Below are 115,343 nucleotides of genomic sequence, written 5' to 3'. Positions count from 1 at the left end.
ATTCCTGTGCTGCGCTGGCCGGGGGGCTGTTTTGCCGATGAATATCATTGGAAAGACGGTATCGGACCGAAAGAAAACCGCAAGAGAATGGTAAATACACACTGGGGTGGTGTGGTTGAAAATAATCATTTTGGCACACATGAGTTTTTTCAATTGTGTGAGCTGTTAGATGCAGAGCCTTATATTTGTGGAAATGTAGGCAGTGGTACAGTTCAGGAAATGTCGGAGTGGGTAGAGTACATGACCTTTGATGGGGAGTCCCCTATGGCTGCATGGCGTCAGGAAAACGGTCGTGAGAAGCCATGGAAGCTCAAATATTTTGGAGTGGGTAACGAAAACTGGGGTTGTGGCGGTAACATGCGCCCAGAATATTATGCCGACCTGTATCGCCGCTATCAGACATATGTCCGTAACTATGGCGATAATCGCATTTATCGGATTGCAGGTGGAGCAAATGTGGATGATTATCGTTGGACCGAAGTGCTGATGCGCGAAGCCGGGCACCTTATGGACGGTTTGAGCCTGCATAACTACACGATCCCAGGTAGCTGGGAAGGGAAACGGCAAGCAATCGGTTTTGATGAGGCGGAATGGTTTGAGACGATGAAAAAATCATTGCGTATGGATGAATTGATTACTCGCCATTCTGCCATTATGGACCAATATGATCCTGACAAACGGGTCGGACTGATCGTCGATGAATGGGGAACCTGGTTCCTGAGCGAGCCGGGTACCAATCCGGGCTTCCTGTATCAACAAAATACGATGCGCGATGCGCTGGTAGCCGGGCTACACCTGCATATTTTCCATGATCACCATGATCGTGTGCAGATGACGAATATTGCTCAAATGGTCAATGTTTTGCAAGCGATGATTCTGACCGAAGGCCCTGCTATGTTGTTGACGCCGACATACCATGTATTTGAAATGTTCAAGGTGCATCAGGATGCACAAGCACTGGCTACTCATGTAAAGATAGGCGATTATGAATATGACGGGGATTCCATCCCACAAGTAAGCGTGTCTGCCTCCAAGGCGCAGGACGGCTATATTCATATAAGCTTATGCAACGTCCATCCGGGCGAGTTGGCAAATTTGAGCCTGAAGCTAAGAGGGCTGGAAGAGGTTAAGAAGATCAGCGGTGTTGTCCTTGCCAGCGACGATATGCAGGCACATAATACGTTTGATCAGCCAGAACGTGTGAAAAAGGAAGCTTTCACATCCTATCAGCTGCAAGGTCAGCATTTGGATGTTATACTGCCACCAATGTCGGTAGTGATGCTGACGATTGCTCCGTAAAAAAGCTAGGTTGTAGTATGTAAGCAGTACCCTCTATATCATTGGTTATGACAAAGAGAGCGTTCAGGCGAACGCTCTCTTTTACCTACAATTGCTCGCGGTGAATCACCCTGAATTCCTTGGGCGACATACCGAAGCGAGAACGAAATACACGGTGAAAATACGTGTAGTTTGCAAATCCTGAAGATTCGGCAGCTTGTTCCAGTGACATAGGACTGAAAATGATTCGCTCTCTCGCCATGTTGAGCCTGATGTCTAGCGTGTACTGCATAATGCTCGTATCGAATGTTTCCTTAAACAGATGTACCGCTCGGGATACGCTGATACCGACGTGTGAAGACACGTCATCCAGCTTGAAGTTAGATGATGCATTTTCTTCAATATAATTTTTAATCTGATAAGCAAGATAGTTATGATGGGTAGCGATAGGATGCTCGGATAGCATACGGTCAAACTCCAAACATAAAATACGAATGTAATAGCTTGATATTTCCGGGTAAGGATTAGAAATACGCCGCTGCTCCATCACAAGCTGACGAAATAGGCCAAGCAGGGCTTCTGTGAGCTGAACCTTAATTCGGTTGGGTCTTTTATGATGATTCCACCACTCATCTACCCAGGGGCCACCGAAAAAAATGTGATAATCTCCGCTTTCCACGACCTGCTCCCCCATGGGGTTCAACTCACTGTGAATATCTAGTTCATAAGGCTCGGTAGGGTTGAATAGCAGCAGGTCACCCGCCTCAATCCGTGTCATTTCCCCGTTAATGCGGGCCTGGCAGCGTCCATCTGTTTGCAGACGGAATAAATAATTTTTGATCCCATCAGGCTGGTTCGAATAAAATGGCTTACGATGGAAGGAATAGCCTGCGGTAAGAACCTGACAAGGCTCGACGATAGACATGATGATGACTCCTTTGGGCATATGGCTGTTTCAAATATTGACCAGATTGTTCATGTTTTAATCATATTATTCATTTTAAACGAAACAGAAATAGAATACTATGTGAACTGTAAAGCTTACATGTTACATGAGAAAGTTCATGTTGGAGGCCAAGGAGTGTGACGACGTGGAACGAATGAAGGCCGGGATTATCGGCTGCGGTAACATTAGCTCGGTATATCTTGAAAATCTCCAAAACAGCCCGCTTATTGAAGTGGTGGCCGTCGCTGATTTACTGGAAGAGAGGGCCAAGGAGAGGGCCGATGAATTCAACATTGAAAACGTATACAAAGTGGATGAGTTGCTACGTCAGCCTGAGATTGAGCTTGTTTTTAATCTGACCGTGCCTGGCAGCCATGCACTGACAGATGTGGCGATACTAGAGGCAGGCAAGCATGTGTACAGTGAAAAACCTTTGGCGGTTTCTTTGGAGGACGGTAAACGCGTTCTGGATTTAGCCAAAGCAAAAAATCTGCGTGTCGGCTGCGCCCCCGATACATTTCTCGGCGCGGGGATTCAGACTGCACGCCATGCCATACAGACTGGAATGATGGGTCAGCCAGTAGCCGCTACTGCCTTTTTAATGGGTAGAGGCCCTGAGTGGTGGCATGAGAATCCGGAATTTTTCTATGCCGCTGGAGGAGGACCGATGTTTGACATGGGGCCTTACTATTTGGCCTCGCTGATCCAAGTGCTGGGGCCGATTCGGCGAATCAGCGGCTCTGTAGGGATTCAGATTCCGGAACGTCATATACATTTCGGTCCCAAAAGCGGCACGCCACTACGGGTGCAAACACCAACGCACTTGGCTGGGACCATGGATTTTCATAACGGAGCCATCGTAACCTTGATCACCAGCTTTGATATCCAGGGAGCATCAGACCTGCCGCGTATTGAAATTTATGGAACGAAAGGGACTTTGAACTTACCGGACCCGAACTTCTTTGACGGGGATGTCAAACTTCGCCGACCTGGCGAGGAAAACGCAGAGCTATTAAAGCCTCTTTTTGAATGCGGGAAAAACGAGCGCGGAATAGGCGCGGGCGAGATGGTGAGAGCCATTCGCAGTGAAAAGAACCATCGTGCCAATGCTGAGCTGGCCTACCATGTGTTAGAAGCCATGCATGCTTTTCAGCGCTCATCATTGGAAGGCAAGCACATTACGTTGGAAAGCACGTTCGAGCCAGACGAGGATTTGTATTATGGAACAGATATAATGGTAAATCCATCCTAATTGAAGAGGTGAAGGGTAATGGCTAAAGTCGGATTGCAATTGTACACAGTTAGGGAAGATCTTGAACAGGATTTTGAAGGTACATTGCGTAAGGTAGCTGAGCTTGGCTATAAAGGGGTAGAATTTCATACCTTTTTCGGACGCAGTGCCAAGGATGTCAGAGCGCTTTTGGATGAACTGAATCTGGAAGTTGTCGGAACTCATGTACAATATACTCGCTTGCTGGATCATTTGGATGAGGAGATTGCATACCACAAAGAATTGGGCAATAAGTACCTGATCGTTCCTTATTTAACCGAGGAACAGCGCCAGTGGGATGAACTTTTTGCTAATCTGAATCGTATTGGTGAAAAAGTGAAGGAACAGGGCTTGATACTGGCTTATCATAATCATGATTTTGAATTGACGGAAAAAATCAATGATCGTCCGGTATTCGATGCTCTATATGACGCGGTTCCCGATGAATTGTTACAGGTCGAAATGGATACTTGTTGGGTATACTATGGGGGCTATAATCCAGTGGAATACATCGGACGTTATCGTGGACGCCTGCCTATCATTCACTTAAAGGATATGGCACGTGACGAGCAGCAAAAAGCAGTTACTGTAGAGCTTGGCAAAGGAGAAGTGCAGCTTCAGGCCATTACAGACGCCGCTATTCAGGCAGGTGTGGATTGGGTCGTCGTGGAACAGGATTTCAGCTCAAATCCTCCAATCGAAAGCATTGAAACCAGCTTTAAGTGGCTCCAACAATACGCAGCTCAAGGAGGAAATATTCATGTCTAAAACACTCAAGGTCGGGATTATTGGTTGTGGCGGAATTGCCAACGGTAAGCACTTGCCGAGTCTTGCCAAACAAAAGCGTGCAGAAATCGTTGCTTTCTGTGACATCATTCAGGAGCGCGCTGAGGAGGCAGCAGAAAAGTTTGGCGTTGAAGGCTCGCAAGTTTATAGCGATTACCGTAAGTTTCTGGAAAATAAAGACATTGAAGTCATACATGTATGTACACCTAACGACTCGCACTCGGAAATTACGGTAGCCGCGCTTGAGGCAGGTAAGCATGTGCTGTGTGAAAAGCCGATGGCCAAAACTGCCGAGCAGGCACGGGAAATGCTCGATGCGGCCAACCGTACAGGTAAAAAGCTGTCCATTGCGTATCAAAACCGTTATCGTGATGACAGTCTGTATCTGAAGCAACTGGTCGAGCAAGGAGAGCTTGGTGAGATTTATCTGGGCAAAGCCATTGCTTTACGCCGCCGCGCGGTTCCGACTTGGGGAGTATTCTTGGATGAGGAGAAGCAGGGCGGTGGCCCGCTTATTGATATTGGCACGCATGCACTCGACCTGACACTCTGGTTAATGGATAATTACAAGCCTAAAAGCGTACTAGGTTCAACCTTCCATAAGCTGGGAGATCGTAAAAATGCGGCAAATGCCTTTGGACCGTGGAATCCTGAGGAATTTAAGGTAGAGGACTCTGCTTTTGGTTTTATTACCATGCAAAATGGAGCTACGATTGTATTGGAATCCAGCTGGGCATTGAACGTTGTAGAGTTTGGCGAAGCCAAGACGCTGTTATGCGGTACCGAAGGCGGAGCCGATATGCAGGATGGATTGCGCATTAACGGGGAAAAGAACAGCCGTTTGTTTGATACGAAAATAGATCTGGATGCAGGCGGTGTGGCCTTTTACTCTGGAGAAACGGAAAATGAAGCAGACCGGGAAGCCCGTCTGTGGATCGAATCTATTCTGGACGACAAAGAACCCCTTGTGAAGCCCGAACAGGCACTGGTTGTTACTGAAATTTTGGAAGCCATCTATGAATCGGCGCGTACGGGGAAAGCTGTTTATTTTGACTAAGCCCGTAATTATCCCGAATAGACCATCATTATAATGAAAGCAGCTTTTTTCACATATGATACAGGGAGGGATTTCTTTTGAAACTTGGAGTATTTATGGTGTTGTTCGGCGGACGTTCACTGGAGGAGGCGCTGGATTATGTGGCTTCTCAAGGATTGAATGCGGTAGAAATCGGTACAGGCGGCAACCCGGGGGATAAGCACTGCAAGCCGGATGAGTTGCTAGAGAATGATACGGCGCTCAAAAATTTCAAAAAAGCAGTAGAGTCCCGGGGACTAACGATTAGTGCGCTTAGCTGTCACGGCAATCCTCTTCATCCGCAAAAGCATTTGGCACAGGCTGATCATGATACGTTTCTTAAAACGGTTCGATTGGCGGAAAAGCTGGAAGTTCCTGTTGTGAACACTTTTTCCGGCTGTCCGGGTGATCACGAAGATGCGAAGTATCCGAACTGGCCCGTGGCTCCGTGGCCCAATGATTTTCAGGAAGTGTTGAAGTGGCAATGGGAGAATAAAATTATTCCTTACTGGACCGAAACGGGGAAATTTGCAGCAGATCATCATGTTAAAATTGGACTGGAGTTACACGGGGGCTTCTCTGTTCATACACCAGCGACCTTGCTTCGTTTGCGTGAAGCGGCGGGAGAGGTCATTGGTGCTAATCTGGATCCGAGCCATATGTGGTGGCAGGGAATTGATCCAGTGCAGGCGGTTCAAATTTTGGGCCGAGAGGGTGCCATTCACCATTTTCATGCCAAGGATACGACGATTGATCCGGTCAATGTAAATAAATACGGACTTACCGATATGCAGGAATATACGAAAATGCTTGATCGCGCATGGCAGTTCCGTACTGTGGGCTATGGGCATGATGTAAAAACCTGGGCAGATATTATTAGTGCTCTGCGTCTGGTGGGGTACGATTATGTAGTGAGTATTGAGCATGAAGATGGTCTCATGTCCGTGGAGGAAGGCTTTACTAAGGCTGTCCACAATCTTCGTCAGGTTCTGATTGAAGAACCGCTGAGCGAGATGTGGTGGGTCTAACCTAATAGGGGGAAATGTTGATGATTAACGTCACCATTTGGAATGAATTTTTGAACGAAAAGTTGAATGATGAAGCTAAACAGATATATCCTGACGGGATACACAAAGCGTTGGCTGACGGCCTGGCAGGCGAGGGATTTGCCATTCGAACAGCTACTCTGCGTGATGATGCCGAGCATGGTTTGGGAGAAGAAATCCTGAATTCCACAGATGTGCTGCTGTGGTGGGGGCATAAAGCCCACGATCAGGTAAGTGATGAAGTTACAGCGCGTGTTGTAAAGCGAGTACAGGAAGGAATGGGCTTGATCGTGCTGCACTCGGGCCATTTTTCCAAGCCATTTAAAGCCCTAATGGGCACCAGTTGTGATCTGAAATGGAGAGTAGCAGGCGAACAGGAGATTATTTGGTCGGTAAATCCGTCGCACCCCATTGCAGAAGGCATAGACGCTAAAATTCTGTTGGAGCAGGAAGAGATGTATGGCGAGTTCTTTGATATCCCTGCGCCGGATGAACTGGTATTTGTTAGCAACTTTGAAGGCGGCGAAGTATTTAGAACTGGATGTACCTTCCGTCGAGGCAGTGGTAAAATATTTTATTTCCGTCCAGGTCATGAAACGTATCCAACCTATTACCAGCCTGATATTTTGAAGGTCATTGCTAACAGCATCCGTTGGACTTCTCCGACAGGCATCAATAAACCAATATATGGTAGAAGTGAACCAGTAAGGCCTCTCGGTGGAGTGCTGGTATAATTACAATCATCACATTTTGATGAGTTCTATAATAAACAGGTTGACAGGCGGAACCTCTAGGGATTCCGCCTGTTTGTATTTAACGATTTAGACATATACCTGCCGCGTTGGTTTGTTGTATAATCAGTTTTGGTCATGGCAACTTTATCGGTGAAGGTATTTAATTTAAGAAGAAAGTGTTTTCTTTCGGGATAAAGTATGCTAAAATGATATATACTAACAAAAGGAAAGCTTTATCAAACCGAAATGCAAAAGAAGGTGAAAAATTTGGAGAGTCAACCGCAATTTACAAAAATGTGTCCGCGTTTTGAAACCGCCTTTTCATGTCTGGGCAAGCGTTGGAACGGATTGATTATTCAATCCATGATGAGCGGTCCCAAGCGGTTTAAGGATATTTCCAATCTGATTCCCACAATGAGTGACAAAATGTTATCAGAGCGGATGAAGGATTTGGAAAATGAGGGAATCCTTACACGTCATGTATATCCGGAAACTCCTGTCCGCATTGAATACGAGCTAACAACCAAAGGCCGTGCACTTGAGCCGGTTATGGAACAGATTCAATTTTGGGCTGAGGAATGGATTAGATGAGCACCAAACTAAATAAGCGTTTCTCATAGCAAAACAGCCTTTTTCTAGGAAAAAGGCTGTTTTTTTATTTTGTGTATAGGCCTATATTACCCATTTCACAGAAATGATGTACATAGGTAGTACGGCTTAATAACCTTTGGCGCGCCCTGCAACTGAGAATAATCCGGCTGTTGTACGGCGGGGCACACGGGTTTGAATATCCAGTGCGGCCGAGCGGAATGTACCCAGGCACGAATGGCAAAGTCTTCCTGCGTAAATGGGTGAATGGCAGGACTCGCAAGGATAATCAAGCTGGCTGTATGTGGAGGGAAACTTGCCTGCTCTTACCCAGTCTGTGAGCAAATCCATAGGTGTGCCAGTTACATCACTGAGCTGGCGGGTGTGAGTAGAGGGATGCTTCCACAAATAGTTAGAACAGCGGTCCAAAAATGTATTTTCTTCCTGAGTACAAGTACTGCACAGGTTTCTGAGATTTTGACGGAAAACGGAACCACATTTTGGGCAATTCGCAGTATGTATCTCCATAGAAACCAGTCCTTTATATCGATATATAGTGAATATTTTAAATTTACTAGTTACATATTACTATGACTTTATACCCACATCAATCTTTATTTAAAGAATTGCTAATCTTTAAGTGTATGTTTAAGTCTGTATTGACATAACCTTGTTACTTATGTAATATAACTTACATAAAGTTACTTGTTGAATAAAATAAATTAGTGAATAATAAGGGGATTTTTATATGATGCCATCTTTATTTTTGGCCCACGGGTCACCGATGCTTGCTATTGAACAGACGGACTATACTGCATTTTTAGAACAATTGGGGAAAAGGATTCGCCCTAAGGCTATTGTTATCTTTACTGCTCACTGGGAAACGCAAGTGTTGACGATCAGTTCGATGGATGACGTGTACGGTACAATTTATGATTTTGGCGGTTTCCCACCAGAACTGTACGCGGTGAAATATCCTGCACATGGTTCTGTGGAACTGGCCAATAAGCTAAAAAAATTATATGAACAAAAGGGCATCGACGTACAAACTGATCGGGTGAGGGGACTGGATCATGGCTCCTGGACATTGTTGTATCGTATGTATCCTGAGGCAGACATTCCGATAGTTCAGATTTCTGTAAATCCATACCTTTCGCCCAAAGCACAATATGCCATTGGTGAAGTGCTGCGCGGACTGGGAGAACAGGATATTCTGGTCATTGGAAGTGGAGTGACTGTCCATAATCTGCGTATCGTCAAATGGGAAGAAACGAAAACAGAGCCTTGGGCTATTGATTTTGATGACTGGATTATTGAAAAAGTGCAAAGTGGAGATATAGAGGATTTGGATCGCTATGAAAGCGAAGCGCCGTATGCTCGCCAGGCGGTACCAAGAGCAGAGCACTTTGTACCATTGTTTATTGCAATGGGGAGCGGAAATCCGGCAAACAAAGCCAAGGTCATCCACAGAAGCTATGAGATGGGGAATTTAAGTTATCTATGCTTGCAGTTTTAAAAAGTGTGTCGCCGGAAGAAGGATTATTGTTTGGCGCTTCACTACTGCCCACCTTTATAAGAGGGGGGAGTGGAATTAAAGTAGGGAGTGTTATAAGCTAATAATGGCTTTAACACTCCCTTTTACACAAAAAACTATTTAGTATATCTGGCAAATATTATATCCGGCAAATCTCACGCGGACACAATTCACAATGACATACGCCTTGCAGCATTTCCAAATCCTTGACAACAATCATGCCATTATCATATTCAACTGCATTTTTCTTACGCAAATCACTAAGCATCCGGTTTACGCTTTCCCGAGTGGCACCGATCATATTTGATAAGTCAGTATGAGTAATTTTTTTATGAATCAGGATATGTTCGCCGTGAGGCTCACCATAGGTGTTGCACAGTCGGATGAGTGTGGAACATAGAGCGCCGGGCTTACCGTACATCATCAGATCGCGGAACTTTGTCTGAGTAATGCGGTGGTGCGACCCCATCCATTTCATAAAGTCAATCGCAAAATCACAATGCTGACAAATAAGCAGCTCAAGGTCTGTATGATCGATGACGCCAATATCGCTGTCCTCCAGAACCTCAGCAGAAAAGGAGTGCTTGGTGCCGAAAAATGGATCGGCTTGACCAACAAGATCGCCGCTTTGATACATATATAGAATAAGTTCCTTACCCTCATCCGTTGTTTTGGTTACTTTCACGCGTCCGCGCTTAATATAAAACAGCTTATCCGCTGTATCTCCTTCCCAGAACAGATGTGAGCTTTCTGGCATGACTCGATCTTTCATCATGACTTGCAGTCGGTTGAAGCTGGCCTCCGAGAAGCAACAGGTGTTACCGCGGGTTTCCATTACATTTGTAGGGTTTCTCATCGTCCATTTCCCCTTTGTATCCTATGTTTTTTATCTGCAACTTGATCAATTCAAATTCATTATATACCTGTGCTATGCGTTTTTGGGGCAAGAAGAGGGGGTAAAAGTGGCAGATTTTCAAACTTTGTGATTTAATTCACTTCATAAAATAAAATTTTAAATAGATTGTGAAAAAAATCACAATATATCTTGAAAACCTGTGTTACGATCAGTGCGTGAACAAGAGATAGTACACGAGATAACAGGAGGATGAGGGAAATGGCTGTTAAAAACGAGGTTATCCAAAAAGAGCAAAGCGCAGAGCAGTATATTCAAACGCTGATTGACCGGGCGAACCGGGCACAGCAAGCTTTCATGAGTATGAATCAGGAGCAGATTGACGAAATCGTACAAGCTATGGCACTCGCAGGGATGGATAAACACATGTACCTGGCGAAGTTGGCTGTTGAAGAAACAGGACGCGGTGTGTACGAGGACAAAATCACCAAAAACATGTTTGCAACAGAATATATCTATCATAGTATCAAAAATGAAAAAACCGTCGGTGTCATTGAGGACAATGATTTTGACAGTTTTCAAAAGATAGCAGAGCCAGTCGGCATTATCATGGGGATCACTCCAGTGACAAACCCGACTTCGACTACGATGTTCAAAGCGTTGATTGCCATTAAAACACGTAACCCAATCATTTTCGGTTTCCATCCATCTGCTCAATCGTGTAGTGCGGAAGCAGCCCGCGTCTTGCTCGAAGCAGCTGTTAAACATGGTGCTCCAGCTGATTGTATTCAATGGATTGAAGCACCTTCGATGGATAAGACCAATGTACTGATGAACCACCCTGATGTGGCGCTGATTCTGGCAACTGGTGGATCAGGCATGGTTAAGGCGGCATATAGCTGCGGTAAACCTGCTCTGGGTGTAGGCCCAGGTAACGTGCCTTGCTTTATTGAAAAAACAGCAGACATCAAGCAGGCCGTGAACGATCTCATCCTCTCTAAATCTTTTGACAACGGTATGATTTGTGCTTCCGAGCAAGCGGTTATTATCGAAGAGCCAATCTTCGAACAAGTGAAAAAATTGATGATCGCTAACGGCTGCTATTTTGTAAATAAAGAAGAAGCAGCTAAGCTCACTCAAGGAGCTATGAATGTCGAGAAATGTGCAGTGAACCCAGCAATCGTCGGGCAGTCTGCTGTGAAAATTGCTGAAATGAGTGGTATTACAGTACCAGCAGGAACTAAAATTTTGGTCGCTGAGATTGAAGGTGTGGGAACAAAATTCCCATTGTCTGCGGAAAAATTGAGTCCTGTATTGGCTTGCTATAAAGTAAAAAATGCGGAACAAGGTATTCAGCGGGCTGCTGAAGTCGTGGAATTCGGGGGCATGGGCCACTCGTCCGCTATTCATTCGAACGATGAGGACGTTATCGCTCGCTTCGCAAACCGTCTGCAAACAGGACGTATCATTGTAAATGCACCTTCCACACATGGTGCGATTGGCGACATGTACAACACCAACCTTCCTTCGTTGACACTCGGTTGCGGTTCGTACGGTCGTAATTCGACTTCGTCGAACGTATCGGCAGTCAATTTGATTAATGTGAAAAGGGTGGCGAAACGGACGGTGAATATGCAATGGTTCAAAGTACCTTCCAAAATCTATTTTGAGAAAAACTCGACACAGTATCTTGCTAAAATGCCTGATATCACACGTGTAGCCATTATCACGGACCCTATGATGGTACAACTGGGATATGTAGATCGTGTTATTCATTATCTGCATCAACGCCAAACACCGGTAGCTATCGAAGTGTTCTCTGAAGTAGAGCCAGATCCATCGACAGTTACGGTAGAACGTGGTACAGAAATGATGAGACGTTTCCAACCGGATTGCATCATCGCACTGGGCGGCGGCTCGCCAATGGATGCAGCTAAAGGCATGTGGATGTTCTATGAATATCCAGATACTGATTTCAATAACTTAAAACAAAAATTTATGGATATCCGTAAACGGATTTACAAATACCCACGTCTGGGTCAAAAAGCACAATTTGTAGCTATCCCTACAACCTCGGGTACAGGTTCGGAAGTTACATCGTTCGCAGTAATTACGGACAAAAACCTGGGCAACACGAAGTACCCGCTGGCTGACTATGAGTTGACTCCTGATGTGGCAATTATTGACCCTGTGTTTGTATATTCGCTGCCTAAAACAGCTGTAGCGGATACAGGTATGGACGTTCTGACACATGCCATCGAGGCTTACGTGTCCGTAATGGCTAACGACTATACAGACGGTCTGGCGATTAAAGCCATTCAATTGGTATTCCAATACCTGGAGCAATCGGCTCTGACCGGTGACAAGCTGGCTCGCGAAAAAATGCATAATGCTTCTACACTCGCAGGTATGGCGTTTGCTAATGCATTCTTGGGCATTAACCACAGTCTTGCACATAAATGGGGCGGACAATACCATACAGCGCATGGCCGCACGAATGCCATTTTGATGCCGCACGTCATTCGCTATAATGCGAAAAAACCGACAAAATTTGCTTCATTCCCTAAATATTCGCACTTTGTTGCGGATGAGCGTTATGCAGAAATCGCGCGCATACTGGGACTGCCTGCACGCACCACTGAAGAAGGGGTTAACAGCTTGATTGACGCGATCCGTAAGATGAACAAAACACTCGGTATCGAGGAATCGTTCCAACAAATCGGTTTCGATGCGAAGGATTTTGAAGCACACGTAGACTATCTGGCTGACCGCGCCTTTGAGGATCAATGTACAACTGCGAATCCAAAGTTGCCGCTGGTTACCGAGTTGGCTGATGTATACCGCAATGCCTTCTACGGACGTTTTGACCAATAATATAATAGATACGAAGAGGCTTGTGACAAAGCATTTTCCCATTCAATACCGATGCAGGCTCTCTATATAGAGGGCCTGTTGGTTTGGGAAGGGAGGTGAACGGCAAGGCTAAAGGTACAGGCGTGAAGCTAGGGAAAATAAAGTGATAAAAATCACTCATATTGTGATTTTTGTCACATACTACACTCTATCATTATTCTACAATAAGGGTGTAAGAAAGGTCCCGACACTGAGCGTAAGGCATCGGTGAAAAGGCCGGGCTCAAGAAATAGTTTTTTCGTGAAAAAAATCACAAGTCCGGAAGACCAAACAATTTGGAGGGATTTACATGTCGGTGATTGAGAGAGAATTACAAGAGCAACAATCTGGCTGGAGAGGTTTTAAAAAAGGCAAATGGACTAAAGAAGTCAACGTCAACGATTTTATTGAAACAAATATCTTACCTTATGTTGGCAATGAAGAATTTTTGGTTGGTCCTACCGCCAACACAACTGCACTGTGGGATATTGTATCCGATCTTACCAAAAAAGAGTTGGCAAACGGCGGCGTGCTTGATGTAGACGTGAATACGCCATCCACTATTATTTCACATAAGCCGGGCTATCTGGACCGGGATAAAGAACAAATTGTCGGTGTACAAACAGATGCTCCATTCAAACGCTCTTTGCAGCCGTTTGGCGGAATCCGGATGATGATCGACGCATGCAAAGCCTATGGTTTTGAAGTACCGCAAAGCATTGTTGATATTTTCACTCATATTCGTAAAACGCATAACCAAGGTGTATTTGATGCTTATACAGATGAAATGAGAGCAGCTCGTAAAGCTGGTATCATTACTGGCCTGCCAGATGCATACGGTCGTGGTCGTATTATCGGTGACTATCGTCGTGTAGCTCTGTATGGTGCAGACTTCTTGATCCAAGATAAAAAGCTTCAACTGAAAAGCCTTGAAGTTGATTCCATGGAAGAAGACGTAATTCGTCTGCGTGAGGAAATTTCCGAACAAATTCGTGCTTTGAATGAACTGAAACAAATGGCTGCTGAGCACGGTTTTGATATCTCAAAACCTGCTAACAATGCGAAAGAAGCTTTCCAATGGGTGTATTTTGGATATCTCGCAGCAATCAAAGAACAAAATGGCGCAGCAATGTCCTTAGGACGTGTATCTTCCTTCCTTGATATTTACTCTCAACGTGATTTGGAAGAGGGTACAATGACAGAAGAACAAGCTCAAGAACTGGTCGATCATTTTGTTATGAAATTGCGTATTGTTAAGTTCTTGCGCACACCTGATTATAATGAGCTGTTCAGTGGAGATCCAACTTGGGTTACTGAGTCCATTGGTGGTATGTCTGTAAGTGGAGAAACTCGGGTAACTAAAAACAGCTTCCGTTTCCTGCACACCCTGTACAACCTGGGACCTGCACCGGAACCGAACCTGACCGTACTGTGGTCGGAAAAACTGCCTGAAGGTTTCAAAAAATATTGTGCAAAAGTATCCATTGAAACTAGCTCCATTCAGTACGAGAATGATGATCTGATGCGTCCGATTTATGGAGACGATTATGGTATTGCTTGTTGTGTATCGGCAATGAAAATCGGTAAACAAATGCAATTCTTTGGTGCTCGTGCCAACTTGGCAAAAGCTCTGTTGTATGCAATCAACGGTGGTAAGGATGAAAAATCTGGCGTCCAAGTAGGTCCTGAATTCCCAGCCATTACAAGTGAAGTGCTGGATTATGAAGAAGTGTTGAGCCGCTTCAAACCTATGATGGAATGGTTGGCAAAACTGTACATGAACACTTTGAATGTTATTCACTACATGCATGATAAATATAGCTACGAACGCATTGAAATGGCGTTGCATGACCGTGATATTCTCCGTACCATGGCTTGTGGTATTGCTGGTCTGTCAGTTGCTACCGACTCCTTGAGCGCCATTAAATATGCAAAAGTTAAACCAATCCGTAACGAAAAAGGGATTGCCGTCGACTTTGAAATCGAAGGCGAATATCCTTGCTACGGTAACAACGATGACCGTGTAGATAACATCGCTGTAGAACTGGTAGAGAGCTTCATGAGCATGATTCGCAAGCATAAAGCTTATCGGAATGCGGTTCCTACTCAATCTGTACTGACCATTACTTCTAACGTGGTGTACGGTAAGAAAACAGGTACAACACCGGATGGACGTAAAGCAGGCGAACCGTTCGCACCAGGTGCAAACCCGATGCATGGCCGTGATAAAAAAGGTGCTTTGGCATCTCTGAGTTCCGTCGCCAAATTGCCTTATGAACACAGTCTGGATGGTATTTCGAATACCTTCTCCATCGTTCCTAAAGCACTGGGTAAAGAAGAAGAAACACGCAAAACAAACCTTGTTTCGATGATGGATGGCTACTTTGGAAGCCACGCACATCATCTGAATGTCAATGTGTTTGCTCGTGAACAACTGCTGGATGCAATGGAACACCCAGAAAACTATCCACAGCTTACGATTCGTGTTTCTGGTTATGCCGTTAACTTTATCAAGCTGACTCGTGAACAACAGTTGGATGTTATTAACCGTACTTTCCACGGTACAATGTAAATAAGCTTTACGTATCATATATTACAATGACGCACGCATAGCGGATGCGGGAAGGATGATGCAACATGTTGAAAGGCCACATACACTCATTGGAAACCTTCGGGACCGTCGATGGTCCCGGCATCCGCTTCGTGCTCTTTATGCAAGGATGCTTGTTGAAATGTCAATATTGCCATAACCCGGACACTTGGGCCTTGAATGAAGGTAATCCGATGACCTTGGAGGAGGTATTGGCTGAAATTGAGCCGTATTTAGCCTATTATCGTTCTTCAGGAGGCGGATTGACCGTATCCGGTGGAGAACCGACACTGCAAGCTCATTTTGTAGCAGAGCTGTTCAAAGAAGTGAAACGTCGCTGGAATTTGCACACGACACTGGACAGTAACGGCTTTAATGATGCGGGTCGTATCCATGATCTTCTGGACGTAACAGACTTGGTGCTACTGGATATTAAGCATATCGACAACGACAAGCATATTAAGCTTACAGGCAAGTCCAACGACCGTATGCTAAGTACGGCCCGCTGGTTGTCTGAGCAAGGGCGCAAAATGTGGATTAGACACGTATTTGTACCGGGTATTCATGATGACGAGCAAGATCTATTGAATTTGGGCCGGTTTATCGGAACGTTGAACGGAGTCGAGAAATTCGAAATTTTACCTTACCATCAAATGGGTGTTTACAAATGGGAAATGCTCGGAAAGGCGTATCCGCTGGAAGGAGTTCCGTCTCCTACAGATGAAGAAGTTCAACGTGCTTACCGACTCATTGAAGAGGGTCGTCTGGAGACTGCAGGAACGAATGCTATCTGTCGTCCATCATAATGTAATGGTCCAGAAGCTATTTTCTGGTTATGAAGCCGCCGCCACATCAGGTCAGATGGGAGGCGGTTTTTTGTTGTTGAATTTTTTGCAGTCACAGGAGAATGTTCCCTTTTTTTCATGATCAGCAAAATTCCCAGCAACTTTTTAACAACTGGCGCGTCTAATAGTATGACTTTTTACGGGAATGATAATAATTTGGTGATAGAAGGAGACAGACAATGAATTTCAAGAAATGGACCATGCTCACCGCGCTTGCGGTAGCTCAGGTGGCCGCAGTAGCCCCTGTAGGAGCAGAAGCAGCATCAACAACTGTTCAATCCACCGATTCGGTTAGCGCACAGCAGGCTCAGGCCAATGTTGCTGATTCCGGCGTTCAGAATAGCATCGGAGATCAAGTTGGAACAGGCACACAAAATGACACGGTGACACCTAATAACACAGGCGTATCCAATGATCCATTGACTGGCCTGCCTACGGATACAACCAACGGATCGAACGTATCCAATGATGTATACGGTGGAGACGGAACGATCACCAATCCTGGTGGAGCTCCAACATCCATGAATGCCAATCAACTGATTTTGTATTTAAACAGCGCGAAAATGGAACAAAACGGACAGGTATATACGGCAACTCAGCCAATGACCGTGAAGAACGGGGTTTCTTATGTAGCTATCCGTTCGCTGGTCAGTCGTGTCGGTCTTCAGTTTAATTACGACACTGCTACCAAGGAAACCGTTATCACTCAAGGTACAAACGTAATGCGCTTCAAGACTGACAGCAAGATTTACACAGTTAACGGTGAAGCGAGAGAAATGAAGGGCCCTGCTTTCCAACAAAAGAATGTATTTATGGTGCCATTGACCTCCATTACACAGGCATTAAACATTCCTTATACTGTGAATAATACGACAAAACAGGTTGTTCTGGATTTGAATCAAAAACCTAAAGCTTCCTTCACGGTTCAACAAAAAGATATCTATGCGGGCGAAACCCAAGTGACGTATTTGACGAAGGAATCTTCTCCTACAGGTCTTCCGATTGTGAACCAACGTTGGGAAGGTAAGCAGGACGTATTTCAGGAGCCGGGTACATATGTAGTTACCTATTCTGTTCTTGACTCTGCAGGGAACTGGAGTGATCCTTACTCAGTTACAATTACAGTAAGACCGCCAAATCAACCGCCAGTAGCTCTGTTTACAACTGATAAAAAAGAGTACAAAATGGGTGAAAAGATCACCATTACGGATCTGAGTACGGATGATGAGAATGCTATTACTAAGCGTGATTGGGAGAACAAGAAACTTGCCTTCTTCCAACCAGGTGATGTAACAATTACGCTAACCGTGACGGATAAGCACGGCGCACCGAATACCAAAAGCGAAACGATTAAAATAACGAATGAACTGCTGTACAACGAAGATGATTTCAACAAAATCTTCACACCTTATGGTGATAAATATACAGTAGACGGCAGTCAGGTGCCTACCATGGCTACCATTCCTTTGACTAGTACATCTTCACCGCGCCTTCTGATCCGTGCTAACAGCCCGGAACGTGTATTCCAGGACGGAATTGTGTATCAGGAAACCGGATCAGGCAGCACGCGCATACTCGTCCACCATGTAAATGAAACGGGTAGAGATGTGAAAATGTATGTGATTGCGACAAACAACAATATTACTGCTGCCAACCTGAATGTCGAAAATTCCGGTTTTGCCGGACCATCTGAATTTGCAACGGCAGCGGGTAAAGTTTCGATTCAAAAATATTTTCAATCTATGATAGATGGAAGCAAACGTTCTAGTACGGTTCTGAATCCAGGTGAAAGCCGTATTATTTTGCAGGATTTGAACGAGAAAAAAATGAAACAAAAGCAGGTCATTTCTCTCTTATCGGATCTGTACACGGATCAACCAATTCAATACACGGTCATTATGGTGGATGCGAATGCAGATCCTATGACCGTGTTGCCTACTCTGGCAAAACTGCCTAAGGACGGTATTCATAACCGTGGAACGTACGCTAATGCGGATATCTCGCTCAACTATACCGAAGAGGTTGGTAAAACAGCTCAACGTATCGTTCTTGGCGATAATAAGGTAGACCCGAACCTGATTGGTACGGACGGTCTGGACGGCTCTTCTGCTTCCAATGCCGGTAACTTTGGGGTCGTATATAAGGTTAAACTGGATCATGTAGCACCGTATTCTCTGATTACGTTTAACCCGCGTGGAGGCGAATATTCCGGCTATGCGATGGTAAACAATCAGGTTGTGGGTATCCCGACGAACGGCGCTGTATGGGCTCCGAATGAGATGAGTGTGCTGTATCGCACAGGTCATATCGAGGAAAGTGTAGAGATGTATTTCACTGCAGCTGCAGGAAGTAACTTGCCGGTTTCTGTAGTAGTTATGCCTTTGCCAGCTATTAAAAATTAATATGAAATAACCGGTGCTGTTTACCGGCTTAGACTACTTGAGTCTCATCATTCACCGTTTAAAAGTCGACGTCACTTGTAGAATATAGGCGTTCTCCTGCTGCGAATTTGGTTGTAGCAGCGGAGAACGTCTTTTTCTTATGTAATGATGCGAATATCTCTTATAATATTGACTTTAATCGTGGTATAATAAATAGATGCAAGCCTAAGCCTGCATCAGAAAACCTGAAACTACAGACAGGGGAGGGTGAAACGCATGCTGACAAAGGATGAGATTATCGCAACAATGTCCGCTCAGGGGTTGCGTATTACAGATCAGCGCAAAACGTTGGCCACGTTATTTTCCGAGAATGAAGGGTATCTGTCCCCCAAAGACGTTTATGAATATATGGGTAAGAAGTACAGTGGACTTAGCTTTGATACGGTTTATCGTAATCTGCGTGTAATGCAGGAATTGGGTGTACTAGAGCAGGTATCTTTTGAGGATGGGATGAAGTTCAAGGTGAGCTGTAATGAGCATCATCACCATCATCATATGATTTGCTTGAGCTGTCAGAAGACATTACCGATTTCTTTTTGCCCAATGCAAATGACGGATACGACGGATCAATTCCAAATCGTCGAGCACAAGTTTGAAATTTTTGGTTATTGCAAAGACTGCCAACAGAAGAATGGGCATACTGAGAGTAATTCGGATGGGGGATTCAGACAGACGAGTAGTCACACTCACAGCCACGGAGGCTACTGAAATGAAAATCACCACACGCAGAGTGGTACAGGCTCCGATTAAGTTTTATCGTTCCTACATTTCACCGTTAAAGCCGGCTACCTGCCGGTTCTATCCAACGTGTTCAGCGTACGCGCTGGAGGCGGTAGAGGTGTATGGTGCGCTCAAAGGTTCATGGCTGGCTGCTAAGCGTATAGCCAAGTGCCATCCCTTTCATCCGGGTGGGGTAGATTTGGTTCCTCCTGCAAAAAAGGGGACAGATAGGTCTGGCGAAGATCGTTTGGCTCCCCATACCGAGAAGGGCCTGACTTGACAGCGCTATGCGGATTTGGTTATATTTTGGTTAATATTGTTTTCCTGCGAAGGGATGAGTAGGGTAAACCGTCCAGTACAGAGAGCCGGGGTTAGCTGCAAACCGGTCTGGAGCGAAGCCTGAATATGGTCCTGGAGGAACCTTTTTCGAGCGTATTTGCCACAGCTTAACAGTGTTGGTGAGGCAATCGTAAGGGAGAGGCGTGATCCAGCGTTAATGGGCGGTCAGATGTGACCGGTGAAGCCTGTAGTCTGCGAGGATACAGGGAAATTGGGTGGTAACGCGTGAGGTGACTCTCGTCCCATAGGGGCGGGGGTCTTTTTTGTGCCCAATTTGTGCCAAATTCATGAATTGGAGTACCTATCATGGTAGCAGGTCTTATGGAGCTGCCGTGAACAAAACAGGAGGCAACACACATGTCCAGTGAGAACACATTTTACATTACGACACCGATCTATTATCCGAGCGACAAGCTACATATAGGTCACGCTTACACGACGGTAGCAGGAGATGCAATGGCCCGTTACAAGCGGCTACGCGGTTATGAAGTGCGTTATTTGACAGGAACGGATGAGCATGGCCAGAAGATTGAGCAAAAGGCAAGTGCAGCTGGTAAAACGCCGCAACGTTTCGTTGATGATATTGTGGCAGGTATTCAAGATTTGTGGCGGAAGCTCGACATTTCCAATGACGATTTTATCCGTACTACGGAAGAACGTCATAAGGCAGTCGTACAGGAAATTTTTGATCGTTTGTTGAAGCAAGGAGATATTTACAAGGGAGAATACGAAGGCTGGTACAGCATTCCTGACGAAACTTACTACACAGAAACTCAGCTGGTTGACGTGGTGAAGGACGCTGAAGGCAATGTGGCTGGAGGTAAAAGCCCGGATAGTGGACACCCTGTAGAACTGGTCAAGGAAGAGTGTTACTTTTTCCGTATGAGCAAGTATGCTGATCGGCTGCTGCAATTTTATGAAGAGAACCCGCAGTTTATCCAGCCGGAATCCCGTAAAAAAGAGATGATTAATAACTTCATCAAGCCAGGTCTGGAGGATTTGGCTGTATCCCGCACAACCTTTGACTGGGGTATTAAGGTGAAGGGGGATCCGAAGCATGTCGTATACGTGTGGATTGACGCACTTTCCAACTATATCACAGCCTTGGGTTATGGCTCTTCCAATACCGAGCTGTACGATAAATTCTGGCCTGCAAATGTGCATATCGTAGGTAAAGAGATTGTACGGTTCCACACGATATATTGGCCGATCATGCTGATGGCGCTGGATCTTCCATTGCCTAAAAAAGTATTTGCACATGGTTGGCTGCTCATGAAAGATGGTAAAATGTCGAAATCTAAAGGCAATGTCGTAGACCCGGTAACGTTGATTGACCGTTATGGCCTGGATCAACTTCGGTACTACTTGCTACGCGAGGTGCCTTTTGGGGCAGATGGAACCTTTACACCAGAAAGCTTTGTGGATCGAGTTAATTCGGATTTGGCAAATGATCTGGGTAACTTGTTGAATCGTACCGTAGCGATGGTAGACAAATATCTTGATGGCAAGGTTCCCGCTTATGAAGCGAATGTAACAGCATTCGACGGAGCTTTGGAAGACATGGCAACATCGACTTATAGCAAAGTAGAAGAAGCAATGGAAAACATGGAGTTTTCCGTGGCTTTAACGGCGATTAGCCAATTTATTAGCCGTAGCAACAAGTATATTGACGAGACGCAACCATGGAATTTGGCTAAGGATGAGGCAAAACGTCGCGAATTGGCATCTGTTATGGTGCATTTGGTAGAAAGCTTGCGCATCGCTTCCATCTTACTTCAGCCATTCTTGACCCGTGCTCCTCATAAAATTTGGGAGCAACTCGGTATTAGCCAAGGTGAACTGACTACATGGGATAGTGGCAAGCAGTTTGGTCGTATTCCAGAAGGAACGCAGCTGGTCAAAGGCAATCCGATCTTCCCGCGTCTGGATTCAGAGCAGGAGGTTGCTTTCATCGTGGAAGCAATGACTGGAGGTAAGAAACCGGAGGAAGCTACAGCACAAATTCAACCGCAGAATGCATCTGAGACGAGCCAGGAAGCACCGGAGGCAAAGGAAGAGATTGGCATTGAGGATTTTGCCAAGGTAGAACTGCGCGTTGCTCAGGTCATCGCCTGTGAGCCTGTAAAGAAGGCCGATAAATTGCTGAAGCTCCAACTTGATCTCGGTTATGAGCAGCGGCAGGTTGTATCCGGGATTGCGAAGTTTTATACACCTGAAGATATTATTGGGCGCAAGGTGATCTGTGTGACCAATCTTAAGCCAGTAAAACTTCGGGGAGAGCTGTCGCAAGGTATGATTTTGGCAGCATCATATGGAGATCAGCTTACGCTGGCCACCGTACCGGAAGGTATGCCGAATGGTGCGATTGTAAAGTAACACGTTATAGTAAAATAAAAGAACGTAATGAGCGTATATTCGGGTGTCATTCTTCCCGGGCATGCGCTTTTTGGCTTGCATCATATTTAGCTCCTTCCCAACGTATGTTTAAGTAGGTAGGGCTTGTTTGCTCGTGATCACTTCAGACAGGTGGGAGGAAATGATGATGACAGATATCAACGCCGGGTTGGCGATCGTAGCCGGGCTGTTTTCTTTTTTTTCACCGTGTTGTTTACCACTGTATCCATCTTATTTATCGTATATGACAGGGATGTCGGCGCGTGAACTGGCTGAAGGACGACACAAGGCTGAGGTGCGTTACCGTACGATGGGACACACGCTTGCTTTTGTATTGGGCTTTTCGGTCGTTTTCTATTCATTGGGTGCAAGTGTCGGGTTGCTTGGAGAATGGTTTGCCAATTATGGGGATACGCTAAGAGTGGTAGCGGGGTTACTTATTTTACTAATGGGACTGGTATCTCTTGGTGTGGTGCGTCCTTTGATTCTAATGAGGGAGCATAAGCTTCGCTGGACATGGAAGCCTGCCGGGTACGCCGGTTCCTTTGTGATTGGAATTGGGTTTGCGGCAGGCTGGTCGCCTTGTATCGGTCCCATGCTAACGGCCATTATCGCTTTGGCTGCAGTAGAGCATCACATTTGGTTCAAGCTGATTACAGGCTATGCGCTTGGCTTTGCGATTCCATTTTTTGTATTAGCTTTGCTGGCAGGCTCTGTTCGACTATCCTCTCGCTATACCTCCATCCTCATCAAAACAGGTGGCATACTACTTGTTATCACTGGCATTTTACTGGTAACAGATCATATGACCGATGTAACGCTATTTTTACAACAGATTACCCCAGATTGGATGTTAGTTATGTGAAATATTCAATACGACTCAAAGGGAAATGTTCAAAAATGCGCTCTGTGATAAACTCTCGTAGTGCATTTTGCTGTTCATCGGGATAAACATATTTGTTTTGTCCCCAGCGGCCCCATTTTTTCTTGCGTTTCTCAATGTCCATTTCCAGCTTGGTTTTCGGATAACGTTTCTCGATGACGGCTTTGGATGTTTTGGTGAAGCGATGTTGAATTAATTCGAACGTCAAATCTTTAGTAGCATGCTGGGGCAAGGTTTCTCCCAATTTGCGCAGCAGCTCGCCGTAACCTTCTTCCCAGCCGTCATACCAGATGATGGGTGCAATGATGAACCCCAGCGGATAACCGGCTCGGGCGATTTTGCCCGCTGCTTCAATGCGTTCCTCGAAGCGCGAAGTTGCAGGTTCAAACTGTTTAATAACATAATCGGAATTAATGCTAAAGCGGATGCGGGTATGACCATTATGTTTAATGTCCAGCAATGGATCGACATGATGATATTTAGTAACAAAACGCAGTCGGCCAAATTCCTCATCTGCCATGAAACGAATCAAGTCTCCTAGCGATCCGGTGATATGCTCCAAACCAACGGGATCGGAGGTACAGGCTGCTTCAAAACGGGTAATTTCAGGCGTGCGCTCCTCAATATAGGCTTTAGCTGCTGATAAGATATCATCGGTGTTAACATATACGCGAATATACGGCTTTGCCCCCAAGGTTGTTTGTAAATAACAGTAGTGACAGTGCCCCATACAACCAGTCGAAATGGGGATGGCGTATTCGGCAGAGGGCTTGGATTGGTCAAAGGTTAACGTTTTACGGATACCGACAACCAGTGTCTTTTTTGCCATTCGGTACTTTTCAACTTCAGTTTCACCTGGTAAATTAGTAATTCGGTTGTGAGAGGTAGTCATCCGATACGGAATATCCTTGGCTTTGACCCAATCCATGATACGCTGGCCCTTGGGATAATTCAGTGCGTCTGGCTCAAAAAACACCAGGTCAGGCAAAAATGGCTTAGTTGCTCTGGTTTGGACAGGAGTACGCTCAAGCGTAGACATGGCTAACGCTCCTTTCGAAATAAATCCTCAGTGCTCTGGTGTCCAACTCTAAGTTATGCCGCAGGAATAAACGATACAGGGACGACGTTATTAGTGTACCCGGCTTAAATTGAACAAATCGTGGCAATAGCTGTGAGTGAAGGGATGAGACTTGCCAATGGGCAATGATAACATGTATCATTACATAGTAGGTTTAACGCAGGAAATGAAGGCGGTAAGCGCCCGTTCAATAACAGAAAAGAGGGAAACAAGTGCCAACGCCAAGCATGGAAGATTATTTGGAGCGCATTTACCAACTGATTGATGAGAAGGGATATGCTCGTGTCTCGGATATCGCAGAGGGTCTGGAGGTGCATCCTTCGTCCGTTACCAAGATGATTCAGAAGTTGGATAAGGACGATTATCTTGTATATGAGAAGTATCGAGGACTAATTTTGACACCGAAAGGGAAAAAGGTCGGCAAACGGTTGGTTGACCGCCACCAGTTACTAGAGCAATTTCTGGATATGATTGGGGTTGATAAGGACCTGATATATAAAGATGTGGAAGGTATTGAACACCATTTGAGCTGGGATTCGATCACCCGTATCGAGACATTGGTCGAATATTTCCGCCGGGATGAAGATCGCTTGCGCCAGCTTCATGACATACACAAGGAATTAAGTGGGGATTCCTAAAAGCATCTGTCCTTACGGACGATGCTTTTTTTATTTGTGCCGACCGCAACAAATATCCGGTTGTTAGCGTCTATCCATTATATAGAAGGACAAGATAGGGGTTAAAATTAACAGGGTTAGCGGAGGATTGTAATGATATGAATTGGAAGAAAATAGGGGTATTGGCTACGGGGCTACTCTTAGCAGTGCAGACTGCCATCGTGCCTGGAGTTCAAGCGGCTCCAACTGGAGATATTGAGATTATTTTGGACGGACAGTCCCTGCAAAGTGACGCGTCACCGTATATTGTACAGGGAGCCAATGTTACGATGGTTCCTCTGCGAGTGATTAGTGAGGGATTGGGTGCTCAGGTCAACTGGTCAGAATCATCCGGCACGGTAACGATTACAGCACAGGACAAAAATATATCTATGGGGAACGGCGGACAAAGCGCTACCGTGAATGGCAAGTCTGTTCGATTGGATGCATCTGCACGTATGACAAGCGGGAGAGTCATGGTGCCACTGCGTTTTGTTGGGGAAGAGTTAGGATTAAAAGTGGACTGGCAAGCCGCAGAGCGAGTCATTACGTTAAGCAGTGGTAAGGAAGGTGTCTCTACTGGTGGGAACACTTCTGCGGGAAGCGGCGGTTCCACATCAGATACGTCTGCATCTGGCAATCAGCAAAGCGTAAGTACGGATCAGGAAGCCATTGATGATGAGCAGGCGGTTGTCACTTCACCGTCCACATCTACTCATGAGGACGGTTCAAGTTCTTCACAGGGAAATGTTGTTCAAGTGAAGGCTTCAACTTCCATGCGTGGAGCATGGATTTCTACCATTAATGGAGATTGGCCTTCTTCCGCTGCCCGAAGCAGCTCCGAGAAGCAAAAGCAGGAGTTTACTAAAATGCTCGATGATTTGCAGGGCATGGGCATTAATGCGGTATTTGTTCAGGTTCGTGCCAGCGGTGATGCGCTCTATCCGTCTAATCTCGTGCCATGGAGCAAGTATTTGACGAATACCCAAGGTAAAAATCCGGGCTATGATCCCTTGAAATTTATGATTAGCGAATCGCATAAACGAGGGATGGAATTTCATGCCTGGTTTAATCCGTTCCGGGCTAATTCTACAGGAACAACCAGCGGTTTGGCTGCAAACCATGTAGCTAATCAACATCCGGATTGGATTGTTAAGAACGGTAGTCAGTTATACATCAATCCAGGAATTCCGGCCGCACGTCAGCATGTCATTGCGGCGATTATGGAGGTCGTAAATGGATACGATATTGATGGTGTCCATTTGGACGACTATTTCTATCCCTACAGCGGAACTTTTGATGATGATGCGACCTTCAAAGCATATAATGCCAACAAAATCTCTAACAAGGGCGACTGGCGGAGAGATAATGTGAACAGTTTTGTCCGAGATTTGGGCAAAAGCATTCATGCCGATAAGTCGAAAGTTCAATTTGGGATTAGTCCTTTTGGGGTGTGGCGCAACAAGTCTCAGGACTTAACGGGTTCAGACACGAAGGCAGGCGTTACAGCGTATGATACAACGTTTGCAGATGTAAGAACCTGGATCAACAAAGAATGGATTGATTATGTAGCTCCACAAATTTACTGGAGTATCGGTTTCCCGGCTGCGGGCTATGACAAGCTCGTCGCATGGTGGTCCAATGAGGTCAAAAATTCAGATGTTAAGCTATATATCGGCCACTCCCCGTATAAAATCGGCACTCCTGAAAAAGGATGGCAAACTTCTCAAGAGCTAATTAAGCAGCTTGAACTGAACGAGAATTATAAGCAAGTTAAAGGGGATATTTATTTTAGTGCACAGCATTTGCGCAAAAATCCATACGGACTCATTCAGCTTCTTCAAAATTATTATCAATTATGATATAAATTGGATCATATAGGTTCTATATAAGCCTCCGTTCTCATACATAAGCAGTAGAACTGCTTACTCCCAAGAGAACGGAGGTTTTTTGATCTATGCTGATCAATGCTGTGTTCCAGGGTGGAGGGGTTAAGGGAATTTCGCTGGCGGGTGCAGTTAAGGCTGCGGAGGAGCATGGGATTGTATTCAATCGTGTGGCAGGTACATCATCAGGTGCTATTGTGGCTGCTTTATTGGCTGCGGGATACTCAGCGGATGAAATGAAAGCCGTAATTGAGAAAACACCCTTGGTCAAGTTGTTACGACGTTCTCCAGTGTTCAACGTTAAGTGGGTTGGGCCAGCTGCTCGTATCTTTCTTAAAAAAGGGCTCTACTCAGGGGAAGCACTCGAGCACTGGGTACGCGAGCTGTTACGAGCTAAGGGAGTGCGTACGTTCGCGGATTTACCTCCTGGCAAACTGCGCATTATTGCATCAGACATCACGAATGGACGCATTCTGGTGCTTCCTGAGGATATCAAACGTTTTGGTATAAATCCCTCTTCACTGGAGGTAGCCAAGGCCATTCGGATGAGCACAAGTATCCCTTATTTTTTTGATCCAGTTATGTTAAGACTTGATTCTGCACTTGCCAAGGGAAAAACCTTTTCCCAGCAATTTGTATTTGTAGTTGATGGGGCCTTGCTAAGCAATTTGCCTTTGTGGCTTTTTGATGAGCCTGTAAATGAACGTGAGGCCAAAACGATTCCAACGGTAGGGTTTCAAATGGTGGGCAAAACGGGAACGGAGACCAAAGTTTCTTATATACGGGGCCCATTGACAATGCTGCAGGCTATTTTTGATACAATGCTATCAGCACACGATGAACGTTATATTGAGCAGGAGAATCGGTATCGGACCATTAAAATTCCAACATTGGGTATCCGCACAGCACAATTCAACATTTCTCCAGAGCAAAGTGATTTGTTGTATGCTTCGGGTATGCAGGCAGGGGATGCTTTTTTCCACAAATGGAGTATCACTTCTTATCAGCAGCAGTATAACAAGTATCAATTGATGAAGGATACAATGTATGCTATAAAATAAACACTTACTCGCAGTTGAAGTTAATGAAAAAGGTTGTAAAAAGGAGCCTCTTCCCGGTCATACTTCACAATGCGGGTGATGGCTCCTTTGTGCTACATTTTAAAGGATCATTATCATTAATGATATTTAGGTTGTTCTTCTTCATTTTTGCCCTTGGAACCTTCAATGACATGAAAAGGATACGCTTTGCGCTTGCCTGTAGTCTGCTGTTTACGTGCGTTGGCTGTTTTGGCCATGGTGCGCACAGAGGGTTTGATTTTGGGAGTACGGTTGCGTTGTCCTGGCAGGTATTTGTATAGCAGAAATATAACTGCAAAAACAAGGACGGGAATTAGTAAACTAATGAGAAAACCCCAGCTTCCTCTCCATAGCATATCTACAATCCCATATGCGCCCAAAGCAAGGGTAAGCCAGAAAATAACGGCATGTCTGTTCATTATTCACTCATCCTTTCACAGGATCAAGGACCGGACTGTTGAAGGTCTCCTTTACGGGTACGTTTTCCAACTCAGCATCCAATTCAAGCATACGCTTAAATGAGGCAATGGATACCTCCACTTGATCATCGGTCGGTTCTTTGGTGGTAAGTAGTTGCAGCCACAGGCCGGGGTAACCTAAATAACGAAGTACCGGAATTTCCCGAAGAGCATTGGTCAGCTTGAGAAATTCAAAAGAAAGCCCCAGTACGATCGGAAGCAGTAAAAGTCGTTGCCCCATACGCTCCCACAGATTATCGTAGGTAAACAGGGAATAGACAAGTACCCCGATGATCACGGTCAGCATAATAAAGCTGCTGCCGCAACGATAATGCAGACGGCTGTATTTTTGCACATTGGCCGGAGTTAGTTCTTCCCCTGCTTCAAATGCAGTAATTACTTTATGCTCTGCGCCGTGATATTGAAACAGTCGCTTGATTAACGGAGTTTGGGAAATACCCCATAAATAAGCCAGTAGCAAAATCAGCTTAATAACTCCTTCAGCTAGGTTATGCAGAATCTGGTTGTGAAACAAGCCGCCGAACAGGAAATTCTCCACAATAACCGGAACGAGGGTCAAAACGATTTTGCCAAACAGGAAGGACAAAATACCGACCGCCGCCACGCCGATCATCATACTCAGGCTCCAGCGGGATTCTTCTTTTTTCTTTTGTTCTGCACGTTCTTCCGGATCTACTTCATCATCAGCATACGCATCGGCTGAATAGTTTAAATGCTTCGTACCCTTAGCGCTGGAGTCGATGATGCTTACAATCCCCCGCAATAAAGGAATTTTGCGGAATTTGGATACCCAGGATTGCTCCTTGCGTGGTACTTCCAAATATGTGATTTCGCCAGTTTTGCGGCGAACTGCCGTGACATTGACACGCTTGCCGCCGAACATGACACCTTCAATGACTGCCTGACCGCCGTAGCTCACAGGCTTGGATGCTTGTGACAACCGTCTCACCTCTCTTAATACATGCTTTTTTGTATATTGTATCGAATTTGGAAGGGAATATCTAGTTAGATGAAATTGAGAGGTGGTAATTAGGCTGCTCCATGCTTGGATCATGCTTCTGAACGCTGTTATCCCTGGATTTTTTGGATTGGGGGGATATATGGTAAAAATCCGACCCGATAAAGGAGAACGCTAACGCTTCTTCAGGACTTGTTTTTGGGTTAAATCCATTGACTTCAGCATTTCTTAAATGAAGAGGGATACCAAAGTGTGAAGGGGGCAAAGCAGGACTCTAATTGGAGCCCTGCTTTTTTTATCATTTGAAGAGGAGATGTAGTAATAACGGAGAAGGTGGAAATTCTTATAGCGGAGAAAAGCTCATACCACGGCTTATAAAAAACACGATGAGAGCGGTAAGACCGCCCCCATAAATACTTATCATACGCCTCAGTGCGTAATTGCCCCGACAACCTGGTCAACCAGCCCTTTTGATGAGAGAGGGCCGCCAAATGTCCATGTCGTACCGCTCAGTGAATAGGTACGTTTTTCTTTAACGAAATTCAGACCGTTCCAGACCGAATTATTTTTCATGGGTGCGCCGAAAACATTATCGTCCGGCTGCACAATATAGATAAAGTTGCTGTCCTGAACGGCAGACAGAGCTTCAATGCCTACAGTTGAAAAGCCATACTGTTCAACTTTGCTCGGTTTCCAATCGTTAATCATACCGATCTTCGCCAGTGTTGCCACGACGACTGAGTTATCCGAAAACATACGGAGGCTGGCCGCATTTTGCGAAGTGAAAGCCTGTGTCAGTATATAATGATAATCCGACTTGCCAGCAGCGGCGAGCTTTTCTTTGGCTTCAGCATAATGCTGATTCAGTTCGGCAAGCACCTGCTTGGCTTTGTCTTCTTTTCCAAGAGCAACTGCGATGCTATTAAAAATTTCTACCATTTTATCATGATCGTAGCCTTTACCATCGTTCAGACTATATTCGATGGTCGGTGCAATGGCATTGAGTTGCTCATAGATAGCTGCATTTCCATCAACATTGGAAATGATCAGATCCGGCTTCAATGCAGCAATCGCTTCCAGATTCGGCTCGTTACGCGTGCCGACATCGACCACGCTACTATCCAGAGCCGCCTCCGGTGTCACGTACACCTTGTAGTTGGCATTGTCTGCATTACCAACCGGCTGAACGCCCAACGCAATCAAATCCTCTGTAAATGTCCATTCCAGTACTACGACACGCTGGGCGGGCTTGTTGAGCGTGATCTCACCACGATTATGCTTTACCGTCACAGGACCGGTCGCTGTGTCAGTCGGTTTGCTATCCGACGTGGCTGCCTGATCTTTATCCGATGCATTGTCGGCTGCTCCGCAACCTGCCAGAGTGAGCGTAAAAACCATTAACAATAAAATCCCGATGAATCCCTTTTTCATAGAAGCGTTCTCCCGTATATATGTTTTTAGAAAATGATAATGATTATCATTTTCATCATTATATTATGATAGAGGATTAAAATTTTGTCAATGTAAAAAACGGGTCTGAACGCTCAACTGGAAAGCTGCCATGTGAGCCACACCACAGCACCCCCCTTATACAAAATCCACTCATCAACTTCATTGTTAAATTACCGGCCCTTGGAGCATACTACCTAGCAAAATGAATATGCATGAATCCGATGGAAGTACATGTTTTCCATGTGACAATAAGTCTTTACCATGGAAAAGTTTTGCATCTTGAAAGGGGATCAAACAACATGAGTGAAACCTACTCTATACCCAAGATAGGTCATGATCAGGAGCAGTCTCATGAATCTCAGGATCAACGTAATCATAACTACAACAGTAGCAGAGGCAGACAGCAGTCAGGCAAAATACATACGCCGCTCATTCCTTTTGCACTTGAGCTGGGTTTTTTTGCGGGTGTGTTATGGGGATTGCTGCGCTGGCTGTTTTATACGCTGCACTTTACGGTAGTAGCACCCGGCTTTCTCGCGGAGCCTTTTTTCAAGCATTCGTTCATGAACACCATGGCGGGGCATCTGGTAGGGCTATTGTTTTTTATTGCATTATCCGTCGTAGCGTCACTGGTGTACACTCTGATGTTTCGCAGATTTAAGGGTCCTGTACCCGGCATCGTTTACGGTCTGATCTGGTGGGTTGTTTTATTTGTGTTAACAGGTCCTAAGCTAGGGATGATGAATCTTCCTTATCGGTTAACATGGAATTCGATATATACGGAAATTTGTGTGTTTATACTGTGGGGACTATTTATCGGATATACCGTTGCTGTCGAGTATACGGATGAAAGAAAGCGCGAGCCTGAGAAAGCTGGGGACTGAACGTAACAAAAACTTCTCAAGCGCCTATCCCCTGTGTTAAAATAGCATTTGGTTATTTGACAGAGGGGAGCGGAATGAAAGATGAAGAATGACCGGGTGTTAAAGCTGCGGCAGGCGCTGGGCGAGCATAATCTGCGGGCTATGCTGATTACTAGCCCTGTCAATCGTCGATATTTGACAGGCTTTACAGGTTCAGCGGGTTATGTGCTGATTACGGAATCCCATAGCTATTTGCTGACCGACTTTCGCTATATGACGCAAGCGACCGAACAAGCCGAAGGCTTCACGGTGGTGCAGCATGCTGCACAGGTCATGGAAACAGTGAAAGAATTGCTGTCCTCCCATCAGATCAGCGAAACAGGCTTCGAGCAAGACGCTGTAACTGTTGCGACGCATAAAGCTTATAGCGAAGATTTGTCACCTATTACACTGGTTCCGGTGTCGGGCATTGTGGAGAAGTTGCGGGTGTACAAGGATGCGGAAGAGTTGGAAGTGATGCAGCGGGCAGCGGATTTGGCAGATGCTACATTTGCACACATTTTACCTTACATCAAACCAGGTGTCAGCGAGCGTGAGTTGGACCTGGAAATGGAATTCTTCATGCGCAAACAGGGAGCTACATCCTCTTCATTTGACACGATAGTAGCATCCGGGGTTCGTTCGGCATTGCCTCATGGCGTAGCCAGTGCTAAGTTAGTACAAGCGGGTGAGCTAATTACGTTTGATTTTGGTGCGTTGCTGGATGGCTACTGCTCCGATTTGACACGTACAGTGGCTACACAAGGGGATTTGGCGCCCCAGTTGCGTGAAATATACGATATTGTACTTAAGGCGCAGCTTCACGCACTCGAACATATTAAACCGGGCATGACAGGCCGTGAAGCGGATGCGCTGACTCGGGATATTATTGCGAGCCATGGCTATGGAGACAATTTCGGGCACAGTACAGGTCATGGTCTGGGTCTGGAAGTACATGAATCTACACGTCTGTCGAAGGCGAGTGATGATATTCTGGAGCCGGGCATGGTTGTAACGGTCGAGCCGGGTATTTATGTGCCTGGATTGGGCGGTGTACGGATCGAGGATGATATCGTTATTACAGATAGCGGCATCAAGGTATTAACACATTCAAGCAAAGAATTTACAGTCGTTTAATAACGATAACAGTCCTGTAGGAGGGGTATTTTAGTGATTAACGTTAATGATTTTAAAACAGGTTTGACCGTCGAGGTAGACGGAGATATCTTTACGGTGCTGGATTTTCAACACGTAAAGCCGGGTAAAGGTGCAGCGTTCGTACGCTCCAAGTTGAAAAACTTGCGTAACGGTAACACCGTTGAACGTACATTCCGCGCGGGTGAAACGATCGGTCGGGCGCAAATCGAAAATCGTGGTGTATCTTATCTGTATGCAAGTGCAGATGATCATACATTCATGGACAATGAAACATATGATCAATTCACATTGACCAGCGATCAGCTGAAATGGGAGCTTAACTTCCTGAAAGAAAATATGAATGTAAATATCGTCAGCTATAACGGAGAAATCCTGGGTATTAACCTGCCTACCAGCGTGGAACTCAAAGTAATCGAAACAGAACCGGGTATTAAAGGTAATACGGCTACAGGTGCAACCAAAAATGCCAAACTGGAAACAGGTCTGAATGTTCAAGTTCCTTTGTTCATTAACCAAGATGACGTATTGTTAATTGATACACGTGACGGCAAATACATGTCTCGCGCATAAATTTTGCAGCTTTTAGATTTCCTCTGTCCTTGTTAAGGGCAGGGGATATTTTTTTAAGAGACGGATTACCAATAACTTATGATTAAAAAACATTGGCTCCGCATAGCACTTTCGTATTATACTGTACTAAAGTTATGCCGCAGGATGTCACGTTCAAGTCGTTGGTGCCATCTCAAGGTTACATACTGTTGAGTCTGAGGGAGTGAATATCGTTGTCTTTGTATGTCATGAAATTCGGAGGCAGTTCCGTCGGTGACACGGAGCGCATGAAACGCGTGGCAAAACGCGTTGTTGAGAAACAGAGTGAAGGGCATCAATGTGTAGTGGTCGTTTCAGCAATGGGAGACACGACAGACGAACTGATTGACCAGGCCAAATTGTTGAATGAACAGTTGCCTGCACGTGAGTTGGATATGTTGATGACGACAGGTGAGCAAATATCGATCGCATTGTTGTCGATGGCTATTCAGCAGTTGGGTCATGAAGCGGTATCGTTTACGGGATGGCAGGCTGGTTTCCGTACTGAATCTGACTTTGGTCGAGCACGGATTACGGACATTCAACCTCAGCGTGTGCTGGATGCACTGAGCAGCAACAAGATTGTTGTTGTAGCTGGTTTCCAAGGGATGTCTGCAGAGGGAGACATTACGACGCTGGGACGTGGTGGATCTGATACGACGGCGGTTGCGCTGGCGGCGGCGATTCAAGCGGATGCCTGCGAAATTTACACGGATGTGGACGGCATATATTCAACAGATCCACGAATCGTGAAGGTTGCTCGTAAGCTAAAAGAAATTTCTTATGATGAAATGCTGGAATTAGCCAATCTGGGTGCAGCTGTATTGCATCCCCGTGCGGTAGAGTATGCCAAACATAATCGGGTACCGCTGATTGTGCGGTCCAGTTTTAACCATAATGAAGGAACGGTCGTAAAGGAGGATGCAGTAATGGAGCAAGGCGTTGTAGTCAGTGGGATTGCATATGATAAAAATGTAGCAAGAATCAGTATTTTGGGCGTCGCCGATATCCCTGGTGTACTGGCGAAAGTATTTGGAACACTGGCGGCAGCCAAAATTGATGTAGACATTATTGTGCAGAGCGGGGTTGAAGCTGGCAAAGCGGATTTCTCTTTTACAGTAGCTCTAACGGATCGTGAAGCAGCACTGAAGACGCTGGAAGGTATTCGCGGAGAGCTTCCATACCGTGAAGTGACGTCTGAGGAAAACTTGGTGAAGGTATCCATTGTAGGTGCAGGAATGGTTAGCCATCCGGGTGTTGCAGCGCAAATGTTTGCTGTGCTGGCGGAGCAAGGCGTTAGCATTAAAATGGTAAGCACATCTGAAATCAAAGTATCATGTGTAATTGAAGCGGGTAAGCTTCATGAGGTTATTCAGGCGTTGCATACAGCTTATAATCTGGATACCGAGGAGCAAGCGTTTGTGGGTGGACCGCAGGACCGTCGTTAATAAAAGCAACGTGATCTAGACACTGAATATGTCTAATGTGAACGATGCTATGACGGGTAAAGGTCGATACATTATACGCCTCCTATTTATAGTTTGATAAATCATAGAATACAGCAGTAGGTTGAGAGGTTGTTCCATCAGTGAAAGTTAGACTGAGGGGCAGCCTCTTTTTGCTGTAAATCTATCTTTTATACCAAGGGTATCCCTTAGCCGATAAGGCTTTGAGTGGCCCTTTTTTATTTGTACGAATTAGAGAATGGTGCTTGAACAAGCGGGAGAAAGGTCTGCTGAGCGTTGATAGGAGTTAACAAATGTTCAACTAGGTTTTCGATATATTTTCGGCATAAAAAGCGAGAGTCAACCATAGACTTGTCTTAAAGAAAAAGGACAACTGTGAGGGGGCGGCATCGGTATGGAATGGCTGGAGTTATTTCCCGAACCGTTGCACGGTATACTCGGAAGGCTTCCAGAAGCGCTATTTAAGCAACTGGAAGAAATTCGGGTCCGGGAAGGAAGGCCGCTGGAAATTAATTCAAATGGTGATCATCATTTTGTAACGTCTGCAGGTCGGCTGACTTTGAACCCTGTGGAAGCCTATAAGCCTGACCGTGAGGATGCCCACCGACTACTGGATTTTATCAGCAATCATTCCCTGTATACCATGGAAGAGGAGCTTCGCAAAGGGTTTATTACGATCCCTGGCGGTCATCGTATTGGCTTGGCAGGGAGAACTGTGCTCAACCGAGGACGAGTGGAGCATTTGAGGGATATAAGCAGCTTTAATGTAAGAATTGCTCGTGCAATTCCCGGCATAGCTGATCGGATATTGCCTTATGTAGCAGATCGAATGTCCGGGAAAATCCGGCACACCCTCATTTTGTCCTCTCCTCAGCATGGCAAAACGACACTGCTTAGGGACTTGGCTCGGCAACTCAGTTACGGAGGGATGGAAAGCAATGGGGGGCGACGGAATGGACTCAAAGTAGGCATTATAGACGAACGCTCTGAGATCGCTGGTAGTCACAAAGGGATCCCCGGTTTTGATGTCGGGCCTCGCACCGATGTATTGGACGGATGTCCGAAAGCAGAAGGCATGATGATGATGATCCGCTCGATGTCACCGGATGTCCTCATTGTTGATGAAATCGGACGACAAGAAGATGCTGAGGCGGTGCGTGAAGCGCTTCATGCAGGCATCGCAGTCATTGCTTCCGCACATGGTCGTGATGTGGCTGAAATGGCGACCCGGTCTGCTTTTGCCGGATTAACTACAGGGCAGGAGCTGTTTCAGCTCTACGTCATGCTGGAGCGGACGAGCCGGGGCGTCTCTTTTCGACTGGCAGATGCCAAGCAGCGCAGGCTGACACTGCCTGGAGAAGGGCAGAATGGGGGCATCTCCTATGCTTAAGCTGCTGGGTGCTGCCTTGGTTATACTGGCCGCTACGCTGGCAGGCTGGCAGCGGGCAAGGCAGTTTGCGATGAGGCCACGGCAAATCAGGGAGTTGATTCTCGCGCTGCAAAGACTGACCACCGAGGTTTCCTACGGGGTGTCTCCGTTACCAGATGCTTTCGCCAAGACAGGAGAGCCCTTGCGAGAGCCGCTGCGCACTCTGTTTCAGCAAGCCTCACGCTGGATGCACCCCTCTTTTGGCCTGACCGCCAGAGAAAGCTTGCATAAAGCGATTGAAGACTCTTGGAGCCGTTCCTCTATGAAGCAGGCTGAGAAGGAAGCGATGAGGCAGCTTGCTTACAGCCTTGGAACCAGCGACCGTGAAGACCAGATCAAGCACATTGCGCTGACCATCCAGCAGTTATCCCATGAGGAAGCGCAGGCGCAGGCAGATCAGGTGAGATACGAGCGTATGAGCAGAAGCCTGGGACTGCTGATCGGGGCATTGATCGTCATTTTGATCTATTAGCGGGGTGCTCGAATGAATTTAGAAGTGAACGCAATTTTCCAGATTGCCGGAATTGGCATTATTATCGCCATGATTCATACCGTACTAAAGCAAATGGGCAAAGAAGACATGGCCCACTGGGTAACGGTCATCGGTTTCGTCGTGGTGCTGTTCATGGTGGTGCGAATGCTGGATAACCTTCTGCAAGAGATCAAATCTATCTTTCTTTTTCAGTAGGTGGACACATGGAAATCATTCAGGTGGTGGGCTTCGCCCTCATTGCCACAGTCCTCATTTTAGTCATAAAGGAACAGAAGCCGATGTTTGCCTTTTTGATTGCAACAGCTGCGGGAATCGTCATTTTTTTGCTGCTGATTGGCAAGATCGGATCTGTGGTTGCTGTGCTGGAGCGAATGGCCAGGTCTTCAGGCATGGACATGATTTATTTTAAAACCGTATTGAAAATAATCGGTATCGCTTATATTGCCGAATTTGGAGCGCAGATCGTTCGGGATGCGGGACAAGACGGGATTGCTTCCAAAATTGAACTTACGGGAAAGGTACTCATAATGGTGCTCGCAATCCCGATTATCAGCATTATTATTGATACCATTCTGAAGCTGATGCCCGCCTGAGGGGGTGATGCCATGAAAAGGCTGGGGGGCATGCCGAATCTCAAAGTAATTGCGATTTTGCTGCTATGTCTCTGGTGCGCCTCGGCTGCGATCCTCTTTGCAGATACACCTACAAACGAATGGATCAGACAACAGGCGGGGCAAATGCCCAAAGATGAAGTTGAACATTATTGGGACGGGCTCATGAAGCAATACGGCGGATTTTTCCCTGATCAGAAAACGCCTTCCTTCATGGACATGCTGCTTCCGGGCGGTGAAGGGTTCAGCATAAAGGGTGTATTGAGCGCCATAGCTGATTTTTTCATCCATGAAATCCGGGTAAATGCCAAGCTGCTCGTCACCATCGTCATGCTCAGCATTATGAGTATGGTACTGGAAACGTTGCAAAGCGCTTTTGAAAGCAAACAGGTCAGCAAAGTTGCCTACGCTATCGTGTACATGGTCATTATCATTCTGGCGATTAATAGCTTTAGTGTAGCGATTGGTTATGCCAAAGAAGCGATTGACAGCATGATTCACTTCATGATGGCGATGTTGCCCTTGCTGTTTACCATGTTGGCCTCGATGGGTAACGTCGTAACAGTTTCGGTGACCCACCCGCTGATTATATTTATGATCAACACGGTCGGAACAGTCATTCATACGCTGGTTTTCCCGCTGCTGTTCTTCTCGGCTGTGCTGTACTTGGTCAACTCGCTGACGGGGAAATACAAGCTGACCCAGTTAGCTGATCTGCTGCGGAACGCTGGAGTCGCGGTGCTGGGAGTGCTTTTGACCATATTTCTGGGAGTCATTTCGGTACAGGGTTTGACATCGTCGGTTACTGACGGATTAACGATCCGCACAGCCAAATATATTACAGGTAGCTTTGTACCGGTGGTAGGCAAGGCGTTGGCAGATGCGACAGATACGGTCATTTCGGCTTCGCTGCTCGTGAAAAATGCCATTGGCCTGGTAGGAGTCATTATTATTTTGTTCCTTTGCGCCTTTCCTGCCCTCAAGATTCTGACGCTGGCTCTCATTTACAAAGTAACTGCAGCGATCATGCAGCCTTTGGGAGATACACCTATTGTGGAATGTCTGGATGCGATCGGCAAGAGCATGATTTATGTTTTCGCGGCGCTGGCGGCAGTGGGATTAATGTCCTTCCTTGCGATTACAGTCATGCTCGCGGCAGGCAATATGACGGTCATGATGAGGTGAACAAATGCACGCAATCCAACGAGAGGGAGGGGAGTGAACGTGACCTGGCTGGGAGGCTGGCTTAAGGAACTGGTGCTCATCGTGCTGCTGGCTTCTTTTGTCGATATGATCTTACCGAGCCGATCCATGGAAAGGTATGTCAAGCTCGTACTCAGTCTGCTTATTCTGCTGACGTTGCTGTCTCCGGTCGTGCGCTTGCTGAGCAGCAGCCCCTCCGAGGTTCTGGGGCGGGCATTGGATCTTCAACGTCAGGCAGAGACAGGCAAGAGGGAACCGACATTGGAGGAGATTTTAGCAAAAGGCAGCAAGTTGAAGCAACAGCAGGAACAAAGTTCCATGCAATGGGCTGGCAAAGAGGTAGCTAAGGAAATGAAAGGACAGTTGGAACAGTACACTGGGTTAGCAATTCAGTCGGTCCAGGTTACCCTTGCGCAGATTCAACAGAAGGAATCGGGGCTGGAGGCAGGAACGGGTGTCCAGTCAGTAGTGGTCAAATTGGCGGAGCAGCAGGCAGAAAAAGAAAAGAAAAACACAGACGTCCCGCCTGGTGTGGATGCCAAGCCGATAATGGTGGAGCCTGTAGCTGAAAAGACGGTAAATATTCGTGTGGAGCCGACACATGCAAAAACTTCGGATCATAATGAAGAAACGCGAGAGGATTACCGTATTCCTGACGAAACCGCTGAGGATGGAAAGCCAACGGATACGAAAGCTTTTGTCTTAATTACAGGACTTCTACGTGAAAAATGGGGGATCGACAGCAAAAATGTTCAGGTGGTTTCTTCGCAGGATGGAACACATGAATGGTAACAGGAGGTGAGCAGAAATGGGCAAATGGATGAAAAAGCTGGAGCAATGGATGGGTGGAGGGGCGGATGGGGCGAAAAGATTCAATTCATTTCGCTGGCTGCTTATTCTTGGCCTTATCGGTGTAGCGATCATGCTTTTTAATTCATTCGTTAATGTGAAAAAGGTTGACCCGGAAAACGTAGGGCGAGAGCCGCCTGGCGTGATGAAAAATGAGCCTGCGTTAGGGACAACGACAGGGGAAGAGAGTTCCTTTGCCGGGATCGAGAAAGTTTTTGAGGACAATATGAAACAGATGCTGGAGCAGATTGTTGGCGTAGGAACCGTCGATGTCATGGTTACGGTAGACTCCACCGAAGAAGTTATCGTTCAACGCAATGTGAAGGACATGCAGGAAGAAAATAACGAGACGGACGCCAATGGTGGACAACGGCACACTACTCAATATACACGTGATGGCGAGATTGTCACCTATGAATCATCAGGTGGTCAGCACACTCCGATCGTTACAAAAAAAGTAAAACCGCAGGTGAGGGGAGTGCTTGTTGTGGCTATGGGGGCAGAAAACCCTACGGTGAAGCAGCTAATTGTCGATGCTGTACAGAAGGGACTTAATGTGCCTTCCTACAAAATTTCAGTCGTTCCGCGCAAGCAGGGATAATATGGAATTCAGGAACAAAGAAGTTTATATTTTAAACCATTAATGAATATGGAGGACGGAACATGAATAATAAAAGACAAACCGTTTGGCTGGTGTCCATGCTGAGTTTAATGGTCGTGCTGTCTGCGTATTATTTGTTTACGGAGGACTCGAGCCCGGCAAATCCGCCAGTGGCAGATAGCGAGCAAGTGAGCAAGGTTAAGCAGGATGCTGCACAGGAAGCAACGACGAAGGCAGAAGAACAATTGAACGAACTGAAGGTAAATGAAGTGGTGACGAATGGAGAAGTAACTGACGGAGCAGCAGCGAATTCCACGAAGTCGGACACGGCTTCTACAATCGACCCAGCAACAGAAACCTCAAAAGGTGATAAAGACGCGGCAGCTGCCCCTGCTAATGAGCCAGCTGCATCCGATCAAAGTACAACTACGGCTAAGACGGATACGACAGCAAAAAGTGATGACAAAGCATCCTCTACCGCCAAAACTGACCAGCAGGTACTTGATCAAGTGGCAACCGAACAAGCTGCCCAACCTACAGCAGCAGCTGTGATTGATAACTATTTGCTGGAGCGGGATGTGGAAAATCAGAAGAAAAATGACGAGCTGACTACCGCAATGAACGACAGCACACCCAAGAAAGCCGCAGAGGCGCAAAAGGAATTACATGTACTTGAAGATAAACAGGCCAAAATTACCGGAATTGAAGAAGAGCTTCAGCAGCAGTTTGCCAATGCGGTCGTCCGTGAGGAAGATGCAGATAAATATAAAGTAGTGGTTCTGAGTGAAAAATTGGATGCTAAGCAAGCGGTAACGATTGTCGATAAGGTCATGAAGGAGCTGAACGTAACGCAGGACAAGATCAGTGTCCAGTATGTTACACAATAAGACAAAAATAGTGAAAAAGCCCGGATTTCTGCACAATTCCGGGCTCTTTCTATTTTTAATGATTGTGATATAATACATAAAGCTGTTTCAACAATGTTATCAGCAACCGGCAAAATGCTGAAGGAGTGATTAATAGAGATGTTTAAATTAAGCGAGATTAAGGAATTGATCAAGCTGGTGGATGAAACGTCTGTGCATGAGCTTGAAATTGAAAATGAAGGAACTCGCCTGTTGATTCGGAAACCGGGCAAAAGCGAGATCGTTACGGTACAGGCTCCTGTGGCAGCGCCTGCTTATACAGTGGCACCACAAGCTGCTATTCCGAATGTACAAACACAACCCGATGTTGGACATGTAACTGCTGGGGAAACGAAGGAATATGCAAGCAATCTACATAAAATCGTATCTCCGATGGTAGGCACTTTCTATAGTTCTTCATCCCCGGATACGGCTCCGTATGTGAGTATCGGCAGCAAAGTGGGCGAAAAAACAACGGTATGTATTATTGAAGCGATGAAGCTGATGAACGAGCTGGAAGCTGAAGTGAAGGGCGAAATTGTGGAAATTTTAGCCGAAAACGGACAGTTGGTCGAGTATGGCCAGCCATTGTTCCTTGTGAAACCGGAGTAAAAAGCTTGTTTGTACCCTCTTTTGAGGGTTCGGCAAGACTGCTCCCAGGGAGGATAAAGTCATGACATTTCAAAAAGTATTGATTGCGAATCGTGGAGAAATTGCGGTTCGTATCATTCGCGCTTGCCGCGAAATGAATATTTCGACAGTTGCCGTATATTCGGAAGCTGACAAGGATTCGTTACATGTGCGTCTCGCAGATGAGGCTTACTGTATCGGACCGACGCTGTCTAAGGACAGCTACCTTAATTTTACGAACCTGATGAGCGTTGCTACATTGACTGAATGTGATGCCATTCATCCAGGTTACGGATTTTTGGCGGAAAACGCGGACTTCGCTGAAATTTGCGAATCGTGCAATATTACGTTTATTGGTCCTTCTCCCGAAGCGATTAACAAAATGGGAGATAAGGCTGTTGCCAAGCAGACGATGAAGGATGCTGGAGTTCCGGTTATTCCGGGTTCGGACGGGCTGGTAGAGGATTTGCAGGATGCCATTACCATCGCACGCGATATCGGATATCCCGTAATTATCAAGGCCACCGCAGGTGGCGGTGGTAAAGGTATTCGTATCGCCGAAGATGAGGATAACCTTATTCAGCAAATTACTACCGCTCAGCAGGAGGCGCAAAAAGCGTTTGGCAATGCGGGTGTGTACCTAGAAAAATATTTGACCGGTATGAAACACGTGGAAATTCAGATCATAGCGGACAAGCATGGTAATGTTGCGCATTTGGGCGAACGGGACTGCTCTGTGCAGCGTCGTCGTCAGAAGTTACTGGAGGAAGCACCATGTCCTGTACTTTCGCAGGATGTCCGTGAAGAAATGGGTCAGGCTGCTGTTCGTGCAGCATTGGCCGTACAGTACTCTGGTGCGGGAACGCTGGAATTTTTGCTTGGGCCAGACAATCAATTTTATTTTATGGAAATGAATACACGTATTCAGGTAGAACATCCCGTAACGGAGATGATTACCGGTGTAGACCTGATTAAGGAAATGATTTCGGTCGCTGAAGGACATCCGCTTTCCTTTACGCAGGAAGATGTCACCATCAATGGCTGGGCGATAGAGTGCCGTATTAACGCCGAGGACCCGGATCGTAATTTTATGCCTGCACCGGGTAAAATCGGATTTTATCTGCCTCCAGGCGGTCCTGGGGTTCGCGTAGACAGCGCAGCTTATCCGGGTTATAGCATTCCTCCTTATTATGATTCTATGATCGCCAAGCTGATTGTGTGGGCGCCTACACGGCAGGATGCGATTGCCAAAATGAAGCGGGCTTTGGCTGAGTTTGCTATTGAGGGCATACCAACAACGATTTCTTTTCATCAGCGTTTGTTAGAGCATCCGACCTTTATTAAAGGCGATTTTGATATTAAATTTTTGGAGGAAAACGAAGTTTAATCGGTATATTTCCTCAGTTTGTCATAATGAACGCCAAATGATATAGTATGGATAATAAGTGAGCATGTCTGCTTTGAAATCCAAAGCTGGAATGAAACTTATTTTGACCGAAAGGTGTTGAAGGTATGAGCACAGTGCCAACTGAATTCGAACGTACAGAAATTGGGGAGATTCAAATTGCCCCGGAAGTTATTGAAGTCATTGCCGGACTGGCTACCGTTGAGGTGCCGGGCGTAGCGGGAATGAGTGGCGGATTTGCTGGCGGGTTTGCCGAACTGCTAGGCCGTAAAAACTTATCCAAAGGTGTAAAAGTGGAAGTCGGACAGCGTGAAGCTGCTGTAGACGTTTCCGTCATTATTGAGTACGGTAACCGTCTGCCTGAGGTGGCTGCTGCTATTCAGCACAATGTTAAGCGTTCCATTGAAAACATGACCGGTCTTAACGTTGTTGAAGTGAACGTGCAAATTCATGATGTTCAATTCAAAAATGCCGAAAAAGTAGAAGAGCCGGAAGTTCTGGGCGCCGGACGGGTTAAATAGAGCGATACTTTGTACAAACCCCCGACCCTTATGGGTCGAGGGTTTACTCTAATTTAAGGAGGCTGTGCGTTTCGTGGCTAAAGTTATGGACAGACTTCTGCTGTTCTTGTACAGCTTAAGTATCGGAATTATTTCCATTCTCGCCATCCTCCTCCTGAGCGGGGCCATTCCGTATGTTTTAAGCATTGAGGATGAGCGAGTGGTGTGGTTTACCAGCTTGATTATTGCAGGAGTTCTGTTGTTATTGAGTCTTCGGGTTTTTTATATCTCTATTCGACGGAACCAAACCGTACAGCATTCTATTGATCAACGAACGGAATACGGTGACATTCAGATTTCGGTGGATACCATCGAAAATCTGTGCCTCAAAGCGGCTTCCCGATTTCGCGGGATGCAGGATTTGAAAGCACGCGTTCGCGTGCTGGAATCGGGACTTGATATTACGATTCGGGCGGTTGTAGACGGGGAAAGCTCCATTCCGGTGTTAACCTCCGAGGTACAAAAGGGGGTACACGATCATGTGGAAGAAATTACAGGAATTCCTGTTTCCAATGTGTCAGTGTACATCGCTAATGTATCTCAGTCACCCAGCTTTAAGAGTCGTGTGGAATAGAGGTGATTTTCCCTGATGCCCTGGAAAGAAATATGGGGAAGTTACAAGGGCCGGATCATGGGGATCACGGCCGGTGTTTTTTTCGGTTTTATTTATTTGTGGGCAGGCTTTTGGAATATGTTGTTCTTTGCATTGATGGTGTTCATCGGATATACGCTAGGAAGACGTAGTGATTCAGCGCTCGGTTCATTCCTCCCTTGGAAGGAATGGGGCGATTGGTTGTCGCAGCGTTGGCGTCCTTTTAAATGAACCCTGTGATACGTGTTCTCCAAAATAGAGCTGTAGCTTCTTTGCGCCCAACGTTTTGGAGGATGCGTTCACAGGTTTTTTTGTGGAAATTGGTTAGAATGAAAAATAGATACAGGCAAGCGTAGGAGGCAGGGCATGAAAAGACGTCTGGCAAGGGAATTAGCGGTACAGAGTATGTACCATATGGAAATGAATGAAGTGGATGCAGCAACAGCGGTAGATATGTTGCTTCAGGAAGCCGCTGAGGAAAACGAAGCGGAAGTTGTCGTTAAAAACGCGGCAGTGTTAAGAGCGTATGTTTTGGAGCATGTGCGAGGTACTTGGGAGCACAAGGAAGCCATTGATGGGCTGTTGGTGGATTATCTTAAAGGCTGGCAGATTAGCAGGCTTTCACGCGTGGATCGTCAAATTTTGAGACTTGCGGCATATGAAATGATTTTCCGTGAGGATGTTCCAGCCAAGGTAGCAGTCAATGAAGCGATTGAATTGTCGAAGCACTTTGGTACCGAAGAATCAGGTAAATTTGTTAATGGTGTACTGGGACGAGTTATACAAGAGCTGGAGCAATTGAAAGCACGTTTTTAAGTGGAGACTACTGAATCAGGTTGGAGAGTGGTTAAACATGTCAGCACCGATCATTGATGGTAAACAAATCTCTCAGGATATTCGCGCAAGCATTCAGCAAGAGGTCATTCGTCTGAAAGAGCACCGCTTTCAACCCGGACTGGCTGTTGTATTGGTAGGCGAAGATCCCGCTTCGCAGGTATATGTTAAAAACAAGGAAAAGGCGTGCCATGATCTTGGCTATTACTCCGAGGTTCATCGGCTGGCGGCAGATACTTCGCAGGAAGAATTACTGAAACTGGTGGATAAGCTGAACCATCAAAGTAATGTTCATGGAATTTTGGTGCAACTGCCGTTGCCAAAGCATATTCATGAAAAAGCTGTCATTGACGCGATTGCAGTGGAGAAGGATGTAGACGGATTTCATCCGGTGAACGTAGGGAATCTGGTCATCGGTGACGATAGCCTGTTGCCTTGTACTCCTGCTGGAGTCATTGAGTTAATCAAGCGTGCTGGAGTAGAGATAGCCGGTAAACATGCGGTAGTTATTGGTCGCAGTAATATCGTAGGCAAGCCAGTGTCTTTATTGTTGCAGCGTGAAAACGCTACGGTTACGATGTGTCACTCCCGTACAGCGAACATCGCCGAGCTAAGTCGGCAAGCGGATATCTTAGTTGTTGCGATCGGTAAAGCCAACTTTATTGATGCTTCGTTCGTGAAGCCCGGAGCGGTAGTGATAGATGTAGGGATGAACCGTCTGGAGAACGGAAAACTGGCGGGTGACGTTGATTTTGAGAGCGTGAAGCAAGTGTCCGGTCCGATTACGCCTGTTCCCGGCGGAGTGGGCCCGATGACGATTACGATGCTGATGCAAAATACGCTTGTAGCGGCCAAACGGTCGCACGGTTTGGCATAAGGGCAGCTGCCTGTGGCTGAACAACGTATATACTCTATAAAGGATCTGAATCGTTATATCCGGATGAAACTGGAATCGGATCAGGTGCTGTCTGATGTATGGATACGCGGGGAAATTTCTAACTTTACGCATCATTCGAGCGGTCACATGTACTTTACGCTCAAGGATGAGGGGAGCCGTATACGTTCGATTATGTTTGCAACCCATAATCAGCGGCTCCCTTTCGTACCGAAAGAAGGTACGCGTGTTATTGCCCGGGGAAACGTATCCGTGTATGAACGAGATGGACAATATCAATTTTATGCGACTCAAATGCAGCCTGACGGTATAGGTAGCCTTTATCTGGCTTACGAACAGCTCAAGCAAAAGCTGGATGCAGAGGGGCTGTTTGATACTGCTCGCAAGCGTAATCTCCCTGCTCACCCGGCAACGATTGGCGTGATTACGTCACCGACCGGAGCGGCTGTGCGTGATATTATCACTACACTTCAACGGCGATACCCGCAGGCTGGAATTGTGTTGTATCCTGTGCTTGTGCAAGGAAAAGGTGCTGCCCGCTCGATCGTCAAGGCAATTGAAGCCATGAATCGTATGCAGGAGGTTCAGGTGGTGATCGTCGGACGGGGCGGTGGCTCCTTGGAAGAACTGTGGGCGTTTAATGAGGAAGCGGTTGCGCGCGCCATTTACGCATCGGTCATTCCTGTTATTTCGGCAGTTGGACACGAAACGGATTTTACCATTGCCGATTTCGTGGCTGACTTGCGTGCGGCAACGCCGACCGCAGCGGCTGAGCTGGCTGTGCCTCATCAGGGAGAGCTACGGGATCAGCTGCTCCAGCGGGAGCAACGGTTGCGCAACGCCCTCCGACAGCGGCTGGAAACCAGCCGTGAACGCTTGACGAGGCTTCGGCGTTCGCCAGTGCTGCTGCACCCGCGCCGTTATATGTTACAGCATGCAGAGCGAATGGATATGCTGCATCAGCGGCTGATCCGCGCAGCGGGGAACCGTTCACGCTTAAACGCAGAAAAAAACGCACGTATGCGTCAGGTACTAGAGCGTTTTAATCCGCGTGAACAAATTCGTTCGGCGCGCAAGCAGACGGATATGGCGCAACGTCAGCTGGAGTCTGCGATGTGTGCTATTACGAAAACGGGACGGCAGCAGCTGCACACGGGAATTCGTCAACTGGATGCGCTGAGCCCGCTCAAAGTCATGGCCCGAGGCTACAGCTTGGTATACGATGAGCAGGAGAAACGGCTGATCAAGTCGCTCAAAGATGTACAGCCGGGAGATTCCATCAAGATTAAAGTGAGTGACGGGCAGTTAGACTGCCAAGTATGGGGAATGAAGGAGGACGCGAAGCACGGTGGCGAATGAATCGGAATTGAATTTTGAAGCGGCCATGGCCGCTCTTGAAGAAATTGTCGGACAACTGGAGCATGGAGACGTTCCTCTGGAGCAAGCCATTGATTTGTTCCAGCGGGGGATGAAGCTGTCTCAGCTTTGCAGTCAGAAGCTGGAGCAGGTCGAACGTAAAATTGAAATGATCGTGGAAGAGGATGGAGATTTACGCAAGAAGCCTTTCGGCGGCGGACTGGATGAAAACGGCGGTGAAGGGCTTGAATAGACCGTCGTTCAAGGAATATTTGACCGGGACGGCGGATGCAGTTTCGCTTGCATTGACCGAGCAGTTCCCGGCCCATTGGAACATTCCCGCTGTTCTTCGAGAATCTATGAATTATTCACTCACCGCAGGCGGAAAACGGCTGCGGCCTCTGCTTGTGATCGCCGCTGCCGAAGCATTCGGCGGAAGCAGAGAAGCTGCGCTGCCAGTGGCATGTGCGGTAGAAATGGTACATACGTACTCCCTCATTCACGACGATTTGCCAGCCATGGATGATGATGATTATCGGCGAGGTAAGCTGACGAATCATAAGGTATACGGCGAGGCGGTTGCTGTCCTTGCGGGCGATGCTTTGCTGACCCATGCCTTTTACAGCATCGTGCAAGCGGGACGGCTTCACGGTGTTTCATCCGATGCACTACTGTCCATTGTTGAGGATTTGTCCGAAATGAGCGGCGCTCGGGGCATGGTAGGCGGACAGGTCGCGGATATGTCAGGCGAGCAGGGAATGACGGGGATCGAGGAACTGGAATATATCCATCTTCATAAAACCGCTGATTTGATCATTTTCTCACTCTTGGCAGGTGGACGGATTGGTGGGGCGGACAAGAGTCAATTAGAGGCGCTTAGCCGCTTTGGACGAGACTTGGGTCTGGCTTTTCAGATTCAGGACGATATACTGGATCTTGTAGGCGATGAGAGCAAAATGGGTAAAAAAACGCAAAGTGATGTTGAACAGGAGAAGGTTACCTATCCGTATTTCATTGGTATGGAAGCATCCCTGCAGCAAGTGGAGGAACTCACCGCATCTGCTAAAAAAGTGATAACAGAAGGCGGTATTCCGGATTCTTCGCGTTTGCTGGAGATTGCGGATTACCTGATGAAGCGTGATCATTAGCAGCGTTAGAGCTCTTTTGACTTGTCTGCGTTTAAGCACAGTCAAAAAGTGTGATATAATACTTGTTAACTTTACTCACAAACTTGAAGGAAAGCGGGGAGATATGCGTGCTGCTTCCACACATAAAGCAACCAGGCGATCTGAAATCACTGTCGGTTGAGGAGTTGGCTTCTCTAGCCGAGGAAATCAGGAGCTTTTTGATTGAGAAGCTGTCCGTGACTGGGGGGCATCTGGCATCGAATCTGGGAGTGGTTGAGCTCACGATCGCCCTGCATTATTGCTATAACAGTCCGAAGGACAAGATGATTTATGACGTAGGGCACCAAGCCTACGTACACAAAATATTGACCGGGCGAATGGATCGTTTTGACACCCTTCGTCAGCGTGATGGACTTTGTGGTTTTGTAAAAAGAGGCGAGAGCGAGCATGATGTCTGGGAAGCTGGTCATAGCAGCACTTCTCTGTCGGCTGCAATTGGAATGGCCCTGGCTCGAGATTTGAAGGGCGAGGACAATAAAGTTATTGCGATGATCGGGGATGGAGCATTGACTGGAGGCATGGCCTTTGAAGCATTAAACCACATCGGTCATGAACGTAAAAATTTGATGGTCATTCTGAATGACAATGAAATGTCAATAGCACCGAATGTAGGGGCCATGCATAATTATTTGAGCAAAATCCGCTCGGACCGTCATTATCTGCGGGCAAAGGATGAGCTGGAAGTTTTACTGAAAAAAATACCCGCTATAGGCGGTAAACTTGCCAAATCGGCTGGCCGTGTCAAGGACAGTCTTAAATATATGATGGTACCGGGTGTGCTGTTTGAGGAGCTGGGACTTACGTATCTTGGTCCGGTGGACGGACATGATTTGCCTAAGCTAATCGAAACCTTCCAGCAGGCTGATAACGTCACTGGCCCTGTATTGGTGCATGTCGTAACCACCAAGGGCAAGGGGTATAAGCCTGCGGAGGCAGATTCCCACAAATGGCACGGAATCAGTCCCTATAAAATTGAATCAGGTCAGGTACTCAAAGCTGTGGGCAATCCGATGTATACGGAAATTTTCGGCCGGACGCTGATTGAGCTGGCTGAGCAGGATGAGCGCATCATTGCGGTTACACCTGCTATGCCTGGTGGATCGGGACTGGTACCGTTTAGTAAGGAGTTTCCTACACGTATGATTGACGTCGGCATTGCTGAGCAGCATGCAGCTACCATGTGTGCTGCATTGGCAATGGAAGGGATGAAGCCGGTGTTTGCGGTGTACTCCACTTTTATGCAGCGTGCATATGACCAAATTGTGCATGATATCTGTCGTCATAATGCGAACGTGATGTTCGCGATTGACCGTGCTGGTTTTGTTGGGGCTGACGGTGAAACTCATCATGGCGTGTTTGATGTGGCATTCTTGCGTCATATCCCGAATCTTGTGCTTATGATGCCAAAGGATGAAAACGAGCTACGCCATATGATGAAAACAGCGCTCGACTACGACGATGGTCCAATTGCTTACCGTTACCCACGTGTTAATGTGGTTGGCGTGCCATTGGATAAAGAATTGCAAGCTATACCCATCGGCAGTTGGGAGCTTCTGCGTAAGGGGGAGGGCTTTGCTGTAATCGCTTCGGGACCGATGCTCCAGGTGGCCACAGAGGCTGCGGAAGCGATGAAGCGGGAGGGTTTGCAAGTGGGCGTCGTGAATGCCCGTTTCCTCAAGCCTTTGGATGAGGAGATGTTGCGTGAGCTGGCTCGTCAGCATACGAAGCTGATCGTACTGGAAGAAGCTTCTGAAGCGGGAAGTTTGGGTAGCGCTGTGCTGGAATTTTACGCTAAAGAAGAAATACAAGATGCACAGGTGCGCCTAATGGGCATTCCCGATTTGTTCGTGGAGCATGGCTCCATCAAAGAGCAACGTGCTGAAGTGGGCCTTACCGTTGAAGCTGTGTGCTTAAAGTTGCGTAAATGGGCTGCTGAGCCAGCATATGGCATGGGACAATCAGTATAGATAACTTAAAGTGAAGACCTTGATTATATAAAAGTATGACAAGAGCAGCCTGGCTGCCTAAAGGGAGATTAACATGTCTGTTCCGAAGGAACGCATTGATGTATTGCTTGTAGAACAAGGCTTTTTTGAAAGCCGTGAAAAAGCTAAAGCCGCGATCATGGCAGGTCTAGTGTTAGCGGACAGCGAACGGATCGAGAAGGCGGGGATGAAGGTACCACGCGCCAGCGAGCTTAAAGTTAAGGGTTCGGTGCATCCGTATGTAAGCCGTGGAGGATTGAAGCTGGAAAAGGCCATCCGTCAATTCGAGATGGATATGAAGGGCAGGACGATGCTGGATATTGGCTCGTCCACTGGAGGTTTTACGGATTGTGCGCTTCAGCATGGAGCGGAATACGTATATGCCATTGATGTGGGTTATAATCAGCTGGATTGGTCGCTTCGTAATGATGAACGGGTATGCGTAATGGAGAAAACGAATTTCAGATATATGACGCCTGCGGATTTGAACGGTCCTGTGCCGAATTTCGCGAGTATTGACGTTTCTTTTATTTCGTTACGTATTATTTTGCCCCCGTTGCTTGCATTGTTGCATCAACCTGCTGATATTGTAGCTCTAATCAAGCCGCAATTCGAAGCTGGACGCGAAAAGGTCGGAAAATCCGGTGTGGTCCGTGACCCTGCTACGCATAAAGAAGTGTTGCAGACCATCCTGATGTTTGCACATGAGCTTGGCCTTACGCTACAAGGCTTGGCCTATTCCCCTATTACAGGTGGAGAAGGCAATATTGAATTTTTAGCGCATTGGCGTTTGGATGGGCTTCCGGCCGCAGAATCGCAGCTGGAGAAGATGGATTTCAGTCCACTGATTGAACGTACAGTTCAGGAAGCAGGTCAGACTTTTAATAATGGACCGTCGCGCAAGTAACATTCAGGGGTTCTCCATGAGTTCTGTGAACTTAAGAGAACCTCTTTTTGGTGTGAGGGATTGATTATAGAACTCACGTTCGCCTATAATGAGATGTACAGAGGAAAAGGAATTTTGCGTCTTGTCCTAGAATATGTCCATGAGGTGATCGGTCCATGGACACGCGATATGATACGGTTATCATCACCGTGATTGGGGTGATATTAGGGATATGGGCTTTATATAGCCTGCGTGCCTGGTTGAAGGAGCCGGGACCGCTTGTGCTAAAGACGATACCGATTAACGAGGATCTGAGCGAAGGACCTGCAGTGGATCTACTGGAAGACGCAGGATATGAAGTGGTGGGCGGGAAAATGAAAATACCGCTTGCTTTTAAAGTGAATGGACATACCGTGTATAGCCGTTTGTTTATAGACTACGTGGCTGTACGAAACGGTTCGACATATATGGTCAAAACGTCACGCCGTAAGAAACCAATGGAGTGGAGCGGTCCTGATTTACGGGACAGGCTCATGCCGTATTTGTTACTCTATCAAGGTTGCGCGGGTGTATTGTACGTTGATACGGACGAGCGAAGTATTCGCCTTATTACATTAGTGGAAGACCTCGAAGAAGAGGAATATGAAGGTTAGTTCATAGGAGGATTATATGAAGGGTCAACGACATATTAAAATCAGGGAAATTATTTCCCAACATGAGATTGAGACGCAGGATGATCTTGTTGAAGCATTGCGTAAGGCTGGTTTTCAGGTCACTCAGGCGACTGTATCGCGGGATATCAAGGAGTTGCTGCTCATCAAAGTTCCAATGGACGATGGCAGATATAAATATTCGATGCCTTCAGATCAGCGCTACAATCCGGCTCAGAAACTGAAACGTACGTTGGTCGATAACTTTTTGCATATTGACTACACAACCAATTTGATTGTGATGAAGTGCCTGCCGGGAACAGCCAACTCCATTGCAGCTTTATTAGACAATATTGAATGGTCTGAGATTATGGGTACGATTAGCGGGGATGACACCATTTTGATTATTTGCCGATCGGAAGAAAACAGCGAAGCTATCGTGAATCGTCTTATGGGCTACATTTCCTAATAATAATGACTACGCATATTAGGCGTTTTAATTTGTACATCATAGAGGTGAAAGAACGATGCTTGTCACTTTGTCTATACGGAATTTGGCAGTTGTAGAGGCTGTCGATGTTCATTTTTATAAAGGATTTCATGTATTGAGCGGGGAAACAGGTGCTGGTAAATCCATTATTATCGATGCGCTTGGGCTGATTGCAGGAGGTAGGGGCTCTGCTGACCTAGTGCGTTACGGTTGTGATAAAGCAGAGATAGAAGCCTTGTTTGAACTGCCGGTAAAACATCCAGTTTGGAATACACTGGAACAACAAGGGATTAAGGCTAATGCGGAAGAGCATTTGCTGATTCGTCGCGAACTTACGGTTCAGGGGAAAAGCTCTTCTCGAATTAACGGTCAGATGGTTAATTTAACGATGCTGCGTGAGGTAGGTGAGCAACTCGTCAATATCCACGGGCAGCATGAGCATCAAAGCCTGCTACGTGCAGATCGCCATCTGACGCTGCTGGATACGTTCGGTGATTCGGTCATCGGTCCAGTCAAAGCGCTTTACCGGGAGCGCTACAATGCTTTTGTCAAAGCGGAAAAAGAAGTAAGAGAATTGCAAAGCTCCAGTCAAAAGGCTTATCAGCTATTGGATATGTACCGGTTTCAATTAGAAGAGATCGCTGCGGCGGAGTTGAAATTGGGAGAAGATGAATTATTGTCAGAGGAACGGGTCAAGCTATCCCATAGTGAGAAAATGATGGATGGGATATCCGGAGCATACGAACTGCTAAGCGGCAGAGGTGGGCTGGATACGATCAATAACGTGTTGTCCAGATTGAACGATGTCCAAAGCTACGACAGCAAAAGCCTTCAGCCCATTGCGGAGCAAATTCAGTCTGCTTTTTACCAGTTGGAGGATGCAGCATTCCAATTACGTTCTTATCGTGAGGATATAGAATTTAATCCGGGCAAGCTGCATGAAGTGGAGCAACGTTTGAATCAAATTACCGGATTACAGCGAAAATATGGTGATAATATAGAGCAGATTTTGGAATACTATAGCCGTATTGAGCAGGAAACCGATCTGTTGGAAAATAAAGATGAGCGGCTGGAGCAGCTCATTGCAAAGCGGGATGAGTTACTTTCGGATTTGCTGGAGATTGCGGAAGAACTTACAGAAGCTCGTGAAATTTGTGCTGAAGAGCTTGCAGAGCAAGTGGAGCAGGAGTTAAAAGACCTTCAGATGGAAAGAACGTCACTCAAGGTGCGCATTGATCCAATTGAAGATCCACGAGGATATGAGTATAAAGGTCTAAAGGTACGACCTACTAAGCAGGGCATTGATAATGCGGAATTTCTCATTTCCCCTAATCCCGGTGAGCCACTCCGTCCACTTGGTAAGATCGCTTCAGGCGGTGAGTTATCACGTATCATGTTGGCAATGAAAAGTATTTTTGCGCGTCATGATCAAATTCCGGTACTCATTTTTGACGAGGTGGATACCGGGGTGAGTGGTCGTGCAGCTCAATCCATTGCTGAGAAGCTGTATCGTTTGTCTTCCGTTTGTCAGGTGTTTTCCATTACTCATTTGCCGCAGGTGGCATGTATGGCAGATCATCAGTACCTTATTGAGAAAAATGTTCATGATGGACGGACCATGACACAAATTGAAGGACTAACGGAGGACGGGCGTGTAAAGGAATTGGCACGGATGCTGGGCGGCGTGGAAATTACCGAAAAAACATTGCATCACGCACAGGAAATGCTGAATTTGGCGGAAGGAAAGAAAGCCTGAAAAGAGCGGCTGGCGTAATGTTTAACAGTTATAAAAGCCTGGGGGCAAGGTTACCTTATAGGTACGCAATTGGCGACCACCTTTACTCGTCAAGCGAAAGAAGCAAAGGGAGCGTGACAGCCATTGAATTTTTACTCCAGGATCAAATTGCTCGGTCTTTTGCTTGTTTTTCTTATGTGTTCTATCGGTAATGCTCAGCATGTGCAAGCAGCGCTGCCTCCACAAGCTTCTTTGGATTTGTTCGGCTCTAAAAGCATGAAGACAACCCAAGAAAGCGTGATTCCCGATTTAAAAGTATACCCGGGGGGTCAGACGATTGGGGTTAAAGTAAAATCTTCAGGAGTGCTTGTCGTTGGTCACCATATCATTCAGGAAAGTAATGATCGTAAGGTGTCACCTGGTGAGACAGCAGGGATTCGCCTAGGGGACCGGATTACACACATGAACGGCAAGCCACTCAATAGCCTGGCAAGGGTTGCGGAGGCAGTAGAAGAAGCAGGTAAGAACAAAAAGCCGCTAGACATCACGCTTTGTCGAGGGGAGCAGACGATTTCCACCAAGTTAACACCCGCATATGATCAAGATGATAAAGCGTGGCGGCTTGGGTTGTATATTAGGGACTCGGCTGCAGGTGTAGGAACATTAACGTTTTACGCACCAGACCAGGGTGTTTACGGGGCCTTGGGTCACGTAATTACCGATATGAATACTCAAACCCCCATTGTCGTGGGTAGCGGAGAGATAGTGCAATCCAATGTGACGTCAATTGCGAAAAGCCAAAGTGGGGAACCAGGAGAAAAACGCGCTCATTTTCTCAAAGATCATCGGGTATTAGGAAATATTGAACGAAATACGAACTTCGGAATTTTCGGGAAAATGTCAGATGAGCCGCAATATGGATTATATTCAACGCCCATTCCGGTGGCTCTTGCGAATGAAGTAAAGGAAGGACCGGCAGAAATTTTGACTGTACTAGAAGGTCAACAAATTCAGCGTTTTCAGGCAGAAATTGTACACATTTCTCAACAGGATAAACCAGCAACCAAAGGACTTGTGATCCGTATCATAGATCCAAAGCTGCTGGATAAGACCGGGGGAATTGTGCAAGGAATGAGCGGTAGTCCGATTATCCAAAATGGCAAGCTTATCGGGGCTGTGACACATGTATTTGTTAATGATCCGAAATCAGGTTACGGTTGTTTTATCGAATGGATGCTGCGCGATGCAGGTATCATGCAAAATAACTTGAGCTTGAAATCATCCTCTAATCTTAAGGCGAGCTAGTGGCCTTAAGATTTTTTTGTCGAAAAGGAGGGGAATAGCTCATAATTGCAAGATAAAAATTTAATTATAATGGAAACTATAAAAAAAATAAATAAAAATAATTTTCGACAGAAGGAATTCATAATTCGATGTCGAAATCATATACTCCGACAAGAAATATTTATTTACTGTAAACAGATATCCCAATGGAATAACACTCAATAAGGAGGAAGTACATTGCAAAAAATTGAGGTATTGTTGGCTGATGACAACCGGGAATTTACGAATTTGCTTGCTGAATATATTTCCGATCAGGAGGATATGGAAGTTACAGGAATCGCCTATAATGGCGAAGAAGTGCTCCAACGCATCGCAGAATCCCGCAACATACCTGATGTACTTATTTTAGATATTATTATGCCTCATCTGGATGGTCTCGGTGTATTGGAACGTTTAAGAGAAATGAACCTGACTCCACAGCCGAAAATCATTATGCTGACTGCATTCGGTCAAGAAAATATTACACAGAGGGCAGTACAGCTCGGGGCATCTTATTATATTTTGAAGCCGTTTGACATGGAAGTGCTTGCTAACCGTGTTCGCCAATTGGTTGGACCGCAGTTAGTCAGCAGCAGTCCGGTGACCATTTCATCCATGCGTTCCAACGTTGTACCTATGGGTAAGACGAAAAACCTGGATGCCAGTATCACAGCCATCATACATGAAATTGGTGTACCCGCTCACATCAAGGGCTATCAATATTTACGCGAAGCCATTACGATGGTGTACAATAATATCGAAATTTTGGGAGCCATCACCAAGACATTATATCCGGCAATCGCCGAAAAGTTCAAAACGACGGCATCCCGCGTAGAACGCGCCATTCGTCATGCCATCGAGGTAGCATGGACCCGTGGAAATATCGACAGCATCTCACACCTGTTCGGTTACACCATTAATATCAGTAAGTCCAAACCAACCAATTCAGAGTTCATAGCGATGGTGGCAGATAAGCTGAGAATTGAGAACAAGGTGTCCTGAAAGGGTCAGAATGATTGACGGAGCAACGGATTTTTGTGTTTTGGCGTTTGTCAATGATAATTGCAGGGATGGCTACTAATCTCTAAAACAGCCGTCCGGATACCGATAAACTTCTGAATAGTAGACCAACTAATACCGCCTATTTATTGGTTCTTCCAAAGACCAGTAAAGGAGCGGTATTTTTTATGAACGATTTTGAATTTCAACGATAATTTAATGTTTTACTGTTCATCTAAGAATCTTGTTCCTAAAACAGCTACGAGCAGATCTTAAAGCAACTACATTACCAATTTAAAGTTTTCTTCAATTATGGTCATTTCCATTGCTATCAGTGGTCGTTCTATCAAGGGAGAAAGTTATAAAGAATTATTATTGAACTATTACTTGATCGACAAGTTCTATTAGAAATATAATTAAAACAATCTTTCAAATGAGGTGAATCGGATGTCTTTCCGTATTGTTCGAGGTATTTAGTTTCCGGGCTGGAAAAAACGCGTACCAGCCGTCAAGGGGGAAGTCTATCCTTTTGACTACAAAAAAAACTAAAATTCTGAATGATATCGGTCTGCTACCCCGTAGTTTTTATCCTTAATTGGAAGGTGGAAGAAAAATGAATTCAATAGAGTATAAAGAGTTTTATGATAAGGTTGGAAAAATCAAAGGATGGGATTTCAGCAATGTGAAATGTATCTCCAAAGGAGTAAAATGGGACTTCTACAATGAAGTAGCGAAGACATGCAAGAAGTCGGATATATTGCTTGACATCGGTACTGGCGGCGGGGAGGCAATTTTATCAATAGCAGATTCTGCATTACTTCTAGTTGGGATTGATCATTCCACTGGAATGATTGAAACAGCAACCAAGAATTCTGCTGAATCAGACATAGCAAATGTTCGTTTTCTCCAGATGGATGCTGAAAATCTTAATTTTCCTGAGCACTTCTTTAATGTAATCTCTTCTAGACATTCGTGTTTCTATGCAAAAGAAATAGCAAAGGTGTTAGTAAAGGGTGGTATGTTCCTGACACAACAAGTAAGCGAAAACGACAAATTAAATATTAAAGAAGCGTTTGGAAGAGGACAGGCATTGGGTGCTAAGAAAGGCTCGTTAAAAGCTCAATATATTACCGAATTAAGTGATGCGGGCTTTAACGATATACAGTCATTTGAATTCAATGCAACCGAATATTATCAGACTCCTGCAGACTTAATATTCCTCTTGAAACACACTCCAATTATTCCTAACTTCGGAGAAAAAGAAATTGATTTTCAAATACTCCAACAATTTATTTTGGACAATCAAACCAAAATAGGAATAAGGACAAATTCAGAACGATTTATGGTGATTGCTAGGAAGTAAAACATAAAGGGATACCCGTTTTTGAGGTATCCTTTTTTTGTTTACAATGCTTAATAGAATGGATTTGATAGGCTTGCATCTATAATTACGTTTGCATTTCTTCGTTATAAAGTTCGAACACATCAGTGGGGTGCGGTCTAGGTAGTATCAGGTATGCCATTACAGCGAGGAAGCAGATTTGTAATGAGCTTAAAAAACTACCAATACAGGATCTTGTAGATACGCAGGAGATTAATCATATAAATCATGAACTTCAAGCCGGTTATTATGCCTACGCTATTCTGAGGATGATCATAGAATGGGTGAACGAAGATCTTCAGCATACTCCTCGATATATGGTGGAACAATTGTTGGAAATTATGAACATACTCAACGCGGTTTATAAAATAAACCAGAATCAGTGGCACTACCATCACGAAGAAATACTTCCCTTTTGGAAACAGTTCTGTAATCTCTTTAATTTGATATAAAGAATATGTCGATTCATGTCGATATAATATCTACTATAAAGGGAACTGAGGAGCGAATGTATGAAATTTAACATCCGAACAAAATTGTTATTGGGTTTTCTTGCGGTAATAATCTTATTAATCGTTATTAGTACAGTATCTATCTCAAGAATGAAAAACTTAGGCGACACTTCGATGGAAATTGATAGCCATTGGATGCCAAGTGTGACTATCCTGGGGACGCTAAACGGCGAAATATCTGATGTAGAACGGCTCTCCCTGAATATTATTGTAGAGCGCGATCCGGCGGAAGTTGAGAAGGTTCAGGCGGAATACAATAAGCTTTTAAAAAAGGTTGAGGATGACCGAAAAACATACGAAAAATTAATTGCTACCCCTAAAGAACGTGAAATGTACGATGATTTTTCCAAAAAATATACAGAATATCTGGATAAATTGCCTAAGGTGATTGCTGCAGGGAAAGCTAACGATTATGTTCAATCAAGCATTCTCCACAAAGAGTCCTATGCGCTATGGTCTAGTGCGAACGATATGATCATTCAGCTCATTAAGCTGAATGCAGATGGATCAAAACAGACTACGAAAGAAGCTGTTGACAACTTTATCTCAGGTAGACAATTGGTTATCGTTTTGAGCATTGCAGCCGTTATATTAGCATTGATCATGGCGATCATCATAGCCCAAATTATTTCTAAACCTATCTTGCGAATCAGTCGTGCTGCTGAAAGTATTGCATCGGGTGATCTTACAGGTGAAGCCATCATTGTGAAAGGCAAGGACGAGATCAGTACGTTGGCAAATTCCTTTAATACCATGGTTGAGAACCTTCGCCAATTGATTCAATCCGTGAGTAAGACGACTGAGCTGGTAACCACTTCCTCAGAAGAATTGACGGCCAGCGCAGAGCAAAATAGCCAAGCTTCTGCACAAATCACTGAAACGGTACAAGAAGTAGCTACAGGAACAGGGGAGCAGGTAGATATGGTGACGAAATCGTCCCAAGCTATTGAGGAAATGTCTATCGGCGTTGAACAAATTGCCATCCGTGCGCAAAATGTATTTGCATCTGCTCAGGATGCGGCCCATAAATCGGCTGAAGGCAACCAGATGATTCAACAGGCTGTTACGCAGATGAATGCAGTGAATCACTCCATGAATGGATTGGCTGATCTCATGGCTGGATTGGGAGAGCGTTCAGACGAAATTGGCAAGATCATTGATGTCATCACGAATATTTCAAGTCAGACCAACCTTCTTGCCTTGAACGCTGCGATTGAAGCGGCACGCGCAGGGGAACATGGTCGCGGATTTGCTGTAGTTGCAGGCGAAGTGCGCAAGTTGGCTGAACAATCGGCTCATTCTGCTCAACAAATTACGGAGCTTGTGGGATTGATTCAAAAGGATACCACGCATGCTATTGAGGCGGTAGCGTCCAATGGAAAGGATGTCATGACAGGTCGAGAAGTCGTACAAAATGCAGGTGCATCCTTTGAACTTATTCAGGAAACTGTTAATAAAGTTGCAAGTGAAATTGAAGAGGTCTCTGCTGGCTCGGAGCAAATGTCTGCAAGTACCGATGAGATTGTTGGCTTTGTCAGACAAATTTCAGCGATTGCTGAGGAAGCTGCAGCCGGGACACAGCATGTGTCTGCTGCGACTCAAGAACAGCTGGCGTCCATGGAGGAAATTGCTTCATCTGCAAGAAACCTGTCTACAATGGCAGAGGACCTGCAAGGGCAAATTGGTAAATTCACAGTATAATTCGTATACCATTTTTTATGTTTCCGGGGATATAGCCGCTCTATTGTTGAGCGGTTTTTTTCTGTTTATTTTTAATTAAATGTTGTGATTACAGGGGGAGCTATGAGAGCCTGTGATTGGAACGATATGTTATAATGGTGGGAAATTCTTTGGGCTGGAGTGAGACATGGACAATAAGACTGAACTTAAAGCAAGTGACCTACGTCAGTTAGCGATAGACAAAATCATAACTACACCATTTTTGAATGATTTTAAATATCTGAAAAGCAGAAAAGGTTTGAAAAAAGAAACCAAGGAATTTATATTAGAAATTTGTTTTGGCGCAACCAAATATGGTGCTTTAAAAGTTTACATAACCGTTGAATCCAAAGAAATAAAAAAGAAGTACGGTTCAGGGGCTTGTTTTCACAGCGAACTGATTGCTCTGACCAAGAAATATACGGGAAACAGGGATTACCGCATCGAAAACGCTTTGATACGTTTAATCCGTTAACAAAAAGATTTATTGATTTTTATTATCAAGGGGAGTAATGTAGCCATTTGTGTCATTTTCGTTCTCACCATTTGGTAATAGATAAGAAGCATTTTTATAAGGAAAATGATTTCCATAGAGGGGATATTATCGTTTTTCAGAAGAATGATGTACAATTTGTAAAAAGGGTCATTGGACTTCGATGTTGTACCGGAGGGTATGATTTTTGTATTGCTGAGACAGTCGGATGAACAGCACGACAGATAGACGTAAGCTCGGATATATTTTAAAGCAAAGGTAGGGATGAGAGCATGTGGAATAGTCTGACTTGGGTGATCGTCGGCGTGTTGTTGGTGGCGTTGGGTTGGATTGTTATGGTATGGCGCGGTCGTAGCAGCAACAAACAAGTGAATGAACAGCGGGGCAGTAATGTCGTTTTATTTCGTCCTCGTAAGCCCGCCCGACAATTTCGCACCGGAAATGTATCTAAGTCTAAAATATCTTCCGGTCCGCGCGCGAATACAAATGCAGCAGGTATTCAGGCCCCAGCTGGATTTGGACTGTCCGACTCAATCCAGGGCACGGGCAAGCAAAAATGCTCCTTTTGTAAAAAAGAAGACAAATTAACCTTCTATGCGGATGATAATGGTTCGCTGTATGGGGTATGTAAAGAGTGTAAGCATAAGGCGGAAAGACAGGATATGCTGCCACTTTAGTCTATACAGACTAATGAGGACCACCATTAAAGAATTCTTATAATTAACAAAACTCCCAACCGTATGTAAGTGAAATGGTTGGGAGTTTTTTGTTTGTGCCTTACATTGTTATCGAATCTGCCTGTCAATCAATTCCTCCAGCGCATCTGCGATGTGATCTGGTCCATAGGATAGCTCTTCCCGGCTTAAGCTCAACCAGGCATGACGCTCATCCATATCAAAGGCAGTCTCCAGCCAACCGGACAACCCTCTGCCCCTGCGGTCTACTTCTACAAGCACATGCACACCCTCGGGTTCCAACTGCATAATCAGCTCCAACTCCTCGATATCTCGTGCATATTCCGATCCGGGCGTAAATTCAAATTCTTGTACATACGGAACACCGCGTCCAAGCTTGGGGTGTCGTTCGCAGGTGGAGGAACGGAATCGGAAGCCTAACAGGTGAACCGCCTCAAACACCGTATTCATATAGGGATGCGGCTCGATTTTGAGTGAGTCACGATCGGTTGGGTCCAAAGCCATGCCAATATCTAATGCTGTTTCCAGCCACACGGGCTGTTTGGCATGAGTAACAGGGGTTTCCAGCGGCAACCTGAAGGAAAAAGGAATTTCAAGCTCCTGTCCTTGCTCTAGATGAAAGCCGTCAGACACCTTGGTCCGTGCAATGCAGCAGGTGGTGGTAGTTTTTTTATCATCGTGCTCTACGATATATTCCGTCTTGAGTTCGATGTCAATTTTGCCGATTTCCTGATCAATTTTACCGCCTTTGATGCGCATGATGCCACTAAGCTCTTCTCCAGGTACATATACGGCTTGATCCACCAGCGTATCGACTTTGGCTGAACCAATTCCTGCGCTTGCTAAGATTTTGTTGAAAAAACTCATTATTCCGTCCCCCCGATAATCTCATGGTTATGATATACAAACGAAAACTAAAAACTTGTACAGCTTAACCGGATATACGGGGCAATGGTTCGATTCGTTCCAAAAAAATGCAAGAAAAAAATCACGGGTACTCACGTAGGCATATTGCAGCTTGTCGATCTATCTGTCTACTAATCGCAGTTCACTTTATGAGGAGGTATAAAGCAATTTCGACAGCGAGGCTCATAAGCCTCAGAGTCCCCGATCATCACAATAGGTCCCACAGTGGAAGGTTTAGCATTTACCATACGTTGCGTAAATACTGCTTCCGAGCTACCGCATACAGCGCAAAAGGAAGTCAGCTTCTCGATGTCATCCGCCATGGCGAGCAGACCACCGACATAGCCGAACTCCTTGCCTCGGTAGTCCAGATTCAGCCCATCGGCAATTACATGCTTGCCGCAATAAGCTAGCTCTTGTACAAGCGACATAATATGACGACTGAAAAACTGGACTTCGTCAAAGGCAACCACGTCGGCATCTTTTGTTTCTTGCAAAATACGCTGAACGAGCTCATCTGTAAGTTTTCTTGGGATAGAGATAGCGGGCAGCCGATATCCGATCCGGCTTACTATTTCGTCCTCGGCATAGCGGTTATCTTCAGCGGGTTTGTAAGCTACCACTTTACGATGCCCGTATTGGATTAGTTTTTGACAGCGGCGAATCAATTCGCCAGATTTTTCACTGAACATGGGGCCTGTAATAATCGTAATTCGTCCTGTAGGCAAAGCGAATTCCCCTCTCTGTAACATGTACATAACACTGTAAATCTTCTTCTCCGAAAGAAAACGCCATTATAGATTACCATAACCAGCCGTATACAGACTAGAGAAAATATATTGATTTTCGACATGTTTTTGTATGTCTATTCCTAAAACGTAAATGTGGTCGTCATTGCTCTGCCGCCGCGGGCATGATATGGTGAAGCGTAGTGGAATGAAGGGAAGAGTGGAAGGCATGGACGAAAAAGATACGGATTATAGTGCCAAAAAAGGAGCATTACTGGAGCAAGGGCTGATAAGCCCGCAAGCACAGGAGTTAATCAATGAGCTGGAGACAGAGTTGAGTCTGCTGCGCAAGCAAAATGAATCGTTTCGCAAAGCGTTGCGAGCCAAATCAGCACAAAGTCCAAGGATGTCTACCAAATTACGAGACGCGTTGTATGAATGATATGGAGAGATATCTGGACTGAAGATGGTTTGTAGCCTATGCATAAACGCTATATTTTGTACAGTGAAATAAAGAGAGTACAATAAGCTATATATAATCAATTGTGAATGGAGGAGAAACATGACTATACATTGTGATGTCGCTATTTTGGGTGGAGGAACCGGGGGGTATGTAGCAGCCATTCGTGCCGCCCAGCTAGGCAAAGAAGTGGTTATCATCGAAAAGGACAAGCTTGGCGGAACCTGTCTGCACCGTGGTTGCATTCCGAGTAAGGCTTTGCTACGCAGTGCGGAAGTATATGCCACGATTAAAGAAAGTGCACAATACGGTATCGAGACATCGGGAGCACAGCTTGTATTTCCCAAGGTTCAGGAGCGTAAGGAAGCCGTTGTGGAACAGCTGCATCAGGGCGTTCAATTTTTGATGCGTAAAAATAAAATTACGGTACTGAGCGGTAAGGGACGCGTGATTGGGCCGTCTATATTTTCTCCAAAAAGCGGGGCAGTTGCTGTGGAACTAGAAGATGGTGAGATGGAAATGATTGTTCCTGCACATCTCATTATTGCAACGGGATCACGCCCGCGTGTGCTGTCCGGCCTAGAGCCAGATGGCGAATTTATTCTGAGCAGTGACGAAGCGTTAACGATGGAGGAGCTACCAGCATCTCTGATTATCGTGGGCGGTGGTGTTATTGGCGTGGAGTGGGCTTCTATGCTAATTGATTTTGGCGTGGAGGTTACGGTGGTTGAAGCCGCGAATCGACTTATTCCCACGGAAGACGAGGACGTTTCGCGTGAAATGCAGCGCCTGTTAACCAAGCGTGGTGTCAAGGTGCTGACAGGGTCGCAAGTGCTGGCTGAAACGTACGGCAAGGATGAGGAAGGCGTACAGATTGACGTGCAAAAAGGGGAAGAAACCGAAACCCTCAGCGCTTCTAAACTGCTCATTTCTGTAGGGCGTCAGGCGAATGTAGAAAATATCGGGCTGGAAAATACGGATATCCGTGTAGAGCGTGGCTTTATTTCGGTTAATGAGCATTTGCAGACGAATGAACCACATATCTACGCGATCGGGGATTGCATCGGCGGCTTACAACTGGCGCATGCGGCGAGCCATGAAGGTTTGCAGGCGGTTCATCATCTGGCGGGCGAAGAGTTTCACAGTGTACCAAACCATCTGATTCCGCGTTGTATTTATACACGTCCTGAAGCTGCGAGCGTCGGCTTGACGGAGCAAGAAGCCCGTGAGCGTGGTCATCAGGTGAAAACAGGGAAGTTCCCTTTTCAAGCCATCGGAAAATCGCTGGTATATGGCAGTCGGGACGGCTTCGTCAAAGTGGTTGCCGACGAGGAAACGAATGATATTCTCGGTGTACATATGATCGGTACGCATGTGACGGATCTGATCAGCGAGGCCGCTCTTGCGCAACTGCTGGATGCTACACCGTGGGAAGTCGGACAGCTTATTCATCCGCATCCGACGTTGTCGGAGATTTTGGGAGAAGCGATGCTGGCAGTTGATGGGCAGGCGATAGGTATATAAACGTTTCAAATAAATCGGTGCTTTTCTTTTTGGGGAGAAAAGGATTATAATGAGGTTAGTCAGAGTTTAGTACCAGGTTTTAAGACAAGATGGTACTAGGTACTGAAAGAAGGATGTTTGACACTTAAGGAGGTGCCTCAATGAGTTCTAAAGGCGCTGTAGACGCTGGCTTCAGACATGAACAGCTGGGACTTACTAACGGACAAGTTATTGATATGTACAGATATATGCTGCTCGCAAGAAGGTTTGATGAGCGCAACATGCTCCTGCAACGGGCAGGGAAAATTAATTTCCACGTTTCCGGCATTGGTCAGGAGGCGGCACAAGTAGGTGCAGCTTTCGGACTGGATCGGGAGAAGGACTATTTTCTTCCCTATTACCGGGATTATGGATTTGTGCTGGCTGTGGGAATGACACCGCGCGAACTGATGCTGTCGGCATTTGCCAAGGCAGATGATCCTAATAGCGGCGGTCGCCAGATGCCAGGACATTTTGGTAGTAAACGGTTACGTATTGTGACAGGCTCCAGCCCAGTGACGACGCAGGTTCCGCATGCAGTGGGTGTAGCGTTGGCTGCCAAGATGCAGAAAAAGGATTTAGTATCGTTTGTTACGTTTGGGGAAGGCTCCAGCAATCAAGGGGATTTCCACGAAGGCTGTAACTTTGCAGGTGTACAGAAGCTGCCAGTCATCATTATGTGCGAGAACAATCAATATGCGATATCGGTTCCGATTCATAAACAGTTGGCGGGCAAGGTGAGCGACCGTGCATTGGGATACGGATTCCCCGGGATTCGAGTCGATGGTAATGATGCGCTTGCCGTATATGCGGCTGTGAAGGAAGCACGTGAACGTGCTGTTCGCGGTGAAGGTCCTACGCTGATCGAAGCAATGATGTATCGTCTGTCTCCTCACTCCACCTCGGATAATGATCTGGCTTACCGGACCAAGGAGGAAGTGGATGAGAACTGGGCCAAAGACGGCGTAGCCCGCATGAAAAATTACTTGATAGAATGCGGCATTTGGGATGAGGCCAAGGATGCGGATCTGTCGGCTGAGCTGCTGCTCGAAATCAAGGAAGCGATTGAATATGCAGATAATGCGCCTTTTCCAAAACCTGAAGATACGCTGCTGCATGTGTATGCTGATAGCGATGGGGAGGGCCGGTAACTATGGCGATTATGGAATATATTGATGCGATTCGTCTTGCCATGAAAGAAGAGATGGAGCAAGATGAAACGGTTTTTGTATTAGGTGAGGATGTCGGCGTGAAGGGCGGCGTCTTTACAACGACCAAGGGGCTCATGGACCAATTCGGTGAGCAACGTGTCATGGATACGCCATTGGCAGAGTCAGCCATTGCCGGGGTTGCGATTGGTGCGGCCATGTACGGAATGAAGCCGATTGCCGAAATGCAATATTCGGACTTTATGCTTCCGGCGACGAATCAGATTATTAGTGAAGCGGCTAAAATCCGCTACCGCTCTAACAACGATTGGAACTGTCCTGTTGTGATCCGTGCACCCATCGGTGGTGGGATCTTTGGTGGTTTGTATCACTCTCAGTGTCCGGAATCTATCTTTTTTGGTACACCGGGTTTGAAAATTGTTGCTCCATTTACCCCTTATGACGCAAAAGGATTGCTGAAAGCAGCCATTCGTGACCCTGATCCGGTGCTGTTTTTTGAAAACAAAAAATCCTACAAGCTGATCAAGGGTGAAGTGCCTGAGGATGATTATATCGTTCCGATTGGCAAGGCTAATCTATTACGTGAGGGTGACGATATTACGGTCATCGGATATAGCCAGCCGTTGCATTTTGTCATGCAGGCTGCTGAGGAACTGGAGAAGGAAGAGGGCATTACCGCACATGTTGTGGATTTGCGCACACTCCAACCGCTGGACCGCCAAGCCATTATTGAGGCTGCACGACATACAGGTAAGGTATTAATCGTGCATGAGGACAACAAAACGGGCGGCATCGGTGCCGAGGTATCGGCTATTATTAATGAGGAGTGTCTGTTCGAGCTGGATGCGCCGATTGAGCGCTTGTGCGCTCCTGATGTGCCAGCCATGCCGATCAGTCCACCGATGGAGAAGTTTTATATGTTGAACAAGGATAAAGTTAAGGAAGCCATGCGCCGTCTTGCAATGTATTAATATAGGGCAGATTGGACGAGAGCATTCCAAAAGTGTAGCGGGGCAGCGACAAAACGCGCCCTTCTATGATGTTAAGGAGTTGAAAAAATGTCAGACCAAACACAATGGAACGACGTGACCATGCCACAATTGGCTGAATCGCTCGTATCGGCGACAATTGCCAAATGGCTGAAACAACCTGGTGACACGGTAGAGCAATTCGAACCGATTTGCGAGGTCATTACAGATAAAGTGAACGCAGAAATCCCATCCACGTTGGACGGTATTATGGGTGATCTGTTGGCGGAGGAAGGTCAGACGGTAGCGGTAGGCGAGTTGATTTGCCGGATCCAGACGAAGTCGGCTGCACCTGCGGCATCAACAGGAGCGACAACTGCTGCACCAGCATCCCAAGGCAACGTACAAGCACAATCTCAGCAGGGAGCCGCATCGGATCAGTCCATGCGAGGACGTTTTTCCCCGGCGGTGCAAACACTGGCTGCTCAGCACGGCATAGACTTGAATCAGGTGACAGGCACGGGCATGGGCGGACGAATTACCCGTAAAGATGTGCTGAATTATGTACAACAGGGCGGTTCCGCTCCAACTGGAGTGTCTGAACAGCCGACTGCGACGACATCTGGACAAGGCTCTCCTTTTGCCGGAAGACAGCAGTCTGCCGCGCAGCATAGTATACCGATTCAAAATATGGACCCTGCTATTCCGGTTCGTAACAGTGGCATTCATTTGACGGAGGCTCCAAAAGCTCCTGTGATCGAAGTTGAGGGTGGCAACAATAACAGATCCGAGTATTTTATTGATGTTACACCCATTCGTAGTGCAATTGCCCGCAATATGCGGCAAAGTGTTTCGGAAATTCCACATGCCTGGACGACGATTGAAGTGGATGTGACCAACCTGGTGATGCTTCGCAACAAGATCAAAAACGAATTCAAGCAAAAAGAAGGCATCAATATTACGTATCTAGCTTTCCTCATGAAAGCAGTCGTGAATGCAATCAAGGAATATCCGATCATGAATTCGGTGTGGGCAGTGGATAAAATTATCGTGAAAAGAGACATCAATATTTCATTGGCCGTGGGTACTGAGGATTCTGTTCTTACTCCTGTTATTAAAAAAGCGGACCAGAAAAATATTGCTGGATTGGCTCGTGAAATTGACGATTTGGCACGTAAAACTCGAGAAGGCACACTCAAACTGGACGACATGCAAGGCGGAACGTTCACCGTTAATAACACAGGCTCCTTTGGTTCAATTCTATCTTATCCGGTGATTAACTATCCGCAGGCTGCAATTCTTACCTTTGAATCCATTGTCAAAAGACCAGTGGTTATTGATGATATGATTGCGGTTCGCTCGATGGCTAATCTGTGCTTGTCGCTGGATCATCGCATTTTGGATGGAGTGATTTGCGGACGATTCCTGCAACGGGTAAAAGAAAATCTAGAAGGCTACACCTTGGATACGAAGCTGTACTAAACATCCGAACAGTTGGGTAAATGGACGGAGAGGAAGTGACAGGCCGTGAACAGACGACCGCTTGATGTAACCTATACGAATAGGATGGAATATGCCCATGCATGGGATGTCCAGAAGGAGATTGTGGGAAAGCTGGATGCGGGAGAGACAAGAGAAACGCTTATGCTTCTCCAGCATCCACCGACCTACACGATTGGTTCCCAGCGGCATCCTGAGCACTTGCTCCTCACACCAGAGCAACTGAAGGAGCAGGGAATCAGCGTCTTTCAGATTGACCGTGGGGGAGACATTACATATCATGGGCCGGGGCAACTTGTCGGATATCCCCTACTTATGCTTGGCAACCGGGAGGCGCTGAATCTGCATGGATACCTTCGAAGTCTGGAAGAAGTGATCATTCGGTTGTTGGCATCTTATGGGATTGAAGGGAGCCGTAAGCCTGAATATACGGGGGTATGGATCGGGAATCTTAAAATTGCGGCCATTGGTGTCAAATTCAACAAGTGTAAGCACCGTCGGGGCTTCATAACCAGCCATGGCTTTGCCTTTAACATCAAGTCAGGGATACAGCATGAGGGCTTTGAAGGCATTGTCCCGTGCGGAATTCAGGAATACGGTGTGACATCATTGGAGGACTGCACACAGCAGCCTTTTTCGGTGGAGCAGATTGCGAAGGAAATTGTACCGTACTTTGAACAGCAATTTTCATTTGCTGCGCAATGGCAAAAGCATTCCTTCCAATAAAGGTCAGGCGGGCTATTGTGTGATTTACACGGAAGCCCGCCTGTTTGCTTACGCAACAGCTCGTCCACTCATAGCTTCAATGGACCTTGGAGCGGCCAATACCTTGAGCGAGTAGTTATTATAGTGGCATAATAAACGGCTCAATCACCATGAACAGCGTAGAACCAATCATAGCTGCGAGCATAATGTAGACGAAAAAACGAACCCATTTTTTGTTCGGCATGTGTAACTCCTTTAGGATAGGTTTAAGTCATAGATAAGAACATCTATCCGTATTGTAGCGTAATCGGGAAAGAGAGGAAAGTTTAATGACAGTAAAAGTAGTAAAAGACCGAATCGTACAGGAATTTATGGAACTCGTACAGGTGGATAGTGAAACGAAGTATGAGCAGGAAATATCACGTGTTCTGAAAGAAAAGTTTAATGCACTCGGGCTGGAAGTAATGGAAGACGATTCTCGCGAAAGAACTGGACATGGCTCAGGCAATCTGATCGTCACCTGGAAAGCGGAAGGTGTGGAGAAAGCGCCTAAATTATTTTTTACCTGCCACATGGATACCGTTACCCCAGGCAAAGGCATTAAGCCGCAGTTGGGTGAGGATGGCTGGATTCGTAGTGACGGTTCAACGATTCTGGGGTCGGACGACAAGGCGGGAATTGCTGCTCTATTCGAGGCGATTCGTGTCGTGCGCGAGCAGAACATTCCCCATGGTCAAATCCAGTTCGTGATTACGGCTGGTGAGGAATCGGGTTTGATGGGTGCACGGGCGATGAAGCCGGAAGTGCTGGATTCTGATTTCGGATATGCTTTGGATTCTAATGGCGAAGTCGGCTCCATTTGTATAGCTGCCCCAACGCAGGCACGTATTGAAATGAAGATTACTGGGAAGTCCGCTCATGCGGGGGTAAATCCTGAAGATGGCATAAGTGCCATTCAAGTCGCTTCTAAAGCAATTTCTAATATGAAACTGGGACGGATTGATAAGGAAACGACCGCTAACATCGGCAGTTTCGAGGGCGGCGGCGCGACGAATGTTGTATGCGATTTTGTGCTGATCCGTGCAGAGGCACGTAGCATTGTGCAGGAAAAGGTTAATCATCAAATCCAGCATATGCGTGAAGCGCTGGAAACCACCACGCGTGAATTTGGTGCACAGGGAGAGTTCCGCAGTGAGGTCATCTATCCGGCATTCAGCTTTACGGAGCATGATGAAGTTGTACAGGTTGCACAGCGTGCAATTCAAGGACTGGGACTGGCAACGCCGACCTTCCATTCCGGTGGTGGCTCAGATGCTAATGTATTCAACGGGCTTGGAATTCCAACGGTGAATTTGGCTGTGGGCTACCAGAACATCCATACAACAGAGGAAAAGATTAAGGCCGATGACCTGGTGAAGGTTGCTGAAGTAGTCGTAGCTCTGATTCAAGAAACCATAAAGTAAAACTTTCATCATACACTTGCAGCATACCGAAAAAAGGTTCAGGTTAAAGACAGGAACGGTGTTCCTCGTCTTTAAACCTGAACCTTTTTTGGAACAGTTAGCGAAGCGATGGTGGCAGTAGGTCCGTGTTCCTTTTGCCATTGACGCAAGAGTGCTTGAATCTGCCAGGCTTTACCGACGATATGGAGGGCGGTTTCGGTACGGTAGCTTTTCATTCTGCATCTCCTTATAACAGGAAGTTTGTTATCCTACCACCAGCATATGTCCGAAGTGGACAAGTTAGACTAACGTTGGCGATAATTAATAAGGAAAGATAGATACGAAGGAGGAAACATACCTGATGAACGACCAAACGAACGAACAAGTGAACCATCAAACAAACGATGCACATCGCAAACCTTATTCCAACCCTGCGCTGGAGGAAAAGACCGTGTCCACACAGCCTATCTTTGAAGGAAAGGTCATTACGTTACAGGTAGACACGGTAGAGCTTCCCGATGGCTCCACTGGAAAGCGTGAAATCGTAAAACATCCAGGTGCGGTGGCTGTTTTGGCTCTGCATAAGGGGAAAATGCTGGTCGTGGACCAGTACAGACAAGCTATGGGGCGCTGTGAGGTTGAAATTCCTGCAGGCAAGCTGGAGCGGGGCGAAGACCCGATGGAAGCAGCGGGACGTGAGCTGAGAGAAGAGACAGGTTATACTGCCAAGTCGCTGAAGCTACTACACTCCTTTTATACATCCCCTGGCTTTGCGGATGAAATCATTCATCTGTATGTGGCCGAAGAACTGGAGTTAGGTGAGATGGAACCGGATGAGGATGAATTTCTGGAGCTGTTTGAGGTGACGCTGGAAGAAGCACAGACGCTCATTCGTGAAGGACGGATTAGTGATGCCAAAACGATTCTGGCCGTCTATGCATGGCAACTCCGCCAACATACAGGGAGCTTCTAAGCGGATGGATGAAAATATAGTAGAACTTAACGACTACTTTGCAGACCTGCATATTCATATTGGCAGAACAGAGAAGGGAGATCCGGTCAAAATTAGCGGCAGCCGCGATCTGACCTTTGCCAACATAGCCAAGGAAGCCTCCGGTCGCAAAGGGATTGGGCTGATCGGGATCATTGACTGCCATGCGCCTAATGTACAGGAAGATATCCGTACCTATTTGCACACAGGTGAAATGAAGGAAATCAGCGGCGGCGGCATCGCATACCGGGATACGGTTATTCTCCTTGGCACGGAGCTGGAAATACGGGCTGAAGGTCGTCCCGAGGCGCACGTACTGGCCTATTTTCCTGATCTGGCGGCGATGGAGGATTTTACACAATGGCTGACCCGGCATATGAAAAATGTTAATCTCAGTTCACAACGAATCTACGCACCGCCACGCGAGTTGCAGCAGCAAATTTACGGACGTGGAGGCATTATGGTGCCTGCGCACGTGTTCACTCCTCATAAGGGCATTTATGGCAGTTCTGCGGCCCGTATGGAGGAACTGCTGGATATGGATCTCATTAGTGGAGTGGAGCTGGGGCTGAGCGCAGATTCATCTATGGCTGGTTTAATTTCGGAGCTGGATCGCTTCAGCTTTCTCACGAATTCAGATGCCCATTCACTTGGGAAAATCGGACGAGAATACAACAAATTATCGCTGACGAAGCCGTGTTTTGATGAATTCAGAATGGCTTTGGAGCGGAGGGAAGGACGACGGGTGTGTGCCAACTACGGATTAAATCCGAAACTGGGCAAATACCATCGTTCTTACTGTCAAAGCTGCGGTACGATTATTGACGAGCAACAGATGGCAGACGAACGTTGTCCTGACTGTGGTCATACCAAGCTGGTGCGAGGTGTGCTGGATCGAATATGGAGCATTGCCGACCGTGAACAGCCGGTGATTCCCTCCTATCGTCCGCCGTATATTTACCAGATTCCACTGGAGTTTATTCCAGGTTTGGGCAAAGCCAAGCTGAACCAGCTATTGGCAGCATTCGGAACAGAAATGAATATTTTACATGAGGTTACACAGGAGGAGTTGGTAGCAGTCGTTGGAAAAGTGCTGGCAGAGCAAATCGTGCTTTCACGCGAGGGGCGTCTGGCGCTTGTATCTGGTGGTGGTGGAACATACGGAAAAATATCCAAATCCTAGTAAAGTCTTGTCCCTATAAAGGCATATCAGCGTCTGCTTGTTCATAACCATAAAATATCTATGCCGTTGGCTTGGCACATCATTCGTGATGTTTGATCTGCAGCGAAAGCTGCCCCATTTCTAGCCATCAGCCGTCGGATTACGGTTGTTTTTTGGACAAACAAGCAGATGAAAGGGGCAGGACGCCGATGCAATGGTTTCGTCATACGTTAAAGGATCAGACGCCGTATTATGTTTTCTTGGCTGTGCTGTTTCTGGTGGGAGTCGTCTTTGGCGCACTCATGGTGAACGCACTCTCGCTGGAGCAGTTACAGGATTTGTCCCGTTACCTGAAGGATTTTTTTGTGACGGTCAATCAAAACGAACAGGGCTTTGCTGATTCACAGGCGGCCTCGACCTTTTGGGATAGCGTATCTCTACATCTGAAATGGGTCGGCCTAATTTGGGTGTGCGGCCTTTCGGTCATCGGTCTCCCGGGCATTCTTGTATTGAATTTCCTCAAGGGTGTGCTGATCGGATTCTCAGTAGGTTACATGGTAGGCCAATATTCGTGGAAAGGACTGCTATTTTCTTTGGTTTCAGTTGCTCCCCATAACCTGCTCGTGATTCCGATACTGCTCGTCTGTAGTGTGGCTGCGATGACTTTTTCCATTCATATGATCAAAACCAAAATACTCGCTACTCGGCCGTCGGACGGGATGTTGCGTCCGTTGCTGTCTTACGCAGGATTGACTGCAGTGATGATGGTGCTTCTCATCGGTAGCGCGTCTTTTGAAACTTGGATCACCCCGGTTATGATGCAATGGGTCACTCCCATGCTGACAGCTTCCGTGTCATCTTGATCCGTTTCAAAATGTTTGACTTTATTTGTATAGACCCCCTATAATAATAGGAGTGAAAAAAAGTGCAGTAGGCAGTAGCTTTGCAGGGGGAGGGAGACACATGGAAGCACGGATCGAAAAAATTAAGCAGCAATTGCAATCCCAGGGCTACAAACTAACGCCTCAGCGGGAAGCCACCGTCAGAGTTTTACTTGAGAACGAAGATGATCATCTGAGTGCGGAAGATGTATTTATGCTCGTCAAAGAGAAAGCTCCCGAGATCGGTCTGGCAACCGTATACCGTACCCTAGAACTGCTAAGTGAACTGCATGTCGTGGAGAAAATTAATTTTGGTGATGGCGTTGCGCGTTATGATTTACGCGGCGATACGACCAAACATCACCACCACCATTTGATATGTGTGCAGTGCGGCAGTGTAGATGAAATACTGGAAGATTGGCTTGGACCGTTGGAAGAGCGTCTGGAACGGGAATATAATTTTACCGTAGTGGATCATCGTTTGGACTTCCACGGTATTTGTTATCGTTGTAAGGCGAAGAACGATACGACCGCTCAGAAATCTTTGGGCAAAACTAGGAAAAACAAATCTCAGGACTAATAAGCTGACTACCCAAGCTCTCACCGACGAAGACGCGTTCGGGAGAGCTTTTTTGGTTCGGAATCTGCTGTATGGGATCAAGCGGTATAAAAAGGAATAGCTTGTCATACCCTTCCATAGAGAGCCCTAATAGGGACTATATTATGGGAAAAGGCGGCTGATCCACATGGTACTATCGTTACGGAGAGGACTAAAATGGCTGCGTTTGGTGATATTGTTCGGGGTGTTGGCATGTATGTTCTTTTATAGCCTCAGGCTGTTTACAGATTGGATAACACCTGTAGATCATTACCGAATACCGGAAGGACATGCAGTTAAGGTATTTGGCGGACAAAAAATGAATGAAGGGTCCGAGCATCGAATGGTGGTGTTGGAACGTTTACGTTTCTTTTACTGGTATGGTGAATAGCCTATGTAATCGCTCTTGAATGCAGAACAAGGAGACTTTTGGAACTCATGAAAATGTATATTCAACCTTTCGTTCAATACATGGAAGAGGAAAAGGGCTTATCGCGCAGCACATTGGAAGCGTATCAACGAGACGTACAGCAGTTTGCCGAGTTCGCAGAAAGCTGTGGCATTGACCAGCCGGACAACGTCCAACGGTCACATCTGGTACTGTATTTGGGACGTTTGAAGGAACAGGGAAAAGCCACGGCGACGATTTCACGTAGCGTTGCCTCCATTCGCTCCTTTTTTCATTTTCTCATCCGGGAGGGAATTACGATTCATGATCCGTCCGTTCTGCTGGAGCTGCCCAAAGCGACTAAAAAGAAGCCCTCGGTGCTAACGCAGGATGAGATAGAGCGTTTGCTGGCAGCGCCGGATGTGACTGCCCCGCAAGGGGTGCGAGACAAGGCGATGCTGGAGTTGCTGTATGCGACAGGCATCCGCGTATCGGAGCTGATTGCCCTGAACGTGCGTGATGTACGCACCGATCTGCGCTTTGTGCACTGTGGCGGCAAGGCGGGCAAGGAACGTGTTGTACCGATCAGTCGAGAGGCATCACAGTGGGCACAAGCCTATATGGACGAGCAGCGTCCATCGTTGCTGCGATCCGGGCAGGGTGAAGAAGCTCAGGCAGAGCAGGAAGCCTTGTTCTTGAATGTATCTGGCCAGCGTCTCAGTAGACAAGGCTTCTGGAAAATGATTAAGAAGTACGGTCAGGAAGCAGGCATAAGCGAGGATATCACGCCCCATACGCTACGGCATTCTTTTGCGGTACATATGCTGGAGGGCGGAGCGGACTTACGCTCTGTACAGGAAATGCTGGGTCATGCTGATCTGTCAACGACGCAGGTATATGCGCAGACGGCCAGACGGAATATGAAGGAAGTATATGAAAAGCATCACCCGCACGGCGGCAACCGCACTTCTCATGAAAGCAAGGATCGAACGTAACGACGCTTTGCTGTCATAGAAAATGTGATAATGACTATAACTTTACGATTGTACAAGTCAGGAGAGATATTAATGTCAACAGCCAACCAAGCTACGATTCAGGAAGCAGCAGATTATATCCGTGCTAAGAGCGGAATTCGTCCAGAGATTGGTCTTATTCTGGGATCGGGTCTCGGTATTCTGGCCGATTTGATTCAGGATGGAATGAGTATTCCTTATCAGGATATTCCCCATTTTCCCGTATCGACGGTAGAAGGCCACGAGGGGGAATTACTGTTAGGCACTATTGAAGGTCGCGCTGTAGTCATGATGAAAGGGCGCTTCCATATGTACGAGGGCTATGGCCCGCAACTGACGGCTTTCCCTGTTCGGGTTATGAAGCAGTTGGGGATTCAAAGTCTGCTGGTAACGAATGCGGCAGGTGGTGTAAATACTTCCTACGAAGCGGGCGATCTGATGGTCATCTCGGATCATCTTAATCTGACGGGACAAAATCCGCTGATCGGTCCGAACGATGCCGGTCTGGGTGTTCGTTTCCCAGACATGTCGGAGGCGTACAGCCGCCGCTTGCGTGAAATTGCCAAACAAACGGCTACCCAACAGGGATTCAGCCTGCAGGAGGGTGTATATGCCGGATTGCTGGGGCCTAACTATGAAACGCCTGCTGAAATCGTCATGCTGCGTACACTGGGTGCAGATGCTGTAGGGATGTCGACCGTGTCTGAGGTTATTGTAGCCCGTCATGCGGGTATTGAGGTACTGGGCTTCTCCTGTATCACGAACATGGCCGCAGGCATTCTGGATCAGCCTTTGTCCCATGGTGAAGTGATGGAAACCGCAGAGAAGGTACGTGAACAATTTTTGAAACTTGTACTGGCGATTATTCCACAAATGTAGATTGGGCATCATATTCAATCGAAGCGGTGGACATATATCCAAAGAACCCCATATCCGAGCGCCTTTTGATGGCGTGGGATACGGGGTTCTTTTTACATACAGCGGTTGAACTAAGTATTATCTCTTAATGAAGAGGGCGTGTGCTCATTGCAATCGAATTCGCTTGTTCAGCTACAGCCAGTCTATGTCGTTCTTGTACTTTAATCACAATAACCATAAAAATAACCCAGTAAATGGATAGTGAGTTCAGAAAACGGCTATCCGTTATATTGTTCAATACGATGAACAGGAAAAAAACCGCTGCCGTCAGCCATGTATACATATCTGTTTTGCCAATTCTGAATTTAAATAAAGTAGTTATGGCGAGTGTAATCGTTGCGAGTAGTCCTATTAGGCCCACATCGATCCACAGATCCCGGAAACCGCTATGGCTGCTTGTCAGATCAAATCGGATACCGTTGGCATAGATGCTGGGCCGGGCTGCCCAGAAGGAGCCGTAACCATGGCCGAACCAGTAATGGCTCTGAATAGCACCATCAATCCCTTGCCAGATTTCGGTTCTTCCAGTTAAGGTTGTTGTTTTTCCGAATTCCGATGCAATCGCATCTCCATAAGTAAAGGTCAATACCAAACTCAAAAGAACGAGCAAGCAGGAACAGCTAATGAAGAAACCGCGCAACGCGATGCTTCGAATTCTTTTGAATAGCAATATAAACAGAATAAATACGAAGAGCGAAGATGTCAGCACCAAAGAGGTGGTAGATTGGCACTCGATGAGCAATAAGGCATTGAGCAAGATAAAACCAATATGCAAAATTTTGCGTGTTCCCCTGAAAAAGTAAATGACATGTGAAACAAAACTTAACAGAGAGAGAGTTCCAAGTGTATTTTTATGACCGGAGATGCCCTTCCACAGCCCAGTATGTTCTACGCCACCATGAATGGCAAAGGAGGGAACGAGCAAAACGGCGAGTAGATTGAGTATGCTCAAAATACTTAACGTAACGACTAAGAGGCGAATGCAGCCCTGTGTTGTATAGTGGGTGACCAGATAGAGCCCAAAGGTAGAGAAGGCAAGGAATTTGAGAACCATTAGCAAGGAAGAGGTCTGCTCTTGTTCAGCCCATAAGAAGGAGGCGGCGATGTACATTATGAGTAAAGTCAGCAACGGATTGTCGGCTAAAGTTGCGATCAATGCCTTAAGTGAAGGCAGCAGCATGGTATAGCTGAACAACAGGATAAGCAGGGAAATCGTTATAACTCTGGGGGAGAACCCCTGACAGGCATAGGGAATCGAAAAAGCCAGTAAACCAGCTACTGTGAGTACGTGTTTCACGGTTTCACCGCCTAGATACGTTATGTATCTATAATATACAAAATGTATCTTCTTGTACAATAATAATAAAATATTTATTTTCATTTTTCTTAAGCCTAGAGCGAGCCCTAATGTGCATATACTCAGTCCATGCTAAGAAAATGAAGAATTTTTCAGCTTTGTCTGAAAGACGCTTTTCACCGTTTTTAAAAATGGGGGTGTTCGGGTGGCGGATCATTTTACAGATCGTTTGAAGTTGAATTTGAGTGGTACGGGCAAAGAGTTAACGCCGCAGCAATTGAATGACAATTTTAAAACCATTGAAAAAGAATTCATTGAACGCAGTGTAAGCGTAAGTTGGTTTGGAGCTGTTGGTGATGGTATTCAGGACGACACGGCGGCTTTGCAAGATTTGATTAATAAAACCCCCGATTATTCTATTCTTCGCATCCCCAGTGGACGATACAAAATAACCTCTACCCTACAGATTCGCAAGCAGGGTGTACGCATTTTTGGCATTCATAAAGGCAGATACCGACAAGGTAAGGGAGTAACGTCGATTGAATATTATGGTGCGGGTCCTTGTTTTCAAATTGGAGACGAGAGTCTACCATCGTTTAGCGGCTTTCAAAATGTGCAGTTTCATGACTTGTCGATCCGGTATGAGGGGGCCGACAGAGCCACATTAAATAATCCGTTTTCTCAGTCGGTGAAGCGCGGGTATTATGGCAAAGGCACATTGGGGATTCAGGATTGGAAGGGCGGCGGAGTTACCCTAGATAACGTGCTAATTGAGCATTTTGAAACGGCTTTTTGGGGCTACGAAAGTGATGTGAATTTTTTTAAATGCACTGAAATTAATTACAATAAAACAGGGATTCACTTGCAAAACAGAAGTTCACAGTTTACAAGCATTGCGCTTTTTACATTGGGGAACGATACGGCGCTGGATCTGAATAGCTCCAACGGGGCCAGATTTATGGCTAGCCAGCACATTAAGGATGGGAGTTCAAGTGATATTCCCATTCTAATTAATGATTTTATGAACGCTGAATTTATAGGCTGCTGGTTTGAGGGATTAAGCAGACAGCATAAGATGACGGTGCCTTCTTTTATTCAAATTGGTGCTACCAAAGAAACAAAAAATGTTGCCCTGCGCGACTCCATTTTGGCGATAGCGGACAAATACGATGACACCCAATCCGTATGTAACTATTTTGTGGATGTGGTCATTGGCAAAAAAGTTTTGGTGGATGAGGTGGGCGGGTATCCCCGTAATCTAAAGCAGCTTATTTCTTTCTCTGGCAGCTCTTCCACACAGCAGGTGACCCTTCGCTCACATTTGGATTTTAGCTACAGCAATAATCGTTATGACGAGAATAATGGGACAGGGCAGGCTTTGTTGCTGGTGGAGAAATATTCGAACAACGGTATTGAGCATTTGGATGAAACCTTTGTCAAAGCCTACCTGGGAACAAGGCAAAATCTCCCCGCAGGTAGCTGGCAGAAGGTGAAGTTCAATCAAATCAACCAAGATGAGCTGACCGAATTCGATGCGGCGAATAGCCGATGGCGGGCCAAGCGGGCTGGGAAATATAGAATACAAGTCTACATTTCGACCGATCCCCAAGTGGATGGTAACCGCACACGGCTGGCGCTTCACCTGAATGATGAACAGGTTGCCGGGAGTTCCGCCTATGCTTATCTCGATGACAGGGTAATTGGTGGACTGAACTATAGTGCATTGAGTGGAGCAATGGAACTTAGACTGGAAGCGAATGCTTTTATTGATATACGGGTGTTCAGTCAAAATACAATGGATATTCTACCGGGTGGAGGTATTACATATCTCACCGTTAGCCGAATTTAAACGATTATTTTACAGACGATTTCACAGAACGATAGATGTACTGTCATTTTATATATTGGAAAATACGCACCATGCTGACTCAGCGTGGTGCTATTTGATGTTTTCAGTCATATGGAATATTTTTCTTTCATTCTGACGACAATGGTTAGCAGCACGCGAATAGGCCGGAGGGGTAAGTAAATGGGCTCCGGTGCTTTACGCCAATATGTTGAGGAGGGAACCGATTGTGAAGAAAAAAGTGGTGGCGTTCATCCTGGCTTGCCTGGTAGCCTTGACTGCCGTCCCTGTCGGCGGTTGGGCCGAAGAAAGCAGACCTGAAAGCAAAACCAAAGAGGGATCAGCGGCTGAGCTGGCTCCCGAGGCTCTCTCGGCGATCCTGATGGATGCAGATACGGGCACGGTCATCTATGAAAAAAACAGTCGTGAAAAGCTTCCTCCAGCGAGCATCACCAAGATTATGACGATGTTGCTGACAATGGAGGCCATTCATGATGGCAAGCTCAAGCTGACCGATAAAGTGCGGGCCAGCGAGTATGCATCTTCAATGGGGGGCTCGCAAATTTTCTTGGAGCCTGGAGAAGAAATGACGGTCGATGAGATGCTGAAGGGAATTGCGATGGCTTCCGGCAACGATGCCTCTGTGGCGATGGCTGAGAAAATTGCAGGGTCTGAGCAGGCTTTTGTCGATATGATGAACGCTAAGGTGCAGCAGCTCGGGCTCAAGGATACGCATTTTGCCAATTGCAACGGTTTACCGGTAGAAAATCACTATTCTTCTGCGCATGATATTGCGGTTATGAGCCGGGAGTTGTTGAAATACCCGCAAATTACGAAATATACGGGAGCCTATCAGGACTATTTGCGCAAATCCTCGGTCAAACCCTTTTGGCTGGTGAATACGAATAAGCTTGTCCGTTTCTATACCGGAGCAGACGGGCTGAAAACAGGCTATACGGCAGAAGCAAAGTTCTGTCTTTCCGCTACTGCCAAGCGTGATGGCTTACGCGTCGTAGCGGTCGTGCTCGGTGAGCCGAATACGAAGATACGCAACAATGAAGTATCTTCCATGTTCGACTACGCATTTTCTCAATATACAATGAAATCCATATACAAGCCGGGTGAATTGCTGGGAAGTGTAAAAGTTGAAAAAGGCGTATTGCCAGAGCTGAAAATTCAGGCTGACCGTTCTTACAGTGTGCTGGTGAAAAAAGGTGGCAACAAACAAACGTTGCGTCATGAGCTGCAACTGGCCCCAAGCCTTAAGGCTCCTGTCCGGGCTGGTGACCCAGTCGGTAAGCTGGTCGTCTATCAGGATGGACAACGGCTGAAGGAGTTTAATATCACTTCGCCTGTGGCTATAGAAAAGGCCGGATGGTGGAAATTGTTTAAACGTACCATGTCGAACCTATTTTCTTTGTAGATTTTACGGGGTTTTCTTCTAGTTTTGTCGGAGGGCAGGAATCGTCTGCGGCTACGTAGAAATCCTTGTCCAAGACCGGGAGGAGAGTGAGTAAGCATGAACCTGCAAATTGAAATGGAGCATCACCGGGGGGTACTGATTGTAAGGCTGTCTGGTGAGCTTGATCACCATACGTCGGACATGGTCCGTATGCAAATGGATGAGGCGATTCAGCGCCAGCAATGCGAGCATATCGTGCTCAGCCTGAAGAATCTTCAGTTCATGGACAGCTCCGGCCTTGGCGTTATCTTGGGACGGTACAAACTGATCAAGCAAAAGGGCGGGAAAATGGCAATCTGTGATGTCAATCCGCCAGTACACCGACTGCTGGATATGTCAGGGTTGTTTAAAATCATGCCCATATATGACAATGAGGGAAATGCGCTCACGGAACTGGAGGTTGTGTCATGAGAGAAGGCACGGGAAACAATTTCATGAGCTTACAGTTTGCCGCCAAATCCGAGAATGAAGCATTTGCCCGCGTGGCTGTCGCGGCCTTTATCTCCAGGCTTGATCCCACAATGGATGAGCTAAGCGATTTGAAAACCGTGGTGTCTGAAGCGGTGACAAACAGTATTATTCACGGCTATGACAGCGACCCGTCAGGTGTCGTAACGATTAAAGTGGGGATTGAAGCGGACGTGATAACGTTGGTCGTTGAGGACGCAGGACGGGGAATTGAGGATCTGGAGCTGGCCAAGCAGCCTCTATATACGTCCAAACCTGAATTGGAACGCTCCGGCATGGGCTTTACTATTATGGAAAATTTCATGGATGAGTTTGAAGCAGTCAGTGAGCCGGGCGGAGGCACGTCGGTCCGGATGAAGAAAAGGATTGAATCCAAGAAAGCTTTATATAATTAGGAGTTGATCCTATGGAAGCAGGAGGAAAAAAAACTTCGCACAGCTATTTGGAGGATACAGAAGTCAAGCGGCTTATTGCACTGAGTCAATCCGGTGATAATGATGCTCGTGAGACACTGGTCAATAGTAATATCCGGCTCGTCTGGTCTGTCGTGCAGCGCTTTATGAACCGGGGATATGAACCTGACGATCTTTTTCAAATTGGTTGCATCGGCTTGTTAAAATCGGTGGATAAATTCGATCTCAGCTACGAAGTCAAATTTTCAACATATGCAGTACCGATGATTATCGGTGAGATTCAACGGTTCCTGCGTGATGACGGTACACTTAAGGTTAGTCGTTCCTTGAAGGAAACGGCCAATAAGGTCCGCAAAATGAAGGACGAGCTATCCAAACGGCTCAACCGCCTGCCTACAGTCAAGGAAGTTGCTGATGAACTGGGAGTGACACCGGAGGATGTTGTTTTTGCGCAGGAGGCGAATAAGCCGCCTACCTCAATTCACGAAACGGTGTTCGAAAATGACGGTGATCCCATTACACTTATGGATCAGATTGCTGATGAAACACAGGAAAGATGGTTCGACAAGCTGGCACTTAATGAGGCCATTGGCGGACTATCTGAGCGAGAGCGGCTGATTGTGTACCTGCGTTATTACCGGGATCAGACTCAATCGGAGGTTGCAAGTCGGCTCGGTATTTCTCAGGTGCAGGTGTCACGGTTGGAAAAAAAGATTTTACAACTGATCCGCGATCAGATTGCCCAATAATAGCAGTCAGGATCTTAGTGAAATCCTTATGCTTACGTAATTCTAAAGGGTATTCCAAAGCCATTTTAATGGTCAGGGGTACTCTTTTTTGCGTGGAATAAAAGACAATGCACAGAATAGGTTTCCTTGCTTCGTTCCATACTAATCGGTAATTACGAGGATAAGGAGGGGATCGGATGACTCATAGTCCGGCTCCTACAGTAGCTCCTATTGTCTACTTGCGGCTCCGCAGCCGTGTGCGAATGATACAAGGGCAGGATTTACATTTGGGTGATGTAGCCCATCTGCTGACTAATCCCGAATGGGAAAAGGATCTGCTTGAGCTTGTTCTCAAGCGGCCGCAGCAGCAGGACGGTAATCTAATACTGATAGACATGCTGCAGATCATAGCAAAAATCAGAGATCATATTCCGGGGGTCGTAGTTGAATCTCTCGGGAAGCCGCATGTACTTGTGGAACTCGTGGAGAAACCCCGTAAGCCGTCCAAAATACTGTTTGTTTTGGTATGGGTACTTCTGTTTTTTGGCTCTGCGCTGACGATTATGAATTTTCATGCCGACGTTAGCATGATGGAGGTACAAGTTCGGATTGTGGAGATGATTACGGGACATAAGGATGAGCATCCGTATCTGTTCCAAATTGCTTACTCGATCGGCATCGGCTTTGGCATGATCGTATTTTTTAACCACTTGTTCAAGAAAAAATGGAACGAGGAGCCGACGCCGCTGGAGGTGGAAATGTATCTGTATCAGGAAAATGTGGATCAGTATGTTGTGGCAGAGGAGTATGAAAAGATGGCCCGTCTGCAGACAAAGGATAAGAAACCATGATATTTGTACAGGCTACACTTCAAATTATTTTGGGCATCGCTGGGGGCCTGGCGGTAGGTAGCGGCGTAATTGCTTTTTTTATTGTGCTGGATATCATGCCGCGATTAGCACAACTCACCCGTACGTATAAAAAATCACGTGCATACGAAAAGGCGATGATTTTAGGTTCAGTGGTGGGAACCGTGGTCGATTTTTGGAACATTTGCTTGCCACTACCGAGCATACTTACATGGATACCTGGGTTGTTTTGCGGAGTGTTTATTGGTTTACTCGCCGCAGCTTTAACGGAGGTATTGAATCTCCTGCCCATACTCGCCAAACGACTCCATATGACTGTGTATATGTTCGGCCTGTTAATGGCAATGGTGCTTGGCAAGGTGACGGGGTCCTTATTTGACTGGTTTGTATACAACCGTTAACAACGAATGTAAAGGGGGCAAGAGATATGGATCACAGAGCGGATCAAGAACATCAGGAGCAGCATCAAGAAGACGGGGCAATTGGAAAGGAAAATCATACTGGCGAGGAAGAGTTGAGTCCATGGAAGAAAAAGCAGGCGCAGGAATCTGAACGCTTTAAGCACAAAAAAGAGAGTGAGCGGTCTGATAACGTAGAAGAGTCCGTTCGCTATTGGCAGGCCGAAGATGATATATCCCCGAGGATGAAGGATAATAAGAATACACTTGAAACGGTATTAGGTTTGGGAGAGACCTTTGATGTCGTATTCAGGGAAATGACAATGGGTGGGCGTCATATCGGATATCTGTTCCTAAATACCTTTGCGAAGGATCAGATCATGGTTGAGGTTCTAAAACGGCTTACCTATTTGACAGCAGATGATCTATCTTCGGATGGACTACAAGCGTATTTCGAAAATTTTATTCCACATATTCAGGTGGAGAAGACGGAAAAGATGTCCGTTGTCATTAACAAGGTGCTGACGGGGATGAGTGCCTTTTTCATGGAAGGCGAACGTTTTTCCGTTATTCTGGATACCCGTAATTACCCGGTGCGTAGTCCGGAGGAACCTTCCCTGGAGCGGGTGGTGCGCGGTGCCCGTGACGGATTTACCGAAACGATGCTTACGAATGTAGGTCTGGTGCGCCGACGTTTGCGTGACCCCGGACTTAAATTTGAGGCTATGCAGGTCGGACGCCGAACCCGAACAGACGTATGTTTGGCCTACATTGATGATATTGTGGATAAGGTGATGGTGGATACCGTACGAGACAAAATTAAAAATGTTAATCTGGATGGTATTCCACTGGCCGATAAGCAATTAGAGGAGACGATTATCAATAAAGGTTGGAATCCATATCCATTAGTACGATATTCGGAGCGACCAGATGTCGTAGCTTCGCATATTATGGAAGGAAGGCTCGTTATTTTCGTCGATACCTCACCCAGCGTGATGATCTTGCCCACTACTTTTTTTGACTTGTGTCAACATGCAGAAGAGAATCGGCAAACCGCTTTTATGGGAAGTTATTTGCGCTGGGTACGCTTTTTAGGCATATTCGCCTCGATGTTTCTGCTTCCGATGTGGCTGCTAATGGTCATCAATCCCGAATTAAAACCGGCTTTTCTCGATTTTATCGGTCCTCAAAAGGAAGCACATCTTCCGCTGATCGCCCAGTTTATCATTGTGGAACTAGGGGTCGATCTCATGCGAATGGCGGCTGTGCATACACCGACACCACTGGCTTCCGCTATGGGCTTGATCGCAGCCATTATGGTCGGCGATATTGCGGTTCAGACGGGACTTTTCGTGAACGAGGTCGTGCTGTACATGGCTGTCGCTGCGATAGGAATGTTCGCAACACCGAGCTACGAGCTGGGGCTGGCGAATAGACTGATCCGACTATTCCTACTGATTGCTGTAGCTATTTTCCACGTACCGGGCTTTGTCGTGGGTACGACACTGATCATTTTGATGTTGACGCTGCATCGGTCATACAATTCTTCGTATTTGTGGCCGTTCATTCCTTTTAATGCCAAAGCGTTAGCCTCCATCTTGTTCCGTATGCCTGTACTAGATGCGCCTAACCGCCCGTCATCTAACAAAACGAGGGACAATACGCGTATGCCCCATACGGATGCCAACACAGATTCGAACTCAGGCAATGGACAGGAGCATTAATATAAATGATTTGCATAAAAATCCATTGTTCTTGATGTCATTTTTGCTATACTGGTGTAAACATTCGATGGAATATGACTAGCTTGTTCCAGAAAGAGAGGCGCCAGAACATGTATTTGCATGGAAGTAGTAAAATTAACAGCACTGGACATTTGGAGATTGGCGGATGTGATACAACGCTTTTGAAGGAGCGTTTTGGCACACCGCTATATATTGTAGACGAACAGTTAGTCCGCCGGCGCTGCCGGGAATTTATAGAAGCTTTTCATGAAACCGGTTTGAAGTTTCAAGTTGCTTATGCAAGCAAAGCGTTTTGTGTCATGGCGATGTGCGCTTTAGCCGCTGAAGAAGGGATGTCGCTCGACGTTGTTTCCAGTGGAGAGCTGTTCACTGCGCTACAAGCAGGGTTCCCGGCAGAGCGAATCCATTTTCACGGCAATAACAAAACACCGGAAGAAATTGAAATGGCGTTAGATGCGCAAATTGGCTGCTTTGTCGTCGATAGCGAGATGGAATTGCATTTGTTGCAGGCCCTTGCCTCTGAGAAAGAACAGCAGGTGAATATTTTACTGCGGGTTACGCCGGGGGTTGAGGCGCATACGCATGAATATATGGCCACAGGTCAAGAAGATTCAAAATTTGGTTTTGACATTGCGAACGGTACAGCACGTCAAGCGGTGGAAAAGGCTATCAAGCTGGACCATCTTAACCTGCTGGGGGTACATTCTCATATCGGTTCGCAAATATTCGAAGTGAATGGCTTCCAAATGGCTGCCGAGCGGGTTGCAGCTTTTTCCAGAGAGATTAAGGAACAGCTTCAGTTTTCTTTCAAGGTGATTAATCTGGGTGGGGGATTTGGCATACGCTACACAGAGGAGGACACACCGCTGAAAGTATCCACCTATGTACAGGCTATCGGCGAAGCGGTAAAAACTCATTTTTCAGGACTTTACGATGAACTTCCAGAAATTTGGATTGAGCCGGGACGCAGTATTGTGGGTGATTCAGGCACGACTTTATACACGGTAGGAAGCATCAAAGATATTCCGCAGGTACGTAAATATGTCTCGGTAGACGGCGGGATGACAGATAATCCACGTCCTGCACTGTATCAGGCCAAGTATGAAGCGATGTTGGCTAATCGAGCGCAGGATGCGAACGAAGAGACGGTGTCCATTGCGGGCAAATGCTGTGAAAGCGGCGATATGCTGATTTGGGATGTGGAGCTGCCTCGTCCGAATAGCGGGGACTTGCTCGCTGTTGCCTCAACCGGAGCCTACAATTACTCCATGGCGAGTAATTATAACCGGATACGCCGACCGGCAGTTGTATTTGTCAACAACGGTGAGGCCGAGCTGGTGGTGCGTCGGGAAACCTACGAGGATATCGTACGCAACGATGTTGTGCCACAGCGCTTGGTTCGTGACCAAGCCAGTCCAGCGATTCAACCTAACGCCAAGATTACGGTTTCGTCCTGATTTTGGATTCGTAAGTTCAAGCAGGCCATTGAACCGGTAATAATACACCGGGGACAATGGCCTTTTTTTGGACAAGGCTTTGCTAAGCGCGGCAATTCATAGTAAACTGGAACTTGATGTTATTTAGTTTTCAAAACAGGTTGAAAAGGAGATACAAACAATGAAAAAAGGTAGAATAGATCTTGAAAACGGCGGTATCGTCGAAATTGACTTTTTCCCAGAAGAAGCTCCAAACACCGTTGCTAACTTTGAAAAGCTGGCAAACAGTGGTTATTACAACGGTTTGAGCTTCCACCGTGTCATTCCGGGCTTTGTTGCTCAAGGTGGTTGTCCTATCGGTAACGGGACAGGCGGTCCTGGCTACACGATTGACTGTGAAACAGCTACGAATACAACGAAGCATGCCAAAGGCGTTCTGTCCATGGCTCATGCAGGTCGCAACACAGGTGGCAGCCAATTCTTTATCTGCTACGCTCCACAGCCGCATTTAGATGGAGTACATACTGTATTTGGTAAAGTAACCAAAGGTATGGAATTCATTGATGCTGTAAAACAAGGCGACAAGATGAAAGAGGTTAAAGTATTTGACGTGTAATTTACCGTTACATGCATGATCCTTTTGAATAGCGTTACACCTAAGCCGTTCTGTCTTTGGACAGGGCGGCTTTTGTTGTCTTTTATTTGACGGTTTGCTGTTTTTTGCAATCACGCAGGTGTTTCAGTGAGTAAGATCACATTCGAAAAGTAAGCGTTGTGATAGCCTTTTCATTAGAATGCAGTTTCCATTTTTTTTTTATGAGTATTCAAGCTTAGTAAGGTTTGCAAAAGAAGGGGGCTTATCACATTGTCTATTTTAACGCGCACAAATCGACTCGGATTTTTTGAAATCCGGCTGGAATCCATTGGTGGACTCGGCGCTAATCTGGCTGGTAAAATGCTGGCTGAAACCGGGGTGCTTGGTCTGGGGCTGAATGCTTCAAATTTTTCGTCCTACGGTTCGGAAAAAAAGGGAACTCCGGTTAAAAGCTTTGTCCGCTTCTGTGAGCCAGAGGTCGATATTCGGGATCACAGTCCGATCGAGCAACCGCATGTGGTAGGCATTTTCCATGAAACGTTATACAAAACGGTAAATGTGATCAGCGGACTACCAGCGGATGGGATCGTTGTGGTCAATTCTACACGTCCGGCAGAAGAAATACGGGCTGATTTAGGACTGGTATCCGGTACATTAGCAGTGGTGGATGCGATGGGCATCGCACTCGAGGAGCGAACCAAACTAAATACGTCCATGCTTGGGGCCTTGTTCCGCGTCTGTGATTTCTTGGATCCGGAAGCGATGAGATCGGTTATACGCAGTACCTTTGAAAAGAAAAATCCACAGTTAGTGGAGCCTAATCTGCGCACATTTAACCGTGGTTTTGAGGAAATGGAACTGCACGTATATCCGGTTACTGATGACGTGCAAGATCGGGTTTTTGAACGTCCGCAGCCTTTGCTTGGCTACGAAACGCAACTATTGGGTGGCGTTATTGCTACGCAGGGGAACAGCATGACAAGAGATCTTAGTGGTTCACGTCAGGGTTATGTGCCTGAATATGAAGCTGATAAATGTACCCATTGTGCCAAGTGTGATTCGATTTGCCCCGATTACTGTTTTGTATGGGAAGAGCAAGCAGACAAACGCGGAAGAATGATGCCATTTTTGCAAGGGATTGATTACCAGTATTGCAAAGGATGTCTGAAATGTGTAGATATTTGCCCATCGGGGGCATTAAGCTCGCGCCGCGAGCAATGGGGATGGGCGGAACAGCATCGGGTTACCCACCAATTTCCGGTATATGAAGGAGGGCGTGCGTAATGGCAAAACTGGAGGAGGAACTCAAACAGACAGGCGCCGCACAAGTGACAACGTTCGAATCCGGTAATGAAATGGCGGCTACGGCGGCCGCGCAGATCAATTATCATATGATGGGATATTTCCCGATTACTCCATCGACCGAGGTGGCACAGTATCTGGATCAGATGAGAACGAGGGGTCAGCATGATATCAAGCTGGTCGCAGCGGATGGAGAACACGGATCGGCAGGAATTTGTTATGGAGCTGCTGCGGCGGGGGCACGGGTTGTGAACGCCACCAGTTCGCAAGGTTTCCTGTACATGCTGGAGCAGTTGCCTGTTCAGTCGGGTACCCGTTTTCCTATGGTTATGAATCTGGTGACACGAGCCGTCAGTGGCCCCCTAGATATTCGCGGGGATCATTCGGATTTATACTATGGTCTGAATACGGGCTGGGTCATTTTGACGGCAAGTACACCGCAGGCAGTGTATGATATGAACATCATGGCACTGAAAATCGCAGAGCATAGCGATGTTCGGTTGCCTGTAATGGTCGCATATGACGGTTTTTATACGTCTCATCAGAAACGTAAAGTGCAATATTTTGCCGATGCAGAGACCGTGCGCGGTTTTGTAGGTCCCAACCCGAACCTAAATTATCCGAATATTACGGATTTTGACCATCCTGTCACTGTCGGTGCGCATATGAACGGCGATGACCTTACGAATAATCACGCCCAGCTGTCCGAAGCACTGAAGCTGTCAGAAGGAGTATATGAGCAGGTAGCAGCAGAATATGCCGCTTTATCCGGTCGGGAATATCCGATTTTGGATCTTTATCATATGGAGGACGCCGAGGTTGCAGTATTCCTGCTGAATTCGGCGGCTGAATCGGCCAAGGATGTGGCCGATCAACTCCGCGCGCGCGGCATTAAGGCCGGTGTGATTCGTCCGAATATCATTCGGCCGTTCCCAGCCGCACAACTACGGGAGGCATTGCGCCATGTCAAAGCGCTGCTGGTGGGTGAACGTGCAGATTCGTATGGGGCAGACGGCGGTAATTTGACGCACGAAATCAAGGCGGCCTTGCAGGAGGACCCGCTGAACCAGACGCTTGTGTTGAGCCGTATCTTTGGCTTGGGCGGTAAGGATTTTTATGCGGAAGATGCAGAGGCGTTCTTCCAGCTTGCGATTGAGGCGGCAGAGGCCGGACGAGCGGAGAAACCCTTTGATTACTACGGAATTAATCCAGGTTCACCGGACAAGGTGATGCCGCAAGTCATGCAGCCGCCACGTGGTAATGCATACCGTACGGGCCTGATTCAGGTTACGCCGGACGAGGCGACCGGGAAGCTCAAAGTCAAGGTACCACCTCTGCGGTCGTTGACAACCAAACCACGCCGTCTTACACCAGGTCACGGGGCTTGCCCAGGATGTGGGGCATTGTCTGCGCTGGAACTGTTTTTCAAAGGTATTGAAGGGGATATTGTCGTGCTGTTCCAGACAGGCTGCGTATATGTGACGACGACAGGGTATCCATATACATCACACAAGCAACCGATGATCCACAATCTTTTTCAAAACGGGGCCGCTACACTTTCGGGAGCGCTGGAAGCTTACATGGAGATGAAGCGGCGTAATGAAATAGAGATGTCGGATGATCCGACCTTTATCATGATCAGTGGTGACGGTGGAATGGATATTGGAATGGGTTCCGCAATTGGTGCGGCTCTGCGTAATCATAAGCTGATCATGCTGGAATATGATAACGAGGGATACATGAATACAGGCTCACAGCAATCGTACTCCACCCCGGTCGGTCACATGACCAGTACGTCGGGTGTAGGGAAAATGCAAAAAGGGAAGCAAGGGCACCACAAGGATACCGTGCAAATCATGGCCGCCTGTAACATTCCGTATGCCTTTACAGCAGCTGAAAGTCATCCGCAGGATATGCTGCGTAAAGCGGCCAAGGCTCAATGGTATGCGAGCAACGTGGGTACGGCCTATGGTAAGATCCTGTGCGCCTGCCCGCTGAACTGGAAATCCGAAGACAGACTGGGCACCAGCATCGTGGGCGCCGCAGTCGAGTCTTGCTTCTTTCCTTTGTACGAAATTGAGCAAGGTAGTACGACGATTACGTACAATCCGGAAGACAAGGGAAAACGGATTCCAGCCGCAGAATGGCTAAAATTAATGGGTAAAACGAAGCATCTTCTCAAGGAGGAAGCTACGCTGGCTACCTTTGAGCAGGAGATTGAGCGTCGTTGGACTATCCTGAAAAAGAAACATGAAATTTCAGAGCTATAATTCTGTTTTTTGCATAATCATCGATTAACATTGTTAGCCGCTGTTACTGTAGTGGTTCGATTAAGATTCTTTGCGTTTATTGCGCAAAGAATCTTTTTTGTCGTTTATGGGTTGAAGCATAAAAAAACAGGTAATGATTTCCGATATAGGAGTGAAGGCCTATAGGAGGCATGAAAATAAAAGTCTTCTTCTGAATTTTAAGACGCAATGAGGTGCAGGTAATGATTAAGCTGAATACAGTTGAAATAATCGAAATTATAAAGAAGCAAATCCCCAAGGTTATGAACATCACACCAGTGGAACTAAAATTTACGGATGATTTTGGACGGGCATCGCTGGCGGCGACAGAACACAAATTCACGCTGACGAACCAGCATTATTCCGCCAAGGTGATGGATTGCGTGTTAGAAACACAGGTGCGTCCCATTTTAATGTGCGAAATTATTTATTTTCTGAAATGCGAGTTTATTGACGGGCATGTTGATGTACGACTGGATTATGACGCATGCTCTGAAGGTGGTCGAGGACCCGTCGCTTCAGCGGTCATTACCTTCGACCATGCTACACAGCTCGGAATCGAAGAACTGGCCGATCTGATTGATTTGGCGCTTCATATGAATGATAAAACCTGGTTTGAAGAACTCTCCAGCCAATATGTCAAAACAAAAGCAGAAGCGTCTATTAGATAACTTGCTTTTTTTAGAAGTCGGTGCTAATATACGTAACAAGTTTAATGTTAATTCAATTGAATAAGAGCAAGATCCTTCGGGGCGGGGCGAAATTCCCCACCGACGGTGATGACATGTTTGTGGATCGCTTCTGTGAGAAACAGCATGGCTTAGTCCGTGACCCGGATGCTGATGAACGATCAGCAGAAGGTGGACCTGGTGCAATTCCGGGACCGACAGTATAGTCTGGATGGGAGAAGGATACGAAGCGCATGTGCATGACGTGACATGTGCCGATTTTTAGCATACGTAAATGTACGTACGGCTTATTTCGTTGTAGGACAGCATCGGGCGATAGCTTGCTTAAGCTTTCTTTTTGATGGGTGTTCTGAGCGTATTTGGTTGTATCCTCAGTCATGCTTTCTATTGGCAAACCTATGATTTCATGTCGTCTTAAGATGCATATGAACTGCGCTTGTATACTACAAATGTGACTCTCATCACCCCCATGACGGATTGAATCCGAACTGGGGGTTTTTTGCGCTTATAGCTGATGAATTAGGGATAAACTGAAATGTAGTGGAAAGGAGTGAAGGCATGTTTACCGGATTGGTCGAGGAAGTGGGTTGCATTCAAACTATTTCCAAAAGCGGTGAAGCGATGGTGCTGGGGATTTCGGGTTCCGTGGTGTTGGGCGATTTGAAAATAGGAGACAGTGTCTCAGTGAATGGCGTTTGCCTGACGGCGATACAGATTGGTACTAAAGACTTTAAGGTTGATGTGATGCCGGAAACCTTTCGCAGCAGCAATCTGAAGGAACTGAGATCCGGTAGCCGAGTCAATCTGGAGCGGGCGATGGCGGCGAGCGGAAGGTTCGGAGGACATATCGTACAAGGACATGTGGACGGGACGGGTACGATTCGCGGGGTGACATCAGAACAGAATGCGGTTGTGTTCGAAGTTGAGCCTAAAAATCAAACATTATTCAAATATATTCTTCTCAAAGGGTCAATCACAATTGATGGTATTAGCCTCACAGTCGCGCAGCGTACGGGAGATACCTTTGCCGTATCCATCATACCCCATACCTTATCCGAAACAGCCTTAAAAGCCAAACGTGAGGGAGATACCGTCAATATTGAATGCGATATTTTGGGCAAATATGTGGAACAGCTTTTAAATTACAGAGGTTCAGCGGCGACGGAGGGAGTAGAAAAAGCTCCTCTTGGTTTGGACTATTTGGCGAAACACGGCTTTGCCTGATATAGAAAGGTAAACCGGTTAGGAGCATTCGTGGCACAGCCATAAGGAGGAAAGGGTTATGGATAGAGATAGCCAAACAAGTGCAACGGCGAACGTCATGGAGCATGGCGAGGTGGAACATGACGAAGAGATTCGTTTGGATTCCATCGAAGAAGCGTTGGAGGATTTAAAGAACGGTAAAGTCGTTATTGTAGTGGATGATGAACAGCGGGAAAATGAAGGCGATTTTATCGCTTTGGCTGAAAAAGCGTCGCCCGAGGTTATTAATTTCATGATTACAGAAGGTCGCGGGTTGGTCTGTGTGCCGATCACACGGCAGAGAGCCGAGGCATTGGAATTGCATCCTATGGTAGAGCAAAATACGGATTTCCATGGTACCGCCTTTACGGTATCAGTAGATCATATGGAGACAACAACGGGGATTTCAGCGGCAGAGCGCTCCTTGACCGTACGTGCCTTGGCCGACGAAGCAATCACAGGAAGCGATTTCCGCAAGCCTGGTCACATGTTCCCGCTGATTGCTCGCGATGGTGGTGTCTTGCAGCGTGCCGGTCACACTGAAGCGGCTGTCGATCTGGCCCGACTCAGCGGCTTCAAGCCTGCCGGGGTCATTTGCGAAATTATGAAGGAAGATGGCTCGATGGCCCGCCTGCCTGATTTGGCCGTGATCGCCAAGCGACATCAATTGAAGCTAATCAGTATTCAGCATCTGATGGACTACCGTCGTCGTTTGTCATTGTAAATACATCTCGTTTCCAAGTAAACCTGAAGCATTATCCAAAGTTCTAAATAATTTTAAAAAAGAGAGGTTGATTAAGCATGGCACGTTTTCTAGAAGGTAATCTCGTATCGAACGGTTTAAAATATGGTATTGTGGTGGGTAGATTTAATGAGTTTATTACGAGCAAGTTGTTAAGCGGCGCGATTGATGCACTTCAACGACATGGTGCACAGGAAGATGAAATTGATGTAGCATGGGTGCCGGGTGCATTTGAAATTTCACTTATTGCACAAAAAATGGCCGCAAGCGGCAAATATGATGCTGTAATTACGCTGGGTACGGTCATCCGTGGTTCTACTTCACATTATGATATCGTCTGCAATGAAGTGGCCAAGGGTGTAGCGGCAAGCAGTCTGAAAACGGGCGTACCGGTTATTTTTGGTGTAGTGACTACAGAAAATATTGAGCAGGCTATTGAACGAGCAGGTACGAAGGCTGGTAATAAAGGTTGGGATTCTGCGCTGGCTGCGATTGAAATGGCCAATCTCGGCAAGCAGTTTTAATTATATAAATAGCTGAATAGAACGGCATAAACTGCAAAGTGAAAAAGGGATTGGATTGTTAAGCAAGGCGATGACGTATATACTACAGAAAGAGGGATTGATAACGTAGAGCATAAGTGCTATGGGGAAAGGTATTGTTGAATGATGATTGGAGTAAGGCAGGGGGAAGCACATTGACAGTCGTAAATTACAAGCTGGAAACATTCGAGGGTCCGCTGGATCTACTGTTGCATCTGATTGATAAAGCCGAGATCGACATTCAGGATATCCCGATTAGCGATATTACTGATCAGTATATGGCTTTTTTGCACAGTATGCAGGAGCTGGAACTGGACATTACGAGCGAGTTTCTGGTAATGGCGGCGACGCTCTTATCCATCAAGAGTAAATTGTTGCTTCCCAAGCCACCTGTGATGGAATATGACGATTTAGATTTTTATGAAGAAGAGGATTATGATCCACGTGAGGAACTGGTCCGTAAGCTGGTGGAGTATCGTAAATATAAAGGGATTGCTCGCCATCTGAGTGAACGTGAGTGGGAGCGGAGTCTGATTTATGGCAAGGAACCAGAAGATCTGAGCGCATTCCTGCCAACCGAACCCTCAAATCCGGTGCATGGGCTGCATGCAAGCGATTTGGTCGCGGCCTTTCAGCGTGCATTACGTAAAGCAGAACGACGTACGACGGTAACCCGTGTTCATCGGGACGAAATTTCAGTCAAGGACCGTATCCGGCAAGTTATCGGAGCGTTAGAGATGCTGGGGAACGGGGGACGGCTGCTGTTCTCCAAGCTAATGCATGAGGATATGTATCGGCATGAGGTGGTAGTGACCTTTTTGGCTATCCTTGAACTGATGAAAATGAAGCAAATTTTCTGTTATCAGGAGAAGCTTTTCGATGATATTGTAATGGAGTGGAGAGGGGATTTACGGGTTAATGGATTATCTGAAGCTGAAATCAATTATTGAGGGGCTGCTGTTTCTCGCGGGAGAGGAAGGGTTGTCCACCAAGCAGATCGCCGACATTGTAGAGCAGCAGCAAGAGCTGGTTGAGAAGTGTCTGGAAGATATGAAGCATGACATGGAGCAGGGGGGAAGAGGTCTGCAACTTGTCCGTATCGCCGGTCATTATCAGCTTGCAACTTTACCCGAACATGCACCCTATTTTGAAAAGCTCGCCTACTCTCCGGCACGTGCCTCACTGTCTCAAGCTGCTTTGGAGACACTGGCCATTGTGGCCTACCGCCAGCCCATTACAAGAGTCGAAATCGAAGAGATTCGGGGTGTCAAATCCGAGAGGGCCATACATACATTGGTCAACAAGGAGCTCATTGAAGAGAAAGGTCGAGCTGAAGCCATTGGACGGCCGATATTGTACGGAACGACGAAATCATTTTTGGATTATTTCGGTCTGGGCTCTCTTGCAGATCTACCACAACCGGAGCTGTTCGAGGATTCGGACAATTTGGAGGAAGAGACACAATTATTGTTCGAGCGTCTGGAGAGCAGCCAGCCTGCTGCGAACGATTTGGATCTTGAATCCTGATAAAGTTCATCCGGATCTACGGCGCTTTTATGTAAAAGTTTCAAGATTTAAAAAGACAGCCAGTCCTCGCGTAGTTGGGGGCTGGCTGTTTGGCATTTTAAGATGCATGATTTTCCGGCGAAGGGTCATACTATTTTTGCCATGATATATCTATAGCAAAAAGATAGGGAGGACTCGCCAGTGTGGAAATGGATCAGTATCGCCATCATCGTCATTATATTACTTGTGCTGGCTATTCTGCTCTCTCGCATTCAATTGAAGCTGGACATTGCCAAGCATGACAATGATGATCGGGCGCGTCTAGAGATCAGATTTCTGTACGGGTTGATCAAAATTAATTATGATATTCCGGCCATTCTCATAACAGGTCTGAAAAAAGGGCTTCTCTATCGGCTTGACCGTAACAAAAATATACATAAAACCGATGCTTCCGTGGATAGCGGAAATATTGATGCAGAAAAAATTAAGCGATTTATACATGATGTACGAGTTTTACTCAAAGGAACGGAGGCCTTAAACCGCTGGCTACGGCATACATTGGCCCATGTGACGATGTCCAAGATGGAATGGTCTACCAATATTAGCCTTGCGGATGCAGCCTATACGGCTACCTCGACCGGTATTCTTTGGGGGTTAAAAGCGACACTGATCGGTTTTGCTTCCAGCTTTGTACGCATGAACTGTACGCCCAAGCTGTTTGTTGTACCCTATTGGGTGGATCGCCTGCGTTTTACCACCACCTTGACCTGTGAAGCGAATGTGTCGCTCGGTTATTTAATGTTTTCTATGCTTACGTTGGTTTATCGCATATGGCGCGTTCCGGGTGGACCAGAGGCATGGAAACGGGTTTTTTCCAAGAAACCCATACAGCATGAGGGATGAACGATACATATTTTCTTGGTGCTCTGCGCACAATAGCGAAAGAAAAGGCAGTCTACGCTTGAGATAAGCAGAGGAGGAATAATTATGTCAGATCACCCGATTCAAGGGCTTATGCAAACCGCGATGGAAAACATCAAAGCCATGGTAGACGTGAATACGATTGTGGGAGAAGCGGTGGAAACACCCGATGGTTCCGTTATTTTGCCAATCAGTAAGGTGGGATTTGGCTTCGCCGCAGGGGGAAGTGATTTTAATGTAGATGAAGAGGTGCTTCATACTTCGTCGACATCGGGTAATCATAACGGGAAGGAAGGACATCCCTTTGGTGGTGGTAGCGGTGGCGGTGTATCTATTCAACCGATTGCTTTTCTGGTTGTTGGTAAACAGGGTGCACAAATTGTTCCTTTGGACAATCAAACGCATCTGATTGAGAAACTTATCGACTCCACACCATACCTGATTGATAAGGTTCAGTCCATCTTCCGAAATGCAGGCGGTGGCGACATGCAGAATCCACCTCCACAGGTACCTGTAAATGTCGCTACAGATCCAAGCAATTCTGGTCCCGCTTACTTGTAAAGGTTATTCAACTAAAATGTTTCTTCAGGAAGGTATCCCCAAGCCGAGTATAGGCCAAGGAATACCTTCTTTTCTGCTTATACTTAGTCTTATCCCCGAATATACTGCCTTCCACCTATGACAGCATGTATGCGGTCACTGTGTTCCTGGTGATAAAAAGTATCCAGCGATAATTCATCTTCTCGGTTTCCTTGAGGAGCGAACTGTGATAGGTAGATGAAGTCCGGATAGATCATTTCATTCGTCAAATAAGCAGATACCGTGGCTTCCGGCCGACGATGTTGATTAAGGGAATCGATAATACCTTTCGCCGGCAGGATGCCAATCCCATGTCCATAAAACAAGTCTTCCTTCAGCTTAACGACATTTTCTCCTTTCCATTCCAGTTTATCGGATGACACATCCGGATTGTTGAAATACAGGATATCGCCAGAAGTCGCTTTATGGCTTCCTTGCTGCTGTATGATCCTGAGGTCACTGTCATAGTGCCAAGTATACAGCAGCATATCTGCGAAAATCCGGTTAAACTCACTTTCCAGAATGGAATCCAATACTCCTTTGTACAGCACAATAACCATAGCCGTTGCACATTCAAAAGCATATTGATGACCGTTTGTAAAAATATCTCTGATCCCCTGCGCCGGAGTGACACCTGCTTTGATCCGAAAACCGCCTTTTTCCGTCAACTCCCAAAATTGCTGGTTGCAACGTGCGGTAGCAAAAGTAGCAAAGGATACGCCACTTCGATGTAATGCTTCTGCGGACTCTACAATCCTCGATCTTAAAATCATTTCAAACTGTAAACGCTGCATGTTGTGACCCCCGATCCATATTTAACGTTTAGTAACTAATATATATGTGTTCAGGGGTGCAAGTTGCTTGGTTTAGGTAGAAAGAAAGCAAAAGAGGAGCGGCTAATGGCTAGTTCTGTAAAGGAATTTTCTGTTATAAAGGTGGACATACTTTGAACAGCTTGGACATAGAATGGTACAAGACTTGCTCAAACCGGAGGAATCCAAATGTTTAAAAAAAAGCAACACATCCACGCGGATCACAGCCAGTCTTTGAATAAGACACGCGCATTTGTTTTGTCGCTGGTGCTTCTGCTTATTGTGTCATTGCCGCTTACGTTGCTGAGTCCACAGCCTGTTCGGGGAGCGACGAAAACGGAAGCAACGCCGCCCGCATTAGGAACCCATGCACAGGCTGCTTCTTTAATTGATGTCACATCAGGAAGGATCATATATTCTGCCGAGGGTGACCGAGAGCTACGTATTGCCAGCCTAACCAAAATTATGACTGCGATCGTAGCCATTGAACATGGACGCCTGCAGGACCGGGTAAAGGTGAGTCCAACGGCATATGCCAAAGAAGGGTCCTCGCTTTTTCTGCAAATGGGTGAGCAAATGACGCTGGAAAATATGCTGTACGGCTTAATGCTCCGTTCTGGTAATGATGCCGCTTCTGCCATTGCCGAGCATGTGGGGGGGACAGAAGAGGGATTTGTCCATTTGATGAATGACAAGGCGGTTCAACTAGGGCTAAGCCACACACATTTTGCTAATCCTCACGGGCTGGATGCCGAGGGACATTATTCCTCAGCCAATGATATGGCCCGGCTTACCGCGTATGCGCTGCATAATCCAACTTTTGCCCGTATCGTAAAAACAGAACTGAAAAAAGCACCAAATCCCAACGATTCCTGGGACTACTCATGGCATAACAAAAACAAAATGCTGCGGCTGTATGAGGGAGCTGACGGTGTGAAAACAGGCTTTACTAAAAAAGCGTTTCGCTGTCTGGTCAGCTCGGCCACACGGGACGGTCGCCAGCTCGCTGCCGTTACCTTGAATGACGGGGACGATTGGAACGATCATGCCCGTATGCTTGATTACGGGTTCCGATATTATCCACTTATTCCGCTTACGGACAAGCAGCAACCTATTGATGGCTACCCACTATTGACGGGTACGAGCTTTGCCTATCCTTTACATGATGGTGAGAAGACCCAGTTGCACAAAAGACTGGTGTTGTATAAAAATTCTGCTTCTGCAGACAGAGCGGACGTATCTTTTGGTTTACGAGGACGTGTCGAATTCCTACTGGAAGGTAAACTTATCGGTTCCGTTCCTGTGTATGAAAAAGGTAGTAAGCTGCCTGCTCAAAGTACCGTACAGCCACAGCAGGAGGTTCCGACTGCACAAGATCCTGCAAACAATACTCAGCAACGAAGTTGGACGAGCAGATGGAATGAAATCCTTAAAAATCTGTTTGGAGCATAGGGCAAGCAGGCTTGCTGCTATAGAGCTACATGTGTCACATCATTGGGAAAAGGAGGAATCAGTCATGATTCATCTCATATGGGTGGCTTTGATTTGTATTGGATTTGTATTTGCTGCCGCGCAGGGAAATATTGAGGTGGTGACGAAAGCGGCTTTTGACGGGGCAGCTACGGGGGTTACAGTATGCTTTGGACTGATAAGTGTGCTGGTGTTCTGGATGGGCATGATGAGGCTGGCTGAAGACGGAGGGCTCTTGCAGAAAATATCCAAGCTGCTTTCTCCTTTGGTCGCCTTTCTCTTCCCTGATGTTCCGCGTAATCATCCCGCTATGGGTTACATTTTGTCCAATATGAGCGCCAATCTGTTAGGTCTGGGGAATGCAGCGACACCGATGGGGATCAAGGCGATGCAAGAGTTGCAAACGCTCAATCCAGATAAGCAAACCGCCACACCTGCCATGTGTACGCTGCTGGCGCTAAATACAGCCAGTATTACGCTTATTCCTACGACGTTGATCGCGATTCGGCTTAATTTTCATTCCGCACATCCGGCAGAAATCGTCGGCACGACACTGGTGGCGACCGCAATAGCAACCTTTGCCGCAATTGCGGCGGATCGTTGGTACCGTAGCCGAGAATTGCGCCGCCGTCCTCCAGCGATTCCGCCGTCCCAGACATCCTTGGCGCCATTCACCCCACCAGCACCTACATCTGCGCCCTCTTCAACTACGTCGCCCGTATCTTCACCTGCCGTTCCTCGAACGGGAATCACGGCTGCCAAGGGCAGGGACACCACTTGGAAAGGATGAGGGAGGATGCTTTATTTTATTAACCTCGTTTCGACTTGGGCCATTCCGGTTATTCTCGCTTTTATTCCTTTATATGCATATGCCAAAAAGGTGCCCGTCTACGATTCTTTTGTGGATGGAGCCAAAGACGGGTTTTCTACCGCCATCAGCATCATCCCTCATCTCGTAGGCATGATGGTGGCGATTAGCATTTTTCGAGCATCTGGCGCTTTGGACTATATGATATCCTGGGTAACCCCATGGATTAAAAACTGGGGCGTACCCGGCGAGGTACTGCCTTTAGGTTTGCTCCGTCCATTGACGGGCACTGGTTCACTTGCGTTCACGACGGACCTAATTCGCACTTATGGCCCGGATTCCATGATCGGTCGGATCGCTTCAACGATTCAGGGCAGCACAGACACGACGCTGTATGTACTAACTGTATATTTTGGTGCGGTAGGTATCCGCAATGGACGGTATGCTTTGAAGGTAGGACTATTTTCAGATGTGGTTGGTTTTGTGGCGGCAATTGCAATTTGCCTGCTTGTATTTTGATTTCTGCATCGTTTTTTGAACGGGGGTTGTGATTTTGCTCATGGATGGGTATCATTAGCATGAGGTGAATTAGCGAACATGGAAAGATTGCAGAAAATATTGGCCCAAGCTGGTGTAGCTTCCAGACGTAAATGTGAGGAGCTTATTCAGGCGGGCAGCGTGGAAGTGAACGGGGTTATCGTAACTGAACTGGGAACGAAGGCAGACCCTGACCAAGATATGATTACGGTAAAGGGACGCCCGATCAAAACCGAGAAAAAAATCTATCTGATGATGAACAAACCCAAAGGGGTCATTACGAGCGCTTCCGATCCGGAAGGCCGTAAAATTGTGTCTGACTATCTGAAAGGCGTTAAGGAACGCGTATATCCGGTAGGACGTCTCGATTACGACACCGAAGGGCTGCTGTTGCTTACCAATGACGGCGAGTTCGCCAATCTGCTCACCCATCCCAAGCATCATGTGCCCAAGACATATGTGGCAACAGTCAAAGGCGTTCCGCATGGTACTGAGCTGGACAAGTTGAAAAAAGGAATCGTGCTGGAGGATGGCATTACTGCACCAGCCGAGGTGGAATATAAGGATGTAGACCCGAACGGTAAGGAGTCTGTGATCCAGATTACCATTTATGAAGGCAGAAATCGCCAGGTAAGACGGATGTTTGAGGCCATTTCACACCCGGTCATCAGACTCAAGCGGATTGCCTTCGGAGATCTTTTGCTACAAAATTTGAAGCGCGGTCTGACCAGACCCCTAACCAAGGACGAAATCAACCGTCTTATTCAACTTGCCAAATCAGACAACACGAAAAAGAAACGGACAGGACGGGGGTCATAACCCCGGCCTTTTTGGTGTAAAGAGACTGTTGTATGAGAGTAAAGTTTGACCAAGCACGGGAAAATAGTAAAATAGAGAGAATGCTTTTTTTAGCGAAGGGACTGGGAATATGTCAGAACAAAGCAACCGCATATTAATTGTAGACGATGAAGAACGCATTCGCCGCCTTCTGCGGATGTATCTGGAAAAAGAAGGATATGAAATTGATGAAGCTGAGGATGGCGAGATTGCCCTCCAAAAAGCGACTGCAAGCGATTACAGTATTATTTTGCTCGATGTGATGCTTCCGGGTATGGATGGGATTGAAGTGTGTACACGGCTGCGTCAGACCAAAGCTACACCTGTGATTATGCTGACTGCCAAAGGCGAGGAAGTGAATCGTGTACAAGGCTTTGAAGTCGGAGCCGATGATTATGTGGTCAAGCCATTTAGCCCGCGAGAAGTCATTTACCGGGTGAAGGCGATTTTACGCCGTTCGTCGGAAACTGCCTTTTTAACGAAAGAGACGGTACCGAGCAATAGTATTGTTTTTCCGAATCTTATTATTGAGCATGATGCACACCGTGTAACTGCAGGCGGAATTGAAATCAGTCTCACGCCTAAAGAGTACGAGCTATTGCATTATTTGGCGGTGTCGCCGGATAAAGTCTTCTCGCGCGAAGAACTGCTGAAAGATGTTTGGAATTACGAATTTTTTGGTGATCTGCGTACCGTAGATACGCATGTGAAACGGCTTCGTGAAAAGCTGAATAAGGTATCTCCAGAGGCTGCGGCTATGATTACGACCGTGTGGGGCGTAGGCTATAAGCTGGAGGTTCCAAAATAACGTGAACTTCTGGAGATCGCTGGTAGGTAAGCTGTGGATCACCATCATTTGCCTTGTAGGCTCTGTGCTTATTTTTCTGGGTCTTTTTTTGTTACCGTATATCAACAGGAATTTCGCGGCGTATGAATCGACGGAAATCAAGCATTTGTTCACCTATACATGCATAGTCGGATTTTTATTGACGACCTTTTTTGCTCTATTTCTTTTTACTAAAATCACACAGCCTATGCAGCTGTTGATTCAGGCGGCGAATGCTATTCGTGAGGGAAGGTATGATACTCGGCTTTCGCTGGTGACCAGTGATGAGATTGGAGAGCTAGCAAAAACTTTTAATCATATGTCTACGGAACTGGAAGCGACGATCCGCAGTCTGAATGAGGAGAAAAACCATTTATCCAGCGTACTGCGAAGCATGTCTGATGCAGTAATCACCTTCGACAGAAGCGGACAAATCATCTTGACGAATCCGCCTGCACAAAGTCTTTTGGATATTTGGAAAAAGCTGGAGTGGCAGGAACGTGATCTGGAGGAATTTGGAGCTTCTGTGCCTGAGCCTTTACAGCCCCTGTTCCATACCGTTATGGACAGGGGAGAGGATGTCGGAGACTATATTCATGTCAAGAAGGGCTCCTGGTCGGTGCAGATGGCACCTCTGTACACGGATAACGCAATTCGCGGTGCGGTAGCTGTGCTTAGAGATATTACGGAAGAAGTGAAGCTGGAGAAGATGCGGAGCGATTTTGTGGCCAACGTATCCCATGAAATCCGTACACCCTTATCCATGATGCAGGGCTATAGTGAGGCGTTGCTGGATGGTATGGCGGGTTCACCGGAAGAGTCCGAGGAGCTTGTACAGGTCATCCATGATGAATCATTGCGTATGGGAAGGTTAGTCAAGGATCTGCTTGATCTGGCCCGAATGGAGGCAGGTCATACAGACATGCACCGTCAGGAAGTGGATGTGAATGAGCTGATCGAGCGTGTTCACCGTAAATTTACGGTACGTTCGAAGGAACAAGGACTCACACTCGATTATCATGAGCAAGGCCAAAACTTGCTGTTGCCTGAGGCAGATGAAGATCGACTGGAGCAGGTGTTGACCAATTTGCTGGATAATGCGTTCAGACATACACCTGGCGGGAAAAAAGTTACCATTGCGGCGGATCGAATTTTGGGAGAACGGCATGAGTTAATCCGTATTCGGATTAAGGATGAAGGTGTGGGCATTGCCAGCGAGGATCTGCCTTATATTTTTGACCGCTTTTACAAGGCAGACAAGGCCAGAGTACGTGGTGAGGATAAAGGGACTGGATTAGGGCTTGCTATTGTCAGAAATATTGTAGAGGCTCACGGAGGCTCTGTCTCTGCTGCCAGCGCATTGGGAGAAGGGACGGAGTTTACTATTTTGCTTCCGATCTCCAAAAAAACAAAGCTGGCTCTGTAACAGGCTTTTAAGTGACAACTGAAATACTCTGGTTTGCAGGCATCCTCGGAAGAGGGTGCTTTTTGTTGAAAAATCAACATTTATCTTGTTCAACGTGGAACATTCTGTTTCAAGATGAATGCACTTATGATAGAAAACGGTATATGAAAAAGACGCCTGGGTAGCCAGGCGCCTCTCTTTATAAATAAAGCCAATTGACTCTCAACACTGCCTGGAACTAATCAAGCACAACTTCTTGGGCAGTATTCAGTTCTGGTAAACCAACGAGTTGAATCAGCACGTCTTTAGGCACGGCTTTATCAACGGTGAGGATCATGATGGCTTCTCCGCCGACAATTTTACGTCCTACTTGCATGGAAGCGATATTGACGCCGTTCTCCCCAAGCAAGGTGCCGACACGGCCGATAATGCCGGGTTTATCATTGTGGGAGATGAGCAGGAAATGAGCTTCCGGTGCCACGTCTACCGGGAACTGGTTCAATCGAACAATACGTTCGCCATAGCCTGCGAGCAGGGTGCCAGATACACGTTGTTCTTCGCCGCTTTGCGTTTTGAGCGTAACGGTGATCAGGTTGGTAAAGCCCTTGGTGGCCGGCGCCTGAGATACGACAAGATGGATGTCACGTGTTTTGGCTAGATGTACAGAGTTTACAATATTCACATCGCTGCCCAGATGACGGCTAAGTACACCTTTCAAAATATAGCGTGTCAGCGGTTGTGTATCCACAGTGGACAAATCGCCAGCGTAATCCACCTGGATTTCACGTACAGCCTGATTCGTGATCTGTGCGGCAAAGCTGCCCAGCTTCTCTCCAAGCGAGAAATACGGCTGCAACTGCGTCATGACGCTGGATGGCACTGGAGGCATGTTGACCGCATTTTTAAACGGCTCATCACGCAAAATATGCAGCACCTGCTCGGACACGTCGATGGCCACATTCTCCTGAGCTTCGACAGTCGAGGCACCCAGATGTGGTGTAACGATAATTTTCGGATGGCTCAGGAATGGGTGATCCTGTGCTGGCGGCTCCGACTCGAATACGTCAAAGGCTGCACCGGCAACGATTCCTTCATCAATGGCTTCAACGAGAGCCATTTCATCGATAACTCCGCCTCGGGCACAGTTGATGATGCGCATTCCTTTTTTCATCACTTCAAACTGCGGACGAGCAATCATATGTTTCGTTTCCGGTGTTAATGGTGTGTGTACGGTCATAAAATCTGCGTTGCGGATAATTTCGTCCACACTGGCCAGCTTGATACCCAGCTTCTCAGCGCGTTCTTCCGTCAGAAACGGATCATACCCGAGGATGCTCATGCCAAATGCTTTGGCACGTTTAGCCACCTCACTGCCGATACGTCCCATACCGAGGACTCCAAGTGTTTTGTTACGCAGTTCGACACCGAGGAATGTTTTACGATCCCAAGTACCACCGATGGTTTTGGCATACGCCTGTGGGATATGACGCGCTAGAGCCATCATCATCGCAAAAGTGTGCTCACATGTCGTAATCGTGTTGCCGTCAGGAGCGTTAATAACGATAATCCCGCGTTGCGTTGCTGCTTCAAGGTCGATGTTGTCCACTCCGACCCCAGCACGTCCTACAACCTTGAGGTTCTTACCTGCCGCCATGATGCGTTCGGTTACCCGGGTTTGGCTACGGACGAGTAGTGCGTCATAGTCACCAATAATTTGAACCAATTCATCCTCGCTGAGACCTGTGTTCTTGTCCACCGTGACATCGTCTGCATCCATCAGCTGCTGGATGCCCAGGTCACTGATTGGATCGGATACTAACACTTTAAACATTTGGTTTCCTCCTCAAAGTTAACTTCTTTTATGGACAGGATGTACTTCAAACTGAAATACATTCCATAAAGAACATGAAAAAACTTGAAATGCTTCTAAAAGTACAGGAGAGCGGTGTAAACACTAGTGAGATAACGCATTGACGCAGAAAAGGAATAAAATAGTATTATGCACCAAACTGACGACCAAAAGTCTTATGCGGAGCCGCTTTACGGTTTCCGGGCATCAAAAAAACTCCCGAATCACATACTATCTCCATAGTAAGGGACGAGAGTTATCGTGGTACCACCCTAATTCGCAGCCATTTCGCAATGGACTGCCTTCAGCGGTCATAAAATGACCGAAAGGATAACGGTTTTCTGCCGATTGCATCTAATGCCGGGAAATGATTCCCCAGACCTCGGTGCAATAACTCAGGAGCGCTGAAAGTAGTTACTTCGTCACCGGCTTCCACCCAAGCACCGGTTCTCTGAGGACGAAATCAATACCTTTTCTCCATCAATGTTGTTGTCGCTAATAATTTTTTCATAATGTATCATGGCTTACATGGGCATGTCAATAGGACATGCGACATGTGTGGATAGCTGGCTAGATACATAGCTACAGAATGTGGAAAATTAAGATTTAAGTCTTCTTGAATCCGCCCGACTTTTTGGCTATGATGCTAAAGAAGACTATGCAGAGGACTAACTAACTATGAAAAAGCTTAAAGTGAAATGGAAAAGAGCGCAAATTCATGAATTGAATGACCGCTTGCTGCTTTACAATTTGTATCTGACTCAGGGGCTGACCCTGCTGATAGGCGCAATCTGGATTATTTTCCAGAAAAGAAATGTGTTAGAACTGTTTGCATTGCCGAACACTCTGCACGTCTTATGGTGGGGCTTGGGATTGGCTGCGGCTATGCTATTGGTGGATCTGTTGCTATCCCGGATTATGCCTGAGGATGCTATGGATGACGGTGGTATTAACCAAATGCTGTTTCAAAATCGCCCGGTTTGGCATATTATTTGTATAGCAGCGATCGTCTCCATCTGTGAGGAGCTTTTGTTCAGAGGTGCGATTCAGTACAGCTTTGGTCCTTATTGGACAAGCATTTTGTTTGCGGTCATTCATATCCGATATTTGCGGCATTGGATTCCCACTGGCTGGGTTTTCCTTAGCAGTTATGGATTGGGCTACATATACGTGCAGACCGGTAGCTTGTGGGCACCGATCATTTGTCATTTTGTGATTGACCTTATATCTGGTTTAGCGTTACGTTTTCGGAGGTATGAAGAATGAATCAGGAACTTAGCAGAGTGCAGACCTATGGTAGCCGACGAAATGGTCGCAAAGACAAGGAGGAGGACAGGTCAAAATCAAAACCAAAACCAGTCCGCTCCCGTGCTTCACGGCCCGTGCCAGAATTGGCTCACGTTGCCGCTGCACCAGAAGTTGCTGTGACGATGGAGGAGGACACTCCTATCAGTGAGTACCGAACGCGGGCAGAAATGTTTCCGTCCCGCCGTATTCGGGTGAGCAAGTGGTTTTTAAATTTTTTGAGCACTCTTTTTGTGCTCATTACAGCAGCGTTACTGTGGTGGGGCATCAAGGGTGCACCGCCCATTAGTGAAATGCTTTGGTGATATAAAGTTAGTATGACCGTCTGCGCTTAGGTACAGGCGCGCAAGGGTACGGTAAAAAGGCCTCCATCTCCCACGGTATATGCGGAGAATGGAGGCTTTATTGCATCATCTACTGTTGATCCTAGGAACGTATGCGCAAGTGCCTATTAGCTGGCAGGAACCTCAATACTTTGCGGATCAACAAATTGGTAACCCTTTTGCTCAAGGCGCGTCAATAGACTGTCCAGCGCCTCAGCTGTCCATGGCAGTTCATGCATCAAAATATTGCTACCTGGATGAAGTTGTTCCGTTACGTTTTTGAGAAGTGCATTCGTTTTATTAGGCTGACTCTTTTTCATTGTCCAGTCTAGAGAACCGACGGACCATGTCATGTACAGAAGTCCGTTTTCTTTAGCAACCTTGCGACCTACGTCTCCGCCTGCACCATGAGGGGGGCGGAAGAATACGGGGGCTTGGCCTGTAGTGTCCTTGACAATTTTTTGCACCGTTTCAATCTGTTTTTTGACCTCGACCTCAGTCTTGTTCTTTAACACGATGTGATCCCAACTATGGTTGCCGATAGGCTGTCCACGGTCATGGATAAGCTTGAGCAACTCAGGATGCTCTTTTACACGGTAACCGTTTACGAAGAAAATCGCTTTGGCTTTGTGCTTATCCAGTATATCTATGATTTTGTTAATCATGACCGCTTCCTTGGGACCATCATCAAAGGTCAGCAACACCACTTTTTTTTCTGAACCTTGTTGGTTAGGGATTACATTATAAGCTTTGTCCAAGTGATACTTTTTGACGGTGGTAGCCACAGAGGCCGAAACTTCAGTTTCGTTGCTCTCGACGACAGTTTTGTTATTTGGTGCATTGGTTTTACCCGCTGAGTTATGATCATCGCTGCCTGCTTGCTTACTGCTGCTATTTGAGGAAGAGACGCTGCTCTGATCTTTGGCGTTGTTACTTGAGTCAGACGCTACCGAATCCTGATGGTTGCTTGTAGCCGCAGGTTCCGACTTGGTCGCAGTGCAAGCACTAAGCAGCAGACATGCGGTCAACAAAATGGCTGCTGTTTTTGTACCCATTAATTCATCTCACCTTCCTGTATTTATACCGTATGAGTTTGTCTCTGCTGACGAACACTATGCTTGATTCTACCACAAAGGGAGGTTCTAATTGTGAAAACATCTTCATTTTTCCTGGGAATCGTCTTGGGCGCTGTCGCAAGCTCTATGATCTCCCGTAACCGAAACATGTTGGGCTTATCCATGGACATGGGTGGAACAAAAGGCGGTAATTTGGTGCAGAAAGCCCGTACTAAAATGATGGACGCGGCATTCCCCGGAATGGGTGATATTACGCTTAATAAACAAGACACCCATAAGGATCATGACCATCGTTCACAAACAGATAAAACCGTTCAAAACGCCCATACTGTCAAGAACAAAGAAGAGAACATGAAGTTGATTAAAGACTTTATCCGCACAAGTCCCGATGTTAAACGTGAGGTCGAGCAAATATTGAAAGAAACTCATACAGCCGTACCGGGATTGTAACCCCAAAACCTCTATTCCGAATCATTTTGCGGCTTTTTTGTAAAAGCCGTTCAAATGATTCTTTTTTTTATCATTTTTATTGCGTGCATTTACGATTATAAAATGATAACATGATTACATAGAACCATTTTCATCACAGGCATCATAATTGCATCATATTCTGTTAATAACACTCGGCTGCCAGGAGGAGGGTCCAGTATGAAAATAGAAAGATTAAGTCAGGACAAGATACGGATTTTCCTTACCTTTGACGATTTGAGCGAACGCGGTATTCAAAAAGACGATATGTGGCAAGAAATTCCAAGAGTTCATGAGCTGTTTACCGAAATGATGGATCAGGCATACAGCGAGCTGGGCTTCGACGCCACGGGACCGTTAGCTGTCGAAGTCTTTGCGCTTCCTGCTCAGGGAATGGTTGTTATCGTCACTCGGGGAAAATACGACCACCAGCATTATGGTTCGGGTCCCGATGAGGAGCTTCCAGAGGAAGTCTACGAAATGGAAGTCACGTTGGAGCACAGCGATTCCATCGTCTACGCATTTAGCGATTTCGAAGTACTCATAGAAGCGGCTCATATGCTCCGTAGCAACACTACGGAAGCAGGTAAGCTGTATCATTATAGAGGAAAATGGATTCTGCATTTGGAGCCAGAAGAAGTAGAAGAGTCCAAGCTTGCGGCCTTAATCGCGGTTCTTGCTGAATTTGGGGAAGGCTCATCCGTAACACCAGCTATGCTGGAGGAGTACGGCAAGCTGGTCATTCCTGAACAGGCAGTTGCTGTCATCTGCACTCATTTTGACAGCCGTTCTTGATTCGGCTTATAGAAAGTGATATCGAAGTGAATTTGTCGGCTCTGCGCTGAAAGCAGGGCCGACTCATTTTTATGGAGGGATGATCGGTGCTTCTGTTTTCGGTTTTAGCGGCAGCCACAGCGCCGGGTCTCGCCTTACTGATGTATTTTTATTTGAAGGACAGATATGATTCGGAGCCACTGTACATGGTTATTAAAGTGTTTTTGCTCGGTTTTTTGGTGGTGCTTCCTGTTATGATTTTTCAACGCGGGCTGCTGCTTTGGCTGGGAGATCACACGTTAATCCAGGTGTTCGGCATTTCGGCTGGAGTGGAAGAGTTCTTTAAATGGTTTTTGTTGTATCACATAATCTATAATCATACCGAGTTCGACGAGCCTTATGATGGTATTTTGTATGCGGCCGCAGTCTCACTCGGATTTGCAACGGTTGAAAATCTGTTATATGCCTGGGCGGGGCATGCTTCTGTTAGCATGATGCTGATGAGATCATTGCTACCGGTATCCGGTCATGCCATGTTTGGCGTAATGATGGGCTACTACATGGGGAAAGCCAAGTTTTCAGAGGGCTTGAAGAGCAAATACATGCTGCTTCTGTCATTAGTGCTCCCATGGTTCTGGCACGGAGTATATGATTTGATTTTGACGAAATTTTCGCATGACTGGATCTGGTTTATTATTCCACTTATGGCATTTCTATGGTATGGAGGAATGGCGAAGATCAGTCGAGCTAATAACCGTTCTCCTTTTCGATTGTTAAAGCGGGAAGAAAAGGTTAATATGTAACGAAATGGGACACACTGATCTGACAAACCTGTTAGAGAAAGAGGTGTCTTTTTTTTGCGTATAAAAGTAAGAATTCATTGTAAAAGATGTGGGGAACGCTTTGTGCTGAGAGGACGCATCGAGCAAGGACAGATTCAGACCGGTTTTAAACGCTGCATTTGCGATAACTGTGAGTTTATTGTTGAAGTCATGGAAAACCATGCATAAGAGAGCTTTCTTCTTGTCACACTATCGGTAGTGTACTTGAAGAAAGGAGACTCCCAATATGTATAAGCGACTTAGTGCCGTATTGTTCCCGGTTGTTACCCTGATTATGATAGGAGCATTTGTGTGGGGTTATCAGCAAAGCCAGATGAGAAAAGAGGTGTCTCTTCAGGCAGATAAGGTGTCGATTAAAGCGGAAAATCAATATCAGCGTGCGTTTCACGATTTGTCGTTTCATATGGATCAGCTGCATTCACAACTCGGTAACGCGGTTGCTGTCCATACTACTTCACACGCGATGCACCGCAAATGTTTGATGAACGTGTGGAGGATTGCAAGTGAGGCCCAAAATGAGGTTAATCAGTTGCCTCTCAATGTAATGCCTTTTAATCATGCCAAGGATTTACTGTCACATCTATCTGCATTTTCGTACCAGACCGCTGTTCGTGATCTGGATCACGAGCCTTTAAACGAGAAAGAAATATCGAATCTGAAAACGTTATATAACAATTCCAAAGAAATTTCGAAAAACATGCACGAAGTGCAGCAAAAAGTTATTAGCAAAAATTTGCGATGGATGGATGTGGATATGGCGGCAGGTTCTCAAACTGAGCCGAGGGACAATACCATCATTGATGGCTTCAAAACCGTGGACAAAAAGGTAGAAAACTACAAGGAACTGGATTGGGGACCGTCTGTAGCCAGCATCTATGACAAGCGCTCTGTGAAAAAATTGAGTCTCCCGGCAGTGGATGCAGGACAAATTAAGCGGAATGCCGCTGAATTTACAGGAAAACCGGAAAGTCAGATTCGTGTGAACGAAAACGGTAAAGGAACGGAATGGGCATCTTATACGGCTACCCTGTTGAATAAGCAGCAGCCTGTGGCCACTATGGATTTTACGAAAAAGGGCGGCAAGCTCATTTCTTATCATGACATGAGGACGGTAGGTCCTAAAAAAGCAGCCCGCAATGAAGCGATTCGCTATGCTAGTGAATACCTTGAACAAAAGGGTTACAAAGGGATGAAACCCGTTGCATATGATGAAAGCGGGAATTTAGCTAACATTACATTTGCGAGCCAACAAGGGGACGTGATTATCTATCCAGAAAAAATCACAGTCAGATCGGGTCTTGATAACGGACAAGTGATTGGTTTTCAATCCAGTGATTATGTGTATGAGCACAGTCATCTTCGCCGTATTCCGCAGGCGAAACTGAATTTGAATGCAGCACGAGCAAAGTTGAATCCTGAGTTTCGTGAAACTTACCACCGTAAAGCATTAATTGAAAATGAACTGTCGAATGAAGTTCTGTGTTATGAATTTGGCGGTAAAATCAACGGTTCCATTTATCGAATTTACATTAACGCCAATACGGGGATGGAAGAAACGATTGAAGAGGTGAAAGATTCAGATGAACCTCAGGTTACTGCAAGTAATGCGTAGTTGATTACATGAAAATGAATCAATAGTCACTCTAAACCTCCTTCATAAAGGAGGTTTTTTGTGCTTTAGTCATAGTTCAAGTAAATATAATGCTTAATATAGGCACAAAGTCGTGGTATTATATACCTTAATTATAGCTTTTAATGGACAAGGATGGTGGATCGTTTGTTTCCGAAAATTAATGATGTGTTATACATACAAGTGGCTGGTACCGACCACAAGGACGAAATTTTCGAATTTAAGTCGCGTATTGCGGAAGAGGAGTCACAAAACTTTCTAATTGAAATTCCCATGTCACAAACAAGCGGACATTTGAAGAAGTTGTTTCTGGGGGAAGAACTGTCTATATTTTTTATGAGCGAGGGCGGGATTAAAAACTATTTTAATACCCACGTTACGGGCTTTAAAGAGGACGTGCTCCGGATGGTTCGCATTCACAAGCCTACCCCAGACAGCATCAGCAAAATTCAGCGTCGAAACTTTCTCCGGGTCAAGGCCAACCTGGAAATTGCGGTGAAGCATGGTGCAAATGAATCCAGATTTGTAGCAGAGACGCATGATGTGGGAGGCGGGGGCGTTTCTTTTCACACTCAGGGATCGCATCATCTTGAAGAAGGAGAATCATTGTCTTGCTGGATTTTGGTTCCTTATAAAAACGGTACTCAGGAGCATGTTCCGTTCCAATCTGAAATTGTACGTATTCAGCAAATGGAAAACGGCCGCAGACTCATTATGCTGAAATATGAGAAAATCGCTGATCAGGAGCGTCAAAAACTGATTAAATATTGTTTTGAACGACAGTTAGAATTCCGGGAAAGATCGTAATCATCCGAAGGTTTTCTTTTTTAGTAAGCCTGCCGCTTATTTTGCATCGCTTATAAATGTGTGGTATAATTTTCACGTCGCAGGCAATGCCTGCTTTTTTCTTGAGGTTAGGTTAGGAGGAATTCCCTGTTGGCAAGGCAACATGTATATTCAAGTAATAAAATAAATGTAGCCATTGATGGACCTGCTGGTGCAGGGAAAAGTACAGTGGCCCGCCTGGTGGCGAAAGCACTTTCCTATGTATATGTAGATACCGGAGCCATGTACCGAGCAGCAACGTGGTACATGATGTGTAAGGAAATTTCTGCAGAAAATGTACAAAAAGTGCTTCAATATGTACCTGAGCTGGTGATTGAAATAGTACCGAACCCCACAGGCCAAAAAGTTTATTGTAACGGGGAAGATGTAACCACTGTGATCCGTTCGATGGAAGTGACTAGTAATGTGTCACAGTATTCGAGTATTGCCGGTTTACGTGCACGTTTGACTGAAAACCAGCGTGAAATGGCTGCGCGCAAGGGTGTCGTTATGGACGGTCGCGATATTGGAACAACTGTGCTTCCCGATGCGGAAGTCAAGGTTTTCATGACCGCAAGTGTTCAGGAACGTGCCTCTCGCCGTTTTAAAGAACTGAGCGAAACTGATGATATCACTCTAGAGCAGCTCGAACGTGACATTGCGGCACGTGACAAGTTTGACGAGGAGAGGGAGGTATCCCCGCTTCGTTGCAGTGAGGACGCCATCGTGCTCGATACGACCCATATGGGCATTCAGGATGTCGTTGATACGATCGTATCTTATTGCTTAACGGAGAAGGATGGAGAGATCAGCCAATGATATATACTGTATGCGCCAGTATTTTGCGTCTCATTTACCGCCTTTTGTTTAGACTTGAGGCGGTAGGCAGGGAAAATGTTCCTGCTGAGGGCGGAGTGCTGTTGTGTTCTAATCATATTAGTAATCTTGACCCTCCTACTGTCGGTATCTTGCTGAAGCGAAAGGTTCACTTTATGGCAAAAGCCGAGCTGTTTAATGTTCCCGTACTGGGCCCACTAATCGGGAAACTGGGAGCTTTTCCAGTCAAACGCGGTGGTGTGAGTAAGGAATCCATTAAGCTGGCATTGAACATTTTGCGTGATGGTAAGGTTATGGGGATCTTCCCCGAAGGCTCCAGAGGAGCTGGAGGAATTGGTAAAAAGGGTGCTGCCAGCTTTGCGTTGCGCAGTGGAGCGGCTGCCGTTCCGGTCGCCATTATTGGTGATTACAAGCTTTTCCGTAAAACGAAAGTGATATACGGCAAACCTGTCAATTTGGACGCTTACCAAAAAGGTGCCGATATCGAAGGAGATCCGCTTGAACTGGCAACAGAAGCAATTATGTTCCGTATTCGCACGATGAAGGAAACTGGCAAGCCTACGAATGACTGAAAGGCTTGCATGAATTGTGTCTAAGCTCGGAAAACTAGAACAAAAGTTTATTTATGTTTTGAACTCTGCCATGCGCAGGTTTAAATAAATGGTTTTTTTTGAATTGAGGAGGGTATTGACATGTCGGAAGAAATTAAAAATCAAGAAGCTGCTGAAGCGGCAAATCAAGACGAGCTCGATCAAATCGTCTCTCTGAAAAAAGGTGACACCGTTAAGGGTACAATCGTGAAATTGGAAGATAACCAAGCGGTAGTAAGCATTGGATATAAATACGATGGAGTTATTCCAATTCGCGAGTTGTCTTCTGGTCTGGATAATGCAGAAGAAGCAGTACAAGTAGGCCAGGAGGTTGAAGCTAGAATTATCAGCATCGA

General features: G+C 46.4%; 119 protein-coding genes, 1 riboswitch and 1 other annotated feature (2 of these 121 running past the window's edge). Of the genes, 104 read left to right on the top strand and 15 right to left on the bottom strand.

Annotated elements, in window-relative coordinates; genetic code table 11:
* Positions 1 to 1,299, top strand: partial view of an alpha-N-arabinofuranosidase gene (locus AC6EJC_RS02990; protein WP_444952672.1) — the 3' portion only. It extends 186 nt beyond the left edge of the window; the window shows 1,299 of its 1,485 coding nt (coding positions 187-1,485); its start codon lies beyond the left edge, outside the window; it ends in the stop codon at positions 1,297 to 1,299.
* Positions 1,300 to 1,384: 85 nt separating this feature from the next.
* Here the strand turns inward: AC6EJC_RS02990 and AC6EJC_RS02985 are convergent, their stop codons facing one another.
* Positions 1,385 to 2,203, bottom strand: coding sequence for an AraC family transcriptional regulator (locus AC6EJC_RS02985; protein WP_444952671.1), 819 nt, complete (start codon positions 2,201 to 2,203; stop codon positions 1,385 to 1,387).
* A gap of 166 nt (positions 2,204 to 2,369) precedes the next feature.
* Between AC6EJC_RS02985 and AC6EJC_RS02980 the strand changes: the two genes are divergently transcribed.
* The 6 genes from AC6EJC_RS02980 (at position 2,370) to AC6EJC_RS02955 (ending at position 7,726) form a co-directional block, all read left to right on the top strand.
* Positions 2,370 to 3,476 carry a Gfo/Idh/MocA family protein gene (locus AC6EJC_RS02980; protein ID WP_444952670.1) on the top strand — a complete coding sequence of 369 codons (1,107 nt, stop codon included), beginning with the start codon at positions 2,370 to 2,372 and terminating at the stop codon, positions 3,474 to 3,476.
* A gap of 18 nt (positions 3,477 to 3,494) precedes the next feature.
* On the top strand, positions 3,495 to 4,262 hold the full coding sequence (locus AC6EJC_RS02975) for a sugar phosphate isomerase/epimerase family protein (RefSeq protein WP_444952669.1): 768 nt from the start codon (positions 3,495 to 3,497) through the stop codon (positions 4,260 to 4,262).
* Positions 4,255 to 5,337 carry a Gfo/Idh/MocA family protein gene (locus tag AC6EJC_RS02970; RefSeq protein ID WP_444952668.1) on the top strand — a complete coding sequence of 361 codons (1,083 nt, stop codon included), beginning with the start codon at positions 4,255 to 4,257 and terminating at the stop codon, positions 5,335 to 5,337. The genes AC6EJC_RS02975 and AC6EJC_RS02970 overlap by 8 nt, the downstream gene beginning before the upstream one ends.
* A gap of 77 nt (positions 5,338 to 5,414) precedes the next feature.
* Positions 5,415 to 6,383 (top strand): sugar phosphate isomerase/epimerase family protein, encoded by a 969-nt coding sequence (locus AC6EJC_RS02965; RefSeq protein ID WP_444952667.1) that lies wholly within the window; start codon positions 5,415 to 5,417, stop codon positions 6,381 to 6,383.
* Between the two features lie 20 nt (positions 6,384 to 6,403).
* Positions 6,404 to 7,135 carry a ThuA domain-containing protein gene (locus AC6EJC_RS02960; RefSeq protein ID WP_444952666.1) on the top strand — a complete coding sequence of 244 codons (732 nt, stop codon included), beginning with the start codon at positions 6,404 to 6,406 and terminating at the stop codon, positions 7,133 to 7,135.
* Between the two features lie 246 nt (positions 7,136 to 7,381).
* Positions 7,382 to 7,726 carry a winged helix-turn-helix transcriptional regulator gene (locus AC6EJC_RS02955; protein WP_444952665.1) on the top strand — a complete coding sequence of 115 codons (345 nt, stop codon included), beginning with the start codon at positions 7,382 to 7,384 and terminating at the stop codon, positions 7,724 to 7,726.
* A gap of 126 nt (positions 7,727 to 7,852) precedes the next feature.
* Here AC6EJC_RS02955 and AC6EJC_RS02950 read toward each other — a convergent pair whose 3' ends face one another.
* Positions 7,853 to 8,152 carry a hypothetical protein gene (locus AC6EJC_RS02950; RefSeq protein WP_444952664.1) on the bottom strand — a complete coding sequence of 100 codons (300 nt, stop codon included), beginning with the start codon at positions 8,150 to 8,152 and terminating at the stop codon, positions 7,853 to 7,855.
* A 319-nt stretch (positions 8,153 to 8,471) separates the two neighbouring features.
* Between AC6EJC_RS02950 and AC6EJC_RS02945 the strand changes: the two genes are divergently transcribed.
* Entirely contained in the window at positions 8,472 to 9,239 is a 768-nt protein-coding gene (locus AC6EJC_RS02945) for a DODA-type extradiol aromatic ring-opening family dioxygenase (RefSeq protein WP_444952663.1), read from the top strand.
* A 157-nt stretch (positions 9,240 to 9,396) separates the two neighbouring features.
* On the opposite strand, the gene AC6EJC_RS02940 is transcribed toward AC6EJC_RS02945, so the two are convergent.
* Positions 9,397 to 10,113, bottom strand: a complete 717-nt coding sequence (locus AC6EJC_RS02940) for a Crp/Fnr family transcriptional regulator (RefSeq protein ID WP_444952662.1) — start codon at positions 10,111 to 10,113, stop codon at positions 9,397 to 9,399.
* 258 nt (positions 10,114 to 10,371) lie between these two features.
* Between AC6EJC_RS02940 and adhE the strand changes: the two genes are divergently transcribed.
* The 8 genes from adhE to AC6EJC_RS02900 all read left to right on the top strand — a co-directional run bounded on the left by adhE (position 10,372) and on the right by AC6EJC_RS02900 (position 23,196).
* Entirely contained in the window at positions 10,372 to 12,984 is a 2,613-nt protein-coding gene (gene adhE / locus AC6EJC_RS02935; protein WP_444952661.1) for a bifunctional acetaldehyde-CoA/alcohol dehydrogenase, read from the top strand.
* Positions 12,985 to 13,312: 328 nt separating this feature from the next.
* Positions 13,313 to 15,574 carry a formate C-acetyltransferase gene (gene pflB, locus AC6EJC_RS02930; RefSeq protein WP_444952660.1) on the top strand — a complete coding sequence of 754 codons (2,262 nt, stop codon included), beginning with the start codon at positions 13,313 to 13,315 and terminating at the stop codon, positions 15,572 to 15,574.
* 65 nt (positions 15,575 to 15,639) lie between these two features.
* On the top strand, positions 15,640 to 16,398 hold the full coding sequence (gene pflA / locus AC6EJC_RS02925; RefSeq protein ID WP_444952659.1) for a pyruvate formate-lyase-activating protein: 759 nt from the start codon (positions 15,640 to 15,642) through the stop codon (positions 16,396 to 16,398).
* Positions 16,399 to 16,616: 218 nt separating this feature from the next.
* Positions 16,617 to 18,839 (top strand): copper amine oxidase N-terminal domain-containing protein, encoded by a 2,223-nt coding sequence (locus AC6EJC_RS02920; protein WP_444952658.1) that lies wholly within the window; start codon positions 16,617 to 16,619, stop codon positions 18,837 to 18,839.
* Between the two features lie 255 nt (positions 18,840 to 19,094).
* Positions 19,095 to 19,586 carry a Fur family transcriptional regulator gene (locus tag AC6EJC_RS02915; RefSeq protein WP_165079678.1) on the top strand — a complete coding sequence of 164 codons (492 nt, stop codon included), beginning with the start codon at positions 19,095 to 19,097 and terminating at the stop codon, positions 19,584 to 19,586.
* Position 19,587: 1 nt separating this feature from the next.
* On the top strand, positions 19,588 to 19,878 hold the full coding sequence (yidD, locus tag AC6EJC_RS02910) for a membrane protein insertion efficiency factor YidD (RefSeq protein ID WP_444952657.1): 291 nt from the start codon (positions 19,588 to 19,590) through the stop codon (positions 19,876 to 19,878).
* A 416-nt stretch (positions 19,879 to 20,294) separates the two neighbouring features.
* Positions 20,295 to 22,313: a methionine--tRNA ligase gene (gene metG / locus AC6EJC_RS02905; protein ID WP_444952656.1), complete on the top strand. Its 2,019-nt coding sequence runs from the start codon at positions 20,295 to 20,297 to the stop codon at positions 22,311 to 22,313.
* 166 nt (positions 22,314 to 22,479) lie between these two features.
* Positions 22,480 to 23,196 carry a cytochrome c biogenesis CcdA family protein gene (locus AC6EJC_RS02900; protein WP_444952871.1) on the top strand — a complete coding sequence of 239 codons (717 nt, stop codon included), beginning with the start codon at positions 22,480 to 22,482 and terminating at the stop codon, positions 23,194 to 23,196.
* Here the strand turns inward: AC6EJC_RS02900 and splB are convergent.
* A complete protein-coding gene (gene splB / locus AC6EJC_RS02895; protein WP_444952655.1) occupies positions 23,189 to 24,253 on the bottom strand; it encodes a spore photoproduct lyase in 1,065 nt (354 codons plus the stop codon). The genes AC6EJC_RS02900 and splB overlap by 8 nt on opposite strands.
* A 251-nt stretch (positions 24,254 to 24,504) precedes the next feature.
* Between splB and mntR the strand changes: the two genes are divergently transcribed.
* The 3 genes from mntR (at position 24,505) to AC6EJC_RS02880 (ending at position 27,895) form a co-directional block, all read left to right on the top strand.
* Positions 24,505 to 24,930, top strand: a complete 426-nt coding sequence (gene mntR, locus AC6EJC_RS02890) for a transcriptional regulator MntR (RefSeq protein ID WP_007430946.1) — start codon at positions 24,505 to 24,507, stop codon at positions 24,928 to 24,930.
* 137 nt (positions 24,931 to 25,067) lie between these two features.
* Entirely contained in the window at positions 25,068 to 26,810 is a 1,743-nt protein-coding gene (locus AC6EJC_RS02885) for a family 10 glycosylhydrolase (RefSeq protein WP_444952654.1), read from the top strand.
* Positions 26,811 to 26,905: 95 nt separating this feature from the next.
* Entirely contained in the window at positions 26,906 to 27,895 is a 990-nt protein-coding gene (locus AC6EJC_RS02880; protein WP_444952653.1) for a patatin-like phospholipase family protein, read from the top strand.
* A 116-nt stretch (positions 27,896 to 28,011) separates the two neighbouring features.
* On the opposite strand, the gene AC6EJC_RS02875 is transcribed toward AC6EJC_RS02880, so the two are convergent.
* The 3 genes from AC6EJC_RS02875 to AC6EJC_RS02865 all read right to left on the bottom strand — a co-directional run bounded on the left by AC6EJC_RS02875 (position 28,012) and on the right by AC6EJC_RS02865 (position 30,781).
* Positions 28,012 to 28,332, bottom strand: coding sequence for a hypothetical protein (locus AC6EJC_RS02875; RefSeq protein ID WP_444952652.1), 321 nt, complete (start codon positions 28,330 to 28,332; stop codon positions 28,012 to 28,014).
* A gap of 7 nt (positions 28,333 to 28,339) precedes the next feature.
* Entirely contained in the window at positions 28,340 to 29,332 is a 993-nt protein-coding gene (locus AC6EJC_RS02870) for a DUF1385 domain-containing protein (protein WP_444952651.1), read from the bottom strand.
* A gap of 447 nt (positions 29,333 to 29,779) precedes the next feature.
* Positions 29,780 to 30,781: an ABC transporter substrate-binding protein gene (locus AC6EJC_RS02865; RefSeq protein ID WP_444952650.1), complete on the bottom strand. Its 1,002-nt coding sequence runs from the start codon at positions 30,779 to 30,781 to the stop codon at positions 29,780 to 29,782.
* 320 nt (positions 30,782 to 31,101) lie between these two features.
* Between AC6EJC_RS02865 and AC6EJC_RS02860 the strand changes: the two genes are divergently transcribed.
* From AC6EJC_RS02860 to AC6EJC_RS02690, 35 genes are all read left to right on the top strand, one after another.
* Positions 31,102 to 31,686, top strand: coding sequence for a YqhR family membrane protein (locus AC6EJC_RS02860; protein ID WP_444952649.1), 585 nt, complete (start codon positions 31,102 to 31,104; stop codon positions 31,684 to 31,686).
* 81 nt (positions 31,687 to 31,767) lie between these two features.
* Positions 31,768 to 32,841 (top strand): M24 family metallopeptidase, encoded by a 1,074-nt coding sequence (locus AC6EJC_RS02855; RefSeq protein WP_444952648.1) that lies wholly within the window; start codon positions 31,768 to 31,770, stop codon positions 32,839 to 32,841.
* Positions 32,842 to 32,874: 33 nt separating this feature from the next.
* Positions 32,875 to 33,432 (top strand): elongation factor P, encoded by a 558-nt coding sequence (gene efp, locus AC6EJC_RS02850; protein ID WP_444952647.1) that lies wholly within the window; start codon positions 32,875 to 32,877, stop codon positions 33,430 to 33,432.
* Between the two features lie 212 nt (positions 33,433 to 33,644).
* A complete protein-coding gene (locus tag AC6EJC_RS02845; RefSeq protein ID WP_028540593.1) occupies positions 33,645 to 34,898 on the top strand; it encodes an aspartate kinase in 1,254 nt (417 codons plus the stop codon).
* Positions 34,899 to 35,310: 412 nt separating this feature from the next.
* Positions 35,311 to 36,306 carry a stage III sporulation protein AA gene (spoIIIAA, locus tag AC6EJC_RS02840; protein WP_444952646.1) on the top strand — a complete coding sequence of 332 codons (996 nt, stop codon included), beginning with the start codon at positions 35,311 to 35,313 and terminating at the stop codon, positions 36,304 to 36,306.
* Positions 36,299 to 36,817, top strand: a complete 519-nt coding sequence (spoIIIAB, locus tag AC6EJC_RS02835) for a stage III sporulation protein SpoIIIAB (protein WP_029517252.1) — start codon at positions 36,299 to 36,301, stop codon at positions 36,815 to 36,817. Before spoIIIAA ends, spoIIIAB begins: the two co-directional genes overlap by 8 nt.
* 12 nt (positions 36,818 to 36,829) lie before the next feature.
* Entirely contained in the window at positions 36,830 to 37,033 is a 204-nt protein-coding gene (spoIIIAC, locus tag AC6EJC_RS02830) for a stage III sporulation protein AC (RefSeq protein WP_010345636.1), read from the top strand.
* 8 nt (positions 37,034 to 37,041) lie between these two features.
* Positions 37,042 to 37,431 (top strand): stage III sporulation protein AD, encoded by a 390-nt coding sequence (spoIIIAD, locus tag AC6EJC_RS02825; RefSeq protein WP_444952645.1) that lies wholly within the window; start codon positions 37,042 to 37,044, stop codon positions 37,429 to 37,431.
* A 12-nt stretch (positions 37,432 to 37,443) separates the two neighbouring features.
* A complete protein-coding gene (gene spoIIIAE / locus AC6EJC_RS02820) occupies positions 37,444 to 38,634 on the top strand; it encodes a stage III sporulation protein AE (protein ID WP_444952644.1) in 1,191 nt (396 codons plus the stop codon).
* 39 nt (positions 38,635 to 38,673) lie between these two features.
* Positions 38,674 to 39,444: a stage III sporulation protein AF gene (gene spoIIIAF / locus AC6EJC_RS02815; RefSeq protein ID WP_444952643.1), complete on the top strand. Its 771-nt coding sequence runs from the start codon at positions 38,674 to 38,676 to the stop codon at positions 39,442 to 39,444.
* A gap of 16 nt (positions 39,445 to 39,460) precedes the next feature.
* Positions 39,461 to 40,102, top strand: coding sequence for a stage III sporulation protein AG (spoIIIAG, locus tag AC6EJC_RS02810; protein WP_444952642.1), 642 nt, complete (start codon positions 39,461 to 39,463; stop codon positions 40,100 to 40,102).
* Between the two features lie 62 nt (positions 40,103 to 40,164).
* Positions 40,165 to 40,989, top strand: a complete 825-nt coding sequence (locus tag AC6EJC_RS02805; RefSeq protein ID WP_444952641.1) for a SpoIIIAH-like family protein — start codon at positions 40,165 to 40,167, stop codon at positions 40,987 to 40,989.
* 138 nt (positions 40,990 to 41,127) lie between these two features.
* On the top strand, positions 41,128 to 41,619 hold the full coding sequence (gene accB / locus AC6EJC_RS02800) for an acetyl-CoA carboxylase biotin carboxyl carrier protein (protein ID WP_444952640.1): 492 nt from the start codon (positions 41,128 to 41,130) through the stop codon (positions 41,617 to 41,619).
* A 61-nt stretch (positions 41,620 to 41,680) separates the two neighbouring features.
* Positions 41,681 to 43,024, top strand: coding sequence for an acetyl-CoA carboxylase biotin carboxylase subunit (accC, locus tag AC6EJC_RS02795; RefSeq protein WP_444952639.1), 1,344 nt, complete (start codon positions 41,681 to 41,683; stop codon positions 43,022 to 43,024).
* Between the two features lie 125 nt (positions 43,025 to 43,149).
* Positions 43,150 to 43,563, top strand: a complete 414-nt coding sequence (locus AC6EJC_RS02790; protein ID WP_013310820.1) for an Asp23/Gls24 family envelope stress response protein — start codon at positions 43,150 to 43,152, stop codon at positions 43,561 to 43,563.
* Between the two features lie 73 nt (positions 43,564 to 43,636).
* Positions 43,637 to 44,176, top strand: coding sequence for an alkaline shock response membrane anchor protein AmaP (amaP, locus tag AC6EJC_RS02785; RefSeq protein ID WP_444952638.1), 540 nt, complete (start codon positions 43,637 to 43,639; stop codon positions 44,174 to 44,176).
* 15 nt (positions 44,177 to 44,191) lie between these two features.
* Entirely contained in the window at positions 44,192 to 44,425 is a 234-nt protein-coding gene (locus AC6EJC_RS02780; RefSeq protein ID WP_444952637.1) for a DUF2273 domain-containing protein, read from the top strand.
* A gap of 135 nt (positions 44,426 to 44,560) precedes the next feature.
* Complete coding sequence (gene nusB / locus AC6EJC_RS02775) at positions 44,561 to 45,010, top strand: transcription antitermination factor NusB (RefSeq protein ID WP_307346349.1); 450 nt, start codon at positions 44,561 to 44,563, stop codon at positions 45,008 to 45,010.
* 37 nt (positions 45,011 to 45,047) lie between these two features.
* A complete protein-coding gene (gene folD, locus AC6EJC_RS02770) occupies positions 45,048 to 45,905 on the top strand; it encodes a bifunctional methylenetetrahydrofolate dehydrogenase/methenyltetrahydrofolate cyclohydrolase FolD (RefSeq protein WP_444952636.1) in 858 nt (285 codons plus the stop codon).
* Between the two features lie 12 nt (positions 45,906 to 45,917).
* Positions 45,918 to 47,282 carry an exodeoxyribonuclease VII large subunit gene (xseA, locus tag AC6EJC_RS02765; protein ID WP_444952635.1) on the top strand — a complete coding sequence of 455 codons (1,365 nt, stop codon included), beginning with the start codon at positions 45,918 to 45,920 and terminating at the stop codon, positions 47,280 to 47,282.
* Entirely contained in the window at positions 47,272 to 47,532 is a 261-nt protein-coding gene (xseB, locus tag AC6EJC_RS02760; protein ID WP_430189266.1) for an exodeoxyribonuclease VII small subunit, read from the top strand. The genes xseA and xseB overlap by 11 nt, the downstream gene beginning before the upstream one ends.
* Positions 47,504 to 48,427: a polyprenyl synthetase family protein gene (locus AC6EJC_RS02755; RefSeq protein WP_444952634.1), complete on the top strand. Its 924-nt coding sequence runs from the start codon at positions 47,504 to 47,506 to the stop codon at positions 48,425 to 48,427. Before xseB ends, AC6EJC_RS02755 begins: the two co-directional genes overlap by 29 nt.
* 107 nt (positions 48,428 to 48,534) lie before the next feature.
* A complete protein-coding gene (gene dxs / locus AC6EJC_RS02750; RefSeq protein ID WP_444952633.1) occupies positions 48,535 to 50,433 on the top strand; it encodes a 1-deoxy-D-xylulose-5-phosphate synthase in 1,899 nt (632 codons plus the stop codon).
* Between the two features lie 73 nt (positions 50,434 to 50,506).
* The gene (locus AC6EJC_RS02745) at positions 50,507 to 51,358 is read left to right on the top strand and encodes a TlyA family RNA methyltransferase (RefSeq protein WP_444952632.1); all 852 of its coding nucleotides are present in this window, start codon (positions 50,507 to 50,509) and stop codon (positions 51,356 to 51,358) included.
* A 155-nt stretch (positions 51,359 to 51,513) separates the two neighbouring features.
* Positions 51,514 to 51,990 (top strand): hypothetical protein, encoded by a 477-nt coding sequence (locus AC6EJC_RS02740; RefSeq protein ID WP_444952631.1) that lies wholly within the window; start codon positions 51,514 to 51,516, stop codon positions 51,988 to 51,990.
* 16 nt (positions 51,991 to 52,006) lie between these two features.
* Complete coding sequence (ahrC, locus tag AC6EJC_RS02735) at positions 52,007 to 52,456, top strand: transcriptional regulator AhrC/ArgR (RefSeq protein WP_013310809.1); 450 nt, start codon at positions 52,007 to 52,009, stop codon at positions 52,454 to 52,456.
* Positions 52,457 to 52,514: 58 nt separating this feature from the next.
* Positions 52,515 to 54,233, top strand: a complete 1,719-nt coding sequence (gene recN, locus AC6EJC_RS02730) for a DNA repair protein RecN (protein WP_444952630.1) — start codon at positions 52,515 to 52,517, stop codon at positions 54,231 to 54,233.
* Between the two features lie 123 nt (positions 54,234 to 54,356).
* Positions 54,357 to 55,517: a SpoIVB peptidase gene (spoIVB, locus tag AC6EJC_RS02725; RefSeq protein WP_444952629.1), complete on the top strand. Its 1,161-nt coding sequence runs from the start codon at positions 54,357 to 54,359 to the stop codon at positions 55,515 to 55,517.
* Between the two features lie 216 nt (positions 55,518 to 55,733).
* Positions 55,734 to 56,537, top strand: coding sequence for a sporulation transcription factor Spo0A (gene spo0A, locus AC6EJC_RS02720; RefSeq protein ID WP_023989239.1), 804 nt, complete (start codon positions 55,734 to 55,736; stop codon positions 56,535 to 56,537).
* Between the two features lie 610 nt (positions 56,538 to 57,147).
* Positions 57,148 to 57,897, top strand: a complete 750-nt coding sequence (locus AC6EJC_RS02715; RefSeq protein WP_444952628.1) for a class I SAM-dependent methyltransferase — start codon at positions 57,148 to 57,150, stop codon at positions 57,895 to 57,897.
* A gap of 125 nt (positions 57,898 to 58,022) precedes the next feature.
* On the top strand, positions 58,023 to 58,367 hold the full coding sequence (locus tag AC6EJC_RS02710) for a TetR-like C-terminal domain-containing protein (RefSeq protein ID WP_444952627.1): 345 nt from the start codon (positions 58,023 to 58,025) through the stop codon (positions 58,365 to 58,367).
* A gap of 60 nt (positions 58,368 to 58,427) precedes the next feature.
* Positions 58,428 to 60,128, top strand: a complete 1,701-nt coding sequence (locus AC6EJC_RS02705; RefSeq protein ID WP_444952626.1) for a methyl-accepting chemotaxis protein — start codon at positions 58,428 to 58,430, stop codon at positions 60,126 to 60,128.
* Between the two features lie 166 nt (positions 60,129 to 60,294).
* Complete coding sequence (locus AC6EJC_RS02700) at positions 60,295 to 60,621, top strand: hypothetical protein (protein ID WP_444952625.1); 327 nt, start codon at positions 60,295 to 60,297, stop codon at positions 60,619 to 60,621.
* A 47-nt stretch (positions 60,622 to 60,668) separates the two neighbouring features.
* Positions 60,669 to 60,851 carry a S26 family signal peptidase gene (locus AC6EJC_RS02695; RefSeq protein ID WP_444952624.1) on the top strand — a complete coding sequence of 61 codons (183 nt, stop codon included), beginning with the start codon at positions 60,669 to 60,671 and terminating at the stop codon, positions 60,849 to 60,851.
* Between the two features lie 60 nt (positions 60,852 to 60,911).
* Positions 60,912 to 61,316 (top strand): hypothetical protein, encoded by a 405-nt coding sequence (locus AC6EJC_RS02690; RefSeq protein ID WP_444952623.1) that lies wholly within the window; start codon positions 60,912 to 60,914, stop codon positions 61,314 to 61,316.
* A gap of 108 nt (positions 61,317 to 61,424) precedes the next feature.
* Here the strand turns inward: AC6EJC_RS02690 and AC6EJC_RS02685 are convergent, their stop codons facing one another.
* Positions 61,425 to 62,201 (bottom strand): sporulation protein, encoded by a 777-nt coding sequence (locus AC6EJC_RS02685; protein ID WP_444952622.1) that lies wholly within the window; start codon positions 62,199 to 62,201, stop codon positions 61,425 to 61,427.
* A gap of 170 nt (positions 62,202 to 62,371) precedes the next feature.
* Positions 62,372 to 62,968 carry a thymidine kinase gene (locus tag AC6EJC_RS02680; protein WP_444952621.1) on the bottom strand — a complete coding sequence of 199 codons (597 nt, stop codon included), beginning with the start codon at positions 62,966 to 62,968 and terminating at the stop codon, positions 62,372 to 62,374.
* 208 nt (positions 62,969 to 63,176) lie between these two features.
* Here AC6EJC_RS02680 and AC6EJC_RS02675 point away from each other — a divergent pair, with 208 nt between their 5' ends.
* The 6 genes from AC6EJC_RS02675 to lipB all read left to right on the top strand — a co-directional run bounded on the left by AC6EJC_RS02675 (position 63,177) and on the right by lipB (position 69,333).
* A complete protein-coding gene (locus AC6EJC_RS02675; protein WP_444952620.1) occupies positions 63,177 to 63,410 on the top strand; it encodes a hypothetical protein in 234 nt (77 codons plus the stop codon).
* 120 nt (positions 63,411 to 63,530) lie between these two features.
* Complete coding sequence (gene lpdA, locus AC6EJC_RS02670) at positions 63,531 to 64,952, top strand: dihydrolipoyl dehydrogenase (RefSeq protein WP_444952619.1); 1,422 nt, start codon at positions 63,531 to 63,533, stop codon at positions 64,950 to 64,952.
* A 140-nt stretch (positions 64,953 to 65,092) separates the two neighbouring features.
* Positions 65,093 to 66,121: a thiamine pyrophosphate-dependent dehydrogenase E1 component subunit alpha gene (locus AC6EJC_RS02665; RefSeq protein ID WP_444952618.1), complete on the top strand. Its 1,029-nt coding sequence runs from the start codon at positions 65,093 to 65,095 to the stop codon at positions 66,119 to 66,121.
* Positions 66,122 to 66,123: 2 nt separating this feature from the next.
* A complete protein-coding gene (locus AC6EJC_RS02660; RefSeq protein ID WP_444952617.1) occupies positions 66,124 to 67,110 on the top strand; it encodes an alpha-ketoacid dehydrogenase subunit beta in 987 nt (328 codons plus the stop codon).
* Positions 67,111 to 67,197: 87 nt separating this feature from the next.
* Positions 67,198 to 68,589, top strand: a complete 1,392-nt coding sequence (locus tag AC6EJC_RS02655; protein WP_444952616.1) for a dihydrolipoamide acetyltransferase family protein — start codon at positions 67,198 to 67,200, stop codon at positions 68,587 to 68,589.
* 45 nt (positions 68,590 to 68,634) lie between these two features.
* Entirely contained in the window at positions 68,635 to 69,333 is a 699-nt protein-coding gene (gene lipB, locus AC6EJC_RS02650; protein WP_444952615.1) for a lipoyl(octanoyl) transferase LipB, read from the top strand.
* Between the two features lie 118 nt (positions 69,334 to 69,451).
* On the opposite strand, the gene prli42 is transcribed toward lipB, so the two are convergent.
* Positions 69,452 to 69,556, bottom strand: coding sequence for a stressosome-associated protein Prli42 (prli42, locus tag AC6EJC_RS02645; protein WP_444952614.1), 105 nt, complete (start codon positions 69,554 to 69,556; stop codon positions 69,452 to 69,454).
* 85 nt (positions 69,557 to 69,641) lie between these two features.
* Between prli42 and AC6EJC_RS02640 the strand changes: the two genes are divergently transcribed.
* Complete coding sequence (locus AC6EJC_RS02640; RefSeq protein WP_444952613.1) at positions 69,642 to 70,775, top strand: tripeptidase T; 1,134 nt, start codon at positions 69,642 to 69,644, stop codon at positions 70,773 to 70,775.
* Between the two features lie 71 nt (positions 70,776 to 70,846).
* On the opposite strand, the gene mciZ is transcribed toward AC6EJC_RS02640, so the two are convergent.
* Entirely contained in the window at positions 70,847 to 70,990 is a 144-nt protein-coding gene (mciZ, locus tag AC6EJC_RS02635) for a Z-ring formation inhibitor MciZ (RefSeq protein ID WP_444952612.1), read from the bottom strand.
* 125 nt (positions 70,991 to 71,115) lie between these two features.
* Between mciZ and AC6EJC_RS02630 the strand changes: the two genes are divergently transcribed.
* The 7 genes from AC6EJC_RS02630 to AC6EJC_RS02600 all read left to right on the top strand — a co-directional run bounded on the left by AC6EJC_RS02630 (position 71,116) and on the right by AC6EJC_RS02600 (position 76,666).
* Complete coding sequence (locus AC6EJC_RS02630; RefSeq protein WP_444952611.1) at positions 71,116 to 71,727, top strand: NUDIX domain-containing protein; 612 nt, start codon at positions 71,116 to 71,118, stop codon at positions 71,725 to 71,727.
* Positions 71,728 to 71,731: 4 nt separating this feature from the next.
* Entirely contained in the window at positions 71,732 to 72,928 is a 1,197-nt protein-coding gene (locus tag AC6EJC_RS02625; protein WP_444952610.1) for an endonuclease Q family protein, read from the top strand.
* Positions 72,929 to 73,116: 188 nt separating this feature from the next.
* On the top strand, positions 73,117 to 73,770 hold the full coding sequence (gene spoIIM / locus AC6EJC_RS02620; protein ID WP_444952609.1) for a stage II sporulation protein M: 654 nt from the start codon (positions 73,117 to 73,119) through the stop codon (positions 73,768 to 73,770).
* 100 nt (positions 73,771 to 73,870) lie between these two features.
* Positions 73,871 to 74,368, top strand: a complete 498-nt coding sequence (fur, locus tag AC6EJC_RS02615) for a ferric iron uptake transcriptional regulator (protein ID WP_444952608.1) — start codon at positions 73,871 to 73,873, stop codon at positions 74,366 to 74,368.
* Positions 74,369 to 74,534: 166 nt separating this feature from the next.
* Complete coding sequence (locus AC6EJC_RS02610) at positions 74,535 to 74,777, top strand: YqzK family protein (protein ID WP_444952607.1); 243 nt, start codon at positions 74,535 to 74,537, stop codon at positions 74,775 to 74,777.
* A 47-nt stretch (positions 74,778 to 74,824) separates the two neighbouring features.
* Positions 74,825 to 75,769 carry a site-specific tyrosine recombinase XerD gene (gene xerD / locus AC6EJC_RS02605; protein ID WP_444952606.1) on the top strand — a complete coding sequence of 315 codons (945 nt, stop codon included), beginning with the start codon at positions 74,825 to 74,827 and terminating at the stop codon, positions 75,767 to 75,769.
* Between the two features lie 72 nt (positions 75,770 to 75,841).
* Positions 75,842 to 76,666, top strand: coding sequence for a purine-nucleoside phosphorylase (locus tag AC6EJC_RS02600; RefSeq protein WP_444952605.1), 825 nt, complete (start codon positions 75,842 to 75,844; stop codon positions 76,664 to 76,666).
* 124 nt (positions 76,667 to 76,790) lie between these two features.
* Here AC6EJC_RS02600 and AC6EJC_RS02595 read toward each other — a convergent pair whose 3' ends face one another.
* Positions 76,791 to 78,002: an O-antigen ligase family protein gene (locus tag AC6EJC_RS02595; RefSeq protein ID WP_444952604.1), complete on the bottom strand. Its 1,212-nt coding sequence runs from the start codon at positions 78,000 to 78,002 to the stop codon at positions 76,791 to 76,793.
* 205 nt (positions 78,003 to 78,207) lie between these two features.
* Here AC6EJC_RS02595 and AC6EJC_RS02590 point away from each other — a divergent pair, with 205 nt between their 5' ends.
* From AC6EJC_RS02590 to ytfJ, 20 genes are all read left to right on the top strand, one after another.
* Entirely contained in the window at positions 78,208 to 79,851 is a 1,644-nt protein-coding gene (locus AC6EJC_RS02590; protein WP_444952603.1) for a glycosyl hydrolase family 28-related protein, read from the top strand.
* A gap of 226 nt (positions 79,852 to 80,077) precedes the next feature.
* On the top strand, positions 80,078 to 81,271 hold the full coding sequence (locus AC6EJC_RS02585; RefSeq protein ID WP_444952602.1) for a D-alanyl-D-alanine carboxypeptidase family protein: 1,194 nt from the start codon (positions 80,078 to 80,080) through the stop codon (positions 81,269 to 81,271).
* 96 nt (positions 81,272 to 81,367) lie between these two features.
* Positions 81,368 to 81,721 carry an anti-sigma F factor antagonist gene (gene spoIIAA / locus AC6EJC_RS02580; protein WP_444952601.1) on the top strand — a complete coding sequence of 118 codons (354 nt, stop codon included), beginning with the start codon at positions 81,368 to 81,370 and terminating at the stop codon, positions 81,719 to 81,721.
* Positions 81,718 to 82,173: an anti-sigma F factor gene (spoIIAB, locus tag AC6EJC_RS02575; RefSeq protein WP_013310781.1), complete on the top strand. Its 456-nt coding sequence runs from the start codon at positions 81,718 to 81,720 to the stop codon at positions 82,171 to 82,173. Before spoIIAA ends, spoIIAB begins: the two co-directional genes overlap by 4 nt.
* Before the next feature lie 11 nt (positions 82,174 to 82,184).
* Complete coding sequence (gene sigF / locus AC6EJC_RS02570; protein WP_444952600.1) at positions 82,185 to 82,940, top strand: RNA polymerase sporulation sigma factor SigF; 756 nt, start codon at positions 82,185 to 82,187, stop codon at positions 82,938 to 82,940.
* 176 nt (positions 82,941 to 83,116) lie between these two features.
* On the top strand, positions 83,117 to 83,770 hold the full coding sequence (locus AC6EJC_RS02565) for a stage V sporulation protein AA (RefSeq protein ID WP_444952599.1): 654 nt from the start codon (positions 83,117 to 83,119) through the stop codon (positions 83,768 to 83,770).
* A complete protein-coding gene (locus tag AC6EJC_RS02560; RefSeq protein WP_444952598.1) occupies positions 83,767 to 84,189 on the top strand; it encodes a stage V sporulation protein AB in 423 nt (140 codons plus the stop codon). The genes AC6EJC_RS02565 and AC6EJC_RS02560 overlap by 4 nt, the downstream gene beginning before the upstream one ends.
* Positions 84,190 to 84,215: 26 nt before the next feature.
* Positions 84,216 to 85,910 carry a spore germination protein gene (locus AC6EJC_RS02555; RefSeq protein WP_444952597.1) on the top strand — a complete coding sequence of 565 codons (1,695 nt, stop codon included), beginning with the start codon at positions 84,216 to 84,218 and terminating at the stop codon, positions 85,908 to 85,910.
* A 110-nt stretch (positions 85,911 to 86,020) separates the two neighbouring features.
* A complete protein-coding gene (gene lysA / locus AC6EJC_RS02550) occupies positions 86,021 to 87,388 on the top strand; it encodes a diaminopimelate decarboxylase (RefSeq protein ID WP_444952596.1) in 1,368 nt (455 codons plus the stop codon).
* 160 nt (positions 87,389 to 87,548) lie between these two features.
* Complete coding sequence (locus AC6EJC_RS02545; RefSeq protein WP_013310775.1) at positions 87,549 to 87,983, top strand: peptidylprolyl isomerase; 435 nt, start codon at positions 87,549 to 87,551, stop codon at positions 87,981 to 87,983.
* A gap of 249 nt (positions 87,984 to 88,232) precedes the next feature.
* A complete protein-coding gene (locus AC6EJC_RS02540) occupies positions 88,233 to 89,246 on the top strand; it encodes a 2-oxoacid:acceptor oxidoreductase family protein (protein WP_444952595.1) in 1,014 nt (337 codons plus the stop codon).
* On the top strand, positions 89,246 to 91,534 hold the full coding sequence (locus AC6EJC_RS02535) for a thiamine pyrophosphate-dependent enzyme (RefSeq protein ID WP_444952594.1): 2,289 nt from the start codon (positions 89,246 to 89,248) through the stop codon (positions 91,532 to 91,534). The genes AC6EJC_RS02540 and AC6EJC_RS02535 overlap by 1 nt, the downstream gene beginning before the upstream one ends.
* 221 nt (positions 91,535 to 91,755) lie before the next feature.
* Positions 91,756 to 92,223, top strand: coding sequence for an IDEAL domain-containing protein (locus tag AC6EJC_RS02530; protein WP_444952593.1), 468 nt, complete (start codon positions 91,756 to 91,758; stop codon positions 92,221 to 92,223).
* A 68-nt stretch (positions 92,224 to 92,291) separates the two neighbouring features.
* A riboswitch (FMN riboswitch) is annotated at positions 92,292 to 92,468 on the top strand.
* A gap of 331 nt (positions 92,469 to 92,799) precedes the next feature.
* A complete protein-coding gene (gene ribE / locus AC6EJC_RS02525; protein WP_444952592.1) occupies positions 92,800 to 93,465 on the top strand; it encodes a riboflavin synthase in 666 nt (221 codons plus the stop codon).
* 58 nt (positions 93,466 to 93,523) lie between these two features.
* Positions 93,524 to 94,207 (top strand): 3,4-dihydroxy-2-butanone-4-phosphate synthase, encoded by a 684-nt coding sequence (ribB, locus tag AC6EJC_RS02520; protein ID WP_444952591.1) that lies wholly within the window; start codon positions 93,524 to 93,526, stop codon positions 94,205 to 94,207.
* 77 nt (positions 94,208 to 94,284) lie between these two features.
* Positions 94,285 to 94,749 carry a 6,7-dimethyl-8-ribityllumazine synthase gene (ribH, locus tag AC6EJC_RS02515; protein ID WP_023989205.1) on the top strand — a complete coding sequence of 155 codons (465 nt, stop codon included), beginning with the start codon at positions 94,285 to 94,287 and terminating at the stop codon, positions 94,747 to 94,749.
* Positions 94,750 to 94,922: 173 nt separating this feature from the next.
* The gene (locus AC6EJC_RS02510; RefSeq protein ID WP_444952590.1) at positions 94,923 to 95,717 is read left to right on the top strand and encodes a segregation and condensation protein A; all 795 of its coding nucleotides are present in this window, start codon (positions 94,923 to 94,925) and stop codon (positions 95,715 to 95,717) included.
* Positions 95,686 to 96,294 (top strand): SMC-Scp complex subunit ScpB, encoded by a 609-nt coding sequence (scpB, locus tag AC6EJC_RS02505; RefSeq protein ID WP_444952589.1) that lies wholly within the window; start codon positions 95,686 to 95,688, stop codon positions 96,292 to 96,294. The genes AC6EJC_RS02510 and scpB overlap by 32 nt, the downstream gene beginning before the upstream one ends.
* 180 nt (positions 96,295 to 96,474) lie before the next feature.
* Positions 96,475 to 97,176, top strand: a complete 702-nt coding sequence (locus tag AC6EJC_RS02500; protein ID WP_444952588.1) for a DUF2953 domain-containing protein — start codon at positions 96,475 to 96,477, stop codon at positions 97,174 to 97,176.
* 84 nt (positions 97,177 to 97,260) lie between these two features.
* The gene (ytfJ, locus tag AC6EJC_RS02495; RefSeq protein WP_444952587.1) at positions 97,261 to 97,755 is read left to right on the top strand and encodes a GerW family sporulation protein; all 495 of its coding nucleotides are present in this window, start codon (positions 97,261 to 97,263) and stop codon (positions 97,753 to 97,755) included.
* Between the two features lie 89 nt (positions 97,756 to 97,844).
* Here ytfJ and tgl read toward each other — a convergent pair whose 3' ends face one another.
* Entirely contained in the window at positions 97,845 to 98,567 is a 723-nt protein-coding gene (gene tgl, locus AC6EJC_RS02490; protein WP_444952586.1) for a spore coat transglutaminase TGL, read from the bottom strand.
* Between the two features lie 207 nt (positions 98,568 to 98,774).
* On the opposite strand from tgl, the gene AC6EJC_RS02485 reads away from it, so the two are divergent.
* The 6 genes from AC6EJC_RS02485 (at position 98,775) to AC6EJC_RS02460 (ending at position 104,489) form a co-directional block, all read left to right on the top strand.
* On the top strand, positions 98,775 to 100,037 hold the full coding sequence (locus AC6EJC_RS02485) for a D-alanyl-D-alanine carboxypeptidase family protein (RefSeq protein WP_444952585.1): 1,263 nt from the start codon (positions 98,775 to 98,777) through the stop codon (positions 100,035 to 100,037).
* Positions 100,038 to 100,101: 64 nt separating this feature from the next.
* On the top strand, positions 100,102 to 100,845 hold the full coding sequence (locus AC6EJC_RS02480; protein ID WP_444952584.1) for a nucleoside recognition domain-containing protein: 744 nt from the start codon (positions 100,102 to 100,104) through the stop codon (positions 100,843 to 100,845).
* Positions 100,846 to 100,851: 6 nt separating this feature from the next.
* Positions 100,852 to 101,382: a spore maturation protein gene (locus tag AC6EJC_RS02475; RefSeq protein WP_444952583.1), complete on the top strand. Its 531-nt coding sequence runs from the start codon at positions 100,852 to 100,854 to the stop codon at positions 101,380 to 101,382.
* 78 nt (positions 101,383 to 101,460) lie between these two features.
* Positions 101,461 to 102,219: a pseudouridine synthase gene (locus AC6EJC_RS02470; RefSeq protein ID WP_013310759.1), complete on the top strand. Its 759-nt coding sequence runs from the start codon at positions 101,461 to 101,463 to the stop codon at positions 102,217 to 102,219.
* 109 nt (positions 102,220 to 102,328) lie between these two features.
* A complete protein-coding gene (locus AC6EJC_RS02465; RefSeq protein ID WP_444952582.1) occupies positions 102,329 to 103,045 on the top strand; it encodes a response regulator transcription factor in 717 nt (238 codons plus the stop codon).
* 1 nt (position 103,046) lies between these two features.
* Positions 103,047 to 104,489, top strand: coding sequence for an ATP-binding protein (locus AC6EJC_RS02460; protein WP_444952581.1), 1,443 nt, complete (start codon positions 103,047 to 103,049; stop codon positions 104,487 to 104,489).
* Positions 104,490 to 104,706: 217 nt separating this feature from the next.
* Here the strand turns inward: AC6EJC_RS02460 and serA are convergent, their stop codons facing one another.
* Entirely contained in the window at positions 104,707 to 106,299 is a 1,593-nt protein-coding gene (gene serA, locus AC6EJC_RS02455) for a phosphoglycerate dehydrogenase (protein ID WP_444952580.1), read from the bottom strand.
* A gap of 260 nt (positions 106,300 to 106,559) precedes the next feature.
* Positions 106,560 to 106,810: a binding site (T-box leader), on the bottom strand.
* A gap of 185 nt (positions 106,811 to 106,995) precedes the next feature.
* Here serA and AC6EJC_RS02450 point away from each other — a divergent pair.
* Together AC6EJC_RS02450 and AC6EJC_RS02445 are read left to right on the top strand one after the other, a co-directional pair.
* Positions 106,996 to 107,583: a type II CAAX endopeptidase family protein gene (locus AC6EJC_RS02450; RefSeq protein ID WP_025723057.1), complete on the top strand. Its 588-nt coding sequence runs from the start codon at positions 106,996 to 106,998 to the stop codon at positions 107,581 to 107,583.
* Positions 107,580 to 107,927: a hypothetical protein gene (locus tag AC6EJC_RS02445; protein ID WP_444952579.1), complete on the top strand. Its 348-nt coding sequence runs from the start codon at positions 107,580 to 107,582 to the stop codon at positions 107,925 to 107,927. Before AC6EJC_RS02450 ends, AC6EJC_RS02445 begins: the two co-directional genes overlap by 4 nt.
* Before the next feature lie 146 nt (positions 107,928 to 108,073).
* On the opposite strand, the gene AC6EJC_RS02440 is transcribed toward AC6EJC_RS02445, so the two are convergent.
* On the bottom strand, positions 108,074 to 109,000 hold the full coding sequence (locus AC6EJC_RS02440) for a polysaccharide deacetylase family protein (RefSeq protein WP_444952578.1): 927 nt from the start codon (positions 108,998 to 109,000) through the stop codon (positions 108,074 to 108,076).
* 93 nt (positions 109,001 to 109,093) lie between these two features.
* Between AC6EJC_RS02440 and AC6EJC_RS02435 the strand changes: the two genes are divergently transcribed.
* The 8 genes from AC6EJC_RS02435 to rpsA all read left to right on the top strand — a co-directional run.
* Entirely contained in the window at positions 109,094 to 109,471 is a 378-nt protein-coding gene (locus AC6EJC_RS02435) for a hypothetical protein (RefSeq protein ID WP_444952577.1), read from the top strand.
* Between the two features lie 198 nt (positions 109,472 to 109,669).
* Entirely contained in the window at positions 109,670 to 110,284 is a 615-nt protein-coding gene (locus AC6EJC_RS02430; protein ID WP_444952576.1) for a genetic competence negative regulator, read from the top strand.
* Between the two features lie 86 nt (positions 110,285 to 110,370).
* On the top strand, positions 110,371 to 111,066 hold the full coding sequence (gene prsW / locus AC6EJC_RS02425) for a glutamic-type intramembrane protease PrsW (RefSeq protein WP_444952575.1): 696 nt from the start codon (positions 110,371 to 110,373) through the stop codon (positions 111,064 to 111,066).
* A gap of 265 nt (positions 111,067 to 111,331) precedes the next feature.
* A complete protein-coding gene (ypeB, locus tag AC6EJC_RS02420; RefSeq protein WP_444952574.1) occupies positions 111,332 to 112,717 on the top strand; it encodes a germination protein YpeB in 1,386 nt (461 codons plus the stop codon).
* Positions 112,718 to 112,882: 165 nt separating this feature from the next.
* A complete protein-coding gene (locus tag AC6EJC_RS02415; RefSeq protein WP_444952573.1) occupies positions 112,883 to 113,542 on the top strand; it encodes a flagellar brake protein in 660 nt (219 codons plus the stop codon).
* A 129-nt stretch (positions 113,543 to 113,671) separates the two neighbouring features.
* Positions 113,672 to 114,379, top strand: coding sequence for a (d)CMP kinase (gene cmk / locus AC6EJC_RS02410; RefSeq protein WP_444952572.1), 708 nt, complete (start codon positions 113,672 to 113,674; stop codon positions 114,377 to 114,379).
* Positions 114,376 to 114,969, top strand: a complete 594-nt coding sequence (locus tag AC6EJC_RS02405) for a lysophospholipid acyltransferase family protein (RefSeq protein WP_444952571.1) — start codon at positions 114,376 to 114,378, stop codon at positions 114,967 to 114,969. Before cmk ends, AC6EJC_RS02405 begins: the two co-directional genes overlap by 4 nt.
* A gap of 120 nt (positions 114,970 to 115,089) precedes the next feature.
* On the top strand, positions 115,090 to 115,343 hold the 5' end (the start) of the coding sequence (rpsA, locus tag AC6EJC_RS02400; protein ID WP_013371699.1) for a 30S ribosomal protein S1. It continues 973 nt past the right edge of the window; the window shows 254 of its 1,227 coding nt (coding positions 1-254); it begins with the start codon at positions 115,090 to 115,092; its stop codon lies beyond the right edge, outside the window.

This window comes from Paenibacillus sp. TY11 (assembly GCF_059772165.1).
Note: the sequence above shows the minus strand (reverse complement) of the source record. Positions and strands in the feature narration are given on the sequence as shown.

Coding starts and splice junctions, on each gene's coding strand:
- AC6EJC_RS02475 (WP_444952583.1), top strand. CDS start 100,852: ATGCTTTATTTTATTAACCTCGTTTCGACTTGGGCCATTCCGGTTATT.
- AC6EJC_RS02470 (WP_013310759.1), top strand. CDS start 101,461: ATGGAAAGATTGCAGAAAATATTGGCCCAAGCTGGTGTAGCTTCCAGA.
- AC6EJC_RS02445 (WP_444952579.1), top strand. CDS start 107,580: ATGAATCAGGAACTTAGCAGAGTGCAGACCTATGGTAGCCGACGAAAT.
- spoIIIAG (WP_444952642.1), top strand. CDS start 39,461: ATGGGCAAATGGATGAAAAAGCTGGAGCAATGGATGGGTGGAGGGGCG.
- AC6EJC_RS02640 (WP_444952613.1), top strand. CDS start 69,642: ATGACAGTAAAAGTAGTAAAAGACCGAATCGTACAGGAATTTATGGAA.
- spoIIIAA (WP_444952646.1), top strand. CDS start 35,311: ATGGAATGGCTGGAGTTATTTCCCGAACCGTTGCACGGTATACTCGGA.
- AC6EJC_RS02960 (WP_444952666.1), top strand. CDS start 6,404: ATGATTAACGTCACCATTTGGAATGAATTTTTGAACGAAAAGTTGAAT.
- serA (WP_444952580.1), bottom strand. CDS start 106,299: ATGTTTAAAGTGTTAGTATCCGATCCAATCAGTGACCTGGGCATCCAG.
- AC6EJC_RS02405 (WP_444952571.1), top strand. CDS start 114,376: ATGATATATACTGTATGCGCCAGTATTTTGCGTCTCATTTACCGCCTT.
- AC6EJC_RS02625 (WP_444952610.1), top strand. CDS start 71,732: ATGGATGAAAATATAGTAGAACTTAACGACTACTTTGCAGACCTGCAT.
- prli42 (WP_444952614.1), bottom strand. CDS start 69,556: ATGCCGAACAAAAAATGGGTTCGTTTTTTCGTCTACATTATGCTCGCA.
- ytfJ (WP_444952587.1), top strand. CDS start 97,261: ATGTCAGATCACCCGATTCAAGGGCTTATGCAAACCGCGATGGAAAAC.
- lysA (WP_444952596.1), top strand. CDS start 86,021: ATGTATTTGCATGGAAGTAGTAAAATTAACAGCACTGGACATTTGGAG.
- AC6EJC_RS02565 (WP_444952599.1), top strand. CDS start 83,117: ATGACTCATAGTCCGGCTCCTACAGTAGCTCCTATTGTCTACTTGCGG.
- ribH (WP_023989205.1), top strand. CDS start 94,285: ATGGCACGTTTTCTAGAAGGTAATCTCGTATCGAACGGTTTAAAATAT.
- AC6EJC_RS02740 (WP_444952631.1), top strand. CDS start 51,514: ATGGACACGCGATATGATACGGTTATCATCACCGTGATTGGGGTGATA.
- AC6EJC_RS02555 (WP_444952597.1), top strand. CDS start 84,216: ATGGATCACAGAGCGGATCAAGAACATCAGGAGCAGCATCAAGAAGAC.
- spoIIIAB (WP_029517252.1), top strand. CDS start 36,299: ATGCTTAAGCTGCTGGGTGCTGCCTTGGTTATACTGGCCGCTACGCTG.
- spoIIAB (WP_013310781.1), top strand. CDS start 81,718: ATGAGAGAAGGCACGGGAAACAATTTCATGAGCTTACAGTTTGCCGCC.
- AC6EJC_RS02665 (WP_444952618.1), top strand. CDS start 65,093: ATGAGTTCTAAAGGCGCTGTAGACGCTGGCTTCAGACATGAACAGCTG.
- spoIIIAE (WP_444952644.1), top strand. CDS start 37,444: ATGAAAAGGCTGGGGGGCATGCCGAATCTCAAAGTAATTGCGATTTTG.
- AC6EJC_RS02600 (WP_444952605.1), top strand. CDS start 75,842: ATGTCAACAGCCAACCAAGCTACGATTCAGGAAGCAGCAGATTATATC.
- AC6EJC_RS02900 (WP_444952871.1), top strand. CDS start 22,480: ATGACAGATATCAACGCCGGGTTGGCGATCGTAGCCGGGCTGTTTTCT.
- ribB (WP_444952591.1), top strand. CDS start 93,524: ATGGATAGAGATAGCCAAACAAGTGCAACGGCGAACGTCATGGAGCAT.
- AC6EJC_RS02560 (WP_444952598.1), top strand. CDS start 83,767: ATGATATTTGTACAGGCTACACTTCAAATTATTTTGGGCATCGCTGGG.
- pflA (WP_444952659.1), top strand. CDS start 15,640: ATGTTGAAAGGCCACATACACTCATTGGAAACCTTCGGGACCGTCGAT.
- AC6EJC_RS02885 (WP_444952654.1), top strand. CDS start 25,068: ATGAATTGGAAGAAAATAGGGGTATTGGCTACGGGGCTACTCTTAGCA.
- AC6EJC_RS02880 (WP_444952653.1), top strand. CDS start 26,906: ATGCTGATCAATGCTGTGTTCCAGGGTGGAGGGGTTAAGGGAATTTCG.
- AC6EJC_RS02450 (WP_025723057.1), top strand. CDS start 106,996: ATGAAAAAGCTTAAAGTGAAATGGAAAAGAGCGCAAATTCATGAATTG.
- AC6EJC_RS02545 (WP_013310775.1), top strand. CDS start 87,549: ATGAAAAAAGGTAGAATAGATCTTGAAAACGGCGGTATCGTCGAAATT.
- yidD (WP_444952657.1), top strand. CDS start 19,588: ATGAAAATCACCACACGCAGAGTGGTACAGGCTCCGATTAAGTTTTAT.
- AC6EJC_RS02705 (WP_444952626.1), top strand. CDS start 58,428: ATGAAATTTAACATCCGAACAAAATTGTTATTGGGTTTTCTTGCGGTA.
- xerD (WP_444952606.1), top strand. CDS start 74,825: ATGAAAATGTATATTCAACCTTTCGTTCAATACATGGAAGAGGAAAAG.
- accB (WP_444952640.1), top strand. CDS start 41,128: ATGTTTAAATTAAGCGAGATTAAGGAATTGATCAAGCTGGTGGATGAA.
- ribE (WP_444952592.1), top strand. CDS start 92,800: ATGTTTACCGGATTGGTCGAGGAAGTGGGTTGCATTCAAACTATTTCC.
- spoIIIAD (WP_444952645.1), top strand. CDS start 37,042: ATGGAAATCATTCAGGTGGTGGGCTTCGCCCTCATTGCCACAGTCCTC.
- spoIIM (WP_444952609.1), top strand. CDS start 73,117: ATGCAATGGTTTCGTCATACGTTAAAGGATCAGACGCCGTATTATGTT.
- AC6EJC_RS02860 (WP_444952649.1), top strand. CDS start 31,102: ATGAGTGAAACCTACTCTATACCCAAGATAGGTCATGATCAGGAGCAG.
- recN (WP_444952630.1), top strand. CDS start 52,515: ATGCTTGTCACTTTGTCTATACGGAATTTGGCAGTTGTAGAGGCTGTC.
- AC6EJC_RS02940 (WP_444952662.1), bottom strand. CDS start 10,113: ATGAGAAACCCTACAAATGTAATGGAAACCCGCGGTAACACCTGTTGC.
- AC6EJC_RS02755 (WP_444952634.1), top strand. CDS start 47,504: ATGAAAACGGCGGTGAAGGGCTTGAATAGACCGTCGTTCAAGGAATAT.
- nusB (WP_307346349.1), top strand. CDS start 44,561: ATGAAAAGACGTCTGGCAAGGGAATTAGCGGTACAGAGTATGTACCAT.
- AC6EJC_RS02945 (WP_444952663.1), top strand. CDS start 8,472: ATGATGCCATCTTTATTTTTGGCCCACGGGTCACCGATGCTTGCTATT.
- AC6EJC_RS02915 (WP_165079678.1), top strand. CDS start 19,095: ATGCTGACAAAGGATGAGATTATCGCAACAATGTCCGCTCAGGGGTTG.
- tgl (WP_444952586.1), bottom strand. CDS start 98,567: ATGCAGCGTTTACAGTTTGAAATGATTTTAAGATCGAGGATTGTAGAG.
- AC6EJC_RS02675 (WP_444952620.1), top strand. CDS start 63,177: ATGAAGGGAAGAGTGGAAGGCATGGACGAAAAAGATACGGATTATAGT.
- ahrC (WP_013310809.1), top strand. CDS start 52,007: ATGAAGGGTCAACGACATATTAAAATCAGGGAAATTATTTCCCAACAT.
- AC6EJC_RS02985 (WP_444952671.1), bottom strand. CDS start 2,203: ATGTCTATCGTCGAGCCTTGTCAGGTTCTTACCGCAGGCTATTCCTTC.
- AC6EJC_RS02610 (WP_444952607.1), top strand. CDS start 74,535: ATGGTACTATCGTTACGGAGAGGACTAAAATGGCTGCGTTTGGTGATA.
- splB (WP_444952655.1), bottom strand. CDS start 24,253: ATGTCTACGCTTGAGCGTACTCCTGTCCAAACCAGAGCAACTAAGCCA.
- AC6EJC_RS02485 (WP_444952585.1), top strand. CDS start 98,775: ATGTTTAAAAAAAAGCAACACATCCACGCGGATCACAGCCAGTCTTTG.
- AC6EJC_RS02465 (WP_444952582.1), top strand. CDS start 102,329: ATGTCAGAACAAAGCAACCGCATATTAATTGTAGACGATGAAGAACGC.
- scpB (WP_444952589.1), top strand. CDS start 95,686: ATGGATTATCTGAAGCTGAAATCAATTATTGAGGGGCTGCTGTTTCTC.
- accC (WP_444952639.1), top strand. CDS start 41,681: ATGACATTTCAAAAAGTATTGATTGCGAATCGTGGAGAAATTGCGGTT.
- spoIIAA (WP_444952601.1), top strand. CDS start 81,368: ATGAACCTGCAAATTGAAATGGAGCATCACCGGGGGGTACTGATTGTA.
- adhE (WP_444952661.1), top strand. CDS start 10,372: ATGGCTGTTAAAAACGAGGTTATCCAAAAAGAGCAAAGCGCAGAGCAG.
- AC6EJC_RS02975 (WP_444952669.1), top strand. CDS start 3,495: ATGGCTAAAGTCGGATTGCAATTGTACACAGTTAGGGAAGATCTTGAA.
- fur (WP_444952608.1), top strand. CDS start 73,871: ATGGAAGCACGGATCGAAAAAATTAAGCAGCAATTGCAATCCCAGGGC.
- AC6EJC_RS02955 (WP_444952665.1), top strand. CDS start 7,382: ATGCAAAAGAAGGTGAAAAATTTGGAGAGTCAACCGCAATTTACAAAA.
- AC6EJC_RS02790 (WP_013310820.1), top strand. CDS start 43,150: ATGAGCACAGTGCCAACTGAATTCGAACGTACAGAAATTGGGGAGATT.
- AC6EJC_RS02745 (WP_444952632.1), top strand. CDS start 50,507: ATGTCTGTTCCGAAGGAACGCATTGATGTATTGCTTGTAGAACAAGGC.
- AC6EJC_RS02685 (WP_444952622.1), bottom strand. CDS start 62,201: ATGAGTTTTTTCAACAAAATCTTAGCAAGCGCAGGAATTGGTTCAGCC.
- mciZ (WP_444952612.1), bottom strand. CDS start 70,990: ATGAAAAGCTACCGTACCGAAACCGCCCTCCATATCGTCGGTAAAGCC.
- AC6EJC_RS02920 (WP_444952658.1), top strand. CDS start 16,617: ATGAATTTCAAGAAATGGACCATGCTCACCGCGCTTGCGGTAGCTCAG.
- AC6EJC_RS02430 (WP_444952576.1), top strand. CDS start 109,670: ATGAAAATAGAAAGATTAAGTCAGGACAAGATACGGATTTTCCTTACC.
- AC6EJC_RS02875 (WP_444952652.1), bottom strand. CDS start 28,332: ATGAACAGACATGCCGTTATTTTCTGGCTTACCCTTGCTTTGGGCGCA.
- lpdA (WP_444952619.1), top strand. CDS start 63,531: ATGACTATACATTGTGATGTCGCTATTTTGGGTGGAGGAACCGGGGGG.
- AC6EJC_RS02690 (WP_444952623.1), top strand. CDS start 60,912: ATGTGGAATAGTCTGACTTGGGTGATCGTCGGCGTGTTGTTGGTGGCG.
- AC6EJC_RS02865 (WP_444952650.1), bottom strand. CDS start 30,781: ATGAAAAAGGGATTCATCGGGATTTTATTGTTAATGGTTTTTACGCTC.
- AC6EJC_RS02655 (WP_444952616.1), top strand. CDS start 67,198: ATGTCAGACCAAACACAATGGAACGACGTGACCATGCCACAATTGGCT.
- folD (WP_444952636.1), top strand. CDS start 45,048: ATGTCAGCACCGATCATTGATGGTAAACAAATCTCTCAGGATATTCGC.
- sigF (WP_444952600.1), top strand. CDS start 82,185: ATGGAAGCAGGAGGAAAAAAAACTTCGCACAGCTATTTGGAGGATACA.
- metG (WP_444952656.1), top strand. CDS start 20,295: ATGTCCAGTGAGAACACATTTTACATTACGACACCGATCTATTATCCG.
- AC6EJC_RS02855 (WP_444952648.1), top strand. CDS start 31,768: ATGAAGAATGACCGGGTGTTAAAGCTGCGGCAGGCGCTGGGCGAGCAT.
- AC6EJC_RS02780 (WP_444952637.1), top strand. CDS start 44,192: ATGCCCTGGAAAGAAATATGGGGAAGTTACAAGGGCCGGATCATGGGG.
- AC6EJC_RS02660 (WP_444952617.1), top strand. CDS start 66,124: ATGGCGATTATGGAATATATTGATGCGATTCGTCTTGCCATGAAAGAA.
- AC6EJC_RS02970 (WP_444952668.1), top strand. CDS start 4,255: ATGTCTAAAACACTCAAGGTCGGGATTATTGGTTGTGGCGGAATTGCC.
- AC6EJC_RS02715 (WP_444952628.1), top strand. CDS start 57,148: ATGAATTCAATAGAGTATAAAGAGTTTTATGATAAGGTTGGAAAAATC.
- pflB (WP_444952660.1), top strand. CDS start 13,313: ATGTCGGTGATTGAGAGAGAATTACAAGAGCAACAATCTGGCTGGAGA.
- AC6EJC_RS02535 (WP_444952594.1), top strand. CDS start 89,246: ATGGCAAAACTGGAGGAGGAACTCAAACAGACAGGCGCCGCACAAGTG.
- ypeB (WP_444952574.1), top strand. CDS start 111,332: ATGTATAAGCGACTTAGTGCCGTATTGTTCCCGGTTGTTACCCTGATT.
- AC6EJC_RS02480 (WP_444952584.1), top strand. CDS start 100,102: ATGATTCATCTCATATGGGTGGCTTTGATTTGTATTGGATTTGTATTT.
- AC6EJC_RS02700 (WP_444952625.1), top strand. CDS start 60,295: ATGGACAATAAGACTGAACTTAAAGCAAGTGACCTACGTCAGTTAGCG.
- AC6EJC_RS02805 (WP_444952641.1), top strand. CDS start 40,165: ATGAATAATAAAAGACAAACCGTTTGGCTGGTGTCCATGCTGAGTTTA.
- AC6EJC_RS02440 (WP_444952578.1), bottom strand. CDS start 109,000: ATGGGTACAAAAACAGCAGCCATTTTGTTGACCGCATGTCTGCTGCTT.
- AC6EJC_RS02530 (WP_444952593.1), top strand. CDS start 91,756: ATGATTAAGCTGAATACAGTTGAAATAATCGAAATTATAAAGAAGCAA.
- spoIIIAC (WP_010345636.1), top strand. CDS start 36,830: ATGAATTTAGAAGTGAACGCAATTTTCCAGATTGCCGGAATTGGCATT.
- AC6EJC_RS02630 (WP_444952611.1), top strand. CDS start 71,116: ATGAACGACCAAACGAACGAACAAGTGAACCATCAAACAAACGATGCA.